We start from the raw sequence: 115,343 nt of genomic DNA, 5'->3' as shown, positions 1-115,343 counted from the left end.
TGTTCGGCGCGAGGTGGAGCATCTTCGAGCCGGTGTCCTGGTGCTGGCCCTCGCCGGCGAACGCCACCGACAGAACCTCGCCCTTGGCGTGCTCACCGGTCATCCACACGGCCGGGTACTTCATCGTGACCTTCGAGCCGATGTTGCCGTCGATCCACTCCATCGTCGCGCCGGCCTCGGCCTTCGCGCGCTTGGTGACGAGGTTGTAGACGTTGTTCGACCAGTTCTGGATGGTGGTGTAGCGGCACCGACCACCCTTCTTCACGATGATCTCGACGACCGCCGAGTGCAGCGAGTCGGACTTGTAGATCGGGGCGGTGCAGCCCTCGACGTAGTGCACGTACGCACCCTCGTCGACGATGATGAGCGTCCGCTCGAACTGACCCATGTTCTCGGTGTTGATGCGGAAGTACGCCTGCAGCGGGATGTCGACGTGGACGCCCGGCGGCACGTAGATGAAGGACCCACCGGACCACACCGCGGTGTTCAGCGCGGAGAACTTGTTGTCGCCGGCCGGGATCACCGAGCCGAAGTACTCCTGGAACAGCTCCGGGTGCTCACGCAGACCCGAGTCGGTGTCCAGGAAGATGACGCCCTGCTCCTCGAGATCCTCGCGGATCGAGTGGTAGACGACCTCGGACTCGTACTGAGCGGCGACACCCGACACGAGGCGCTGCTTCTCCGCCTCCGGGATGCCGAGGCGGTCGTACGTGTTCTTGATGTCGGCGGGCAGATCGTCCCACGTGGCGGCCTGCTTCTCGCTGGACCGCACGAAGTACTTGATGTTGTCGAAGTCGATGCCGTCGAGGTTCGAGCCCCAGTTCGGCATGGGCTTTCGCTCGAACGTGCGCAGCGCCTTGAGGCGTGCCTCGAGCATCCACTCGGGCTCGCTCTTCTTGTCGGAGATGTCGCGCACGACGGCGTCGCTGATGCCGCGCTTGGCGCTCGCACCGGCGACGTCGGAGTCGGACCAGCCGTATCCGTAGGTCCCGAGAGACGCGATGGTCTCGTCCTGCGTGAGTGTCGCGGGCACCGTGGGGGTCACCTGGTCTGGTGTGACGGTCATGCGGGCTCCTTCCGGAGACGATCGAGCGGGCTGTTCGGGCTGGAGCTGGTGGTACGGGCCGAATCGAGAGCTGTGCGGTCGTGGTGGACCGTGCCGCTGTCGGCAGCATCACTCGGTGCAACGCCGACATCGTCGTCGGTATTGCCTGATTCGGGAGTCGAGAGTGTGCGAAGGGGCACATGGGTGGTGCACGCGCAGTCACCGTTGGCGATGGTGGCGAGGCGCTGCACGTGCGTTCCGAGCAGATCGGCGAACGCTTCGCGCTCGGCGGTGCACAGCTCGGGGAACTCGGCCGCGACGTGCGAGACCGGGCAGTGGTGCTGGCAGATCTGCACCCCGTTGCCGACCGGGCGGGTGGAGGCGGCGAAGCCGGACTCGGTCAGCGCCTCGGCGATGGCGTCGGCCGTCTCGGAGACGGACTGCTGCGAGGACGTGTCGGCAGGCTCGACGTCGCCCACGATGGACTGGATGCGTCGGCGGGCGAACGTGCGCACCGCGTCGTCGCCGCCGATCTCCCGTAGGTGCCGCATGGCCGCACCCGCGAGATCGTCGTACGAGTGGCCGAGTCGAGAGCGTCCGTGCGCGGTCAGGGAGAACAGCTTCGCGGGGCGACCGCGGGTACGTGCACCGGGACGCGAGGTCATCGTGACGCGCGCGTCGCCCGCGTCGATGAGAGCATCGAGGTGGCGCCGCACGCCGGCGGCGCTGATGCCCAGACGGGACCCGACCTGGGTGGCGCTGATCGGACCCTCCTCGAGCAGAAGCGTCACGACGGACGACCGCGTGCGACCCTCCGACGTTGCCGAGCCCGACGTTGCCGAGCCCGACGTTGCTGAACCAGATCCCGAAGCCGGGGTGACAGTGACCGACGCGACGTCGGCGCGGGCGCTGACGCGCTCGCCGGAACGTTCGGTAGTCGTTTTCACAACACCAGTGTGACCGAATTACCGGAGAGGTTCCAGCAAGGGCACCCTGGGTAGCTGGGCCGATGCCGCGGCGACGTTCGTGATCGGCGCCGGTGTCGATACGCTCCGTTCTGTGCCCGCACCTGCCGACGACTCCGTGCCCTCCGCGCCGGTGACACCGACCGACGCCTCGGCGTCCCTCGCGGGCGGCACCGACCACGTGGTCACGGCGGGTGCGACGGAGCCGAGCCGCTCCGGTACCGCCGCGCGGATGCGGGCGACGGCCCGTCGAGCGACGCGTCGGGTGCTGGGGATCGAGGGGTCTCCGCGCAGCGACCGCGTCGCGTTTCTGCACGACAACGAGCCCGAGCGCCCCGAACTGAACGCCGCCGAGGTGCGCGATCTCACACGGATCCGCCGCTTCGGTGCCATCGGCGCCGCGATGATGGCCCTCGGTGCACTGGGCGCCGGCGCACAACCGGTTCTCCAGAACCCGGTGCAGGGTGTCCGCGTGCTCGGGCTCTTCGCTCGCGCGCTCCCCGCCGCACTCACCATCACGATGATCGGCACCGCCGTCGTGGTGCTCGCATGGCTGCTCCTCGGCCGCCTCGCCGTGGGATCTTTCGGCGCGCACTCGTCGCCGCGCCGGATGTCTCGCTCCGAGCTGGACCGCACGCTCGCGCTGTGGATCGTGCCGCTGTGCGTCGCGCCACCGATGTTCAGCAAGGACGTCTACTCGTACCTGGCGCAGAGCGAGATCACGGCCCGCGGACTCGATCCGTACGCCATCGGTCCGCAGGCGGCACTCGGCGTCGACCATGTGCTGACCAGGACCGTGCCGACCATCTGGCGCGACACCCCGGCGCCCTACGGACCGTTCTTCCTGTGGATCGGTCGGGGCATCACCGCGCTCACCGGTGACGACATCGTCGCCGGGATCTTCCTGCATCGCATCGTCGCGCTGATCGGCGTCGCGCTCATCGTGTGGGCTCTCCCCCGCCTCGCCGCCCGGTGCGGAGTGTCCAGCGTGGCGGCGCTGTGGCTCGGTGCCGCCAATCCGCTCCTGCTCTTCCACCTCGTCGCCGGGATCCACAACGAGGCCGCAATGCTGGGCCTGATGCTCGCGGGGCTCGAACTCTCGTTCCGCGCGGTCGAGTCCGCGGCACCACTGCGGGGCCGTACCGGCGTGCTGCTGCTCGCCGGCGCGGCGGTCATCGCCCTGTCCGCGACGATCAAGATCCCGTCGGTGCTCGCGCTCGGATTCGTGGGCATGGCCCTGGCCCGTCGATGGGGTGGTCGGCCCCGCGACGTCGCCGCCGCCGCCGCCCTGCTCGGCGCGGTGACCGTCGCCGTGATCCTGGGCGTCAGCGCCGCGAGCGGGCTCGGATTCGGCTGGCTGGACACCCTGGGCACGGCCAACGCCGTGCGCAGCTGGATGTCGTTGCCCACACTGCTCGGCCTCGCCACGGGAGGCGCCGGCGTCCTCCTCGGCATCGGCGACCACACCACCGCCGTGCTGTCCCTCACCCGCCCGATCGCCTCCCTGGTGGCCGCGCTGATCATCGTGCGGATGCTGGTGTCGGTCCTGCTGGGTCGGCTCCACCCCATCGGAGCCCTCGGCGTGTCGCTCGGGGCACTCGTGCTGCTCTTCCCCGTGGTCCAGCCCTGGTACCTGCTGTGGGCCGTCACCCCGCTGGCCGCCTGGGCCACCCGACCGGCGTTCCGGGTGCCGGTGATCGTCTTCTCCGCGTTCGTCTCGCTGATCGTCATGCCGACCGGCGGTGAGGTCCAGCCCTTCGTCATCGTCCAGGCGGCGGTGGCGACAGTCCTGACGATCGCCGTGCTGTACGCCTCGACGAGGCGACTGCTGCCCTGGCGGGCACGCGACGGGGCGGCGGCGCCGGACCGTCCGTCGGACGCCTACGCTGGATCATCGTGACCGCCCGACCTGTCCCTCCGCCCACGGCGTCCGATGCCGGGACGCCGACGGACTCTCCGGCGGTGTCGCTCCGCGGTGTGGTCAAGCACTTCGGTGACGTCGCGGCCGTCGACGGACTCGACATCGAGCTGCAGCGCGGCCGGGTGCTCGCACTCCTCGGTCCCAACGGGGCCGGCAAGACCACCACCGTCGAGATGTGCGAGGGCTTCCACACGCCCGACTCCGGTGAGGTCCGCGTCCTGGGGCTCGATCCCATCGTCGACTCCGACCGTCTCAAGCCGCGGATCGGGGTCATGCTGCAGGGCGGCGGCGCCTACCCCGGCTCGCGTGCGGGCGAGATGCTCGACCTCGTCGCCGCGTACTCGGCCGACCCGCTCGATCCCGCGTGGCTCCTCGGACAGTTGGGGCTCACCGATGCCGTCCGCACGCCGTACCGACGACTCTCCGGCGGTCAGCAACAACGCCTCTCGCTGGCCTGTGCTCTGGTCGGCCGTCCCGAGCTCGTGTTCCTCGACGAGCCGACCGCCGGGCTCGACGCACAGGCCCGGCTCCTCGTGTGGGACCTCGTCGAGGCGCTGCGGCGCGACGGCGTGAGCATCCTGCTGACCACCCACCTCATGGACGAGGCCGAGCACCTCGCGGACGACCTGGTGATCATCGACCACGGCCAGGTCGTCGCCTCGGGGACGCCCACCGAGCTCACCCGACGGGGCGCCGAGGGCCAGTTGCGCTTCTCCGCGCCCTCCGGCCTTGACCTGTCGTTGCTGCAGATGGTGCTGCCCGAGGGGTTCGATCCGGTCGAGAGTTCGCCGGGCTCGTATCTGCTCGAGGGGACCATCGACCCCCAGGTGCTCGCGACGGTGACCTCGTGGTGTGCTCGACTGAACGTGCTGGCCACCGATCTCCGTGTGGAGCAGCGCAGCCTCGAGGACGTCTTCCTCGACCTCACGGGGCGGGAACTGAGAGGGTGAGCGTGACATCACGGTCCGAACGTGCGTCCGACCGATTCGCACCGGGGACGTTCACACCGGATCCGCGGCCCGCACCGCGCCGCCGCATGCTGCTGGCGCAGAGCCGCCTCGAACTGCTTCTGCTGCTGCGCAACGGTGAGCAGCTGCTGCTGACGATGTTCATCCCGGTGACCTTGCTCATCGGCCTCACGCTGCTGCCGTTCGGCGACTTCGGCACCGAGCGCGTCGGCACCGTCGTGCCCGCCGTGATGACCGTCGCGGTGATGTCGACCGCGTTCACCGGTCAGGCCATCGCCGTCGGCTTCGACCGGCGCTACGGCGCTCTCAAGAGACTCGGCGCCACCGCTCTGCCGAAGTGGGGCGCGATCGCCGGGAAGTCGATCGCCGTGCTCCTCGTGGTCGTGCTGCAGTCGGTACTGCTCGGCGCCATCGGCCTCGCCCTCGGGTGGCGTCCGACTCCCGGCGGACTCGTGCTGGGCGCGCTGGTCATCGCTCTGGGCACCGTCACCTTCGCCACGATGGGCCTCCTGCTCGGCGGGACGCTGCGGGCCGAGATCGTGCTCGCCCTCGCCAACATCGCGTGGTTCGTGATGCTCGGCATCGGCAGCGTGGTGTTCGCGAACGAGGCACTTCCCGGCGGCGTCCGCATGATCGCGCGACTGATCCCGTCGGGCGCGATGGCGGAGACGCTCGAGCAGGCCGTCGTGGGACGAGCCGATCTGTTCGGCATCCTGGTCCTCGTCGTGTGGGCGGCGATCTGCGGCTTCTGGGCGACCCGCAAGTTCTCGTTCACCTGACACCGAAGCCGCAGTCCGACCACCCGAAGCCGCAGGCCGACTACCCCAGGCCGCAGGCCAACTACGCAGCGTAGGAGATGCCGTCTACCATCGACGTGTGCTCTCCCGTGCGTACTTCTCCGTGGTCGACCGCCTCCCGGTCCCCTCCGTTCGCGTCCAGCGAATCATCGCGTTCGTCGTGATCCTGACGCAGGGCGGTATCTCGGTGACGGGCGCCGTGGTCCGGGTGACGGGCTCCGGGCTCGGGTGCCCCACGTGGCCGCAGTGTTTCCCCGGCAGCTTCACGCCCGTCGGCGTGTCCGAGGTGCCCGTCCTGCACCAGGCGGTCGAGTTCGGCAACCGCATGCTCACCTTCGCCGTGGTCCTCACCGCGGCTGCCATCGTCCTGGCGGTGACACGGGCACGGCGCCGCCGCGAGGTGGTCGTCTACGCGTGGCTCATGCCTGCGGGCACGGTGCTGCAGGCCGGCGTCGGCGGCATCACGGTGCTCACCGGGCTGCTGTGGTGGACCGTGGCGGTGCACCTCGTGATCTCGATGCTGATGGTCTGGCTCGCGACGTTGCTGTTCCACAAGATCGGTGAGAAGGACGAGGGCGTCTCGGTACCCGCCGTGCCCGCGCCGCTGCGGTGGTTGACCGTGCTGTCTGCGGCCCTTCTCGCCGGAGTTCTGGTGGCGGGCACCATGGTCACCGGCGCGGGACCGCATGCCGGTGACGCGGACGTGGCTCGGCTCGAGGTGGAGATCGTCACGCTGGTGCACCTGCACGCCGAACTTCTGGTGGGGTACCTGGCGCTGCTGGTGGGGCTCACGTTCGCCGTCTACGCCGTCAGTCCGTCCGGAGCCTCCGCCATCAAGAAGCGTCTGCAGGTGGTCATCGCGATCGTCGTCGCCCAGGCGTGCGTCGGCATCGTCCAGTACTTCACCGACGTCCCTGCGGCCCTCGTGGCCGTCCACGTCGCCGGTGCTGCCGCGGCCACGGCCGCCACGGCCGCTCTCTGGGTGTCTCTGCGGGAGCGGGAGACCGTGCCGGCAGCCGAGGACACCGACGTGACCTCGCCGCGGCTGGCCCGCGCGGACTGATCGGACGCGGTCAGAGACCGTTGCGCGCCTTCGGGAAACGCGACTGACGCGCCACCCATCCCGCCATCTGCGCGAAGTGACCCTTGCGCGGGGTGACGATGCTCGTCAGCTCGCGGTCCCAGTCACCGAGGGTCACGGAGTCGAGCGAGTCCACCACCGCGTGCGCGATGCGGAGATTGCCGGCGACCCGGTCCCCCAGGATCCCGTCGGCGCCGACCAGGGTCATGCGGACACCGGCGCGGCCGAGCGGCTGCAACACCACCGTCGCGGACCCGCCGTGCGCTGCGACGAACGACTCGATCGAGGACACCAGGTTCGACGGCGGGGCCGCCGTCTCGGTGCTCTGCCCGGAGTCACCCTTGGGTGCGTTCTCGATGCTCTCGGTGCTCATGATCGTGAGAATACCCGGTCCGTCCCACGCGTCCCTACTGGCCGGTAACTCAGCGGTGGGTCCGTCCCGCCCCCGCTGTCGCGGGCGCGGTGGCAGACTTTTCCCATGCGCGCTGTACTCGTGACCAGAACCGGCGGACCCGACGTCCTCGACGTGACCGACGTCCCCGATCCGGTACCCGGCCCGGCCGATCTACTGGTCCGGGTCCAGGCCTCCGGGATCAACTACATCGACACGTACTTCCGCAGCGGGTCCTACCCGCGGGAGCTGCCGTACGTCCCGGGCGACGAGGGCACCGGCCTAGTCGAGCAGGTGGGCTCGGAGGTGTCCGGGTTCTCGGTCGGCGACCGCGTCGCATGGGCCGCAGCGCCCGGGAGCTACGCCGAACTCGTGCGGGTCCCGGCCGCCTCTGCCATCGCGGTGCCGGCGGGTGTGGATCCCCCTCAGGCGGCATCCGTGCTGCTCCAGGGCATGACGGCGCACTATCTGATCGAGTCGACGTACCCCGTGCGGTCCGGCGACGTGGTGCTGGTGCATGCCGGCGCGGGCGGAGTCGGGCTGATTCTCACGCAGCTCGTCACGGCCAAGGGCGCGACGGTGATCACCACCGTGTCCACCGACGAGAAGGAGGCGTTGTCGCGCGAAGCAGGCGCGACTCACGTTCTCCGCTACGACGACGACATCCCGGCACGCGTGCGCGACATCACCGACGGTGTCGGCGTCGCGGCGGTGTACGACGGCGTCGGTGCCTCGACGTTCGACGCGAGCCTCGAGAGCGTGCGCATCCGCGGGACAGTGGCCCTCTTCGGTGCCGCGAGCGGGCCGGTACCGCCGGTGGACCCGCAACGCCTCAACAAGGCCGGCTCGGTGTTCCTGACCCGCCCCACCCTCGCGCATCACATCCGCGACCGGGCAGAGCTGGAATGGCGCGGCGGAGACGTGGTGCGCGCGCTGGCGGACGGAACCCTGACGGTCCGAGTCGAGCATCGCTATCCGCTCGAGCAGGCCCGGCAGGCGCACATCGACCTGGAGAGCCGGCGGACGGCGGGATCGATCGTGCTGGAACCCTGACGCGGAGCGGGTGTCAGGAGAAGAAGTCGGAGACCGTGGACATCCCGAGCACGGAGTCGACGGCGAGACCGATGAAGACGACCGCGAGGTAGTTGTTCGACTGCAGGAACAGGCGCAGCGGCTTCACGGCCTCGCCGCGTCGCACGCCCGAGTAGAGCTGGTGCGCCATGAGGAGGAACCAGGCACCCGCCGCCAGGGCGACCGCGGCGTAGACGACACCGGCCGCCGGGATCAACGCAGCCGTGGCCGCAACCGTGGCCCAGGTGTAGAGGACGATCTGCCGGGTGACGACCTGTTCGGTGGCGACGACGGGCAGCATGGGCACACCCGCCGCCTTGTAGTCGTCCTTGTAGCGCATGGCCAGGGCCCATGTGTGGGGCGGAGTCCAGAAGAAGATGACGAGGAACAGGACGATCGCCTGCCACCCGACGGTCCCGGTCACGGCGGACCATCCGACGAGTGCGGGCATGCATCCCGCGGCACCGCCCCAGACCACGTTCTGCGAGGTCCGGCGCTTGAGCACCATCGTGTAGACGAGGACGTAGAACAGAATCGTCGCGACGACCAGGATCCCACTGAGGAGGTTCGCCGCCCACCAGAGCCAGAGGAAGGATCCGACTCCGAGGAGCGCGCCGAAGACGAAGGCGTGCGACGTCGGCACGGCCTCGCGGGCCAGGGGCCGCCGCGCGGTGCGCTTCATGACCTTGTCGATGTCCGCGTCGACGACGCAGTTCAGCGTGTTGGCGCTGGCGGCACCCATCCACCCGCCGAACAGCGTGGCGAACAGCAGCGGGAGGTTCACCGTGCCGCGGTCCGCGAGAAGCATCGTGGGGATGGTCGCGACCAGGAGGAGCTCGATCACGCGCGGTTTCGTCAGCGCGATGTAGGCGGCGGGTTTGGCCGTCAGCCGGCCGAGTCTCGACGTGGGAGCGGTCGACACGTCCCGGGTCGGACTGTCGGTGAACCCGTGTCCGCTCGGGCTCTGCCGCATACCCACTCGAATCTCCCTCTCGCACCGTCCGCTCCACCACCCGGCCCAGTTACCGAGCGGAATGGTGCTACTACAAGCGATGGTAGACGCCGCCTGTGTCATCACCCCAATCGGCGGGTAGTCGGATGGTTCGGGCGTCGTGTGACGGATCGGCGGCGGCGGACCACCCGTCGCGGAACCAGCGAGGCGTCCCGGACGGAACTAGGCTCGACCGTGAACCGGGTATCCCCGACCGACCCGCCGGGGAACTAGGCTCATCACGCGCGGAGCGGCGACGAGTGCGCCGCGTCCGTGCACTACTGGCCACCCCCACCCCGACAGTGTCAGGAGATCTCCACCCGTGTCGATCACAGACGACATCACCGTTCTCACCAGCGCTCACCATCCGAGCGACTGGACCGATCTGGACACACGGGCGGTGGACACTGTGCGTGTTCTCGCTGCCGACGCGGTGCAGAAGGTCGGCAACGGCCACCCCGGAACCGCCATGAGCCTCGCTCCCCTGGCGTACTCGCTCTTCCAGCGCACGATGCGCCACGATCCCACGGACACCACGTGGATCGGCCGCGATCGCTTCGTGCTCTCGTGCGGCCACTCGAGCCTCACGCTGTACATCCAGCTCTACCTGGGCGGCTTCGGCCTCGAGCTCGCCGATCTCGAGGCGCTGCGCACGTTCAAGTCGAAGACCCCCGGCCACCCGGAGTTCCGCCACACCAAGGGCGTCGAGATCACCACCGGCCCGCTCGGTCAGGGCCTGGCCTCGGCCGTCGGCATGGCCATGGCGTCGCGCCGTGAGCGTGGACTCTTCGATCCCGAGCCCGCATGGGGCGACAGCCCGTTCGACCACTACGTCTACGTCATCGCGTCCGACGGCGACATCGAGGAGGGCATCACCTCCGAGGCGTCCTCGCTCGCCGGCACGCAGCAGCTCGGCAACCTGATCCTGTTCTACGACGACAACAAGATCTCCATCGAGCACTCCACCGACATCGCGCTGTCCGAGGACACCGCCAAGCGCTACGAGGCGTACGGCTGGCACGTGCAGGTCGTGGAGGGCGGCGAGAACGTCACCGCCATCGAGGAGGCGGTCGAGGCGGCCAAGGCCGTCACCGACAAGCCCTCGATCATCGTGCTGCGCACCATCATCGGCTTCCCGGCCCCCACGATGATGAACACCGGTGCCGTCCACGGTGCCGCTCTGGGTGACGACGAGGTCGCCGCCGTGAAGAAGGCGCTCGGCTTCGATCCCGAGAAGACGTTCGAGGTCACCGACGAGGTCATCGAGCACACCCGCGGCCTGCAGGCGCGTGGCCGCGCGGCGCACGAGGCGTGGAGCAAGGACTTCGACGCGTGGAGCGAGCGCGAGCCCGACCGTCGCCGCCTGCTGGACCGTCTGACCGAGGGCACGCTGCCCGACGGATGGACCGACGTCCTCCCCACCTGGGAGCCGGGCGGCAAGGCCATCGCGACGCGCGCCGCGTCCGGTGAGGTCCTCAGTGCCGTCGGCCCGGTCCTGCCGGAGCTGTGGGGCGGCTCCGCCGACCTCGCCGGCAGCAACAACACCACCATGAAGGGCGCCAAGTCCTTCGGTCCGACGTCGATCTCCACCGACGACTGGGACGCCGAGCCCTACGGCCGCACGCTGCACTTCGGTATCCGCGAGCACGCGATGGGCGCGATCCTGTCCGGCATCGTCATGCACGGACCGACGCGTGCGTACGGCGGCACCTTCATGCAGTTCAGTGACTACATGCGTCCCGCGGTGCGCCTCGCGTCCCTCATGGACATCGATCCCATCTACGTCTGGACCCACGACTCCGTCGGTCTCGGCGAGGACGGCCCGACGCACCAGCCGGTCGAACACCTCGCGGCGCTGCGCGCGATCCCGAACCTCTCGGTCGTGCGCCCCGGCGATGCGAACGAGACCGCCCACGCCTGGCGCGCGGTGCTCGCGCGCTCGTCGAGCAGCGGACCCGTCGGCCTCGCGCTCACCCGTCAGGGCATCCCGATTCTCGACGGCACCAGCTACGAGGGTGTCTCCAAGGGCGGGTACGTCCTGGTCGAGTCGTCCAAGGCCGCACCCGACGTGATCATCGTCGCGACCGGTTCCGAGGTGCAGTACGCCGTGGAGGCACAGAAGCTTCTCGAGGCGCAGGACATCGCGGCGCGCGTCGTCTCGATGCCGTGTGTCGAGTGGTTCGAGAGCCAGGACCAGAACTACCGCGACCAGGTCCTTCCGCCCACCGTGAAGGCCCGTGTCTCCATCGAGGCCGGCATCGCGATGCCCTGGTACAAGATCGTCGGCGGCTTCGGCGAGATCATCTCGCTCGAGCACTTCGGCGAGTCCGCGGACGCGGCGACGCTCTTCCGCGAGTACGGCTTCACGGCCGAGGCCGTCGTGGCCGCAGCTCAGCGCTCCATCACCAACGTGAAGGGATGACAGCATGACTCAGAACCAGAACCTCGCAGACCTGTCCGCCGCCGGAGTCTCGGTCTGGCTGGACGACCTCTCCCGTGACCGGATCTCCTCGGGCAACCTGAAGGACCTGATCGACTCCAAGTCGGTCGTCGGCGTCACCACGAACCCGTCGATCTTCCAGGCCGCCCTGTCGAAGGGCACCTCGTACGACGAGCAGGTGAACGAGCTCGCCGCTCGCGGTGCCGACGTCGATTCCGTCATCCGCACGGTCACCACCGACGACGTCCGCAATGCGTGCGACGTGCTCGCACCGGTGTACGAGGCGACCAACGGAGTCGACGGACGGGTGTCCATCGAGGTCGATCCCCGCCTGGCCCATGACACCGACAAGACGGTCGCGCAGGCGATCGAGCTGTGGAAGATCGTCGACCGGCCCAACGTCCTGATCAAGATCCCCGCCACCGAGGCCGGCATCCCCGCCATCGCCAAGGTCATCGGCGAGGGCATCAGCGTCAACGTCACGCTCATCTTCTCGGTCGATCGCTACGAGGCCGTCATGAACGCCTACCTCGAGGGACTCGAGTCGGCGAAGGCCGCGGGCCATGACCTGTCGTCGATCCACTCGGTCGCGTCGTTCTTCGTCTCGCGCGTCGACACCGAGATCGACAAGCGTCTCGACGCCATCGGAACACCGGAGGCGACCGACCTGAAGGGCAAGGCCGCACTGGCCAACGCACGCCTCGCGTACGTCGCCTACCAGCAGGTGTTCGAGATCGGGTCGCGTTTCCAGGGCATGCTGACCGACAACGCCCGGCCGCAGCGCCCGCTCTGGGCCTCCACCGGAGTGAAGGACCCGACCCTGCCCGACACGCTGTACGTGTCCGAGCTCGTCGCCCCGAACACCGTCAACACCATGCCCGAGAAGACGATGGACGCCTTCGCCGACCACGGCGAGGTCACCGGCGACACCATCACGGGCAAGGGTCAGGAGTCGCAGGCCGTCTTCGACGCCATCAGTGCACTGGGTATCGACCTGACCGACGTCTTCCTCGTGCTCGAGAACGAGGGCGTCCAGAAGTTCGAGGCGTCGTGGGGCGAACTGCTCGACGCCACCTCCGAGCAACTCTCCGCCGCGTCGAAGAGCTGAACCGTGGCGACGGAGTCAGCCACACCCTGGGTGAATCCGCTCCGTGACAGCAGAGACAAGCGTCTCCCGAGGATCGCCGGGCCCTGCAGCCTGGTGATCTTCGGTGTCACCGGCGACCTGGCGCGCAAGAAGTTGATGCCGGCGGTGTACGACCTCGCGAACCGTGGGCTCCTGCCGCCCGGGTTCGCGCTGGTCGGGTTCGCCCGGCGTGAATGGTCGGACCAGGACTTCGGCACCATCGTCCACGACGCGGTCCGGGAGCACTCCCGGACGCCGTTCCGTGAGGACGTGTGGGAACGGTTGTCGGAAGGTATCCGCTTCGTGCAGGGGTCGTTCGACGACGCCGCGGCGTTCGATCAGCTCACGAGAACGCTCGCGGAACTCGACGTCGAGCGCGGAACCGGTGGGAACCACGCGTTCTACCTGTCCATCCCGCCGGGCGCGTTCCCCACGGTGCTCGAGCAGTTGTCGGCGTCCGGTCTCGCCACCGGGCCGGAGACCGAGGACGAGGCGCCGCGGCACTGGCGTCGAGTGGTGATCGAGAAGCCCTTCGGCCACGATCTCGCGAGCGCGAAGGAGCTCAACGCGATCGTCAACCGGGTGTTCCCGGAGGATCGCGTCTTCCGCATCGACCACTACCTCGGCAAGGAGACGGTCCAGAACATCCTGGCGCTGCGCTTCGCCAACCAGCTGTTCGACCCGATCTGGAACGCCCATTACGTGGACCACGTGCAGATCACGATGGCCGAGGACATCGGCCTGGGGGGTCGAGCCGGGTACTATGACGGCATCGGCGCTGCGCGCGACGTGATCCAGAACCACCTGCTGCAGTTGCTCGCCATCACCGCGATGGAGGAGCCGGTCAGCTTCAGCCCCAGCGAGCTGCAGAGCGAGAAGATCAAGGTCCTCTCCTCGACGCGTCTGGCGGAGCCCTTCGCGCAGACCGCCGCCCGGGGGCAGTACACCTCGGGGTGGCAGGGCAGCCAGAAGGTGAAGGGGCTCAAGGAGGAGGAGGGGTTCGACGCGGAGTCGAACACCGAGACCTACGCGGCCATCACCCTCGAGGTGGACACCCGGCGGTGGGGCGGCGTGCCGTTCTACCTCCGCACGGGGAAGTCGCTCGGGCGGCGCGTGACCGAGATCGCGATGATCTTCAAACGCGCACCGCACCTGCCGTTCGACGCCACGATGACCGAGGAACTGGGCCAGAACGCACTCGTCATCCGCGTGCAGCCCGACGAGGGCGTCACGCTGCGCTTCGGATCGAAGGTGCCGGGGTCCAGCATGCAGGTGCGGGACGTCAGCATGGACTTCAGTTACGGCCAGGCCTTCACCGAGTCGTCGCCCGAGGCGTACGAGCGGCTCATCCTCGACGTGCTGCTCGGTGAGCCGTCGCTCTTCCCGGTCAATGCCGAGGTCGAGCTGTCGTGGAAGATCCTCGACCCCATCCTCGAGTACTGGGCGTCCGGAGGTGCGGCCGATCCGTACGAGGCCGGCACGTGGGGCCCCGACTCGGCCAACGAGATGATGCAGCGCACCGGACGCGAATGGAGAAGGCCGTGATCGTCGATCTGCCCGCCACCACCACCGGTGCCGTCTCGAAGAAGCTGGTGGAGCTCCGCGAATCGGGCGGCGCCGTCACGCTCGGTCGGGTGCTCACCCTGGTGGTCGTCATCCGTGATCCCGCGAAGTTCGAAGCCGCGATCGAGGCGGCCAACGAGGCCAGCCGGGAGCACCCGTGTCGTGTGATCGTGTTGGCCCGCGGTGATCGCGACGACGACGACGTGCTGGACGCGCAGATCCGCGTCGGCGGCGACGCGGGCGCGTCCGAGGTGGTCTTCCTGCGACTACGGGGCGAGCTGTCGGAACACGAGCAGAGCGTCGTTCTCCCCTTCCTGCTGCCGGACACCCCCGTGGTGGCCTGGTGGCCGAGCGGAGCACCGGCGGTCCCGAAGGAGGACCCGGTGGGCCGACTCGCCATCCGCCGGATCACCGACGCGACCAACTCACCCGACCCGCGCGCCGCCATCTCGTCGCGACTCGAGTCGTACGCCGAGGGGGATTCCGACCTCGCCTGGTCGCGCATCACCTATTGGCGCGCGCTGCTCACCACGGCACTCGACCAGCAGGCCGAGCCGGTGCGATCGGTGACCGTGTCGGGTCTGCGCGAGGAGCCCGCACTGGACATCCTCGCCGGGTGGTTCGCCGCCCGCCTCGACGTCCCCGTGGTGCGCAAGGTCGGCGACCTGCGCGTGGAGATGGAGCTGGCCGACAGCACCGTGTCCATCAGCAGGCCGCAGACCGGCACCACGGCCACCCTCATCCGCACCGGACAACCGGACACGCTGGTCTCACTCGCCCGGCGGGAGACCCGCGACTGCCTCGCGGAGGAGCTGCGTCGACTCGACCGTGACGAGATCTACGAAGAGGCCCTCGCCGGCCTGACGAAGGTGACCTATGAGTGAGACACGACCGGAGATCCACCGTTCCGACGACACGGCGGCTCTCGCCCGCGCCGCGGCCGAGCGATTCGTCTCGGTGGTCGTCGATGCCCAACGAGCACGCGGTACCGCCTCCGTGGTGCTGACCGGTGGCGGCACCGGCGTCGCGACCCTGGCCGCTGTCCGCGACCTCGGCGGTGATATCGACTGGTCCGCCGTCGACGTCTTCTTCGGTGACGAACGCTTCCTCCCCGAGGGCGACCCGGAACGCAACTACGTGCAGGCCAGGGACGCCCTGCTCGATCACGTCGGCGTCGATCCCGACCGCGTGCACGTCATGGCCCCGTCCGACTCGCCGCTGGGCGACGACGTCGAGGCCGCGGCGGTGACCTACCTGCAGTCGGTGGCAGCCTTCGCACCGGAGGACGGACCCGCCTTCGACATCCACCTGCTCGGCATGGGCCCGGATTCTCACGTCAACTCCCTCTTCGCCCACGGTGACGCGGTGCAGGAGAAGTCACGCTGGGTCGTGGCCGTGACCGACTCCCCCAAGCCGCCTCCCGTGCGCATCACGCTGACGCTCCCGGCGGTGAACAGGTCTCGGCACGTGTGGTTCCTCGTCTCGGGCGAGGGCAAGGCCGATGCCGTCGCCGCCTGTGTCGGGGGCGCGGACCCGGTCGAGCATCCGGCCGCCGGGGCACACGGCCTCGAGTCGACCGTGTGGTTCCTGGACGCGGGGTCGGCGTCCCGCCTCTGAGCGACGCGGGGTCGGCGTCCCGCCTCTGAGCGACGCGGGGTCGGCGTCCCGCCTCTGAGCGACGGTCAGGCCGGCGGCCGTCCGGGCTGATCGTCCTTCGGTCGGACGGGTGTCGAGGCCGCTGGTCGACGCCGGGGCACTCCCCTGCGCCACGCGGATGCGGTTGCGGTGCAACGGTGTTCGTTCTGCGGAGTCATGACGGAGATCCTCCCGGCGTCGAATGTGTCTGTTCTGTTCGACGCCGGGAGGGTCCGCGCGGTTCCCTCTATCCGCTGTTGCGCAACGCGGTCGCGAGCCCGTTCATGGTCAGCAGGATGCCGCGCTTGACCTGCTCGCGATCGTCTCCCGCCCGCAGCTGTGCGAGTAGTTCCACCTGCAGGTGGTTCAGCGGCTCGAGGTACGGGAAGCGGTTGAACACCGACCGCGCCAGCGCCGGGTTGTCGTCGAGCAGCCCGTCGTGCCCGGTGATCTTCAGGTACATCGACACGGTCTTGGCATGCTCTGTCGAGATCATGTCGAACACGGTCTTGCGGAGCTGCTCGTCCGGCACCAGTTCGGAGTACCGGGCGGCGAGCCCCAGATCCGACTTGGCCATGACCTGCGCCATGTTGGACAGCACCGTCCGGAAGAACGGCCACCGCCGGTACAGATCGGTCAACGTGGCCAGCTTGTCCGCGTCGCCGCCGACCCAGTCCTCGAACGCGGTACCCACCCCGTACCAGCCGGGCAACATCACCCGCGACTGACTCCACGACATCACCCACGGGATCGCCCGCAGGTCGTACACCGAGTTGGTGGGCTTCCGCGACGCCGGCCGGCTGCCGATGTTGAGCTCCCCGATCTCGGCGACCGGTGTGGACATCCGGAAGTACTCGACGAAGCCCGGCGTCTCGTGGACCAGCGCCCCGTACGCGGCCTGGGCGCGTGCCGCCAGATCGTCGAGCAACGCGTAGGCCGGCTCGGCGTCGTCCCCGAGCCCCTCGACGTCGAGCAACGTGCTCTCGATGGTCGCCGCCAACAGCGTCTCGAGGTTGCGGCGCGCCAGGCGGGGTTCCGCGTACTTCGCCGCGATCACCTCGCCCTGCTCGGTGATCCGCAGCGAGCCGGTGACCGCACCGGTGGGCTGAGCGAGGATGGCGTCGTAGCTCGGGCCACCGCCGCGGCCCACGGTGCCACCGCGGCCGTGGAACAGTCGTAGCCGGATCCCGGCGGCGCGTGCAGCCTCGACGAGGTCGAGTTCGGCACGGTAGAGCGCCCAGTTCGCGGCCAGGTACCCGCCGTCCTTGTTGGAGTCGGAGTACCCCAGCATCACTTCCTGGTTGTCCCCGCGGGACGTCACCAGCGCGCGGTAGACGGGGATGGACAACGTCGCGGTGAGGGTCGCCGCGCCCTGCTGAAGATCGTCGATCGTCTCGAACAGCGGCACCACACCGACGGGCGAGGACGGACCCGTCTCGGCGTCGCCGGGATCGAGGATGCCCGCCTCCTTGAGCAGCACCGCGGCCTCGAGCATGTCGCTGACCGAGGTGCACATACTGATGATGTAGTTCGGCACCGCGCCGCCGCCGAACGTGCGCACGGCGTCCGCGGCGGACTCGACGATCGCCAGTTCCTTGGCCGTCTGCTCGCTGAACTCCGCGCGGGGCCCGATGAGGGGTCGCCGCGTCTCGAGCTCGGCGGCGAGGATCTCGACGCGCTCGTCCTCGGACAGTGACGCGTAGTCCGCGTGGACGCCCGCCCAGGCCAGCAACTCCGCCACGACCTGCTCGTGGATCTCGGAGTTCTGCCGCATGTCGAGCCCGGACAGGTGGAACCCGAAGGTCTCGAGCGCCTGCCGGAGCGTCGCGAGTCGGTCGTCGGCGATGACGCCGTTGGCCGTGCGCCGCAACGAGCGGTCCAACAGGTCCAGATCGTCGAGCATCTCCTGCGGGGCGCCGTACGGCTCGAGTTCCGGCGAGTCGAGGGTGTTGTCCGGAACCACGTCCAGCATGCGGCGTGCCGTCGCCGACAGTCGCCCGCGGATACCGCGCACAGCTCGCCGGAAGGGCTCGTCCGCACGGAACGCCGACTCGTCCTTCGACGCATCGGCCAGGGCCTGCAGGTCCGCGTCCACGTCGATCAACCGAGCCGACATGGACAGCTCGTGCTCGAGACCGACGAGATCCGCGAGATACCGGGTGAACGCGACCTGCGCGGCACGGTTGGTCGCGCGGTGCACGATCTCCCCGGTGACGAAGGGGTTGCCGTCCCGGTCGCCGCCGATCCACGATCCGGGTCGCAGCATCGGCTGCGTCAGCAGGTCGGCATCCGGCCAACGGCTGCGTAGCGCTGCCCGCAGCTCGGTGTTGATGCTTGGGATCACGTCGAAGAGCGACATGTCGTAGTAGCGCAGACCCACCTCGATCTCGTCCTGGATCCGCAAGCGGGACAGCCGGATCAGCGCCGTCTGCCACAGTGCGAGGATCTGCCGCTCGATCTTCGCGTCGGTCTCCGCGATCTCCGTGTCGTCCAGTTCCGTGCGCTCACGGAAGCGCATCAGATCGGTGATGCGGCTCTGGATCTCCGACACGGTGCGGCGACGCGTCTCGGTGGGATGCGCGGTGATGACGGGCGACACCAGGGCGTCGCGGAGCAGGTCCTCCACCGTGGCGGCGTCGAGGCGCGCCGCATCGAGCTTGCTGTAGGTGGAGGCGAGACTGCTGTCCTGGGGCGGCTCCCCGGCACGCACGTGCACGGCGCGGCGGCGCTCGCGGTGAATGTCCTCCGCCAGGTTGGCGAGAAGCGAGAAGTGACTGAACGCCCGGATCACCGGGATGGCACGCGTGATGTCGATACCGTCGAAGAGCCGGGCGAGTTCGCCGCGATCGATCTCCGACCGCCGCACGCGGAACGACTCCACTCGGGCCTGCTCGACGAGGTCGAAGATCTCCTCGCCCTCGTGGTCCCGGACGACGGAACCGAGTATTCCACCGAGGAGCCGAATGTCCTCTCGCAGAGGTTCGGTGGCGGGCAGACCTGGATCCACGACTGTCATGAGGACAGTATCGTCGGCGCACCCCCGGACCGCAGCGCGGGGCTCACGGCAGGGGTCACGTCACCCGATCAGGCGAACTTGATCTCCAGGCCGATGCCCAGGATGCAGATGAGCCACACGACACCGGTGAAGACGGTGACACGGTCGAGGTTCTTCTCGACGACGCTGGACCCGGACAGAGACGACTGCACGCCACCACCGAACAGGCTCGACAGGCCGCCGCCCTTGCCGCGGTGCAGCAGGACGAAGACGAGCAGGCCGATGCTGGTGACCACCAGCAGGATGTCCAGGAACGTGCGCATGATGGCCAATGTTACAGGCCGCGCGCCGCCGAACGACGAAGGGCACGTCGCGTGTGCGACGTGCCCTTCGATCGGTGATGCACGGTGGGTCAGGGAAGCGGTCCCCCGGCGGCGATGGCACACAGGGTGGCGAACTCGTCCGCCTTCAGCGACGCTCCGCCCACCAGTGCACCGTCGACGTCGGTCTGGCCGACGATCTCGCCCACGTTCTTCGAGCTGACCGATCCGCCGTACAGCACACGGACCGCCGCCGCGGTGTCGACGTCGGCGAGCGACGCCAGCTCCTGACGGATGGCTCCGCAGACTTCCTGCGCGTCCGCGGCACTGGCCACGCGGCCGGTACCGATGGCCCACACCGGCTCGTAGGCGACGACGATCTTCCCGATCTCCTCGGCACTCAGACCCGCGAGGGACGCGCGGAGCTGCTCGACGTTGAACGCCACGTGCTCGCCGGCCTCCCGCACCTCGAGACCCTCACCGATGCAGACGATCGGCACGAGTCCGTGCTTCAGCGCGGCCTTGGTCTTGGCGAGCACCGTCTCGTCGGTCTCGCCGTGTCCGGCGCGACGCTCCGAGTGCCCGACCACGACGTACGTGCAGCCCAGCTTGGCCAGGAACGCGCCGCTGATGTCACCGGTGTACGCGCCGGAGTCCTGCGGCGACAGGTCCTGCGCACCGAAGGTGAGCAGCAGCTTGTCGCCCTCGATCAGCGTCTGGACGCTGCGGATGTCCGTGAACGGCGGGATGACCGCGACGTCGACCTTCTCGAAATACTTCGCGGGCAGTGAGAACGCGATCTTCTGCACCAGCGCGATGGCCTCGAGGTGGTTCAGATTCATCTTCCAGTTACCGGCGATGAACGGGGTCCTGGCCTTACGGTCGAGCGAAGCTCGTGGAGATGTCATGGTTCAGCCCTCCAGGACCGACAGGCCGGGGAGATGCTTGCCCTCGAGGTACTCGAGGGAGGCACCGCCACCGGTGGAGATGTGCGAGAAACCGGCGTCCGGGAGACCCAGCGTGCGCACGGCCGCGGCGGAGTCGCCACCGCCCACGACACTGAACGCGCCCTTCGTGGTCGCCGCGATGATCGCCCGAGCGATACCTTCGGTGCCCTTCGAGAACTTCTCGAACTCGAAGACTCCGGCGGGACCGTTCCAGAAGATGGTCTTGGCGTTGCTCAGCACCGCCTCGAACCGATCCACCGAGTCGGGTCCCACGTCCAGACCCATCCAGCCGTCGGGGATCTCCGACGCCTTCACCGTCTTCGACTCCGCGTCGGCGGAGAAGCTGTCGGCGACGACGACGTCCGTCGGAAGGTGGATGACGTCACCGAATCGCTCGAGCAGGTCCTTGCACGTCTCGATGCGATCTTCCTGCAGCAGCGACGTGCCCACGGAATACCCTTGCGCCGCAAGGAAGGTGAAAGCCATGCCGCCGCCGATGACCAACGTGTCGACCTTCGGCGCCAGCGCCTCGATGACACCGATCTTGTCGGACACCTTGGAGCCGCCGAGCACTACGGCGTAGGGACGCTCGGGGGTCTCGGTCAGCTTCGTCAGGACGTCGACCTCGGTCGCGACCAGCGTGCCCGCGTAGTGCGGGAGCAGCGTCGCGACGTCGTAGACCGACGCCTGCTTGCGGTGCACGACACCGAAGCCGTCGGACACGAACGCGGCGTCGTCGCCGGCCAGCGTGGCCAGTTCCTTCGCCAGCGCCAGCCGCTCGGCGTCGTCCTTGCTGGTCTCGCGCGGATCGAAGCGGATGTTCTCGAGCAGGAGAACGTCTCCGTCGGTCAGACCCTCGGCGCGAGCCTCGGCGTCCTGACCGACGACGTCACCGGCGAGCTGGACGTGGCGACCCAGCAGTTCGCCGAGCTTCGCCGCGACCGGAGCCAACGAGAACGCGGCGTCCGGCTTGCCCTCCGGCCGGCCGAGGTGCGCGGTCACGATGAGCTTGGCACCCGCCTCGAGCAGCGTCTTCAGCGTCGGGAGCGACGCCTCGATACGGCCGGCGTCCGTGATCTGCCCGTCGTCGAGCGGAACGTTGAAATCGGCACGGACGAGGACGCCGCGTCCGTCGACGCCCTCGTCGATGAGATCCTGCAGTGTCTTGACGGCCATCGGGTCAGAGCGACTTTCCGACGAGTCCGATGAGGTCGACGAGACGGTTCGAGTAGCCCCACTCGTTGTCGTACCAGGAGACGATCTTGACCTGGTCCTCGATGACCTTGGTCAGGCCCGAGTCGAAGATCGACGACGCCGGGTCGGTGACGATGTCGGAGGAGACGATCGGTGCGTCGGTGTACTTCAGGATGCCCTTCAGCGGGCCCTCGGCCGCAGCCTTCATGGCCGCGTTGATCTCCTCGACCGAGGCGGTCTTGCGCACCTGGGCGGTGAGGTCAGTGACCGAACCCGTGGGGATCGGGACGCGCAGCGCGTAGCCGTCGAGCTTGCCGAGCAGCTGCGGGAGCACCAGGCCGATGGCCTTCGCGGCGCCGGTGCCCGTGGGTACGACGTTGAGCGCGGCGGCGCGGGCGCGACGCAGGTCCGAGTGCGGACCGTCCTGCAGGTTCTGATCCTGCGTGTAGGCGTGGATCGTGGTCATGAGGCCCTTGACGATGCCGAACTCGTCGTCGAGCACCTTGGCGATGGGGCCGAGGCAGTTGGTGGTGCACGAGGCGTTCGAGATGATGTTCTGGCTGCCGTCGTACTTGTCGTCGTTGACGCCCATGACGATGGTGATGTCCTCGCCCTTGGCCGGCGCGGAGATGATGACCTTCTTGGCACCGGCGTCGATGTGGCCCTGAGCCTTCGACGCGTCGGTGAAGATGCCGGTGGACTCGACGACGACGTCGACGCCCAGGTCTCCCCACGGCAGGGCGGAGGGACCCTCGCGCAGCGAGAGAGCCTTGATCTTGCGGTCGCCGACGACGATGGTGTCGTCGCCCTCGAGCGAGACGTCGTGCGGGAGGCGGCCGAGGATGGAGTCGTACTTGAGCAGGTGAGCGAGAGTTGCGTTGTCGGTGAGGTCGTTCACCGCAACGATCTCGATGTCGGTGGTGCCGAGCGCCTTCTGCGCATCGACCGCCCGGAAGAAGTTACGTCCGATACGACCGAAGCCGTTCACGCCAACCCGAACCGTCACTGTTCGCTCCTTTGTGTTGAAACTCGTGTTCCTCGTCGATGCACGGGTCGTGCATCGGTTTCCTCCACCGCACGTGATGGTGCGGACGTGTCCGTCACGGGCGACCGAGCCGCTCCGTGACCTGTGATCACCCTAATGGTTCGGGGTGGTGCAGTTCTCGGTCAGGCACCCGCGCTCATGCCTCGTCGAGCAGGTCGGCCGTGACGGCCGACTCCGTGTCCGGGATGCCCGAGTCCTTCGCCTTGCGGTCGGCCATGGACAGCAGTCGGCGGATCCGGCCCGCCACCGCGTCCTTCGTCATGGGCGGATCGGCGAGCTGCCCGAGCTCCTCGAGCGACGCCTGGCGGTGCTGCACGCGCAGGTGACCCGCCGCGGCGAGATGGTCCGGGACGTCCTCGCCGAGAATCGCGAGCGCCCTCTCGACCCGCGCCGCGGCCGCGACGGCCGCCCGCGCGGAGCGTCGCAGGTTGGCGTCGTCGAAGTTCGCGAGACGGTTCGCCGTGGCCCGCACCTCCCGGCGCATCCGGCGCTCCTCCCACGTCAGTCGAGTGTCCTGGGCGCCCATCCTCGTGAGGAGGACACCGATGGCCTCGCCGTCGCGTACGACCACGCGATCGGCGCCGCGCACCTCTCGGGCCTTGGCCGCCACACCGAGCCTGCGGGCGGCGCCGACCAGCGCGAGTGCTGCCTCGGGTCCGGGGCAGCTGACCTCGAGCGCGGACGATCGACCGGGTTCGGTGAGCGAGCCGTGCGCGAGGAACGCACCGCGCCACGCCGCCTCGGAATCGGCGACGGTGCCGCCCACCACCTGGGCGGGAAGTCCGCGCACCGGCCGACCACGCATGTCGAGGAGCCCGGTCTGGCGCGCCAGGGCCTCGCCGTCCTTGGCCACCCGGACGATGTAGCGGGTCGACTTGCGCAGCCCGCCCGCGCCGATGGAGTGCACGTCCGCGTTGTAGCCGAACAGATCGAACACCTCGCGCTTGAGCCGCCGGGCGATGGACAGCTGGTCCACCTCCGCCTCGACGACGACGCGACCGGCCACGATGTGCAGCCCCCCGGCGAAGCGCAGCAACGCGGCGACCTCCGCCTTGCGGCAGCTGACCGCCGTGATGGTGAGGCGGCTCAGTTCGTCCTTGACATCGGCTGTCATGGCCACGACGTCGATCCCTTCCTGCTGTCGGTGCTGCTGTCGAGGTCGGCCCGGTCGGCGCCCTCGAGAACAGCGGCGAACACGGCCGCGAGCTTGCTCGGGTCGTGTGCGTGTGGTGTCGCCCCCGCGACGTCGGCGTGGATCACGTCGGCGCCGAACACCGCGGCGGCCCGCGCGAGGTGATCACGCTCGGACCCCGGCGGCACCGACGTCGAGTCGACCACCACGTGATGCACCCGAAAACCCGGCGCGTGTTGGGACAGTACGTGGAGATGACGCTCCGCCGAGAATCCCGTGGTCTCCCCCGGCTCCGGCCCGAGATTGAGCACCAGCACCTTGCGGGCCTCGGTGGCGCGCAGCGCCGAGGCGAGCTCGGGCACGAGGACGTGCGGCAACACACTGGAGAACCACGACCCGGGTCCGAGAACGACCAGATCGGCGGCGCCCACAGCGGTGACGGCCTGCTCGGTGGCCGGCGGATCCGACGGGCGCAGTCGGACGCGCCGCACCTTGCCGGGAGTGGTGGCGACGGCGACCTGCCCACGGATGACGCGGCTCACGCGCGGGTCGGACTCGAGTCCCGACACGTCCGCCTCGATGTCCAGGGCGATGGGCGACATCGGCAGCACCCGCCCGTCGACACCGAGCAGCCGCGCGGCCTCGTCGAGTGCGGCGACCGGGTCACCGAGCACCTCGGACAGTCCGGCGAGCAGAAGATTGCCCACCGAGTGCCCGGCGAGCGCGCCGCTGCCGCCGAAGCGGTGCTGCAGGATGTCGGCCCAGAGCCTGCCCTGCGGAGAGTCTGCGGCCAACGCTGCGAGCGCCATGCGCAGATCGCCGGGCGGAATCATGCCGAGCTCGGCGCGTAATCGGCCGGACGACCCGCCGTCGTCGGCCACGGTGACCACCGCCGTCACCCGCGTGGAGAGCGACCGTACGGCGGACAGGGTCGCGTAGAGGCCGTGTCCGCCGCCGAGCGCGACGATGTGCGGAGCGTCGTCGTCGCCGCGTCCGCCGTCCGCGCTCACTCTCGACCCAGGTCGCGGTGCACGACGCGGACACTGGTGTCGGCATCGGCACGCAGCCGTTCGGCGAGCGCCTCGGTCATGGCGACGCTGCGATGCTTGCCGCCGGTGCAGCCGACGGCGACGGTCATGTACCGCTTGCCCTCGCGCCGGTAGCCGGCGAGCGTCATCGTCAGCAGGCGGTGATACAGCTCGAGGTACTCCTCCGCGTCCGGCTGCCCCAGCACGTAGTCCCGCACGCCGGCGTCCTTGCCGGTGAGCGGGCGCAGCTCGGGGATCCAGTGCGGGTTCGGGAGGAAACGCATGTCACACAGCACGTCTGCGTCGAGCGGTACCCCGTACTTGAAGCCGAAGGACTCGACGGTGACGGCCACGGTGCCCACCACGTCGTCGCCGAACGCCGCGGCGACACGATCGCGCAGACCGTGCACGGAGAGCGAGCTCGTGTCGATGACGATGTCCGCGGCCTCCTTGACGGTGGCCAACCGGGCCCGCTCGTCCGAGATGCCTTCCGTGAGCGTGCCGTCCACACCGTAGTTCTGCAGCGGGTGGCTGCGGCGCACCGATTCGAATCGCCGGATCAGCACGTCGTCGGACGCGTCCAGGAACAGCACGCGCGGGCGCACCCCGTCCGCTGCCAGGTCGGCGAGCAGGGTGCCGACGTCGCCGTTGAACAATCGGCTGCGCACGTCGACCACCAGGGCGAGCCGCTCGATGCCGGGGTCCGAGGTGCGACCGATCTCGATCATGCGAGTGATCAGCTCGGGCGGCATGTTGTCGGCGACGTACCAGCCCAGGTCCTCGAGGACCTTCGCCGCCGTGCCGAGCCCGGCACCGGACAGCCCTGTGACCAGAGCGACGTCGATGTCGGAGTGCGGTCGAACGGGGTCACCCACCTGCTCTCGCTGCACGTTCACTCGTCCCGGTGTCCTGTTCCTCGATGCGCGGCCACCGACAGCGGCTCACCGGACGGTGCCGGCAGCTCGTCACGGTCGCTGCCGTCGGTGCGTTCATCATGTCGTACCGGGGCGCTGTCCGCTTCGTTGTCGGGGACCGCGGTCGGTTCCGACGCGGCCGCGGCAGCCGACGCGTCCTGGTCCTGTGGAACTCCCAGTGCCTCGAGGACGGCGCGTGCCGTCGTCTCGCCGATACCCGGCACCTTCACGATCTCGGACACCTCGGCCTGCTTGAGCTTGGCCACCGAGCCGAAGTGCGTCACCAACGCCGTGCGACGCGCCTCACCGAGCCCGCGCACCGAGTCCAGCGCGGACGCCGTCATGCGCTTGGACCGCTTGCTGCGGTGGAACGTGATGGCGAAGCGGTGCGCCTCGTCGCGAACCCGCTGGAGGAGGTACAGCGACTCGCTGGTGCGCGGCAGGATCACGGGGTCGCTCTCCCCCGGCACCCACACCTCCTCGAGCCGTTTCGCGAGACCCACCACCGCGACGTCGGTGACACCCAGCTCGTCGAGCACCTCGGCCGCCGCGGCCACCTGCGGTGCGCCGCCGTCGACGACGAAGAGGTTCGGCGGATAGGCGAAGCGGCGGGGCCGACCCGTCTGCGGGTCGAGGGAGGCCTCGGGAGCCAGATCGCCGCCGGAGTCCTTGCCATGACGCAGGAACCGTCGCCGTGTGACCTCGGCGATGCTCGCGACGTCGTCCGAGTGACCGTCTCCCGCAGCCTCCTTGATGGAGTAGTGGCGGTAGTCGCTCTTGCGCGGCAACCCGTCCTCGAACACCACCAGCGACGCGACCACGTCGGTGCCCTGGACGTGCGAGATGTCGATGCACTCGATGCGCAACGGTGCACTGTCGAGGTCGAGCGCTTCCTGGATGCCCTGCAACGCTGCGGAGCGCGACGTGAAGTCGCCCGCACGCTTCATCTTGTGCTGCTGGAGCGCTTCGACGGCGTTGCGATACACCGTCTTGGCGAGCTCCTTCTTGTCGCCGCGACGAGGCACCCGTAGCTGCACCGCGGACCCGCGCAGCGAACTGAGCCACGCCTGCACCTCGTCGGCGTTCGGCGGCAGCACCGGAACGAGCACCTCGCGGGGTACGGCGTTGGCAGCGGCGTCCTCGGTGGACGACGAGAGCGAGGCCTGCTCGCCGTAGAACTGGGTGAGGAACTGCTCGACGAGAGCCGGCAGATCGGACGCCGCCTCCGCGTCCACCGGAGCGTCCTGCGCCTCGGTACGGTCGTCGGCCCCGGCGGACGTCGCCTCGGCCGCGACCGCGGCGTCGATCACCTCGCCTGCCTTCTCCACGACCCACCCGCGCTGGCCGCGCACGCGACCGCCGCGGACGTGGAACACCTGGACCGCCGCTTCGAGGTCGTCGCTCGCGAAGGCGACGAGGTCCGCGTCGGTGCCGTCGCCGAGCACCACGGCCTGCTTCTCGAGCGCGCGCCGCAGTGCCCCCACATCGTCACGCAGCCGGGCCGCCGTCTCGAAGTCCAGGTCCTCCGACGCCTTCTGCATCCGGTTCTCGAGCTCGCGGACGAGCTTGTCGGTCTTGCCGGACAGGAAGTCGCAGAAGTTCTCGACGGTCGCACGGTGTTCGGCCGCCGACACGCGTCCGACGCACGGCGCCGAGCACTTGTCGATGTACCCGAGCAGACAGGGCCGACCGATCTGGTTGTGCCGCTTGAACACTCCAGCGGAGCACGTCCGCGCAGGGAACACCCGCAACAGCAGGTCCAACGTCTCTCGAATCGCCCACGCGTGCGCGTACGGGCCGAAGTAGCGCACACCCTTGCGCCGGGGCCCGCGGTAGACGAACAACCGCGGGTACTCCTCGTTGAGCGTGACCGCGAGCATCGGATAGCTCTTGTCGTCCCGGTACCGGACGTTGAATCGAGGATCGAACTCCTTGATCCAGTTGTACTCGAGTTGGAGCGCCTCCACCTCGGTGGTGACGACGGTCCATTCGACGCTGGCAGCTGTGGTGACCATCTGACGAGTGCGCGGATGCAGGCCGGCGATGTCGGCGAAGTAGGAATTGAGACGGCTGCGCAGGCTCTTCGCCTTGCCGACGTAGATGACGCGGCCGTGCGGATCACGAAATTTGTAGACCCCTGGCTCGACCGGAATGGTTCCGGTGGCCGGGCGGTACGTAGCGGGGTCGGACACAGCTCCACGGTAGTCGTCGTGACCGACAGTCGAAATCCGCCGTTCGGGCTGCGAACCACGCGAGGACGCGGTGTCATGGATCGGTGACTTCCCGCCGATCACTGACTCGTCCTCTCGCCCTCGCGGCCGTCGTTGCCCTCACCGCCGTGTCCTGCTCCTCGGGCAGCGGTGGCGACGCTTCCGGCTCGACCCCCTCGTGCGTCGCGGGCGGAGGCGGCACCCCCGTCACCGCGGACGCGGGCACGGGACCGGACGGAGCGCCGGAGGTCGCCACCGGCTACCGCACCGGAATGACCGCGGTGCGCACCGCCACGTACGCGGTGTCGACCGCCAACCCGGTGTCGACGGAGGCGGCGTGCGAGGTGCTGCGCGACGGCGGGACCGCGGCCGACGCGCTGGTCGCGGCGCAGACGGTGCTCGGACTGGTCGAGCCGCAGAGCTCCGGTATCGGCGGCGGCGCCTTCCTCCTCTACTACGACGCCGAGTCGAGGACTCTGCGTGCCTACGACGGCCGTGAGACGGCTCCCGCCTCTGCCACCGCGAATTATCTGCGCTTCGTGGACGACACGGCTGCCCCCGGTGCGCCCGCCGATCTGTCCGTGCCGAAGCCCGATGCCCGATCGAGCGGCCGCGCGATCGGCGTTCCCGGCGTCGTGCGCATGCTGGACGACGTCCACCGCGATCACGGGAGCAAGGAGTGGCGGTCACTGTTCGATCCGGCCATCGCGCTGTCCGACGACGGCTTCGAGATCAGTCCGCGGATGGCGTCGTCCATCGCGGACTCGGCGCCGAAACTCGCTTTGGACCCCGCCTCGCGTGACTACTTCCTCGAGCCGGACGGCAGCCCGAAGGCGGCGGGGACGACGCTGACCAACCCCGCGATGGCCAAGACGCTCGGCGCGATCGCCACCGAGGGGGCCGACGCGTTCTACACCGGTGCGCTGGCGCAGTCCATCGTCGACGCGACGGCGGACACGACGGGCGGGCGCACCCCCGGCCGGCTGACACTCGACGACCTCGCCGGATACGAGGCGAAGGAGCGGGACGCGGTGTGCGTGCCGTACCGCGACACGGACGTGTGCGGCATGCCGGGCCCGTCGTCGGGCGGTATCGCGGTCGCGTCCACGATGGGCATCCTGTCCCACTTCGACATGGCGCAGTACGCACCCGCCTCCCCCGATGCCGACGGCGGAGTCCCCGACGCGGAGGGCGTCCATCTCATCGCCGAGGCGGAGCGCCTCGCGTACGCCGACCGCGACAAGTACGTCGCCGATCCCGACTACATCCCCCTGCCCGGTGGCAGCCCCGCCGAGTTGCTCGATCCGGACTACCTCGAGCAGCGCGCCCGCATGATCGATCCCGCCCGCAGCATGGGCACGGCTCAACCGGGCGACTTCGGTCCGATACCCCTGAGCAGCTACGCCGGACCGGAGGCAGGGACCAGTCACCTCAGCATCGTGGACAGCGCGGGGAACGTCGCGTCGATGACCACCACGGTGGAGTCGGCGTTCGGCTCCTTCCACATGACGGAGGGCTTCATCCTCAACAACCAGCTGACCGACTTCTCGGCCGCACCCGAGGGGCCCGACGGGGTACCCGTGGCCAACCGCGTGGAGCCCGGCAAGCGTCCCCGCAGTTCCATGGCGCCGACGATCGTGTTCGACCGCGGGGACGACGGTGCGCGGGGTGACGTGCGGCTGGTGACCGGATCACCCGGCGGTTCGGTCATCATCCAGTTCGTCGTGAAGAACCTCGTCGGCATGCTCGACTGGGGTCTCGATCCGCAGCAGGCCGTGTCCGCCGTCAACGTGGGTGCGGCCAACGCGCCGACGACGAACGTCGGCGGCGAGCATCCGAACATCGACGCGCAGAACGACGGTGCCGCGGATCCGCTGGTCTCGAATCTGCGGGCGATGGGCCACCAGGTGTCGGTGGCCGATCAGTCCAGCGGCTCGAGCGCCCTGGTCCGATCTGACGACGGCTGGATCGGCGGTGCCGATCCCCGGCGCGAGGGTGTCGTCATGGGAGACGGGATCGAGTGACCTCGATCAGCTGGCTGCGGCGTACTTCTGCTCGAGAGAGCGGAACGTACGCGCGGCGTGCACCGCGTACTCGCGATCGTTGGACTGGATCGCCATGACCGGCACGTACTCGTCGTCCGGCAGTTCCACGCGAGCCCAGCTCGATCCGGGCGAGAAGGACAAGCCGCGCACGAGGTCCCAGGGAATCAGTTTCTCGGTGACGAGGTTGCGCACCAGCACGCCCTGCGCACCGACCTTGATCCGCGGACGAGTCAGCAACAGCACGCCCGCCGCCATGCCACACCCGATGGCGATCATGGCGAACTGGTCCACGCGCTGGAAGAACACGCCGGTGTTGCCGGTCCGCAGCAGAATCCCCAGGGTGGTGTGCACGATGACGAGGAGAGCGGCGACACCGACGGCGTACTTCGCGCTCTTGCGCGGCCGCGCCTCGAGTTCCCACTGCTGACTCGCTGTGTCGGTCACGACGGACTCCCGTGACGCAGGCCCTTCAGCGTCAGCGCCGTGTCGACGGCCGCCGCGACGGCCTGCGCACCCTTGTCCTCCTTGGACCCGGGAAGACCTGCGCGATCGAGTGCCTGCTGCTCGTCGTTCACGGTGAGTACTCCGTTGGTGACCGGGGTGGACTCGTCCAGCGACACTCGGGTCAGCCCGGCGGTCACGGCGTCGCACACGTACTCGAAGTGCGGTGTCCCGCCCCGGATCACGACGCCCAGAGCGACCACCGCGTCGTGGGTGCGGGCGAGCTGCTGTGCGACCACGGGGATCTCGATGGCTCCGGCGACACGCACGAGAGTCACGTTCCGTAGTCCCACCTCGTCGGCCTTGCGGAGTGCGCCGTCCACGAGTGCCGTGCTGACCTTCTCGTGCCACTGGCCCGCGACGATCGCGACCTCGAGGTCCTCGGCGCCCGAGAGCTGCAGTACCGGTTCGCCCTCGCCGCTCATCAGAGGCCGCCCGCATCGGGGGTGACCACTGGCGTCTCGAAATCGTCCAGCCCGACGAGGTCGTGGCCCATCCGGTCACGCTTGGTACGCAGGTAGGTGAGGTTCTCGGCGTTGGCACGCAGCGGCATCGGCACCCGCTCGGTGATGTGCAGGCCGTAGCCGTCGAGGCCGACCCGCTTCGCCGGGTTGTTGGTCAGCAGACGCATCGACGAGATGCCCAGGTCGACGAGGATCTGCGCTCCGATGCCGTAGTCCCGCGCGTCGGCGGGCAGGCCGAGCGCGAGGTTGGCGTCGACGGTGTCGGTGCCGGCGTCCTGCAGCTGGTAGGCCTGCAACTTGTGCAGCAGGCCGATGCCACGGCCCTCGTGACCGCGCATGTAGAGCACCACTCCGCGACCCTCCTGCGCCACCATGTCGAGCGCCGCGTCCAGCTGCGGACCGCAGTCGCAGCGCAGCGAGCCGAACACGTCCCCGGTCAGACACTCGGAGTGGACGCGGACCAGCACGTCGCTGCCGTCGCCGTCGGGCCCGGCGATGTCGCCGCGCACCAGCGCCACGTGTTCGACGTCCTCGTAGACGCTCTGGTAGCCCACCGCACGGAACTCGCCGTGCGCCGTCGGGATGCGCGCTTCGGCGATGCGCACCACGTGCTTCTCGTGCTTGCGTCGCCACGCGATCAGGTCGGCGATGGAGATGAGCGCGAGGTCGTGGTCGTCGGCGAAGACACGGAGCTCGTCCGTGCGGGCCATCTCGCCCTCGTCCTTCTGCGACACGATCTCGCAGATGACGCCGGCCGGGCGCAGATCCGCCATCCGGGCGAGGTCGACCGCGGCCTCGGTGTGGCCGGGGCGGCGCAGCACGCCGCCTTCCTTCGCCCGCAACGGGACGACGTGACCGGGACGGGTGAAGTCGTTCGCACCGGTGTCGGGGTCCGCGAGCAGACGCATGGTCGCCGCGCGGTCCGATGCCGAGATGCCCGTACCGATACCGACGCGAGCGTCGACGGTCACGGTGTACGCGGTGCCGTGCTTGTCCTGGTTCGTGGAGTACATGGGAGGCAGTCCGAGGCGATCGCAGTCCTCGCCCGACAGCGGAACGCAGAGGTATCCCGAGGTGTACCGCACCATGAAGGCCACCAGCTCGGGTGTGGCCTTCTCTGCGGCGAAGATGAGATCGCCCTCGTTCTCGCGGTCCTCGTCGTCGACGACGACGACGGCCTTGCCGGCGGCGATGTCGGCGACAGCGCGCTCGATGGTGTCGAACCTGGTCACGCCGTGCGCTCCCCACGTCTGCTGCCCGCAGTGTCGGGCAGATCCTGTGTTCTCAAGACTACGACCCCCGCTGCGGGGGCCGATGTTCAGTCGACCTTCTGCAACCGCTCGACGTACTTGGCGATCACGTCGACCTCGAGGTTGACCTGCGTTCCCGCCTCCGCCTCGCCCAGTGTGGTGAGCGACAGGGTGGTAGGAATCAGGGAGATCTCGAAGTACTGATCGTCCTTCTCGCCGCCCAGTGCGGACACCGTCAGCGACACCCCGTCGACCGTGATGGACCCCTTGTGCACGACGTATCGCGCGATGTCACGGGGCAGCGATATGCGTACCACGGTCCAGTTGTCCGACGGGGTGCGCGAGAGCACCACCCCGGTCCCGTCGACGTGGCCCTGGACGAGATGCCCACCGAGCCGCGACGCGAGCGAGGCGGCACGCTCGAGGTTGACCGGTGACCCCACGGCCAGGGACTGCAGTGACGAACGGTTCAGTGTCTCCTGCATCACGTCGGCCGTGAACGCGCCGTCCGCGACCTCGACGACGGTGAGGCACACACCGTTCACGGCGATCGAATCCCCGTGCGACGCATCGGAGGTGACCAGCGGGCCACGCACGGTGAAGCGAGCCGCGTCCGCCAGATCCTCCTTGGCGGTGACACTGCCCAGTTCCTCGACGATTCCGGTGAACATGCTCGTCATCCTCTCGGCACCAGCTGGTGCAGTGATCTCTGTTCGGCTCAGTGGTCGGACGACCGTAGCGGAGCGAGTCGGACGAGCAGATCGTCGCCCAGCGTCTCCACCGACTCTCGTCGAAACCTCATCGCATCGGCAATTGTTCCGACACCCGTCCCCCGCACGGCGGTCGGACCCTCGCCCAGCACGACAGGCGCGAGATACGCCGTGACACGGTCGACCAGGCCCGCCGACAGGAACGCTCCGGTGAGCGTCGATCCGCCCTCCAGCACCACGTCGGTCAGATCCGCGAGGGCCTCCATCACCGCGAACGGGTCGCGGGTCCGCACGATGCGGGTGGGGGCGGAGTCGTCGAGGATCCGAGACCCGGCAGGGATGTCGCGCAGCCCGACGACCACGCGCACCGGCTGGTGCGCAGCGAGCGACCCGTCGGGCAGTCGCGCCGTCAACACCGGATCGTCGGCGAGCACGGTCCCGGTACCGACCACCACCGCATCGATCCGCGCGCGCTCGGCGTGGACGTGTGCGCGAGCGATCTCCCCCGTGATCCAGCGGCTGGTGCCGTCCGGCGCCGCGGTGCGGCCGTCGAGCGTGGCGGCGTACTTCCACGTGAGCATCGGGCGCCCGGTGCGCTGCCGATGCAGCCAGGCACGCATCGGCCCGGCCTCGGCGAGATCGGCGAGAACGCCGGACCGTACCTCGACGCCGGCACCGCGCAGAGTCTCCGCGCCGCCTGCCGCCAGCGGGTTCGGATCGCCGAGCGCGTGCACGACGCGGACGACACCCGCGCGCAGCAGCGCCTGCGAGCACGGACCCGTGCGTCCCGTGTGGTCGCACGGCTCCAGCGTCACCACGGCGGTGCCGCCGCGCGCTCGCTCGCCCGCCTGCGCTAGCGCGGCGATCTCCGCGTGGGGGCCGCCCGGTGCCGCGGTGGCGCCGACTCCGACCACCAGCCCGTCCCGGTCCAGGACGACGGCGCCGACGGGAGGATTGGGAGTGCTGACACCGCGCGCCGCGACCGATGCCTCGATCGCCCGCCGCATCGCGGCATCGATCGGGTCGAGGCTCCCGGTCACCGGCCGGACAGGTGGGGCGACGCGCTGGCGGCGGACTCACGCAGCGAACGCACGGCACCCGCGGGGTCACTGGTCGAGTACACCGCCGAGCCCGCGACGAAGCAGTCGATGCCCGCGGCAGCGGCTTGCTCCACGGTGTCGGCGTTGATGCCGCCGTCGATCTCGATCACCAGCGTCAGTTCACCCGAATCGACCAGCCGGCGGACGGCGCGAGCCTTGTCCAGCACCTCCGGCATGAAGCTCTGGCCGCCGAATCCCGGTTCGACGCTCATGATCAACAGCGTGTCGAAGTCCTTCAGGACCTCCAGGTACGGCTCGATCGGGGTACCGGGCTTGACCGACAGCCCGGCCTTAGCGCCCGCCGCCCGGATGTCGCGGGCGACGGCGCGCGGATCGTCGGTGGCCTCGGCGTGGAACGTCACGTTGTACGCGCCGGCCTCGGCGTAGGGCGGCGCCCAGCGGGCGGGGTCCTCGATCATGAGGTGGCAGTCGAGCGGGATGTCGGTCGCCTTCAGCAGGCTCTCCACCACGGGCAGACCCAGGGTGAGATTCGGGACGAAGTGCGCGTCCATCACGTCGACGTGCAGCCAGTCGCTGCCCGCGACGGCCGCGGCCTCGTCGGCGAGCCGCGCGAAATCGGCGGACAGGATGGACGGTGCGATCATCGGGTGCTGCGGAGTCGGGGCCACGGGCGATCAGCCTAGTAGGTCCGGATCCACCTGCATCAGAGCGTCGTCTATGTGGCCGGCGAGGAGGTACTGACCCTCGTCGGTCGGGTGATCACCGTCGTCCTGGATGATCAGCGGGTCGGCCAGCCACTCCTGCGGCAGCGCGTCGACGTAGTCCAGCCCGGCCGACACCGCGGCGGCGGAGACCGCGGCGTCCACGTCCCACATCTCCTCGCTCACCGGCTCCCCGCTCCAGATCGGTCCGATGACGACGATGCGGGCCTCGGGTGAGCGCTCGCGCAGCGACGCGTACAGGTCGGTGGCGTCGGCGAGCACGTCCGCCGGATCCGCGTCGACGTCGTTCTCGCTGCCGACCACGAGGATGACCGTCGGGTTCTCCTCGGTGGCATAGGCGACCTGGTCCGCGAAGGTGCCGAGATAGTCGTCGCCCGCCTCGTAGCCGGCGCCGCCCAGGCTCGCGTTGGTCACCTCGAATCCGTGTTCCTCCGCCAGGACGTCCGGCCAGACCACGTCGTTCATGGAGCCGGCGGAGAACGAGTCGCCGATCACCGACACACGGACCGCGCTCCACTCCGACTCTGCCGCGACCACCCGCTCCGCGTCGGCGGTCCGCGCCGAGGCCGTCCCTGCCGTCACCGACGGGGACAGCGAGCAGCCACCCAGCACCGCGACCGAGGCGAGGGCGGCCACCGCTGCCCCGGCCGTGCGGTGTCGAAGGAGTCGCGGAGTCACGTTCCTGTTGTACCCGCGAGTCGTTGCCGACCGGTAACGAGCGCGGTCAGGAGGCATCCTTGCGCAGCGCGGCGAAGAACATCGCGTCCGTTCCGTGCCGGTGCGGCCACAGCTGCACAGACGTTCCCGAGGCCGCCCGCGGCACGCCGGGCGCGAGCGTCGCGGTGTCGAGCGCGGTCAGACCGTGACGTCGGACCGCATCGGCCACGACGCCGACCGTCTCGGACAGATGCGGCGAACACGTCGAGTAGACGACGACTCCGCCCGGCCGCACCAGCTCCACTGCTGCCGCGAGCAACTCGCGTTGCAACGTCACCAGACCCGCCACGTCGCTCGCCTGACGACGCCACCGCGCCTCGGGTCGACGACGGAGTGCACCCAGACCGGTGCAGGGTGCGTCGACGAGGACGCGGTCGTATCCCGCGTCCAGTCCGCTCGCGCGACCGTCCACCGCGTGCACGGTGACCGGGAGATCCCGCACCGTCTTGCGCACCAGGTCGGCTCGATGCTCGGACGGTTCCACGGCATCGACCGTCGCACCGTCGATCGCCGCGATGGCGCCGAGCAGCGCAGCCTTGCCGCCGGGGCCAGCGCACAGATCCAGCCACCGACCTCCGTCCGGCCCGTCGAGCTCCGCGAGCGTGAGAGCCCGAGCGACCAGCTGACTGCCCTCGTCCTGGACGCCGGCCAGCCCCTCACGCACGGCGTCGAGACGACCCGGATCGCCGCCACTGTCCAGATGCACCGCATAGGGCGACCACGGTCCGGGCTCACCGCCGGTGATCGACGCGAGCTCGTCCGCCGAGATCTCGCCGGGCCGCGCCACCAGGTGCACCAGCGGGCGGGCGTCGTCGGCGGCGAGCGCCTCGTCCAGCTCCGCAGCATCCGCTCCCAACGCGTCGTTGAACGCCTGTGCGATCCAGGCGGGATGTGCGTGCCGGAACGCCGAGTGACCCACCGGATCTCGCTCCGCGTCGGGAGCCAGCAACTCGATCCACTCTGCTTCCGTGCGCTCGGAGACCCGGCGCAACACGGCGTTGACGAACCCTGCCTGCCCCTGCCCGGCCTCGCTGCGCACCAGGTCGACCGACGTCGCCACCGCCGCGTGCGGAGCCACCCGCGTGCGCAGCAACTGGTACGCACCGAGCCGGATGACGTCCAGCAGTCGACCGTCGATGTCCGACACCGGACGCGAGGCCGCGTGCTCGACGACCGCGTCCAGCACCCCCTGCGCGCGGGCCGCGCCGTAGGCCAACTCCGTCGCGAGGGCGGCATCACGCTCGTTCAACCGGCGATCCCGGAGCAGACCCGGAAGCACCAGGTTCGCGTACGCGTCACGTTCCCGCACCGCGCGCAGGACGTCCCGTGCCGCGATCCGTGCGGGGTCCAATCCCGCCTCGGCAGGATTCGGGCGACCCGGCTGCTTCGGACGCGAATTCCCGGACCGACCACCGGCCTTGCTCGAACCCCCGGCCACCGCCGGCCGGCCTCCGGCCTTCCCGCCATCCGGCCGGCCGCCGGCCTTCCCGGCGGCCTTCCCGCCACGCTTACGAGGACCGCCGGACCCCGGTGTCTGCTCACCGCTCATCGTGCAGTCGCTCCGTTCACATCGCGGGCGCCGCGCGCCCAGTCGGTCGCTGCCATCTGCTTCTTGCCGTGCGGCTGCACGAGCCCGAGCGACACGGCCGTCGTCGCGGTACCCACCAGGACCGCCTTCTTCCGTACCTCGACGAGCCCGGGTTCGAGCTCCTCGTCGGTGATCGTCACCGGACCGATCTTGACGCGGACGTCGCCGATCTCGGTCCACGCTCCGGGTGCCGGTGTCACACTCCGGACGTGCCGGTCGATCAGGTGCGCCGGGCGACCGAAGTCGATGCGGGCCGATTCCACGGTCACCTTGGGCGCGTGTGACACGCCGTCGCTCGACTGCGGAACCGCCTGCAGTGCACCGTCGTCGATCCCGTCGAGGGTGGACGCGAGCAACTGGCTCCCGCTGTCCGCGAGCCGGGTCAACAGATCTCCGGCGGTGTCCGTGGGGCGCACCCTCTCGGTCACGACGCCGTACACCGGACCGGTGTCCAGCCCCTGCTCGAGGAGGAACGTCGACGCGCCGGTGACCTCGTCACCCGCGGCGATCGCGGCCTGCACCGGCGCGGCCCCACGCCAGGCCGGCAGCAGGGAGAAGTGCAGATTGATCCAGCCGTGTCGCGGAATGTCGAGCACGGGCTGTGGCAGCAGCGCGCCGTAGGCGACGACGGGACAGCAGTCCGGTTCCAGATCGCGGAGCGCGGCCATCGCCTCGGGGTCGGACGGCTTCGCGGGCTGCAGCACCGGGATGCCGTGCTCGTCGGCCAGCATCGCAACGGGCGATCGCACGACCTTGCGCCCTCGACCGGCCACCGTGTCGGGTCGGGTGAGCACACCGACCACCTCGTGACGGGAGGAGTCGAGCAGTCGCCGCAGCGACGGGAGAGCGGGGTCGGGAGTACCGGCGAAGACGAGGCGCACGCCGTTCACCCTATGCGGAGCGGGTCGACCTGGATTCGCAGCGCCGACGCGGTCTTCTTCGCCCCCACCACGGCCCGTGCCTCACCGAGTGCGCGGGAGAGGGCGGCACCGGACGATCGCGGGACGCGGACCAGCATCCGCTCGACGGGCGCGGACGAGTCGGCGTCGATCTCGCTGCCGAACGGCAGCCGCTCGCCGGGTGGCAGGTCCACGGGTCCCAGCGTGACGGCGTCGTCCGGGAGCCGCGCCGATTCCATCAGGGCGCGCAGCGATTCGGTGGTGCCGTCCACGGCGGCGATGTGCACCGCGGGTGGAAACCCGACCTCGGTGCGTTCGGAGAGTTCGGTGCGCGCGTGTCCGACGGGGTCCCACCGCACCAATGCCTGCACGGTGGGCAGTCCCGAATCCGCGACCACGACCACCTCACCGCCTTCGGCCGACGGGCGCACGAGGGTGGCGGCGGCCATCCAGCGGCGAAGGGTCTGCTCTGCGGCGCGCAGATCCGCTCGACCCAGCAGCGCCCACCCGTCCAGCAGCAGCGCGGCACCGTAGCCGCCGTCCGCGACGGGTTCGGCGCCCACGGTGGACACGACGATGGCCGGGCCGGCCGGCACCGTGTCGAGCACCGAGGTGCCGCCGGACTGTCGCACGGGGACGCCGCTGAACGCCCGGCCCAGCTCCTCGGCGGTCCGTCCTGCGCCGACCACGACGGCGCGCAGCGCTCGTGAACCGCACGTGGGGCACGAGTACGACGGGTCGGCGGTGCCGCACCACTTGCACGTGGGGCTGCCCGCGCCGTCGGCACCGGGCGCGGACGGCAGCGCCAGGGGTCCGTGGCACCGTCGGCACCGGGCGGGCGTCCTGCACTTGGAGCAGGCGAGGGAGGGCACGTACCCGCGCCGCGGGACCTGGACCAGCACGGGGTGCCCGGCGGTGAGCGACGCTCGGGCCGCCGCGAAGGCGATCGCCGGGAGTCGCGCCGCGCGCGCTCCGGGGTCGCGGGCGAGCGCGTGGTCGCTGTCCGCGAGAGCGGTGACCCGTGGAACGCGCCCGCGGACGGTGTCACGGGTGGCCACGAGATCGTGTGCCCACCCCGTCTCGACCAGAGCCTGTGCCTCCGCCGTCCGGGAGAAACCGCCCACCACGGCGGCGCACCCGGCTCGGTGTGCACGCAGCAACGCGACCTCGCGGGCGTGGGGGTACGGCGCACGCGGCTCCGACAACGAGTCGTCGCCGTCGTCCCAGACCACCATCAATCCCGGGTCGTGCACCGGGGCGAAGACGGCGCTGCGCGTGCCGATCACGACACGAGCGCGGCCACGAGCGGCGGCGAGCCACCGTCGGTAGCGTTCGGCGGGACCGAGCCCCGCGGCGAGCGCGACCACCGCGTCGTCGTCGAGAACGGCTCGGCAGGCCGTGTCCACGCGATCGAGATCGCGCTGGTCCGGGACGACGAGAACGGCTCCCCGTCCCGACGACACGGCCACGGCTGCCAGGTCGGCGAGCCGGGCCGCCCAGTCCTCCCCCGGCAACGCCTGCCAGACCGCCCGCGGCGCCCGACCGCCGCCGAGCGCGTCGAGGAACTCGGCGCCGTGCCGGTACGCGGACCACTCGTCCCGGCGAAGGAGGGGGATCGACTGCACACCGGAGGCGAGGGATTCGTTCTCCACCCGCGCGTGGCGGGGTGGGACCGCGAGACGAAGAACGTCCGGACGGGTGCCGGCGTAGCGCGTCGCGACGGCGTCGACGAGACCGAGCAGTTCGGGGCCGAGTACCGGCTCGGCGGAGACCACCTTGTCGAGGAAGCCGAGCTTCCCCGGATGGTCGCTGGTGTCGAAGCGGGCGAGCAGGAACCCGTCGACCAGACGCCCGGCGAAGCGGACGCGGACACGCACACCGGGTTGCGCCACGGCATCCAGTTCGGCGGGGACGACGTAGTCGAAATCGCGATCGAGGTGGGACAACGCGAGCATGGGAAGCACGCGGGCAATGGGCCGGGTGGGGGCCGGTGAGCGCACACCGGATGCGGTGGCACTCACCGACCGACCCCTTTCAGACGATGATCACGAAGTGGAGCGAGACGTCACAGACCTGCGGCGGACCGCAACTTCTCGGCACGGTCGGTGTTCTCCCACGGCAGATCGATGTCCGTGCGGCCGAAGTGGCCGTACGCCGCGGTGGGCGCGTAGATCGGACGCAGCAGGTCCAGATCACGGATGATCGCGCCGGGACGCAGGTCGAACACGTCGGTGATGGCGGACTGGATCTTGAGCGGATCCACGTTCTCGGATCCGAATGTCTCGACGAAGAGACCGACGGGAGCGGCCTTGCCGATGGCGTAGGCGACCTGCACCTCGACTCGTTCTGCGAGGTCTGCGGCCACGACGTTCTTGGCCACCCACCGCATCGCGTACGCAGCGCTGCGGTCGACCTTCGACGGATCCTTGCCCGAGAACGCGCCGCCGCCGTGGCGGGCCCAGCCGCCGTAGGTGTCGACGATGATCTTGCGACCGGTCAGGCCGGCGTCGCCCATCGGCCCGCCGAGGACGAACTTGCCGGTGGGGTTGACGAGCAGGCGTACCGACGAGGTGTCGAGCGAGTCGTGCCCGAGCTCGGCCAGTACGGCCTCGAGGACATGGGTCCGGATGTCCGGGGTCAGCATGTTGTCGAGATCGATGTCGGCCGCGTGCTGGGTGGAGATGACCACGGTGTCGAGGCGAACGGCCTTGTTGCCCTCGTACTCGATGGTGACCTGGGTCTTGCCGTCGGGACGCAGGTACGGCAGCACCTCGGTCTTGCGCACCTCGGTGAGGCGACGCGACAGCCGGTGCGCCAGTGCGATCGGCAGCGGCATGAGCTCGGGCGTGTCCTTGATGGCGTAGCCGAACATCAGGCCCTGGTCGCCCGCACCCTGACGGTCGATCTCGTCGTCGGTCAGACCCTCGACGCGGGACTCGTGCGAGTTGTCGACGCCCTGGGCGATCTCGGGCGACTGCGCGCCGATGGCGACGTTGACCCCACAGGAGTTGCCGTCGAAGCCCTTGGCCGACGAGTCGTAGCCGATCTCGAGTACCTTCTCGCGCACGATGTGCGGGATGTCGGCGTACGCGGTGGTGTTGACCTCACCGGCGACGTGAACCTGCCCGGTGGTCACCAGGGTCTCGACGGCGACGCGTGCGCGCGGATCGTCGGTCAGGAGCGCATCCAGGATGGAGTCGCTGATGGCGTCACAGATCTTGTCGGGATGACCCTCGGTGACGGACTCGCTGGTGAAGAGCCGACTGGCGGACGTGCTCACAGATGTTTCCTCTCGTACACGCATGAATGTGTCGACATGATCGAACCGCTCCCCGAGACGCCAGTCGACGATAGACGGAGCCACCGACGTCTCGAGTACTGCGGGTCACCGCGAGTCGTCGGCGCTCGTACACTCCTGCGACGTCGGTGACGGTTGACGCACGCGCAACAGGGGCACCAACGCATCGATCACACGAGACGACATGAGCGCCTTCGATCCGTGTTCGAGCGCCAGCTCGGTCCCGTCCGCGGACAGGATCCAGCCGTCGTTGTCGTCCATCTCGAATGCTTTACCCTCACCGACCGCATTCACAACCAGGAGGTCGCACTTCTTGCGTGCCAGCTTGGCGCGGGCGTGCGTCAGCACGTCGCCGTGCTGGTCGCCGGTCTCGGCCGCGAAGCCGACGATCGCGGCGTCGGCGGCCAGGTCACCGGCATCGCGTGCCGCGACGAGGCCGGCCAGGATGTCGGCGTTGCGCGTGAGCGGGATGGTGTCCGGCTCGTCGGCACCCTTCTTGATCTTGCTGGTGGCGAGCGTCGTCGGCCGGAAATCGGCGACGGCGGCGGCCATGATCACGGCGTCGGCACCGACGGCGGCGGCCGTGACCGCGGTGCGCATGTCCTCGGCGGTGCGGACCGTCTCGACGCGGACACCGGCAGGAGCGGACAGGTCGCTGGTGTAGCCGGAGATCAGCAGCACGTCGGCACCGCGCTGGGCGGCGACCCGCGCGAGCGCATAACCCTGCTTGCCGGAGCTGCGGTTGCCGAGGAACCGTACCGGGTCCAACGGCTCGCGCGTGCCGCCGGCGGAGACGACGACGCGCCGCCCCTCGAGGTCACGAGGCAGCGCATCGGGTCGCTCGAGCAGCAGCTCGGCGATGCCGGCGATCTCGTCCGGCTCGGGCAGACGGCCCGCTCCGGTGTCCTTGCCGGTGAGCCGACCCGAGGCCGGCTCGATCACCGTGACACCGCGCCGGCGCAACGTCGCGACGTTCTCGACGGTCGCGGGGTGGTCCCACATCTCGGTGTGCATGGCCGGCGCGAACACGATCGGGCACCGCGCGGTGAGCAACGTCGCCGTCAACAGGTCGTCGGCGCGTCCGGCAGCGGCCCGCGACAGCAGGTCGGCCGTGGCCGGGGCGACGACGACGAGATCGGCGTTCTGGCCGAGGCGGACGTGCGGTACCTCCGGCACGTCGGCGAACACTCCGGTGTGCACGGGGTTGCCCGACAACGCCTCGAAGGTCGCCCGGCCGACGAACTGCAGCGCCGACTCGGTGGGGACGACGCGGACGTCGTCACCCGCCTCGGTGAAGTGGCGGATCAGCCCGCACGCCTTGTACGCGGCGATCCCTCCCCCGACACCGACCACGACGTGACGCCGTGTCGTCGTGTCCGAGGGAGACAGGGAACTCACTCGCCTTCGACGTGCTCGAGAAGGTCGGCGTGGATCTCGCGCATGGCGATGGACAGCGGCTTCTCCTGCAGACCCGGTTCGACGAGGGGGCCGACGTACTCGAGGATGCCGTCACCGAGCTGGTTGTAGTAGTCGTTGATCTGACGCGCGCGCTTGGCGGCGTAGATGACCAGCGCGTACTTCGACGACGTCCGGTCCAGCAGCTCGTCGATGGGCGGGTTGGTGATGCCCAGCGGGGTGTCGTACGTCGCCACGTCGATACGGGAGAAGGAATCGGACACGTTCGCCAAGGGACTACTCACAAATGCTCCTGAAGATTCACCGGGGCGGGTGCCTCGGAAGAGAAAACTGGTGTTACCTGTGCGGTCACGCGGTCCCGAACTCACCGTTCGGGACGCCACCGACCAACAAGGATACCAACTCCGCGCACGCTCGGTCGACATCGTCGTTCACGATGACCGTGTCGAACTCGTCGGAGGCCGCCAGTTCCTCGCGCGCGGTCTCGAGCCGACGCTCGATGACGTCCTGCGGTTCGGTGCCGCGGCCGGTGAGCCGACCCACCAGCACGTCCCAGGAGGGCGGCGCGAGAAACACGAGCAGAGCCTCCGGGGCGGCGGCACGGACCGCGCGCGCACCCTGCAGATCCACCTCGAGGAGAACCGGCTCACCGGCGGCGAGCGCGCGACGCACGGGCTCGGCGGGCGTACCGCTGCGGTGCAGGCCGCGGTGGATCTCCGCCCATTCGAGGAGATCACCGGCCTCGATCATGCGATCGAACTCCGCGGCGTCCACGAACCGGTAGTCCTGTCCGTGCACCTCGCCGGGGCGGGGATCGCGCGTCGTCGCCGACACGCTGAAGTACAGATCGGGAAGCTGCTGACGCACCTTCGCGACCACACTGGACTTACCGACGGCGGAAGGGCCGGCCAGTACCACCAGCCGGCCCTTCCTGAGCGAGGAGTCCTCGCTCGACACTGCCGTCGACTCGTTGTCGGTCGACACGTCGCTGTCAGGCCTCGAAGTCGAACCTGGCGAGAAGCGCCTTGCGCTGACGATCGCCCAGTCCGCGCAGGCGGCGGGTGGGTGCGATCTCCAGCTCGGTCATGATCTCCTGAGCCTTGACCTTGCCGACCTTGGGCAGAGCCTCGAGCAGTGCGGACACCTTCATCTTGCCGAGGATCTCGTCCTCTTCGGCGTCCTTGAGGACCTGCTTGAGGTCGGTTCCGCCGCGCTTGAGGCGTTCCTTGAGCTCAGCCCGGACACGACGAGCTTGTGCCGCCTTCTCCAAGGCAGCAGCGCGCTGCTCATCGGTCAACTGGGGAAGGGCCACGGTTCCTCCGTCTCATCGGTGAATCTCTGTCGAGAAGTGCATTCCGTACCCGCGTCACGCGATGTGCGCGAGCCGGCCGTTCTGGTACATCCAGTCACTGCCACCGGATTGACCAGCGGCGATAGCGACCGTACCCGGGCAGGGCGCCGATTGCGAACTTGCCCCCCGCCGCCGTGTCGCCGCGATGGTGGTCTATGCGAGGGCGTGCTCGACGGTGTCGCGAGCGACGATCGCCGCCTCCCGTAGAGCGGCCACGTCCGGACCGTGTCGCAGGACGTCGCGGGAAGAGTTGGGCAGCAACAACTCTGACGAACCCTGGAACAGGGAGGGCAGGTCCTGCGCGGTGGCACCCTGGGCGCCGAGTCCGGGCGCGAGGATCGGCCCCGAGAACGTCCGCAGATCGAGCCCGTGTCCGCGTGTCGCACCCACCACGAGACCCATGACGTCGTCGTTCGCCCGCGTGTTGACCGCCGCGGCCTCGTCGACCACGGCCTGCGCGACGCTCGCACCGGTGGCGGTGACCGCCTGCTGCAGCGCCGCGCCCTCGGGATTCGACGTGCGTGCGAGCACGAACAGGCCGCAACCGTGCTCAGTCGCCTGCTCGACGAACGGCGTCAGCGCACCCACCCCGAGGTAGGGCGAAACCGTCACGGCGTCCGAGGCGAGTGGTGAGGACGGGTCCAGCCACGCCCGGGCGTACGCCTCGGACGTGGACCCGATGTCCCCACGCTTCGCGTCCGCGACGACGAGCACGCCCGCCGCACGCAGATCGGCGATGGTCCGCTCGAGCACGGCGAGTCCACCGGACCCGAAGCGCTCGAAGAACGCCACCTGCGGCTTGACCACCCCGATGTCCGACGCGAACGCCTCGACGCAGAGCCGCGCGAAGCGGTCGAGGCCCGCCACGGTGTCGTCGAGGCCCCACGACGCGAGGATCCCGGAGTGCGGATCGATGCCGACACACAGGCGTCCCCGCGACCGGACCGCCGTGGTCAGCTTCCTGCGCCACACCCCGGCCTCCGGACTTCCCGTCACCGAGGGGTGACCGGGTCGGTCGTGGCCGTCGGCCCGGTGCCCGCTCGCAGGTACGTCGTGAGCGAGCTGTGCAGATCCTGGAGCGACTGCACCCCGATGTCGCCGCGGATGCTCGCCTCGATCCCCTGCACCGCGGCCGCGGCACCCTGCACGGTGGTGATGCACGGGATGTTGCGCGCCACCGCGGCGCTGCGGATCTCGTACCCGTCGACCCGCGGGCCGGAGTTGCCGAACGGTGTGTTGAACACCATGTCGACCTCCCCCTCGCGGATCAGGTCCACGATGGTCCGCTCGCCGTCCTCGAGCACGTCGGAGTGCTTGCGCACCACGTCGCTGCTGATGCCGTTGCGGCGCAGCATCTCCGCCGTTCCCTCGGTCGCGAGGATGCGGAAGCCCAGATCGGCGAGCCGCTTGACCGGGAACACCATCGACCGCTTGTCGCGGTTCGCGATGGACACGAAGATAGACCCCGTCGTCGGCAGCGAGCCGTACGCGGCGGTCTGGCTCTTCGCGAACGCGGTACCGAAGTCCGCGTCGATTCCCATGACCTCGCCGGTCGACTTCATCTCGGGGCTCAGGAGGGTGTCGACGCCACTGCCGTCCGCCTTGCGGAACCGGTTGAAGGGCAGCACGGCCTCCTTGACCGCGACCGGTGCATCGAAGGCAGCGTGCCCGCCGTCACCGGTGGGCGGCAACACGCCGTCCGCCCGCAACTCCGCGATGGTCGCGCCCAGAGCGATCCGGGCCGCGGCCTTCGCGAGCGGCACCGCCGTGGCCTTGGAGACGAAGGGCACCGTGCGGCTCGCACGAGGGTTGGCCTCGAGCACGTAGAGCACGTCGTCCTTGAGGGCGTACTGCACGTTGAGCAGCCCGCGGACCCCGATCCCGAACGCGAGCGCCTCCGTCGACCGGCGGACCGCGTCGATGTCGGTGCGGCCGAGCGTGATCGGGGGCAGCGCGCACGCGGAGTCGCCGGAGTGGATGCCGGCCTCCTCGATGTGCTCCATGACGCCGCCGAGGTAGACCTCGGTGCCGTCGCACAGGGCGTCGACGTCGATCTCGATCGCGTCCTCGAGGAACCGGTCCACCAGCACGGGGTGCTCCGGCGTGAGCTCGGTGGCGCGGGAGATGTAGTCGTCCAGCGACGCCTCGTCGTAGACGATCTCCATGCCGCGTCCGCCCAGCACGTACGACGGACGCACGAGCACGGGGTAGCCGATCTCGCTCGCGATGCGCTTCGCGCCGTCGAACGTGGTGGCCGTGCCGAACTTCGGCGCGGGCAGACCGGCGGCGACGAGCACCTCACCGAACTCCTTGCGGTCCTCCGCCAGGTCGATCGCCTCGGGCGACGTGCCGACGATCGGCACACCGGCGTCCTGCAGTCGCTGCGCGAGACCGAGCGGCGTCTGCCCACCGAGCTGGCAGAGGACACCGACGACACCGGGTCCGCCCTCGCCCGACTCCTTCTCCGCCAGGTACACCTCGAGCACGTCCTCGAACGTGAGCGGCTCGAAGTACAGACGATCCGCCGTGTCGTAGTCGGTGGAGACGGTCTCGGGGTTGCAGTTCACCATCACGGTCTCGTAGCCGGCGGCCGAGAGCGTCGTGGCCGCGTGCACGCACGAGTAGTCGAACTCGATGCCCTGGCCGATGCGGTTGGGACCGGAGCCCAGGATGAGCACCTTGCCGAGCGTGGTCTGCGGGGCCACCTCGGTCTCCGCGCCGGGATCGAGCTCGTACGTGGAGTAGTGGTACGGCGTCTTCGCCTCGAACTCCGCGGCGCACGTGTCGACGGTCTTGAACACGGGCCGCACTCCCAGCCGGTGGCGCAGCGAGCGCACCCCGTCCTCCCCCGCGAGCTCGGGACGCAGTGCCGCGATCTGCCGATCGGACAGGCCCGAGTGCTTGGCCCGACGCAGCAGGTTCTCGTCGAGGACGGGAGCGTCGAGCAGCCGGGTCCGCAGTTCCACCAGACCGGCGATCTCGTCGATGAACCACGGGTCGATACCGGACGCGGCGGCGACCTCCTCGACGGTGCCGCCGAGGCGCAGCGCCAACTCGGCGTCGTAGATGCGTCCCTCGGTGGGAACCTTCAGGTCGGCGAGCACCGCCTGCAGATCGTGCGCCCGGTCCCCCGCCAGCACCTCGTCCGACGTGGTCCAGAATCCGGTGGCCTTGGTCTCGAGCGACCGCAGCACCTTGCCGAGCGCCTCGGTGAAGTTGCGGCCCAGGCTCATCGCCTCGCCGACCGACTTCATCGTCGTCGTGAGGGTGGCGTCGGCCCCCGGGAACTTCTCGAATGCGAAGCGCGGCGCCTTGACGACGACGTAGTCCAACGTCGGCTCGAAACAGGCCGGTGTCTCGCCCGTGATGTCGTTGACGATCTCGTCGAGGCTGTACCCCACCGCGAGCTTCGCCGCGATCTTGGCGATCGGGAATCCCGTCGCCTTCGAGGCGAGTGCACTCGACCGCGAGACGCGCGGGTTCATCTCGATGACGATCAGACGACCGTCCTTCGGATCGATCGCGAACTGGATGTTGCATCCGCCCGTGTCGACGCCGACCTCGCGGAGGATGGCGATGCCCAGATCGCGCATCTTCTGGTACTCGCGGTCGGTGAGCGTCATCGCCGGAGCGACCGTCATGGAGTCGCCCGTGTGCACACCCATCGGGTCGACGTTCTCGATCGAACACACGATCACCACGTTGTCGCGGTTGTCGCGCATCAGCTCGAGCTCGAACTCCTTCCATCCGTAGATGGACTCCTCGATGAGCACGTTCGCAGACGGCGACGCGGCCAGTCCGCCGCCGGCGAGACGCTCGAGATCCTCGGTCGTGTACGCCATGCCGGAGCCGAGCCCGCCCATGGTGAAGCTGGGCCGGATGACGACGGGCAGGCCGAGTTCGGCAACGGTGTCGTGCACCTCGGCCATCGTGTAACAGACACGCGACCGGGCACTCTCGCCGCCGACCTTCGCGACGATGTCCTTGAACTTCTGGCGATCCTCACCGCGCTGGATCGCCTCGAAGTCGGCTCCGATGAGCTCGACGTCGTACTTCTCGAGGATCCCCTGCTCGTGCAGCGCCACCGCGCAGTTGAGCGCCGTCTGGCCGCCGAGGGTGGCGAGCACCGCATCGATGGGATGGCCCTCGGCCTTCTCCTTCGCGATGACTTTCTCGACGAACTCCGCCGTGATGGGTTCGACGTAGGTGGAGTCCGCGAACTCGGGGTCCGTCATGATCGTCGCCGGGTTCGAGTTCACGAGGCTGACCCGCAGGCCCTCCTCGCGGAGCACACGGCAGGCCTGCGTTCCGGAGTAGTCGAACTCGCAGGCCTGACCGATGACGATCGGTCCGGATCCGATGACCAGGATGTGCTGGAGGTCTGTGCGCCGTGGCATTACTGGCCGGCTTTCTTGTCGAGGAGCTGCAGGAAACGGTCGAAGAGGTACTCGGCGTCGTGCGGACCGGCAGCGGCCTCGGGGTGGTACTGCACCGAGAACGCCGAGTCGTCGAGCAGGCGGACACCTTCGACGGTGCCGTCGTTCGCGCACGTGTGGCTGACGATCGCCCGGCCGAACGGGGTGTCGAACTCCTCGCCGGCCTCGCCCTCGAGCGCGAACCCGTGGTTCTGGGCCGTGATGGAGATGCGGCCCGTGCCGTGTTCGATCACCGGGATGTTCATGCCCCGGTGACCGAAGGTCATCTTGTAGGTGGAGCGGCCGAGGGCGCGGCCGAGGATCTGGTTACCGAAGCAGATGCCGAACAGCGGGGTGCCGTCACCGAGCACTTGCTCGGTCAGCCGCACCACGGAGTCCGCGGTGGCCGGGTCGCCCGGTCCGTTGGACAGGAACACTCCGTCCGCGCCGAGTGCCCGCACCTGGTCGATGTCGGCGTTCGCGGGGACCACGTGGACCCGGATTCCCCTCTGCGCGAACATGCGCGGCGTGTTCGACTTGATGCCGAGGTCGACCGCGACGACGGAGTACCGGGGCTCGCCCTCGGGGTCGACCGTGTACCCCTCGGTCGTGCTCACCTCGCCCGCCAGATCCGCACCCACCATGCTCGGCTGGCTGCGCACGGTCTCGATCAGCGCGTCGACGTCGGTGAGGGCCTCCCCGGAGAAGATGCCGGCCTTCATCGACCCGCGGGTGCGCAGGTGCCGCACCAGCGCGCGGGTGTCGATCTCGGCGATGCCGACGACGTCCTGCCGCGCCATCTCCTCGCCCAGGGTGCCGGTCGAGCGCCAGCTCGAGCTGCGGCGGCTGGGGTCGCGGACGGCGAACCCGGCGACCCACATACGGGAGTCGTCGGCGTCGCCGGTGCGTCCGACGGACTCGTTGTCCTCACCGTTCCAGCCGGTGTTGCCGATCTGAGGGGCCGTGGCCACCACGATCTGGCGGTGGTAGCTCGGATCGGTCAGCGTCTCCTGGTAGCCGGTCATGCCGGTGCAGAACACCGCCTCGCCCAGGGTCGAACCCCGGGCTCCGAACGCGGTGCCACGGAAGATGCGCCCGTCCTCGAGGACCAGTGCCGCGGCGTCCTGGGTGCTCACGCGGTCTCCTTCTCGTCACTGCTCGTGTCGTCCACCCACTGCGGGTAGACCGTCTTGTCGTCGGCTCGGAAGCCGGTGTCGATCTCGGTGCCGGTGGGCAGTTCCCAGCGGACGACCAGCAGGCCGTCCCTGGTCATGACCTTGCCGGCGAGGCCACGCTCGGTCCGCACGGCGCGGAGCGAGTCGGCGGGCATCCAGATGTCGGACTCCCCCGTGCGCTCGAGCAGGATGCCCGTCTCGTAGCGCGTCAGCGTTCCGGTGGCGCGATGGCCCATGTCGCCCACGGCGATCCGGTTCTGCCAGCTCGGGGCCAACGTCGATCCCACGTACAGACCTGTGCAGGCCGGGGTGACGACGGCGCCGAGCTGCTCCGGCACGGCCGGAAGGGTTCCGATCGCGTCGGCCTGACGCTTCTGACGGTTCTTCCAGCCCCAGATGATCAGGCCGATCATGGCGACCCAGAACACGAGGAAGCCGACCACCAACAGCACTCTGTCCATCTAGTTCATCCCTCCCGATGGCGCGGCCGCGACTCCGTCGCGGCTGGTGATCCGTCCGCGCAGCAGCGTCGCGGTGACCTTCGCGGGCAGCTCGAGCGACTCGTACGGGGTGTTGGCGGACAGCGAGGCCAGATCCTTCGGGACGACGGTCCACCGGACGTCCGGGTCGACGATCGTCAGGTTGGCGGGCTCTCCGACCGCGATGGGCCGACCCTGGTCGGTGAGCCCGACGATCTCCGCCGGTCGCTCGCTCATGACCCGTGCGACGCCGCGCCAGTCGAGCAGACCGGTCTCCACCATGGTCGTGACGATCACCGACAGGGCGGTCTCGAGACCGAGCATGCCGGGCCGGGCCTGCGAGAACTCGCAGCACTTGTCCTGCTCGGCGTGTGGCGCGTGATCGGTGGCCACGCAGTCCACGACACCCGAGGCCAACGCCGCGCGGAGTGCCTGGACGTCGGAGGCTTCCCGCAGCGGCGGGTTCACCTTGTTCACGGCGTCGTAGGTCTCGAGACGCGAGTCGTCCAGGAACAGATGGTGCGGTGTCACCTCGGCCGTGATGGCGATGCCCTGCTTCTTCGCCCAGTCGAGGAGCTCCACGGTGCCGGCGGTGGAGGCGTGGCAGATGTGGACGCGGCTGCGCGCGTCCCGCGCGAGGATCGCGTCGCGGGCGACGATGGACTCCTCCGCGGACCGGGGCCATCCGGTGAGACCCAAGCGCGCCGCGGTCGGACCCTCGTGGGCGACGGCACCTTCGGTGAGCCGCGGCTCCTCGGCGTGCTGGGCGATGAGCACTCCCAGGCCGGCCGCGTACTCGAGGGCACGGCGCATCAGCAGTGGGTCTGCGACGCAGTGACCGTCGTCCGAGAACATCCGGACCGCACCGACACCGGCGTTCATGGTGGCCATCTCCGCCAGGGCCTTGCCCTGCAGGCCCACGGTGACGGCGCCGACGGGGTGGACGTCGACCAGCCCGATTTCCTGGCCGCGACGCCACACGTGGTCGGTGACCACCACGGAGTCCGCGACCGGAGAGGTGTTCGCCATCGCGAAGACGGCGGTGTATCCGCCGAGAGCTGCTGCGGCGGAACCGGTCTCGATAGTCTCGGTGTCCTCGCGGCCCGGCTCCCGGACATGGGTGTGCAGATCGACGAAGCCGGGCAACAGAACGCCACCGGCACCGTCCACGATCTCGGCACCGTCGGGAACGGTGACGTCCGCGCCGATCGCGTCGATGACACCGCCCGACACCACCACGTCCACGGGATCACCCTCGCCGTAGGGGCGCACCGAGCGCAGCACCACGGTCCCGCTCATCGCGCGAGTCCCGGTGTCGGCTCGGACCCGATGAGCAGGCGGAACAGCACTGCCATACGCACGTGCACTCCATTCTGGACTTGTTGCAGGACGGCGGTCTCGGGTGCGTCGGCGACCGAGAAGCCGATCTCCATGCCGCGGAGCATCGGACCGGGGTGCAGCACCACCGCGTGGTCGGGGAGCAGATCGAACCGCTTCTGCGACAACCCGTATCCGATGGAGTACTCCCGCGCCGACGGGAAGAAGCCACCGTTCATGCGTTCGGCCTGGACGCGCAGCATCATGACGGCGTCGAGCGCCGGCAGCTCGGAGTCGAGCGACGGTGCCACGGTGACAGGCCACGTCTCGATGCCGACCGGCAGCAGCGTGCGCGGCGCGACGACCACCACCTCGGCACCGAGCGTGGCCAGCAGGAACGCGTTGGACCGGGCGACGCGGCTGTGCAGGACGTCACCGACGATGGCGATGCGGCGGCCCTCGATTCCCCCGAGACGCTGGCGCAGCGTCAGCGCGTCGAGCAGCGCCTGGGTGGGATGCTCGTGCGTGCCGTCCCCGGCGTTGATCACGGCCGGACCCGAGCCGTCGGACAGGGCCGTCCACTGGGCGATGCGGTGCGCCGCACCGGACGCGGGGTGCCGCACGATCAGGGCGTCCGCGCCGGCCGCTCGCAGCGTGAGGGCGGTGTCGCGCAGCGACTCACCCTTCGACGCGGAGGAACTGCTCGCGCTGACGTTGACGACGTCCGCGCTCATCCACTTGCCCGCGACCTCGAACGACACTCGGGTGCGCGTCGAGTTCTCGTAGAAGACGGTCAGGACCGTCTTGCCGCGCAGGGTGGGGAGTTTGCGCACGTCGCGGCCGAGCAGCGCCTGCTCGAAGCGCTCCGCCTCGTCCAGGATGTCGGTGGCGTCGTCGCGGCTCAGGTCCATCGTCGACAGCAGGTGCCGGGCACTCACGAGAGCTCCACCCCGTCTCGACCGTCGTGCTCGTCGAGCAGCACCGAGACGTCCTCGGTGCGCGCGGTCGGCACGTTCTTGCCCACGTAGTCCGCGCGGAGCGGGAGTTCGCGGTGGCCGCGGTCGATGAGCACCGCGAGCTGCACGGCCCGCGGACGCCCGAGATCGCGGAGAGCGTCGAGCGCGGCGCGCACCGATCGGCCGGAGAACAGCACGTCGTCGACGATCACGACGAGAGCGCCGTCCACACCGGTGTCGGGCATCGAGGTGCGCTCGAGCGCGCGATGGGGCTTGCTGCGCAGATCGTCGCGGTAGAGCGTGATGTCGAGAGAACCGACCGGCGGGCGGAGTCCGGAGTACTCCTCGATCCGGTCCGCGAGGCGCGTGGCGAGAGTGGAACCGCGAGTGGGGATACCCACGAGAACCAGCGGAGCGGCGTCGGCCGAGCCGAATGCGGTCTTCTCGATGATCTGGTGGGCCATCCGGGCGATGGTGCGGCCGACGTCCGCCGACGACAACAGCTCGCGGGACTGGCCTGCTGGACCGGGGGTACCGGGCTCGTCTGAGGACACGAGAACAGGTGACCTCCTTCTCCGCCTCACTGGACGGATCGTTAAAGGATGTCTGACGCGGTGACTATACCAACCACGCCGGGCTCGAACTCAGCTCGAGGCGGGCGGTACGGCGTCGTCGGCGGTGTTCTCCGTCACGGGCCGGCTCTGCGCCGCCGGACGCGCCGCCGCGGCGGCGCGCACCTGGGGTGCGACGAGCACGATCTGGCCCAGCACCCCGTTGACGAAGGACGGCGATTCGTCGGTGGAGAGTTGCTTGGCCAGCTCGACCGCCTCGTCGACGGCCACCACCGGCGGGACGTCGACCGCGTTGAGCAGTTCCCAGACCGCGACGCGCAGGATCGCGCGGTCGACGGCGGGGAGACGATCGAGAGTCCACTGGTGCAGGTGATCCCCGATGACCGAGTCGACGCGGTCGAGGTTCTCGGCCACTCCGGTCACCAGAGTCGTGGTGTACGCGTTGACCGGCGCCACCGTCTCCTCGTGAGCGGACAGCTCGCCGCGCTCGGTCGCGAGCACCACGGGATCGAGATCCCGAGCCTCGGCCTCGAAGAGGAAGTCGACGGCGCGCTTACGCGCCTTGTGCCGTGCTCCGAGCTTCTTCGCCGCCGGCTTGCCCGGTGCGGCAGGGTTCTTGGAAGGCTCGCTCACTCAGGAATTCACGCGCCCGAGGTAGTTGCCGTCGCGGGAGTCCACCTTGAGCTTGTCGCCGGTGTTGATGAAGAGCGGCACGTTGATCTCGGCACCCGTCTCGAGGGTCGCCGGCTTGGTGCCACCGGTGGAGCGGTCGCCCTGCAGACCCGGATCGGTGTGCTGGACGATCAGCTCGACCGTGACCGGCAACTCGACGTACAGCGGCAGACCCTCGTGCATCGCCACCTGGACCTTCATGTTCTCGAGCAGGAAGCGCGAGACCTCGCCGATGGTCGCCTCGGCGACGGAGATCTGGTCGAAGGTGTCGCCGTCCATGAAGACGTAGTCCGAACCGTCGTGGTAGAGGTACGTCATATCGCGTCGGTCGACCGTCGCGGTCTCGACCTTGACGCCCGCGTTGAAGGTTTTGTCGACGACCTTGCCCGACGTGACGTTCTTGAGCTTGGTGCGCACGAAGGCCGGTCCCTTACCAGGCTTGACGTGCTGGAACTCGATGATGGACCACAACTGGTTCTCGATGTTGAGAACGAGTCCGTTCTTGAAATCACTGGTGGAAGCCACTTGCTTCGCGTCTCCTCGTCGACTGTCGTCTCGGTCTCTCGGTACCCGGACGCCGCGCACGGCCTCCGGGCCTGACAAGCACTGGTCGGCAGGCCCTCGCCTACAGAACGGTGAACTCTTTGCTGGTGAGCGTCAGCAGTTCCGGCTCGTTCTCTCGAACGATGAGCGTGTCCTCGATCCGTACGCCTCCGCGACCGGAGAAGTACACGCCGGGCTCGACTGTCACCGCAGCACCGCAGAGCAGTGTACCGGTGCCGGTGGCACCGATTCCCGGCGCTTCGTGGATCTCGAGTCCCACGCCGTGGCCGAGTCCGTGCAGGAACTTGTCCCCGTGCCCCGCGTCCACGATGACCGAGCGAGCCGCTCCGTCCACCGCTTGCACGTCAGCGCCGGGGAGGACGGCGGCGCGTCCGGCGGCCTGGGACTGTTCGACGAGGGCGTACAGCTCGCGCTGCCAGTCCGCGGGGGTGCCCAGCACGTAGGTACGCGTCATGTCGGAGTGGTACCCGTCCACCTCCGCGCCGAAGTCCAGCTTCACCAGGTCACCCTGCTCGAGCACCGCACCGGTGGGGCGGTGGTGCGGCACCGCCGAGTATGCGCCCGCGGCCACGATGGTTTCGAACGAGATGGCGTGCGCTCCCAGCTCGAGCATGAGGAACTCCAGATCGATCGCGACCTGCTTCTCGGTCCGGCCCGCGCTGATGCCACCCCGCTCGATCAACGCGGCCAGCGCGGCGTCGGCGACACCGCAGGCGCGTCGCAGCGCGTCGATCTCGCTCTCGTCCTTGATCATCCGCAGTTTCTCCACCAGTCGCGGCATGCGCTGGAGCGAGAGCGAGGACGCGGCGTCGGACCATGCCTGATGCTCGTCGACGGACACGACGTGCGATTCGAATCCGACGGTCTGCCCGCCCCGCGCACCGCCGGCGTCCTGCAGCAGGCGAACAGGGCCCGCGCGGTCGATCACCGCCGCGAGGTCGGGCACCTGCTCGGCCACCTGCGTCACGTACCGACCGTCGGTGCATACCACGGTGCCGGACTCGTCGGAGGCGGAGTCGTGCGCACTCAGCAGCAGCGCGGCATTGGAACCGGTGAACCCCGTGAGGTAGCGGACGTTGAGCAGATCAGTCACCAGGAGCGCGTCGGCCTCCCGGTCGCGGACGAGTTCTCGGAGGGCGTCGCGCCGTGCGGCGCGGTCGGAGGACGGCATCTCTCGAACCTACCGCCGCCGTCACCGACGGCCGGCGACACCGGTCCGCCCGACGACACCGCACCCGGATATGTGGGCAGAAGCACACGCGACCGACCGGGGTGATTACTGTGTGCAGCATGACTGGGTGGGTGGTTCGCGGTGTGGGGATGGCGCTGGTTCATGTGGTGGCACGAGTGCTGCTCGCGCTGGCGGTCTCCGCCTGGCCCGCGCAAGGGTCCGTGTTGCGCATGATCACGCTGGCCGCCGTCGTTCTCGTGGCCGTCGTGTGGGGCGGAATCGACGGGATCAACGCGCACCGCCGCGGCGACCACGGCGAGGGCCGGACCGATTTCACGATGCTGTGGCTGAAGGCGTCGGTCGTGGCCGGTGTTCTCGCCGGGCTCGTCTGCTGGGTGTTCTCGGCGGTGGCGAACCTCGCGGTGAGCAGCAACTCCCTCTTCTTCGAGGTCACCTCCGGCGCGGCGTTCACGATTCTGCTCGTCTTCATCCCCACGGTCATCGCCGTCACGGTGGGCCGCTGGCTGGCCGGACGCGGCGACGACAAGCAGGAGGACCTGCGGCCGGGCAAGAAGGAGGACGCGACCGAGCGCGACCGCGTCACTTCCGGAGCACCCGCACGGGGCGAGTCGGACGCCGACACCGAGGTCTTCGCGCCGGTCCGGGACTCCGATCGGCGCCCGAACCTCGCGAAGGGCGACCGCTCCTCCTGACCGACCCCGTCGTCAGAGGAAGATCGACGACCCCGTCGTCGGCTCCTCACGCGCCACTGCGGAGTACGCGGCGGCCAGGAGCGCCGGATCCGGTCCTTCGAGGCGGCCCGGCTTGGCCAGTCCGTCCAGCACGACGAAGCGCAGCAGCCCGTTGCGGTTCTTCTTGTCCGTCTGCATGCCCGACAGCAGATGGGCGAACGCGTCCGCGTCGTAGCTGACGGGCAGTCCCACCGCCTGCAGGATGCTGCGGTGCCGGTCGGCGACATCGTCCGACAGTCGCCCCGCGAGACGTCCGAGCTCGGCGGCGAACACCAGACCCACGGAGACCGCGGCGCCGTGGCGCCACTTGTACTTCTCGCGGCGCTCGATCGCGTGTCCCAGGGTGTGGCCGTAGTTCAGGATCTCGCGAAGATCGGACTCCCGGAGATCGGCCGCGACGACCCGAGCCTTCACCTCGATGGAGCGCCGGATCAGCTCGGGCAACACCTCGCCCGTCGGGTCCAGCGCGGCAGCGGGATCCGCCTCGATGAGGTCGAGAATGACCGGGTCGGCGATGAATCCGGTCTTGATCACCTCGGCGAGCCCGGCCACGATCTCGTTGTGCGGCACCGTCTCGAGGGTCGCCAGGTCCACCAGGACGGCGGCAGGCTCGTGGAAGGCACCGACGAGGTTCTTCCCGGCGTCGGTGTTGATGCCGGTCTTGCCTCCCACGGCCGCGTCGACCATGGCGAGCAGCGTGGTGGGCACGTGCACGATGCGGACGCCGCGCATCCAGGTGGCCGCGACGAAGCCGGCGAGATCGGTGGCCGCGCCGCCGCCCAGGCTGACCACGGCGTCGCTCCGCGTCAGACCGATGCGGCCGAGCACCTCCCAACAGAAGCCGGCGACGGCCAGTTCCTTGCCGTCCTCGGCATCGGGGATCTCGATGCGGTGTGCGTCGATCCCGTTGTCCGCCAGTGCTGCTCGGACGGCCTCAGCGGTCTCGGCGAGCGGAGGCTGATGGAAGATCGCGACGGTGCGCGTGCCCGCGAGCTGCTCCACCAGGTCGGTGAGCAGACCGCGACCGATGATCACGGGGTACGAGTTCGCCGTCCGGACGTCGATACGAACAGGTTCTGTCACGAGAGCGTCTCCTGTGCTGGGGGTGGATCCTGCGGTGGTCGGGTACGGCCGGTCCGTGGTGCCGACTGCCGCGGCAACGGTCCCGGATCGGTGGGGATCGGACGTCCGCCCTTGCGCCGGATCCGGCGCCGCGGCGAGGTCCGCTGCGGTGGTGCGGCCGGCGCGGGGACGCGGTCGGCGGGAGCGACGCCGAGACGGCCGAGCACAGCGGTGACGACGCGAGCAGGGCTGCGGCCGTCCGTGCGGACACGGATGGTGGACACCTCGCGGTACAGGGGTCGCCGAGTGCGCATCAGTTCGCGGTACTTCGCCCGCGGGTCCGAGCCGGCCAAGAGGGGTCGCGAAGCGTTGGCAGTGGTCGCACCGGTGCGCCGGAGGCCCTCGCCGACACTGATCTCGAGGTAGACGACGGTGTGACCGCGGAGCGCCGCACGAGTGCGCGAGGACAGGATCGCCCCACCGCCCAGGGACACGATGCCCGGATACGTGCGCAGCGCATCGAGCACGATGCGCTCCTCGATGGCACGGAACTCCGCCTCACCGCTCTCGGCGAAGATCTGCGGGATGGTGCGGCCGGTGTCCTTCTCGATGGCCACGTCCGTGTCGTACACCTGCGTGCCCAGGGCCTGAGCCAGCCGTCGGCCGATGGTGGACTTCCCGGCGCCGGGTGGCCCGATCAGCACCGCGCGCGGCGGACCGGAAACCTCCCCGGCCTCACCGGTCTCCCCCGACCGGCCTCCGGCCTGCCCGGCATCCTGCGACCGGCCTCCGGCCTGCCCGGTCATCGCGGCGGACGGGCTTGCGCGTTCTCCACGTAGCGGCGCACGTTGCCGGCGGTCTCGGCGACGGAGTCGCCTCCGAACTTCTCCAGCGTGGCGCGGGCGAGCACCAGAGCCACCATGGTCTCCGCGACGACCCCCGCGGCCGGCACGGCGCAGACGTCGCTGCGCTGGTGGATGGCCACCGCACCCTCGCCGGTGGACATGTCCACCGTCGCCAGGGCACGCGGAACCGTGGAGATGGGCTTCATGGCCGCGCGCACCCGCAGCGGGGCGCCGTTGGTCATGCCGCCCTCGATGCCGCCGGCGCGGTTGGTGGTGCGGACGATCCCGTCCGGGCCGGGGAGGATCTCGTCGTGGGCGGCGCTGCCGCGGCGGCGTGCGGTCTCGAACCCGTCGCCGACCTCCACACCCTTGATGGCCTGGATGCCCATGAGTGCCGCGGCGAGCTGCGCGTCGAGCTTGCTGTCGCCGGTGACGAACGAGCCGAGTCCCACGGGAAGGCCGTGGACGACCACCTCGACGATGCCGCCGAGGGTGTCCCCGTCGCGCTTGGCCGCTTCGATCTCGGTGATCATGGACTGCTCGGCCACGGCGTCGAACGCCCGCACGGGGCTGGCGTCGATCGCCTCGATGTCTCCCGCCGACGGCTCCGGGCCCTCGTACGGGTCGGACGCGCCGATCGAGATGACGTGCGACAGGACGTCGACGCCGAGGACCTGTTTCAGGAACTGTCGCGCGACGGTGCCGACCGCGACGCGGGCGGCGGTCTCCCGTGCGCTGGCACGCTCGAGCACGGGCCGGGCGTCGTCGAAGCCGTACTTGAGCATGCCCGAGTAGTCGGCGTGGCCGGGGCGCGGACGGGTCAGGGGCGCATTGCGCGCGAGGTCGGCGAGCACGGCGGGATCGACCGGGTCGGCCGCCATGACGGTCTCCCACTTCGGCCACTCCGTGTTGCCGATCTCGATGGCGACGGGACCGCCGAGCGTCGAGCCGTGCCGGACACCGCCGATGACGGTGACCTTGTCGGCCTCGAACTTCATGCGGGCGCCGCGGCCGTAGCCCAGGCGTCGTCGGGCGAGCTGAGCTCCGATGTCCTCGGAGGTCACCTCGACTCCGGCCACCATGCCCTCGAGAATGGAAACCAGGGCAGGGCCGTGAGATTCTCCGGCAGTGATCCATCGCAACACGGATCGATCTTTTCACGTCCCGGCGTTCACCCACGCCACCAGGGTCGCCGCACACAGAGCGGGTCCGTGCGGAATCCCCGCCGCTCCCCCGGTTCGTCCCGTCATCACCGCCAGCACCAGCGTCGTCGTCGGTGCCAGCACGGCGGCCACCGTCCACACGGACGGCCCCGAGACCGCGCCCAGTCCCCCGAGTGCGAGGCACAGCTTGACGTCGCCGCCTCCGATCGATCCGGGTGACGCCACCGACCCGACGAGGTGCACACCGGCCAGAGCCAGGCCGCCGAGGAGCGCCGACTCGCCCCCACCCTGGTGGGCGGCTGCCAGGAGCACCGCACCCGCGGCGGGCAGCGTCAGATCGTCCGGCAGGCGGTGACGGACCAGGTCGACGAGCGCGACGGCACAGGACCACGCCCCGACCGCGAGGATCGCCACGTCGGTGGTGACCGCGCCGAGCGCGGCACCGACGACGGCGGCCGCGAGCAGGTCGGGCACCGTCGGCGTCACCCACCGACCGACGGTGAGAAGAGCGAGGCAACACAGCGCGGATCCGAGGAGGACGGTCATGCAGTCACGGTGGCACCGGTGACTCCCATGATCCGTGCCGCGGCGACCCGCCCGGGGACGACGGCGCACCCGGGGATGATCAGGACTCCCGCAGAGCCCGCTCCATCGCAGCACGCGGGGCAGGCATACCGGTGAACTGCTCCACCTGACCGAAGGCCTGGTGCAGCAGCATCGCGAGGCCGCCGACGACGACGCCACCGGACTGCTCGACCGCGGCGGCCAGCGGCGTGGGCCACGGGTGGTAGATCGCGTCCAGCAGCACGCGCGTCCCGCGCAGTGCGTCGATCATCGCAGCGCCGCCCTCGGGCGGGACGGTGGACACCACGGCTGCCGCGTCCGCGACCGCTCGCGGCAGCGCGTCGTCGTCCGGTGCACTCCACCGGGCGGTGAGACCGGCGTCGCGCGCACAGACCAGAGCTCCCTCCGCCCGCTCCTCGTCCCGCGAGACGACGGTGACCGCATTCGCCCCGAGATCACGCAGAGCGACGAGCGCCGGGCGGGACGTTCCGCCCGCCCCGACGACGACCACCGACGCTCCCGACAGGTCACGGACACCGACCGTGCCGAGGGCGCCCGTGACACCGTCGACGTCGGTGCAGTCGGCGCGCCAGCCCGAGTCGGTGCGTACCAGGGTGTTCGCCGAGCCCACAGCGATTGCGCGCTGCGTTCGTTCGGTCGCACAGGCCAGAGCCGCGAACTTGCCCGGCATCGTCACCGACAGTCCCACCCACTCGGGTCCGAGGCCGTCCACGAACTCCGGAAGCCGTTCCGCGGTGCACTCCACCCGCTCGTAGGACCACCCGGTGAGCCCGAGCTCCCGGTACGCCGCCGCGTGCAGGATCGGTGAACGCGAGTGCGCCACCGGCGACCCCAGAACGGCCGCGCGCCTCGTCGACGAGGCATCGGAGACGGACGTCACCGGCCGCTGTCGAGGAACCCGCCCTCGACCTTCGTGATGTTGTCCAGGTGCACCTGGTAGTCGTCGGTGAAGAGCGTCTCACCGGCGGCGTTGATGGTGACGAAGTAGAGCCAGTTGCCGGGCTCGGGAGCCTCGGCGGCCTGCACCGCTGCCACACCGGGAGAGCAGATCGGCGTCGCCGGCAGACCCTCCTTGGCGTACGTGTTCCACGGCGTGACGTTCGCACGGTCGGCGTCGGTGGTGGCCACCTCGGTGGTGTCCAGCGAGTAGTTGACCGTGGAGTCGAACTCCAGACGCTGCCCGATGGCGAGACGGTTGAGGATGACGCGCGCCACCTTGGCGAAGTCCTGCGGCAACGCCTCGCGCTCGATGAGAGACGACGCCACGAGCACCTGGTACGGGTCGAGACCCGAGGAGGCGCCTGCCTCCAGTAGACCGGTGTCCTCGTAGATCGCGGCACTCTCGGACACGAGTTGACGCAGGATGTCCGTCGGTGCGGCGCTGGGGTCGAAGTTGAACGTGCCCGCGGCGATGAGCCCCTCGAGCTGACGATCGCGATCCGGCACCTGCCGCACCGCGTCGGTCGCCCAGTCGGCGACACCGAGTGCGGAAGGATCGTCCCCCGCACCCGCGAGGTTCAGGTCGTCGTATGTCACGCACGGAAGACCCTCTCCGACAGCACAACTGGCCTCGGAGATCAGCGTGTAGATGCCCTTGCGGACGGCGCCGGTGTTGACATCGGTCGAGTCGTGCAGCTGACGGCCCTCGGCGATCTGGATCTGGCCCACTCGCGATGCCGGGTCCACCAGTGCGGAGACGGCGTCGGCCGCCGCCATCTGCGAGCGCATCCGATAGAAACCGGGCTGCACGGAGGTCATCGCGGTGTTCTGGACCGCGGCCTCGTAGAAGGCCGCCGAGCTGGCGGTGACGTCCTTGTCCGCCATCTCGGTCGCGATCTCCTGCGCGGTGTCGCCCGAGGCGACCTGCACCACCACGGCGTCGCCGCCGGGACCCGGGTAGTCCTCCGCGACCGCGGCCCCGCCGCCGGTGAACTTCGACACTCCCCACACACCTCCGACGGCCACGAGGCCGACCAGGACCAGCACACCGAGTCCGCCGATGATGCGCGAGCGACGCTTGCGACCGGCCGCGGCGCGGTCGCGGCGGGTGTCCGCGCGGCTCGCGCGGCTCGGGCGGTCACCGGGACCCGACGCCACTCGCGCAGGACGGGCGCGGCGGTCGTCGGCGAGCGGCTGACGGCGCAGGTCGTCGACCGGGAGATTCAGCTCGTCGGTGTCCCACTCGTCGCGTCGGTCGGGCCGCTGTCCACGACCGTCGTCCGTCACGGGGTCGTCCCCGGTGTGTCCTGCTCCGGACCGTGATTCTCGGGCACCGTTGCCCCCTCCTCGTTCGCCTGGGCGACCATCTCTCGCGCCAGGACACTGCGGCGCTCGTCGAGCCACCCTTGCAGGATGGCGACCGCGGCCGCCTGGTCGATCATCGACCGTTGGTCTCTCGCGCGGACGCCGCTGTCTCGAAGACCACGCGCGGCACTCACCGTAGTCAAGCGTTCGTCGGACAGCCGCACCGGCACGCCGGGCAGCGCACGGTGCAGGACTCGGGCGAAACGGACAGCCAGCGTGGCGGCGGTTCCGCGCTCGCCGCGCAGAGTGCGCGGTAGACCGACGATGATCTCGACGGCCTCGTACTCCTCTGCGAGCGCGACGATCCGCTGGACGTCGGCCGAGTCGGTGTGTGTCTTCGCCGCGCGCGGGACCGTCTCGACGGGTGTGGCGAGGGTGCCGTCGGGATCGGAGGACGCCACGCCGACGCGCACGCTCCCGACGTCGATCGCGAGCCGCCGCCCCCGCCCCGGGTCGTCGGCGCCCGGCCGGTCGGGCGCGGAGCTGCCGGCGGCCACCGTCAGGAGTTCCCGGCGATCTCGGTGACGCGACCGAGCAGAGCCTCGATCGCCGCCGGAATACCCGACGCGTCGGACCCGGCTCCCTGCGCGGTGTCGGCCTTGCCACCGCCGCGGCCGCCGATGCTCGGACCGAAGGCACCCACCAGTTCACCGGCCTTCACGCCGAGTTCCTGCGCGGCCTTGGTCGTCGACACGACGAACGGCACCTTGCCGTCGACGTCTCCGAACAGCGCCACCACCGCGGGCTGCGTGCCGAACCGGCCGCGAACGTCGCCGACGAGGGTGCGCAGATCCGCGGCACCGACGCCGGCCGGCGCGGGCTCCGCGACGACGAGCAGCGACCCGACCCGGCGCGCCGTGTCGACGTAGGACCCGGCGGACGAGAGCACGGCGGCGGCGCGAGTGGCCTCGAGCTCCTTCTCGGCGACGCGGAGCCGTTCGACGAGGTTCTCGATCCGCGCGGGCACCTCGTCGGTGGGCACCTTGAGCGACGAGGCGACACCGGCGAGCAGCGCCCGCTCCTTGGCGAGGTACTTGTACGAGTCGAGGCCGACGAAGGCCTCGACGCGTCGCACGCCCGACCCGACCGACGACTCTCCGAGGAGCGTCACCGGGCCGATCTGCGACGAGTGCTGGACGTGGGTGCCGCCGCACAGTTCCATCGAGAACGGTCCGCCGATCTCCACGACCCGGACCTCGTCGCCGTAGTTCTCACCGAACAGCGCCATCGCCCCCATGGCCTTGGCGTCGTCGAGATCGGTGACGAAGGTGTTGACCGCGAAGTCGGACGCGACGGCGTCGTTGGTGACGGACTCGATGTCCTCGCGCTGCGACTCCGACAACGCACCCTGGTACGTGAAGTCGAACCGCAGGTAGCCGGGCTTGTTCAGCGATCCGGCCTGTACCGCGTTCGGGCCCAGGATCTGGCGGAGTGCGGCGTGCACCATGTGCGTGCCGGAGTGTCCCTGGGTGGCGCCGCGGCGCCACTGCTGGTCGACGTGCGCGGTGACGACGTCGCCCTCGGTGAGCTGCCCCTCGTCGACGGTGACCTTGTGCACCCACACGGTCTTCGCGATCTTCTGCACGTCGCCCACGGTGACACTCAGTCCCGGGCCCGTGAGGGTGCCGATGTCCGCGAGCTGTCCGCCGGACTCGGCGTACAGCGGGCTGCGGTCGAGGATGACCTCGACCTTCTCCCCCGCAGCGGCGGTGGGCACCCGCACACCCCCGGCGATGATCGCGAGAACCGTTGCCTCGCTGTCCAGCTCGTCGAAACCGGTGAACTCGGTGGGACCACGGTCGACGAACTCCTTGTACACCGTCAGGTCGGTGTGCGCGTGCTTGCGCGACTGCGCATCGGCCTTCGCACGGTTACGCTGCTCCGCCATGAGCGTGCGGAATCCGGCCTCGTCGACCTGCAGGCCCGCCTCGGCCGCCATCTCGAGTGTGAGGTCGATGGGAAAGCCGTACGTGTCGTGCAGGACGAAGGCCTCGTCACCGCTGATGCGGGTGCCGCCGGACGCGGTCACGGCCTGAGCGGCGTTGTCGAAGAGACGCGATCCGGACGTGAGGGTCGCGAGGAACGCCTTCTCCTCGCCGACGGCGACGGACTCGATGCGCGCGAAGTCCTCGACCAGTTCCGGGTACGACTCGGCCATCGTGTCGCGGACGACCGTGACGAACCGCGCCATCGAGGGGTCCTCGGCACCGAGCAGGCGTGCGCTGCGCACGATCCGGCGCAGCAGACGCCGCAGCACGTAGCCACGGCCGTCGTTGCCCGGCGTCACGCCGTCGGCGATGAGCATGACCGCGGTGCGGGCGTGATCGGCGATGACGCGGAACCGTACGTCCGCGTCGTGGTTCTCCCCGTACCGACGGCCGGACAGTGCCTCGGCGTCGGTGATGACGGGACGGACCAGATCGGTCTCGTAGACGTTGTCGACGTCCTGCAGCAGGAACGCCACGCGCTCGACACCCATACCGGTGTCGATGTTCTTGCGCGGCAACGGCCCCAGGATCTCGAAGTCGTCCTTCGACGTCCCCTGTCCGCGCTCGTTCTGCATGAACACGAGATTCCAGATCTCGATGTAGCGGTCCTCGTCCGCCTCCGGACCGCCCTCCTTGCCGAACTCGGGTCCGCGGTCGTAGTAGATCTCCGAGCACGGCCCGCAGGGTCCGGGAATGCCCATGGACCAGTAGTTGTCGGCCATGCCTCGGCGCTGGATGCGCTCGTCGGGCAGACCGGCGACGTCCTTCCAGATCTGGATGGCCTCGTCGTCGTCGAGATACGCTGTGGCCCAGATCCTCTCGGGATCGAAGCCGTAGCCACCGTCCTCGACGGACGAGGTGAGCAGTGACCACGCGAAGCCGATGACCTCGCGCTTGAAATAGTCGCCGAACGAGAAGTTGCCGGCCATCTGGAAGAACGTGTTGTGGCGGGTGGTCACGCCCACGTTCTCGATGTCGCCGGTGCGCACACACTTCTGCACACTCACGGCACGCGCGAACGGCGGGGTGCGCTGCCCGAGGAAGTACGGGACGAACTGCACCATGCCGGCATTGATGAACAGCAGATTCGGGTCGTCGAGGACCAGCGAGGCGCTGGGGACGGGGGTGTGTCCCAGCTTCTCGAAATGGTCGAGGAAACGACGGCGAATCTCGTGAGTCTGCACGGAAACACCCTAGCGCGCGAGAGCACGCACGATTCTGCGGAGCTTGCCGACGCGCGTCTCGAGGTCTCGCTCCGCTCCGTGGTTGGTGGGCCGGTAGTAGTCGGCGCCCACCAGCTCGTCCGGCGGGTACTGCTGGGCGAGCACACCGTCGGGGTCGTCGTGCGGAAACTTGTAGCCCACCGCGTTGCCCAGTGAGGCGGCTCCCGTGTAGTGCCCGTCGCGCAGGTGCGGCGGCACGGCGCCTGCCTTCCCCGCCGCGATGTCGGCCATCGCCGCGGACAGCGCGCTGGTGACGGCACCGGACTTCGGTGCGGTGGCGAGGTGGATGGTGGCCTGGGCGAGGGCGAGCCGCGCCTCGGGCATCCCGATCGTCTGCACCGCCTGCGACGCCGCCGTCGCGACCAGCAACGCGGTGGGGTCGGCCATGCCGATGTCCTCGCTGGCGTGCACCACGAGCCTGCGAGCGATGAAGCGTGCGTCCTCACCGGCGGTGATCATCCGGGCGAGGTAGTGCATGGCCGCGTCGACGTCGGAACCGCGGATCGACTTGATGAACGCGCTGATGACGTCGTAGTGCTGGTCACCGTCCCGGTCGTACCGCACCGCGGCTCGGTCGACACTCTTCTCCACGGTCTCGAGATCCACGGTGCCGCCCGCACCCGCAGTGTCGGCGGCCGCCTCGAGCGCTGTCAGACCCCGTCGAGCGTCACCGCCGGCCAGCCGCACGAGGTGTCCGAGCGCCTCGTCGGTCACCGTCACCGACCCGCCGAGACCGCGCTCGTCCGCCAGGGCCCGCGTGAGAACCTCGCGGATGTCGTCGCCGGTGAGCGACCGGAGCTGCAGCACCAGGGACCGTGACAGCAGCGGCGACACGACGGAGAACGACGGGTTCTCCGTCGTCGCGGCGACGAGCAGCACGATCCGGTTCTCGACGGCGGCGAGCAGGGCGTCCTGCTGGGTCTTGGAGAACCGGTGCACCTCGTCGATGAAGAGCACGGTCTGCTCGTTGTTCAGCAGCCGGCGACGCGCCAGGTCGATCACGGCCCGGACGTCCTTGACGCCCGCGGAGAGCGCGGACAGGGCCTCGAACTTGCGGCCGGTGGCACCCGAGATCAGGGACGCGAGCGTGGTCTTGCCGGTGCCGGGTGGGCCGTAGAGCATGACCGACGCTGCCCCGGACCCCTCCACCAGGCGGCGCAGCGGGGCACCCGGGGTGAGGAGGTGGCCCTGGCCCACGACCTCGTCCAACGACCGTGGACGCATCCGCACGGCCAGCGGCGCACCCGGTGTGCTCGCACGCGGGGACGGGACGAACGCGTCCCCGTCGGGAGCAGCGGTGTCGTCGTCGAAGAGGGAGTCGTCGGCGCTCATCGGACGGTCAGGACGCGGCGGCGGGCCACCGCGCCGCGAGTGCCTGCCGGACATCGCCCGCGAAGTCCGCGAGGTCGTGGTGCCCGACGAAGCGCGCGTACTCCGAGAGGATGGACCACCGCGTGGTCAGCGCGGCGGCGCGGGGCACCGAGAGGTGGTGCCGACGCAGTGCGGCGTTGCGGGTGTCGTCGTCGGGGAGGAACCAGTGCGTCGTGAGCCAGGCCCACACCAACTGGGCGTCCAGCAACTTGGCGTGCAGCACGTCGTCGTCGGCGAGGTGCGGCCAGATTCCGACCACCTCGGCGCGCCACGCATCGACCATGGCCTCGGCGCGTTCCGGCGTGAGATCGAGACGGCACAGGCAGCCGGGGTAGGACAGGAGCGTGTAGGCCACGTCGAGAGTGGCGTCCCGGAAGCCTCCCCACTCGTAGTCCAGGAATCGCACGCCCTCGTCGTTGACGATGATGTTGTCCGGGCACAGGTCCGACGGACTGAAGGCGCGGTGTCCGCCGGAACCGAAGAGTTTGGCCGCGCGGGCGACGGCGGCGGCGACCGCGGGCGGCACCTCGATGCCGAGATCCGCGGCGAGCATCGCCGGGACGTCCGACTGGGCCACCGCGACCTGATCGGCCAGCCCGTCCCGAGAATCGGCGACGCCGGCGCGACCGAGGAGCGCCCCGAAATCCTCCTCGCGGCCGAACGTGGCGGCGTGCATCCGCCCGAGTGCCTGGGCCAGAGCCATGAGCGAGTTGGTGACGGACGACGGATCGGGGTTCGCGATCAGACTGGTGAACGGCGCGGCGTCCCCCAGGTCACTGAGGACGAGGAGCCGTTCCTTCAGGTCGTACGCGATGAGGGAGGGACCGGGACGGGTGTGCGTCGCGAGGGCGGTGGCGAACTGGTACGAGACCGCTTCGCGCAGGAACGCCGTGTGGTCTCCGGCGCCGAGACCCGTGCGGGACACCGACTCCGTGGACGTCTCGCGGACCTGCTTGATCACGAGCGTGCGGGGCAACTGGAACGGGTTCTCGGCCACCCGGACACGGATGACCACGGTGCGCCCGCTGCCGCCGAGATCGACCGGGTCGACCAGGGTCACCGATGCTCCCGTGCGTCTGGTGAGGAGTTCTCGTGCTGCTGCCACTGCTTCGGTGACCGGATCTGCCAACATTGCCGTCATCGATTGTCCGACCCACCTCGTTCGTGAACGGGCAGGTCATTCCTCGTTTCCGTACTCGCGTCGGCCCGTGAGGGCCGCCTGTGATGCTGTGTGCGTACTGCCGGAGCAGGATCGGGTTCCCCGCTCCACAGTCGATGAAACGGGCTCGCTGTGCGGTTTCTCGACCCTATCGCACTCTCCCGACAGCTCGGGGGCGCCGCTGGCACCGCGGTGCCCACGAGAGGCAAGATCCGAGGTCAGACGGCTCGGACGATCGGCGCGACGTCGACCGACACGGCGATGCGGCTCCCCGCCGACTCCGTGTAGATGATGCCGCGCAGCGGAGGGACGTCGTCGTAGTCACGGCCCCACGCCACCGTCACGTAGCGCTCGTCCACCCACTGGTCGTTGGTCGGGTCGAAGGCCAGCCACGAGCCGTCCGGTGACCGCACCGCCGCCCAGGCGTGGGTGGCGTCCACACCCACCATGCGTTCCTTGCCCGGCGGCGGTTGAGTCGCGAGGTAGCCGGAGACGTAGCGCGCGGCGAGGCCGTGCGAGCGCAGGCACGCGACGGCGACCCGCGCGAAGTCCTGACACACACCGGTCCGGGCGGCGAGGACGTCCGCGACGGTCGTCGAGATGGTCGTCGACCCCGACAGGTAGGCGAAGTCGGTGTGGATCCGGTGGTTGAGGTCGAACACCGCCTCCACCAACGGGCGGCCCTCGGTCAGCGAGAGCGCGGCGTACTCGTGCACCTCGTCGGTGATCTCCGGTGGCACGAGATCGAGCACGAAGTCGACGTCCAGGGCCCCGTCGACCCCGGTGGGACGAGCACTCTCCCACGCCGTCGTCGCAGCCCGGGTGGTGAGGCGAGCGGGGTCGGGAGGGTCCACGGCGACCAGGGCGCGCGCGGTCACGCACAACCGGTCGTGATCGGTGGTGACGTGGAAGTAGACGTCCTCGTTCCCGAAGAGGTCGACACCGGTGGACCGGTCGGTCGGCGTCGGCGTCACGGTGACGGAGGCGTCGAGACACCGCTGCTCCGAGGTCGAGCGCGGGAAGAGGTGGCCGCGGCCGTACGACGACGACACGGTGCCCTGATAGACGTACTCGGTGCGGTGGGTGATGGCGTACCACCGCGCACCCTCGTGATCGGTCACGACAACACCCGTCCGCCGCCGCGTCCCCACAACGGCTGCGTGCCGCCGGGCAGCGTCAGGTGCGCCGCGGTGATCGACTCGGAGAGGTCGAGCAGATCGGTGTGCACCGACCGGACGACGTCGTCGAACTCCGATCGGGTCCCGGTGGCGTCGACGTCCTCGAGATCGGACGGGTCGACTCGGCGCAGCGTCGCGACGATGCGCTCGAGCGCCCGATCGGTGCGGGAGGTCCCCGTCGATCCGGGCAGCGACGCCAGGTTCACCGCTGCTCGTTCCACCGAGTGGATGACCGAGCGCGGGTTGCCGCCGTCGAAGAGCACGAGCTCGGCCACGGCGCCCACCTCGGGAGCACCGCGATAGCGGCGCCGGTAGGTGACCGACGAGTCGGCGGCGTTCAGCACCGCCCCGAGCACGGCCTGCTCGACGGCCGGTGGGCGTGCGGTGCCCACGGTCTCGGCGAGCAGGGCGGTGATCTGCAGAGCGCGCTCGATGCGCTTGCCCGTGTCCATGAGGAACCAGCCCGGATCGTGCACCATCGACTCGGCCGACAGACCGGCGACGGCGAGCATCGACCCCACGACACGGCTCTGCGTCGACCAGAGCCCCGCCTCGTCGGACACCGGCGACGCCGCACACTCGGCGAGCGCGGTGTCGAGCCGGTTGAACACCGCCCAGGTGTCCTCGCCCAGCTGATCCCGCACCGCGCGGGCACACGTCTGCAACGCCGCCACGGCGTGCGCGAGCGAACCGGTGCGCCGCGTCCGCACCGTCAGCGACCGGAACTCCGCGAGCAGGTCCGACCGCGTGGTCGCGGCGCGGAACCCCGGCGCCGTCGCGGTCACCGCGGTCACCGCGTCGAGCACCACGGCCAGGGCGACGTCCGTGTCGGACCGCGCCTGCTCCCCGAACGGCGTCTCGCCGCGATGATCGCGGACCATCTGGTTCGCGGCCACCAGCAGGCGGGCCGTCGCCTCGGCACGCTCGCCGTAGCGACCCATCCAGTACAGGTCGTCGAGCACACGCGGCGTACTCACCGAGTCGATGACACGGGGACGGCGTCCACCCATCGGACGCGGTGCGTCGACGGCGCTCGACACGTCCGGCTGATCCGACCGGCCGCGACGCTCGGCCAGCACCCACACGTCCTTGGCAGCGGTCGTGGCCATGGGCTCCGACGGCGGATCCGTGACCAACACCTGGGCGAGACCGCCCGTCATCGGGGTGTAGCCCCGGCGCCCGGCCACGTCGAACAGTCGGATGCCGACGGGCCTCGGCAGCACGGCGGCGTCGTGCCGGCGATGACCGACCGGCCCGACGGGCGACGTCGCCAGGTCCGGTATCGCCCGCGCCGCCCACCCCGTCGGGTCCGCCCCGATCCGCCGCACCAGCTCGTCCCGCTCGCGCATGGACAGCGCGGGACCGACGACGCTCTCGTGCGAGCCGATCGCGTACACCACGAGCGAACCGATACGAGAGACGATGTGCGACAGGCCGTGTGGATCCCCCGCCCAGAAGGCCGGGACCGAGTCGAGCAGGGGCTCCTCCCCGAGCAGCGCCCGGCCCAGCTCCGGCAGCCGTCCGAACAGCGCCGCGTTCTCGAGGACGCCGCTGCCGATCGTGTTGACCACGGTGACGGCTCCGCGCCGCGCGACCTCGAGCAGTCCCACGACACCGAGGCGTGACTCGGGGCGCAGGTCGAGCGGATCCACGTAGTCGTCGTCGACACGGCGCACCACGACGTCGACGCGGCGCAGGGTGCCGAGCGAGCGCATCCACAGGGCGCCGTCGCGGACGACCAGATCAGCGGACTCGACCAAGGGGAATCCGAGCACCGAGGCGAGATGCGCCTGGTCGAACGCCGTCTCCGACCAGACACCGGGACTGAGCACCACCACGAGCGGGTTCTCGGCGGCGGCAGGCGCCACCTCGACGAGGGCCACGCGCATCGCACCGACGTAGGTGCTCGCGGGACGGGGCGCCACCCGGCCGAAGACAGCCGGTACCGCACGCGCGACGATCGACCGGTCCGCCAGGGCGTAGCCGGCGCCCGACGGTGCCTGAGTGCGGTCGGAGAGGACTCGGAACTCGCCGTCGGTGCATCGGGCGATGTCCGCCGCGTGGAAGAACAGCTGATGTGGGCCGGGGATGGTGATGCCGTGCGCGGCTCGGAGATAGCCGCGATGCCGGAAGACGATCTCCGGCGGCAGCAGACCGCGGCGAATCAGGGTGCGCTCGCCGTACAGATCGGTGAGCACCGCGTCGAGGATGCGCGAGCGTTGCAGCATGCCGGCCTCGAGCCGGTCCCAGTCCGGCGCCGACACCACCGTCGGCACCACGTCGAGCTCCCACCGCGCACCGGACTGCGTCGACGACGGCGATTCGGACGACGCGTCCGCCGTGTCGTTGTAGGTGATGCCGGAGTCGTCCACCAGACGGCCCACGCGCAACTGTGCGGCGGCGAGATCAGCCGGGGTCACGTCCTCGGCGCCGGGGAGGGCCGCCCAGCGCTCTCGTAGCCGCGGACCACCGTCGACGGCGTTCTCCACGAGGTCGTCGTGGCCGTCCGGACGGATCTCGTCGAGGTACGCCGCGAGCACGGGAGATGTGGCCTCACCCTGCTGCACGCAACTCCCCCTCCGCAGACGACCGGCACCGCGCTCGGCGCACGTCCGCGAGAAATCTACCTGTCCGCCTGTGCCCGAGCCGATCGCCGGTGCAGGGAGAGCACGAAGGTCGCCGCGACGACGATGCCGAGGAGGTTGATACCCAGCTGTCCTGCGGACAGAGCGGCGATGCGCCAGCTCCCCACCGTGGCCGCGACGACGGCGAAACCTGCTGCCGGAACGGTGGTCACGGAGATGAAGACCCCGACCAGGGCGGCCGATTTTGCCGACACCAGCGCGAGCATGCCGGCGGCGCCGGCGAGCAGAGCCACGACGAGAGAGAACGGACCGACCTGGTAGATGAAGTCGACCTGCTGCAGGTCGTCCATCGCCTCCGGTCGGATCCATCCGAGGGCCTCGGCCCCGAACGCCCCCAGCGCTGTGATGACCATCGCGGTCGGGAAACCCACGAGCAGCGCCAGCAACGATCGACGGATCAGTGATCGCTGACGACGCACCAGGCCGACCGACAGCGCTGCCAGCGGACCGAACTCGGGTCCCACCACCATCGCACCGACGATGGTGACCGGCGAGTCGGTCACGACGCCGATGGCCGCCAGCAGCAGCGCGATGGTCAGGAAGGCGACGAACGTCAGGGTGAGGGACGATTCCTCCCGCGTACGTCCGACCAGTTCGTCCCAGACGATCGAGTCGTCCGGGTCACCGGGCGCGTCCTGTTCCGCGGTGCGCGCCGCGTCCGACAGCACCGTCTCCACGGGTTGCATGGTGATGGCTCCGTCGTGGGTCAGGCGCAACGAACGCAGACCGTCGAGAACCTGATTCGCGCACTCCCGCACGACGACGGCGTCCACGACGTCGCCCTCCGGGCGCACGGCGGCACCGCGCAGAACGACGACGTGAGCGACGCCGGGAGTCTCGTCGAGCACCCGCAGCACCTCGTCGGTCCGGTCCGCCGGACTGACCACCCTGAGGTTCTGCATGCACTCTCCGTCCGCGCGTCGTCGACGCGTGACCGGCGACGCCTCGACCCTAGGTCGTGGGGCCCTCCGACGCGGGCTTCTCGCCCGATGCGCCACCCGGCGTCTGACGAGGAACAGGCTTCGCGTCGATACCCGACTCCTTGCGCTGCGCCGGGGTGATCGGAGCCGGCGCGTCGGTCAGCGGATCGACGCCGCCGCCCGACTTCGGGAATGCGATGACCTCACGGATGGAGTCCACTCCGGCCAGCAGGGCCGTGATGCGGTCCCAGCCGAAAGCGATACCGCCGTGGGGCGGCGCACCGAAGGCGAAGGCGTCGAGGAGGAAGCCGAACTTCTCCTGCGCCTGCTCCGCGTCGATGCCCATGATCGCGAAGACGCGCTCCTGGATGTCCTTGCGGTGGATACGGATCGAGCCGCCGCCGATCTCGTTGCCGTTGCAGACGATGTCGTACGCGTAGGCCAGGGCGTTGCCGGGGTCGGTGTCGAAGGTGTCCATCGACTCGGGCTTCGGCGAGGTGAAGGCGTGGTGCACGGCGGTCCACGAGCCGGAACCCACGGCGACGTCGCCGCTGGCGGTGGCATCGGACGTCGGCTCGAACAGCGGCGCGTCGACGATCCAGACGAAGGCCCACTCGTTCTCGTCGATGAGGCCCTGCTTGCGGGCGATCTCGCCGCGGGCGGCACCGAGCAGTGCGCGCTGCGCCTTGGCGGGGCCGGCCGCGAAGAAGACGCAGTCACCGGGCTTCGCGCCGACGTGGGCGGCGAGTCCGTCGCGCTCGGCGTCCGACAGGTTCTTGGCGACGGGACCACCGAGGGTGCCGTCCTCCTGGACCAGGACGTACGCGAGGCCCTTGGCGCCGCGCTGCTTCGCCCAGTCCTGCCACGCGTCGAGCTGACGACGCGGCTGCGACGCACCGCCCGGCATGACGACGGCGCCGACGTACGGCGCCTGGAAGACGCGGAACGGCGTCTCGGCGAAGTACTCGGTGCACTCCACGAGCTCGACGCCGAAGCGGAGATCGGGCTTGTCGGAACCGAAGCGGCGCATCGCGTCCGCGTAGGTCATGCGCGGGATGGGTGTGGTGATCTCGTGGCCGATCAGGTTCCACAGCGAGGTGAGGATCTCCTCGGCGAGGACGATGACGTCGTCCTGCGTGACGAAGCTCATCTCGACGTCGAGCTGAGTGAACTCCGGCTGCCGGTCGGCGCGGAAGTCCTCGTCCCGGTAGCAGCGGGCGATCTGGTAGTACCGCTCGATGCCGCCGACCATGAGCAACTGCTTGAACAGCTGCGGGCTCTGCGGGAGTGCGTAGAAGCTTCCCGGCTGGAGTCGCGCGGGAACCAGGAAGTCGCGGGCACCCTCGGGGGTCGAGCGTGTCAGCGTGGGCGTCTCCACCTCGACGAATTCGTGGTGGGCCAGGACGGACCGTGCCGCCGCGTTGACCTTCGAGCGCAGTCGGATCGCATGACCGGGTCCGGCGCGACGCAGGTCCAGGTAGCGGTACTTGAGCCGCGCTTCCTCGCCCGGAGTCTCGTCCAGCTGGAACGGCAGCGGCGCGCTCTCGCCCAACACCTCCAGCTCGGTCACGTTCACCTCGACGGCGCCCGTCTGGATCTCGTGGTTCTGGTTGCCCTCGGGGCGGAGCTCGACGATGCCGGTGATCTTGACGCAGAACTCCGACCGCAGGCGGTGCGACTGCTCGGCCGCCGGACCGTCGCGGAACACGGCCTGGACCACTCCGGAGGCGTCACGCAGGTCGATGAAGATGACTCCGCCGTGATCGCGCCGTCGAGCGACCCAACCGGTCAGGGTGACGTGTCGGTCCGCGTGCTCGGCTCGAAGCGAACCGGCGAGGTGCGTGCGCAGCACAGGAGTCCTTCCAGAAGTAGACGAATACAGCTGGTGATCCTACGGACCATTCGAGCCCACCCCGACGCCGGGAGAAACAGCGCTGTGTCGGTGGTGGCCACGTGCGAAGCTGTGAGCCGCACACGCCGACGAAAGTGGTGACTCATGACGTTCGACCCCGACGCCAGGATCGACTCCTCCCGGGTTCGACGGTCCTCCGGTGGCCGCGGCAAGGGCATCGCCGTCGGCGGCGGTCTCGGCGGCATCGTCATCGTGGTGATCACTCTGCTGCTCGGCGGCGACCCGTCGTCGGTGATCGGGCAGCTCGGCGGCGGTGAGGCCACGTCGCAGGACTCGGGCAGCGGCGCCATCGAGAACTGCGACACCGGGGCCGACGCCAACGCGAATGTCGACTGCCGGGTCACGGCCACCGTGAACAGTCTCGATCAGGTGTGGGACGCCGAGCTGGCGGCGCAGACGGGCGTGCCGTACGAGCGCCCCGAGGTCGACATCTTCTCCGGTCAGGTCTCCACCGGGTGCGGCGCCGCGACGTCCGACGTCGGCCCGTTCTACTGCCCCGCCGACTCCACCGCGTACTTCGACACCGGATTCTTCCAGGTGCTCGTCGACCAGTTCGGTTCCAGCGGCGGCCCGCTCGCGCAGGAGTACGTCGTGGCCCACGAGTTCGGCCATCACATCCAGAACCAGCTGGGCGACATCGGCCGGGCGCAGGCCGACCCGAACGGACCCGAGTCCGGCGCCGTGCGCACCGAGCTCCAGGCCGACTGCTACGCCGGCGTGTGGGCGAACAAGGCCGACGACGTTCCCGCACCCGGCAGTTCCGAGCCGCTGCTCGATCCGCTCACCGACCAGGACGTGTCCGACGCGTTGTCGGCCGCGTCGTCCGTCGGCGACGACCGGATCCAGCAGGCCTCGACGGGCCGCGTGAACCCGGAGGGCTGGACCCACGGCTCGTCCGACCAGCGACAGGCGTGGTTCGACGCCGGCTACCGCACGGGAGCTGTCGCCGCCTGCAACACCTACGACGCGTCGGATCTGAACGACCCGTCGTCCGTCCGCTGATGTCGTCCCGCACGGAGCTGCCGGTCTGTGAGACGTGTGGCGTGCAGTTCGACCGCGTCGATCCGGACGAGTGCCCGATCTGCACCGACGAGCGCCAGTACGTCGGACGCGGCGGCCAGCGGTGGACCACCGTCGCCGAGGTGTCGGCGTCGCACCGGACCGTGGTGCGCGAGGAGTACCCGGGCCTGTGGGGCATCGGCACCGAGCCGACCTTCGCGATCGGCCAACGCGCGCTGCTGGTCCCCGGCGACGGCGGAAATCTGCTGTGGGACAGCATCACCACGATCGACGACGCCGCGATCGCCCGTGTCACCGAACTGGGCGGCGTGTCGGCCGTCGCTCTGTCCCACCCGCACTACTACAGCGCGATGGTCGAGTGGAGCGAGGCCTTCGGCGACGTGCCGATCTACGTGCACGAGTCCGACCGTGCGTGGCTGCCCCGCGCCGGCAACATCCGCACGTGGTCGGGCGACTCCCTGGAGATACTGCCGGGGCGGACGCTGATCAACACCCGGGTGCACTTCGCGGGCGGTTCGGTGCTGCACTGGCCGGGCACCGACGGCCGCGGCGCGCTGTGCACCGGGGACATCGTCCAGGTGGTGTCCGACCGCCGATGGGTCTCGTTCATGTACAGCTACCCCAACCTGATCCCCGAACATCCCGACACGATCCGCCGGACGGTCGCCCTCCTCGAGAACGTGGCCTTCGAGCGCATCGTCGGGGCGTGGTGGGACCGGGTCGTCGAGGAGGACGCTCACGGCGCGGTGGTCCGCTCGGCTCGGCGCTACCTCGAGCACATCGGCGTGACCCCCGGCTTCTGACCGGTCGACTCAGAACAGGGTCATCGCCGGTTCCGGAGCGGGTTCCGCGGGAGCTGCCCTGGCCACACGCCGCGCACCGGCCGGATCGAGCCCCGTCAGAGAGTGCTTCTCCCGCAACGGTTCCACCTTGTCGCGGAGCCACTGCTTGTACTCGGGGCTGACGTACGCCCCGCGTCCGTAGAGCACCCGGTAGCGGCGCACGAGAGCCGGATGATGCTCGGCGAGCCAGCTCATGAACCACTCCTTGGTGCTGGACCGCAGATGCATCGGCAGCGCGGTCACACCGGTCGCGCCCGCCTCTTCCAGGGCCGCCATCAGGGCGCCGAGGTGTTTGGGACTGTCGGTCAGAAACGGGATGACGGGCGCGATGAGCACGTGGCACGACAGACCAGCGTCCGTGATGGCCCGGATCATGTCGAGGCGAGCGCGCGGTGACGGCGCCCCCGGCTCGAGGGACTTCTGCAGATCCTCGTCGTGAAAGGCGAGACTGACACTCACCTGCACGTTCACCTGCTGAGCGGCGAGGGTGAGCAGCGGCAGATCCCGTCGCAGCAACGTGCCCTTGGTCAGAATCGAGAACGAGGTACCGGACTCGGTGAGCGCCCGGATGATGCCCGGCATGAGCTCGTAGCGACCCTCCGCGCGCTGGTACGGGTCGGTGTTGGTGCCCAGGGCGACCGGGTCACGTTTCCACGAGGCGCGGGCGAGCTCCTTGCGCAGCACCGAGACGATGTTGGTCTTGACCACGATCTGCGAGTCGAAGTCGCGGCCCGCATCGAGGTCGAGGTACTCGTGGGTCGGCCGGGCGAAGCAGTAGCGGCACGCGTGCGAGCACCCGCGCGCGGGGTTGATGGTCCAGCGGAACGGCAGCGCCGATTCCTCGGGCACCCGGTTGAGGGCGCTCTTGCAGAGCACCTCGTGGAAGGTGACGCCCTCGAACTCGGGCGTGCGGACGGTGCGGACCAGACCGGCACGCACCAGCCCGGTGCGCTCGAGGCCGGGAAGCGCCCCGTCGGGAGCGTCGAGTGTCTGACCGTCCCACCGCATGACCCCTCCTGTTCTCCGGCGACCCCGGCACACCGATGCCTCGAACACACGATCGATCGACGAATCGCAGACAGTCGAACATCCGTTCTATCGAGGTGTCAACTCTTCGGTAGTGTCGGTGGACATGGCCCTCCTCCCGTCTCCCCCGTCACCTGCGGACGGCGCCCGGTCCGACGATGTCGTCGCCTGGGTCGCCGAGCACCTCGGTGACCTCACCCTCGAAGAGCCCGAGGAGATCCGGGCGGGCGGTCTGCGCGGCGGACAGTCGGCAGCCGACGCCGCTCTCGCGAGCCTGGACATCACGGGCTACGCCCGGTCCCGCAGCACGGTGGAACCGCCGTCGCGGCGCGGGGCGAGTCGCATGTCGCCGTACATCCGGCACGGCCTGCTCACGCTGAGCGAGGTGTGGGACGCGGTGGCGGACGCGCCGACCCGGGACCGGTCTCGTTACCGCGACGAGTTGCTGTGGCAGGAGTACGCCCGCCACCTGTACGCACGGGTGGGCTCGCGCCTGGGGGCGTCACTCACGCGCGAGCAGCCCCGTCCGGCCGTCTCGGCGCACGACACCTGGTCCGACGATCCGTGGCCGGCCCGGATGCGCTGCATGGAGTCCGTCGTCGACGAGCTGCACGAGGACGGGTGGCTGGTGAACCAGACGCGCATGTGGCTGGCGTCGCAGTGGGCCGTGCGAGCCGGCGCGACATGGCGGGACGGCGAGGACGAGATGTTCACCCATCTCCTCGACGGCTCGAGGGCGGCCAACCGACTCGGCTGGCAGTGGACCGTCGGTACCGGCAGCGGCAAGGTCTACGGGTTCAGTCGCTGGCAGGTGGAGAAACGCGCACCCAGCCTGTGCCGATCGTGCGCGCTGTCGTCCGCGTGTCCCATTCAGGACTGGCCGACGGCCGCTCTCGGCCCGTCGGTCGACGGACCGAGCCTGGCCACCGGCGACACCCCGGCCGGCCCCGCGGATACCGTGGGTGAGGACGGCGACGAGGTGTGGCTGACGGCGGAGTCGCTCGGCAGCGCGGATCCGGCCCTCGCGGCCGACGACGCCCGCCCCGCGGTGTTCGTGTTCGACGAGCCGCTGCTCCGACGGTTGCGATTGTCCGGCAAGCGACTGGTCTTCCTCGCCGAGACACTCGGCGAGCTCGCCGCCGTCCGGCCTCTGGAGGTACGACGGGGACGGGTCACCGAGGAGCTCGCCGGACGGCGCCTCGCCGCGACCCACGCCCCGGTACCGGGGTGGGCACGCATCGCGGCCGCCCTCGATCCGGTGGAGGTGCACCCGTGGCCGTGGTTGGTGCGTCCGACCCGATCGTCGGTGCGGTCGTTCAGCGCGTGGCGCCGGGCGTCGGAGCGGGGAGGCCGGAGGCCGGCCGGGAAGTAGGCGGGGAGGGCGGAGCCCGGCCGGGAAGTCGGCGGGGAGGCCGGAGGCCGGCCGGGAAGTAGGCAGGAGGGCACTAGGTGGATCGGATACGGTCGAGCGCGTGACCGAACCCACGGACCCGTCCGCGTCGATCGAACCGACCGCTCCCACGCTCGAGCCGCTGCTGCGCATCGTGTTGCGCACCGCGGATCCGGTGCAGCTCGGCGACACTCCCGTCGGCGCGGAGTCCGTGGCACCCGTCGTGGGTGGTGTGCTGAGTGGGCCCGGGGTCGAGGCCGTCGTCCGCGCCGTCGGTGCCGAGCACGCCCACGTCCGAGCGGACGGATCGACCACGTACTCCACCGACCTGTTGGCCGACGTCGAGTCGGACGACCCGGGCGCCGTGATGCGGTTGACGCTGAACTCCGTACGTTTCGGATCGGCCGAGGTCGTCGAGGCCCTCGATCGCGGGGAGGACGTCGAGTCCGCTCTCTACTACTTCCGCGGCACCCTCACGGTGTCCACGTCGATCCGGACGCTCGCCTACCTGAACAGGGCCGTGATCGTCACCTCCGGCTCGCGTCAGGGCACCCAGTCCGTGGTCGACGCGTTCCTGGTCACGTAGTCGATGACCACCACCGGTGCCGGGCGTCCCCGGCTCACCACCCGTAAGCGACCGGGAGCCACGGCGCGGGAGGAGATCCTCGACGCGGCGGCGGAGTTGTTCACGACGCGGGGTGTCACCAGCACCTCCACCCGCATGATCGCCGACGCGGTCGGGGTCCGGCAGGCGTCGCTGTATCACCACTTCGCCACCAAGGACGACATGCTCGCGGCGCTGCTGGTGGGGACCGTCGACGCACCCCTGGCCTGTGCGCAGGCGCTGCGTGACGCCGCGGCCGACGCCCCGAGCGCGCTGTATGCCCTGGTGTGGTTCGACGCGGACCAGCTCATGACCTCGCGATGGAACCTCGGCGCCCTGTACCTCGTCCCCGAACTGCGCAGCGCACGGTTCGAACAGTTCCGCACTCGTCGCTCCGACCTCATGGCGCTCTACGCCTCGCTGTCGCGGGACGCTCTCGTCGACATCGGCACGCTGGTGGTCTCCGAGGAACTCACACCCCTCCCGTTCCGCATCGTCGAATCGGTGATCAGCGCCCGGTCCGATGCGGAATCGACGCGGCACTCCCTCGCGACGCCCGACACGATCGCCGACGCCGCGGTGCGCGTGCTGGGGTGGACGGGCTCGACGGCGTCGCTGCGTGACACGGCCACGACACTGCTCGACGCCGCTCGGCCGATCAGTCGGTGAGAGCCGCGACCTCGGCGTCGGTGAGCACGGTCGCCGGGGCTCGCCCGGACGTGCGGACCACGTCGATCGCCCGATAGAGCGGGCGCTCCGACAGCCCGGCCTCGCGGGCCTCGGCGTGAAGCTGGGTCACCAGTACCGACGACAGCGCCAGAGCCGACGCGAGCGGGGAGGAGGCCAGTCCGTCCGCCACCGCGCGCAGCGCGATCGGCTGCAGTTCGCGACCGCCGTCGGTCGTGTACATCGCCACGCCGACCGTGACGTCGCCGGACGAGTCGCCGACACGGATCAGCACCTGGCTGACGCGCGCGACCCGCACGAGGACCTCGACCTTCGTCGCGTCCGACAGGTTGACCCGTCGCACGCGGAACGACCCGCGCCGGCTCACCACACCGTGATCGATCCACACGCGTCTGCGGCCGCCCGACACGACGGCGAACCCTGCAGTGGCGACGAGCGCAGCTCCCAGAGCGACACCGACGTACGGCGAGATCAACAGTCCGGCGACGACACCGAGCACGGCACCGACCACGGCGAACACCGCACCGGCGACGCGGAGCCGCGGAACGATGAGCTCCGGCGGCACCAGATCGAGCGCCACCAGCCCTCTGTCGGCCATGGTCAGATCACTGGCGACAGCGTGGCACGCACGCGAGCGGTGGCCTCGGACAGCGGGATCGACGACTGCTCGCCGGTCGCCAGGTCCTTGAGGCCGATCTCTCCGGCCTCGAGATCGCGATCACCGAGCACCAGCGCGAGGCGGGCACCGGAACGGTCGGCACCCTTCATGGCGCCCTTCATTCCGCGGTCGCCGTAGGAGAGGTCCACGCGGACGCCGGCGGCCCGAAGTTCCCGGGCGATCACCGCGAGACGCAGCTTGGCCTCCGGACCCATGGGCACGCCGTACACCTCGCACCGGGCCGTCGACGCGGGCGCGACGCCCTCGGCCGCGAGAGCGAGCACCGTGCGGTCCACGCCGAGACCGAAACCGATGCCCGACAGGGGCTGCCCGCCGAGCTGCGCCATGAGGCCGTCGTACCGTCCACCGCCGCCGATGCCGGACTGCGCACCGAGACCGTCGTGGACGAACTCGAAGGTGGTCTTCGTGTAGTAGTCGAGACCGCGCACCATGCGCGGATTGACCACGTACGGCACGCCCATCGCGTCGAGATGGGCACGCACGGTGTCGAAGTGGACGCGAGCCGACTCCGACAGGTGGTCCATCATCAACGGTGCGTCGGCCGTCATCTCACGGACGTGCGGTCGCTTGTCGTCCAGGACGCGGAGCGGATTGATCTCGGCGCGGCGACGCGTGTCCTCGTCCAGCTCGAGACCGAACAGAAAGTCCTGCAACAGCTCGCGGTACTGCGGGCGGCAGGTCTCGTCGCCGAGCGAGGTGAGCTCGAGCCGGAAACCGGTGAGACCGACGCTCCGGAAGCCACTGTCGGCCACGGCGATGACCTCGGCGTCGAGCGCAGGATCGTCGACCCCGATGGCCTCGACGCCGACCTGCTGCAGCTGCCGGTACCGACCGGCCTGGGGGCGCTCGTAGCGGAAGAACGGGCCGGAGTAGCTGACCTTCACCGGGAGCGCTCCGCGGTCGAGACTGTGCTCGATGACCGCGCGCATCACGCCGGCGGTGCCCTCGGGTCGCAGCGTGACACTGCGGTCACCCTTGTCGGCGAAGGTGTACATCTCCTTGCTCACCACGTCGGTGGACTCACCCACGCCGCGTGCGAACAGCGCCGTGTCCTCGAAGATGGGGAGCTCGATGTGGCCGTAGCCCGCGGCCCGGGCAGCGGCGGTGAGACCGTCGCGCACGGTCACGAAGGTCGCGGAGTCGGGTGGCAGGTAGTCCGGGACGCCCTTGGGGGCGGCGAACGGCTGGATGCGCTGTGTGTCGCCGGTCATCGCACACCACCGAGTCCCACGAGGAACGGGTTGCTGCCGCGTTCCGCGCCGATGGTGGTGGACTCGCCGTGTCCGGGCAACACGGCGGTCTCGTCGTCGAGGCACAGCAGGTGCTCGGCGATCGAGGCGAGCAACTGCTCGTGATCGCCGCCGGGCAGATCGGAGCGGCCGATCGATCCCGCGAAGAGCGTGTCCCCCGAGAAGATCACCTGCTGCTCGCCCCCGTCGAGACGGAAGACGACGGAGCCACGGGTGTGACCGGGCGTGTGCGCGACGGTGACACCGAGTCCGGCCACGTCGAGAACGTCGCCGTGCGCCAGTTCCACCACCGTCGCGGGCTCCTCGAAGGTGGAGTGCGCGATCAGCGGCGCCAGGACCGGGCCGATACCGGACGCCGGATCGGTGAGCATGTGGCGGTCGTCGGGATGGACGTACAGGGGAATGTCGAAGCGCGCGCACACCGGCGTCGCGTCCCACATGTGATCGAGGTGGCCGTGCGTGAGGAGCACTGCGATGGGCGTCAGGCCCGCGTCGTCGAGGAACGAGTAGAGCGGCGCCGCGGCGTCCTGGCCGGGATCGACGACGATGCAGTCCGTCCCCTCGTCCCGACTGACGACGTAGCAGTTCGTCTGGAACATGCCGGCGGGGAATCCGGTGACACGCACAGTGAAGGACTCCTCATGCTTTGCGGTGCAGCGATCCGCGATCGGACGAATGCCACCAGCGTAGGCGGTGCGACCGGGCGCCCCGGAACGTGGGGCAGGCACCTCGGCCGTCCACCGGGTCAGGTGCCTCTCAGGGAAGCCTGGCACACTTCTGCTGCTCACCCGCTCCAGCGAGAAGAGGAACGCCAACCGTGCCGACGAACGAACAACGACGTGACGCTGCCAAGCGCAAGCTCGAACGCCAGCTCGAGAACCGTGCCGCTCGGGCGCGACGACGCAAGCAGGCGACCATCGCCGCCGCCGTCATCGGACTGGTCGTCGTCATCGGCGGCGTCGCTGTCGCCATCGGTGTGACACGCGGCGACGACGACACCGCCGTCGAGGCCTCCGATTCCCCCACCAGCGAGAACGCGACCCCGGAGGGCATGCTGCCCGCCGGCCGCTCGGAACCGCTGCCCGAGACCGTGAGCTGCTCCTACCCTGCGGGCGGCACTGCCGCGAAGCCGGCGAACGCTCCGCAGACCGAGAACGTGCCCACCACGGACGACAACGTCAGCGTCAGCATGGACACCTCGCAGGGCCCGATCGGCCTGTCTCTCGACGCCACGAAGGCGCCCTGCACCGTGAACAGCTTCGCCTCGCTGGCCGGGCAGAACTATTACGACGCCACTCCCTGCCACCGTCTGACCACGGCCGACAGCCTGAAGGTCCTGCAGTGCGGTGACCCGACCGGCGCCGGAACGGGCGGCCCGGGCTACCAGTACGCCAACGAGTTCCCCACGGACCAGTACGCCGACGATCCGGCCGCGTTGCAGTCGCCCGTCCTGTACCCCCGCGGAACCATCGCGATGGCGAACGCCGGCGCCGACACCAACGGCAGCCAGTTCTTCCTCGTGTTCGGCGATTCGCAGCTGCCCCCGAACTACACGGTGTTCGGCACGATCGACGAGACCGGCCTCGCGACGCTCGACAAGATCGCCGCAGCGGGCGTCGAGGGTGGCGCGCAGGACGGTGCGCCGGCTCTCGCGACCACCCTGAACACGGTGCGGCTCGACCTGGCCTGACGGCTCACCCCGCACACTCCCGCGAGTACGCCGACAGTGTTGCGATTCCGGACGGGATCACGACACGTCGGACGTACTCGCCGGGGGTGTGTCGAGCTCTAGGCCGCCGAGGTCAGGCGGTACACGTCGTACACGCCCTCGACGTTGCGCACCACGTTGAGCACGTGGCCCAGATGCTTGGGATCACCCATCTCGAAGGTGAACTTCGAGATGGCGACCCGATCGCCCGAGGTGGTCACCGACGCCGACAGGATGTTGACCTTCTCGTCGGCCAGCGCCTTCGTGACGTCGGAGAGCAGACGGTGGCGATCGAGTGCCTCGATCTGGATCGCGACGAGGAACACCGACGACGGCGACGGGGCCCACTCGACCTCGATCAGCCGCTCCGACTGCGTCTGCAGCGACCCGGCGTTGGTGCAATCGGTGCGGTGCACGCTCACCGAGCCACCGCGGGTGACGAAGCCCATGATGTCGTCTCCCGGCACCGGGGTGCAGCATTTCGCCAGCTTGGCGACGACGCCGTCCGCACCCGACACCATGACCCCTGCGTCGCCGACGCGGCGCGGACGGGTGGGAATGGTGGACGGGGTGGACCGCTCGGCCAGTTCCTCCTCGACATCGCCGACACCGCCGAGGTGAGCGACGAGACGCTGCACGACGTGCTGCGCCGAGACGTGGTTCTCCCCCACCGCGGTGTAGAGAGCCGAGACGTCGACATACCGCAGCTCGTGCGCGATGGCCGACATGGACTCGCCGTTCATCAAGCGCTGCAACGGAAGTCCTCCGCGCCGCACCTCCTTGGCGATGGCGTCCTTGCCGGCCTCGAGCGCTTCCTCGCGACGTTCCTTGGCGAACCACTGGCGGATCTTGGTCTTCGCACGCGGCGACGCGACGAAGGTGGCCCAGTCGCGGCTCGGTCCGGCCGTCGGGGCCTTCGAGGTGAAGACCTCGACCACCTCGCCGTTGTCGAGCTGACGCTCCAGTGCGACGAGGCGCCCGTTGACGCGGGCACCGATGCACCGGTGCCCCACCTCGGTGTGCACGGCGTAGGCGAAGTCCACGGGACACGATCCGGCGGGCAGGGTCACCACGTCGCCCTTGGGGGTGAAGACGAAGATCTCCTTGACCGCGAGGTCGTACCGCAGCGACTCGAGGAACTCCCCCGGGTCCGCGGCCTCCCGCTGCCAGTCGAGCAGCTGGCGCATCCACGCCATGTCGTCGAGCTCGGTCGCGTCACCGGAGTGACGGCCCTTCGTCTCCTTGTATCGCCAGTGCGCGGCGATGCCGAACTCGGCGGTGCGATGCATGTCGCGGGTGCGGATCTGCACCTCGAGAGGCTTACCCTCGGGACCGACGACCGTGGTGTGCAGCGACTGGTAGACCCCGTAGCGCGGCTGCGCGATGTAGTCCTTGAACCGTCCGGCCATCGGCTGCCACAGCGAGTGGACCACGCCGACGGCGGCGTAGCAGTCCCGGATCTCGTCGCACAGGATGCGCACGCCGACCAGATCGTGGATGTCGTCGAAGTCGCGGCCCTTGACGATCATCTTCTGGTAGATCGACCAGTAGTGCTTGGGCCGACCCTCGACCACGGCACTGATGCGGGAGGCCGACAGGGTCGCGTTGATCTCGGCGCGCACCTTGGCGAGATAGGTGTCGCGTGACGGGGCCCGGTCGGCGACGAGGCGCACGATCTCGTCGTACTTCTTGGGGTGCAGGATCGCGAACGCGAGGTCCTCGAGCTCCCACTTGACCGTCGCCATGCCGAGGCGGTGCGCGAGCGGTGCGATGACCTCGAGGGTCTCCTTCGCCTTGCGCGCCTGCTTCTCCGGCGGCAGGAAGCGCATCGTGCGCATGTTGTGCAGCCGGTCGGCCACCTTGATGACCAGCACCCGCGGATCCCGCGCCATCGCGATGATCATCTTGCGGATGGTCTCGCCCTCGGCGGCGGTGCCGAGCGCGACCTTGTCGAGCTTCGTCACGCCGTCGACGAGATGGGCGACCTCGTCGCCGAACTCGGTGCGCAGCTGGTCCAGCGAGTAGCCGGTGTCCTCGACGGTGTCGTGCAGCAGCGCCGCGACGAGCGTCGTGGTGTCCATTCCCAGCTCGGCCAGGATGTTGGCGACCGCGAGCGGGTGCGTGATGTACGGGTCACCCGACTTGCGCATCTGCGAGGCGTGCCGCTCGTCGGCCACGTCGTACGCGCGTTGCAGCAGACCGAGATCCGCCTTCGGGTACATCGACCGGTGGGTGCCGGCCAACGGCTCGAGCACCGGCTTGACCGCGGTGTTGCGCTGCGCGGTGATGCGGCGGGCCAGCCGCGCACGAACGCGCCGGGACGCGGACGACGGCGCAGTGGGGGTGGCGGAGGAGGGTGCCGGATCGGGCACGGGCTCCGCGGCGGGTGCGACCGGCTCCGGTGTCAGGGCATCGGTGCGCGCTGTCGGATCGGCAGGCTCCACCCTGGAGGGCACGGGCTCCGTCGCGGCCTCGTCAGCAGCAGCGTCGGCAGGCAGGACGGCGTCGGACGGCAGGGACTCCCCCGCGGCAGGCGGCACTGCTGCGGACTCCTCGGCGGTACGACCGATGTATCGCGTCATGATCGACACCTCCTCAGCTGCTCGAGAGACCCGACTCTATCCGCCGTCACCGGAGCGCACAGCGCACGCCCTCACATCTTCTCGAGGTCGGATGCTCAGACGACGCCCAGTGTCGTGAGCGGTCCATGCTTCCAACGCTCGCGGCCGCCCAGAACTTCCACCTCGAGAACGACGGCGGCACCCACCACGATGGCTCCGCACCGCGTCAACAGTTCGGCGGCGGCCTCGAGTGTGCCGCCGGTCGCGAGCACGTCGTCGACGACGAGTACGCGGCGCCCCTCGAGCGCGATGCCCTCGGCGGAGATCTCGAGCTCCGCCGTGCCGTACTCGAGTTCGTACGACTGCCGGTGCACCGGCGGGGGCAACTTCCCCGCCTTGCGGACGGCGATCACGCCGGTGTTCAACGCCAGCGCGACGCCGGCACCGAGCAGGAAGCCGCGCGCGTCGATACCGGCCACGACGTCCGCGTCACGGCCCGCCTCGGCGAGCGAGTCCACCACGGTGCGCAGCCCCTCCGCGTCGGCGAACACGGGCGTGAGGTCGGCGAAGCGCACTCCCGGCGTGGGGAAGTCGTCGGCCCAGCGCGTCAACCGGGCGACGACGTCCGAGCGACCGGGTGCGCTCGTGGTGGGGCTGCTCGATCCGGGTGTACTCATCCGACGAGTATCCACTTGTCCATGTTCCAGCCCGCACCCGCGACCGTCGGGTTCGACTCCACACCACGCATTCCGGACGCCACCGCGGTGACGCGCGGCGCGTTGTAGAGCGGGAGGGTGGGCATGTCGGTCCACAGGATGTTCTCCGCCTCGACCGCCGCGGAGAGCACGGTGGCGTCGGACTGGTCGACGGCCAGGCGATCGATCAGCTCGTCGAGACGCCCGTTGGCGTAGCCGCCGACGTTGACGCCCTGTCCGCCGCGCAGGGCGAAGCGCCCGGGATCGGCGGAGGACGTGCCCGACGCACCCGCCTGTCCGGCGGTGGAGGCCAGGACGGCGTCCACTTCCCCGGCGCGCAGAGCGAGCGGCGAGAAGGTCGGCGACGACGCGTCCACGATCTCGATGCCGAGAGGTGCGCAGGACGATGCGATGGCGGCGACGACGGCCGCGCGGCGCTCGTCGGGCCCCAGGTAGCCCACGCGGACGACGGGGTCGGTCAGACCCGCTTCGGCGAGACCCGCGGTCACCCCGGCGACGTCCGCGGTGCGGTACCGCTCCGCCGCGGTGGCCGCCACCGAGCGGTAGGGCAGCGTCGCGGGAAGGGTGGTCCGGCTGTCGACGATGCCGGACCCGCGGCCGGTCGCCGCCTCGTATCCGGGGTGGCCGTGCTGCGCGTACAGCTCGCCGCGGGGAACGCACGCAGCGAAGGCGCGGCGTGCGGCCGGGTCGACGAAGACACCGGACGTGGCCATGATCAACTGCTCGACGCCGAAGGACGGCTGAGCCGTCGACGTGAAGCCGTCGGGAGTCGCCGTGCCGCCGTCGGCGTCGACGACCTCGATGTCGCCCGATGCCGCCTTGGCCGCGATGTCGGCGCCCTTGGGCCACACGACGACACGATCCGTGGCGGCGGGAACACCCCACCACCGTTCGTTGGGAACGAGCGCGAGACCGTTCTCGACCGAGTAGGACTCGATGCGGAAGGGCCCGGACGACACGAAGACCGCCGGGTCGACGGTTCCGACGTCCTCCCCCTCTGCCGGGGTGAGGTTCCATCCGGTGTTCCAGACGTCCGCGACGCGCCGCAGTGCGTCCTGGTCACCGCCGGCGAGGGTGCTCACCACGTCCGGCACGCCGGCGATGCGGGCCGCGACGTGTGCGGGCATCATCGTCCCGGCGCCGAAGAGGGACTGCCACTCGACGTACCCGCGTCCCGAGCGGAACGTCACGGTCGCGACCTTGTCCGCGGGAGCGCAGTCGATGCGTTCGATGTCGGTGTAACCGGCGGTGGACGCGGCGTCGAAGAGCGGCGCTCCGTCCGCGGCTGTCCGGCCGCTGCGTGCGGCCCACGCCAGCACGAGGTCGTCGCACGTCATCGGCACACCGTCGGACCACACGGCGGGCGCGGCGAGCGTGTAGGTGACCACCTGCTGCTCGCCGGGTACCTCCACGGCCGTCCCGATGTCGGTGTCGCTCACGGCACCGCCGCTCGGGGCGGTGAGCGCGAATCCGGGCAGCACTCGCGAGAAGGCCTGCGGCGCAGCCGAGACCGATCCGGCGACGGTTCCGCCGTTGTAGGTGGTGACGGTGTTGTCGACGGCGTAGCCGATGGACGGGATGCGGGTGTCCTCGTCGCCGCACGCCACGAGTGTCGTGGCCGTGATCGCGGCGAGCGCCGCGACGGCGACGCCTGTCCTGACCCCTGACGACGCACGCATGTCAGCTCCTCCGCTTGCCGCGCTTACCCGTCGGGCGTGCGCCTGCGCGGGGCGCCGCGGCCGCAGCGCGTGCGGTCTTGGCCGGAGCACCCGTTGCCGTTGCCGTGGCGGTCGCCGTGCCCGTGGCGCCGGCCGGAACCGCGCTCTCGGCGCGCGGACGCGTGGTGCCCTCGCGCTTCGCGAGCACCTTCTTCGTGTGCGCCGCGACCGGGCCCCACCGTTCCTTCAGCGTGACCACCAGCGGGGTCGCGAAGAAGATCGACGAGTAGGCGCCGATGACGATGCCGACGAGCTGGACCAGTGCGAGATCCTTCAGCGTCCCCACACCCAGCAACCAGACCGCGATGACGATGAGGGCGATGACGGGGAGCACGCTGATGACGGTGGTGTTGATCGAGCGCATCAGCGTCTGGTTCACCGCGAGGTTGGCCTGCTCGGCATAGGTGCGCCTGTTGAGGTGCAGGATGCCGCGGGTGTTCTCCTCGACCTTGTCGAACACCACCACCGAGTCGTACAGCGAGAAGCCCAGAATGGTCAGCAGTCCGATGACGGTCGCCGGAGTGACCTCGAACCCGACCAGCGAGTAGACACCCGCCGTGACGAGGATGTCGAAGAACAGGGCCGCGATACCGGCGAGCGCCATGTCCCGCTCGTACCGGACGGCGATGTAGATGCTGACGATCACCAGGAACACCACGAGCGCGATCAGCGCCTTGTCGGTGATCTGGGAACCCCAGGTCTCACTGACGTCGGTGAAGGAGACCGCATCGCGCGTGGTCTCACCCTCCGCGTTGGCGGGCTGGAACGCGTCGAACAGGGCCGTCTGCAGCGCGGACGCCTGCCCCTGGTCCAGCGACTCGGAGCGGATCTGCACGGTGGCGCCGGATCCGGTGCCCACGGTCTGGACGGCGACGGCGTCCTGACCGAGGGTGTCGGTGTAGATCTCCTCGACCTGCGCGGTGTCGACGCCCTGCGGAGCCGGGAACTGCACGCGCGTGCCGCCCTCGAAATCGATGCCGAGCGTGAAGCCGCGGACCGCGATCGACAGCAACGACACGAGCACGAAGGCCGCGGTGACGCCGTACCAGAGGCGACGGCGTCCGATGATGTCGAACGCGCCGGTGCCCGTGTAGAGCCGCGACAGGAGTCCGCGACCGGCCTCGGGTGCGTCGGGAACGGTGTCCTCGGTGGTGGTGGTCGTCTCGGCCACGGGTCAGGCCTCCTTGCTCGGGCCGGCTGCCGCGGTAGCAGCATCGCGGGTGGTCTTGGCGGCGGCAGCGCGTTTGCGCGCGCGGGCGATCTCCTGGACCGCACCGAGACCGTTGATCGACGGCTTGGACCAGAACTCGGACCGCGAGGCGAGATTGACCAGTGGCCACGTCACGAGGATCACGATGACGATGTCCAGCAGGGTCGACAGGCCGAGCGTGAACGCGAAGCCGCGCACCTGACCGACGGCGAGCACGTACAGCACCGCCGCCGCGATGAAGCTCACCGCGTTGCCGGACAGGATGGTGCGCCGCGCACGGGCCCAACCACGCGGAACCGCCGAGCGGAAGCTGCGGCCCTCGCGTATCTCGTCCTTGATGCGCTCGAAGAACACCACGAACGAGTCGGCGGTCATACCGATACCGATGATCAGACCGGCGATGCCGGCGAGATCGAGCGTGAACGAGATCCATCGACCGAGCAGGACGAGGATCCCGTAGATGGCGACCAGCGACAGCACCAGCGACAGCGCTGTGAGGATGCCGAGCATGCGGTAGTAGAGGAGGCAGTAGATGAGGACGAACACGAGGCCGATGGCGCCGGCGATCAGGCCTGCCTCGAGCGACGCGAGTCCCAGCGTCGCCGACACTGTCTCCGCCTCGGAGGCGGCGAAGGACAACGGCAACGATCCGTACTTCAGCGTGTTGGCGAGCTCGCGGGCACTGTCAGCGGTGAAATTGCCGGTGATCTGCGTGGCGCTGCCCGCGGGGGTCGCGCCCTGGATGACCGGTGCGCTGACGACCTTGGAGTCGAGGGTGAACGCGGCCTGCTTGCCGATGTTCGCCGACGTGAACTGAGCCCAGGTGTTGCCACCCTCGGTGGTGAAGCTGAGGGAGACGACGTTGCGGGACTGCTGGGTGTCGAACTGCGAGCTGGCGTCGGCGATCTGCTGTCCGTCGATGATCGACGGCTCGAGGATGTAGACCGCGGTGCCGTCCGTGGAGCAGGCGACGAGCGGCAGGGCCGGATCGTCGTTGCCCTGCAGGGGGTCGGGCGCGGAGCAGTCGATCGTGGCCATGGCCTGCTGCTGCACTGTCGGGTCGGTGCTCTGCCGCTGCGCCTTCGCCTCGGCGATCGCGTCGGCGGTCTCGTCCGCCGACGACGCGGGCGGGGCGGCACCGGGCTCGGAGGCGGAGGTGTCGGACGGCGCGGGTGTCTCGGACGGAGCAGATGTCTCGGACGGGGCGGGGGTGTCCGTGGGGTCCTGCGCCGGGAAGGGCCGGTTCTGCGGTGCCGGTGTCGCGGGAGCCGTGGTGGCCGCAGGATCGGCCGCGGCGGGATCGGCGGCCGGATCGGTCGCCGCGGGAGCGGGAGTGCCCGCCGGAGTGGGGGCCTGGGACGTCAGCACCGGGCGGATGTACAGCCGGGCCGTCTGACCGAGTGTGCGGGCCTGCGAGCTGTCGTCGCCGGGAACCGTGATGACCAGGTTCTGACCGTCGACGACCACCTCGGAGCCGGAGACACCGAGACCGTTGACGCGGGTCTCGATGATCTGCTGCGCCTGACGCAGGCTCTCCTGGCTCGGGGCGCTGCCGTCGGGCGTGCGCGCGGTGAGCGTGACGCGTGTTCCACCCTGCAGGTCGATGCCCAGCTTGGGAGTCGGGGACTTGTCACCGGTGAAAAAGACCAGGACGTACACGAGGGCGATGAAGACGCCGAACACGGCGAGATACCGCACCGGATACGAGGATCCGCTGGATGGGGCCACGGTGAGTGCTTCTCCTGAGTGAGACGGACCGGCTGGAGGAGACGGACCTGCTGCTGGTCGGACGGGGGTGGAGCGCGGCGGCGGCGGGCGTCACGGACGGCCGGAGCCTGACCGACCGTACCCTCTCCACAACGACGCACCGCCCCCGAGGACGACCTCGGGGGCGGTGTATCCGCTTTGTCTCACTCCTTGGTGAGTCGTGCCTGCGATCGGCCGTCGTCCGCGCCGCCGAGGCCGTTCTCCAGGCTGTCGACGCGCGATCCGGCGTCGCTGTGGTCCTCGAAGTCGCTGGTCGGACCGGAGTTCTCCGCACCTGACTCGTCCAGCTCGTCCTCGTCGGGCAGCACGTCGCGCACGACGGCACGCGACCAGGTGGTGATGATGCCGGGAGCGATCTCCAGGTCGACGGTGGTCTCGGTGAGTCCGTCGACGAGACCGTGCAGACCGGACGTGGTCAGGACGCGATCACCGATGGACAGCGCTTCCTGCAGCTCGACCGTCTTGGCCACCTCACGCTTCTGGCGGCGGATGCCGAGAAACATGGGCACGAGCAGGGCGAGAACGAGAAGCGGAAACAGCAGTTCCATCAGAAACGTCAATCCTTAGATCTTGGGACTCGGAACCTTCAGTGTGCCACGTTCGGTCGGGCGATCGGGCGTGTCGACCGCCCGAAACGCCGGAATCGTCCGGATCCACCGGCTCAGGTCTCGTCGAAGAGCGTGCGTTGCGGCTCGTTCGTCCGCACCGAGATGCCGCCGACCGCGAGATCCGGCGGGGGTGTGAGACCCATCCGTTCCCACGCGGCGGCCGTGGCCACCCGACCGCGCGGCGTCCGCGCGATCATGCCCGCGCGGACGAGGTAGGGCTCGCACACCTCCTCCACGGTGGCCGGTTCCTCCCCGACCGCGACCGCGAGCGTCGAGACCCCCACGGGCCCGCCGCCGAAGCTGCGGACGAGTGCGCCGAGCACGGCCCGGTCGAGGCGATCGAGGCCGAGCTCGTCCACGTCGTAGACCTCGAGCGCCGCCCGGGCGACCTCGAGTGTCACGCGGCCGTCGGCACGCACCTCGGCGTAGTCCCGCACCCGGCGCAGCAGGCGGTTGGCGATGCGGGGTGTGCCGCGCGATCGTCCCGCGATCTCCGCGGCGGCATCCGCCTCGATGCGCACTCCGAGGATTCCCGCCGACCGCGTCAGGATGCGCTGCAGTTCGCGGGGGTCGTAGAAGTCCATGTGCGCGGTGAAGCCGAAGCGGTCGCGCAGCGGGCCGGTGAGGGCGCCGGACCGGGTGGTGGCACCGACGAGCGTGAACGGTGCGACGTCGAGCGGAATCGAGGTGGCGCCCGGCCCCTTACCGACGACCACGTCGACGCGGAAGTCTTCCATCGCCAGGTACAGCATCTCCTCGGCCGGCCGCGCGATGCGGTGTATCTCGTCGATGAACAGCACGTCACCCTCGACGAGGTTGCTCAGCATCGCCGCGAGGTCTCCCGCTCGTTCGAGGGCCGGCCCGGACGTCAGGCGCAGCGCCGAGTTCAGCTCCCCCGCGATGATCATCGCCATGCTGGTCTTGCCGAGTCCGGGCGGACCGGACAGCAGGATGTGGTCCGGTGTTCCGCCGCGTTGCGTCGCGCCCTGCAGGACGAGCTGCAGTTGCTCCCGCACGCGGGGCTGACCGATGAAGTCGTCGAGCGACTTCGGCCGCAGACTCGCATCGAGATCGCCGTCGTCCGGCACCATCTCGGCGGTGACCAGTGAGTCGTCCGTGCCGTCCGGGTCCGTCACCGCGACCTGCCCAGGCTCACCAGGGCCGAGCGCAGAGCCTGCGCCGTTCCGACGGCGGGGTCGTCTGCCAGCACGGCATCGACGGCGGGCTCGGCCTGCTTGGCCGGGAACCCGAGGCCGAGCAGCGCCTCGACCACCTGATCACGCACCGGGCCCGACGAGTGGCCGGGTGCGGCGACACCGGCCGGACCGGACACCACCGCGTCCACCTTGTCGCGCAGTTCGACCACGAGACGCTCGGCACCGCGCTTGCCGATACCCGGTACCCGCATCAGGGCCGTGACGTTGCCGTCGGTCAGCGCGGTGCGCAGCGCATCGGGTTCGAGCACCGCGAGCACGGCCATGGCGAGCCGGGGACCGACGCCGGACACCGTCTGGAGCAGGCCGAAGAGATCGCGCGACGTGGCGTCCGCGAAGCCGTACAGCGTCATGGAGTCCTCGCGCACGATCATCGAGATGACCAGGCGCGCCTCGGTTCCGCGAGAGAGCCCGGCCAACGTCGCCGGCGTCGCGTTGACGCGGTAGCCGATGCCCGCCGCTTCCACCACCGCGTGGTCGAGGGCGATCTCGAGCACCTCGCCCCGTACCGAGCTGATCATCGCGGCTGCGCTCCCGTCCTCGCGGCGGCCCGCACGGCCGCGCGCTGCTGCTTCAGTTTCTTCTCGTACGCGGCCTTCGCCGCGGCTGCCTGCGCCTCGGCGGCGGCCATCCGCGCCATCATGGGTGCCCGCCAGCAGTGACAGATCGCCAGGGCGAGAGCATCGGCGGCGTCGGCGGGGCGGGGGGCCTGCTGCATGCCGAGAATGCGGGTCACCATGGCCGTCACCTGAGCCTTGTCCGCGGTGCCGTTCCCGGTGACAGCGGCCTTGACCTCGGACGGCGTGTGGAAGGCGACCGGGATACCGCGCCGGGCGGCCGCGAGGGCGATCACTCCCCCAGCCTGCGCGGTACCCATCGCGGTGCGCACGTTGTTCTGGGAGAACACCCGCTCGACGGCGACCACCGTGGGCCGGTGGGTGTCCAGCCAGTACTCGGCGGACTCGGCGATGAGGAGAAGTCGCTGCGCCAACTCCATGTCGGCCGGCGTCCGCACCACGTCGACGTCGAGCGCCGTGACCGCTCTGCCTGCGCCGGACTCGACCAGGCTCAGTCCACACCGGGTCAGCCCGGGGTCGACTCCCATGACACGCAACGCCCACTCCCTCACCGGATTCGGCCGCTCCGGACCTTCGAACACGTAGAACTGTTGTTCGATACCTTAGCGGCGAGTGGGTGACGAGTGTGGGCGGCGCGCTGGAGTCAGTCCTCGTCGAGCTGCGCGAGCACCTCGTCGGACAGATCGACGTTGGACCACACGTTCTGCACGTCGTCGCTGTCCTCGAGCGCGTCGATCAGCTTGAACACCTTGCGCGCTCCGTCGACGTCGACGGGCACACTGACGGACGGCTGGAAGCTGGCCTCGGCGGAGTCGTAGTCGATGCCCGCCTCCTGCAGCGCGGTGCGCACGGCGACGAGGTCGGTCGGCTCCGAGACCACCTCGAAGGTGTCCCCGTTGTCGTTGACCTCCTCGGCGCCGGCGTCGAGCACGGCCATGAGGACGTCGTCCTCGGACTGGCCGTTCTTCTCCAGCGTGACGACGCCCTTGCGCGAAAACAGGTAGGACACGGAACCCGGGTCGGCCATGTTGCCGCCGTTGCGAGTCATCGCGACGCGGACCTCGCCGGCCGCGCGGTTGCGGTTGTCGGTGAGGCACTCGATCAGGACGGCGACACCGTTGGGCCCGTAGCCCTCGTACATGATGGTCTGCCAGTCGGCGCCGCCCGCTTCCTCACCGGCGCCGCGCTTGCGCGCACGCTCGATGTTGTCGTTGGGGACCGAGGTCTTCTTCGCCTTCTGGATGGCGTCGTACAACGTGGGGTTACCGACGGGGTCACCACCACCCGTGCGCGCGGCGACCTCGATGTTCTTCACCAACTTGGCGAAGGACTTCGATCGGCGGGCGTCGACGACAGCCTTCTTGTGCTTCGTGGTCGCCCATTTGGAGTGGCCGCTCATCGGCAATAGCCCCTTTCGTACCGGCAGAGAACGTGCCCATCTTACGCGGGCGTGGACGAGGTCCTTCGCTCCCGCACCATGTCGGCGAACAGGGCGTGGACCCTGCGGTCCCCCGTGACCTCGGGATGGAACGACGTCGCGAGCACGTCGCCCTGCCGCACGGCGACGACGCGGCCCGCCGCGGGACCCTCCGGGACGGTGGCCAACACCTCGACTCCGTCGCCGACCCGCTCGACCCACGGCGCCCGGATGAACACGGCACGCATCGGCTCGCCGCCCACCCGAGCGACGTCGAGGTCGGTCTCGAAGGAGTCGACCTGACGACCGAAGGCGTTGCGCCGCACCGTGATGTCGAGGCCGTCGAGATGCACGGCATCCGGGGTGGTGTCCAGGATGTCGGAGGCCAGCAGGATCATGCCGGCGCAGGACCCGTAGGCGGGCATACCGGCGGCGAGGCGCTCGCGGAGCGGATCGAGGAGATCGAAGATCCGCAGCAGCTTCCCCATCGTGGTCGACTCGCCGCCGGGCAGCACCAGACCGTCGACGGCGTCGAGTTCCTCGGGACGGCGCACCGTCACCGCGCTCGCACCGGCGGCAGTGAGCGCCTCGAGATGCTCTCGCACGTCACCCTGCAGCGCGAGCACCCCGATGGTCGGAGCTGTCACCGTGACGTCTCGAGGCCCGGCGTGTGCTGCGCCGAGCGGTCGTAGCGCATCAGACCCTCCTGCGTGACGGCCGCGACCATCCGGCCCTGACGGTCGTAGATCCGTCCCTGGGTCAACGCGCGGCCGAGGCCGGCGGAGGGCGACGTCTGGTCGTACAGCAACCACTCGTCCGCACGGAACGGGCGCAGGAACCACAACGCGTGATCGAGCGACGCGGTCTGCGTGGCGACGTCCTCGTGTGGGACCTTCGCCGAACCCAGCAGCGTCATGTCCGACATGTACGCCAGAGCGCACACGTGGAAGACCTGGTCGTCCGGCAGCGGATCGCGGTAACGGATCCACACCTGTTGCTGCGCAGCAAGACTGGAGCTCCGGGTGATGCGGTCCTGCGGGACGAGCCGCACGTCCCACCGGTTCCACTCCTTGTAGAACATCTTCTGCCGCAACGCCTCGTCCTCGGCGACGTCGGGGAGGTCTTCCGGACCCACCACTGCCGGCATCCGGTCCTGATGCTCGATGCCCTCGTCCTCCACGTGGAACGACGCCGACATCGTGAAGATCGCCTTGCCGTCCTGGATGCCCGTGACCCGACGCGTGGCGAACGACCGACCGTCGCGGATGCGGTCGACCGTGAAGACGGTGGGCTCGTTCGGGTTTCCGGGGCGCAGAAAGTATCCGTGCAGCGAGTGCACGCGGAACGCGGGATCCACCGTCTTCGCCGCAGACACCAACGACTGCCCGGCGACCTGGCCGCCGAACGTGCGCTGCAGCTGACTCGGGACGGAACTCCCGCGATAGATGTCGTTCTCGATGCGCTCGAGCTCGAGGATCTCTTCGATTCCGGCCATGATCACCCTTTCCGGTCGGGACAGACGGGACCTGCCCCGCGAGTACGGCAGAAGTGTCGCAGAATCGGGCCCCGGAACGACACTTCGGCCGTACTCGCAGGGGGCGGAGGCGGCACGTCGGGCAGGATCGAGGCCGTGCCCCGCTTCTCCCCCACTACTCCCGACGCGGTGGTGGACCACGTCGTGGACCGCATCGACGCCGTCGACGGACGGTGTGTCGTGGCCGTCGACGGTGCGGACGCCGCCGATCCGGTGGCCTTCGCTCAGCGCGTCGTGGCCCGGCTCCGCGCGGACGGCCGCGCCGCCGATCTCGTCTCCCTGCACGACTGGGTGCGGCCCGCGTCGCTGCGACTCGAGTACGGGCACGAGGACGAACTCTCCTACCGCACCCTGTGGTTCGACTACGACGCACTGACGCGCGAGGTGATCACGGCGGTGCGCACGCGCGATCAGTGGTTGCCCGCGCTGTGGGACGAGCGGTCCGATCGCTCCGCTCGCGCTCGGCCGCGAACGGCGGCGCAGAATCAGGTGGTGGTCGTCGCGGGCCCCATGCTGCTGGGGCGTGGCCTCGATCTCGACGTCACGGTGGCGCTGACGCTCACCGAGCGCACCGCGTCGCGCCTCACCCCGGAGGACGAGCGCTGGACGGTGCCTGCCCTGACGGCGCACGCGGAGCACGGCGAACGGGCGGACGTCGAGGTGCGGATGGACCACCCCGACCGCCCGGCCCTGCTCGTCGAGCGCTGACCACCCCCCGCAGACCGGAGGTGGTGTCAGATCACCAGCCGCGCTCGGCGAGGCGGTGCGGCTGCGGGATCTCGTCGACGTTGATGCCGACCATGGCCTCGCCCAGGCCGCGGGAGACCTTGGCCAGCACGTCCGGGTCGTCGAAGAAGGTGGTCGCCTTGACGATGGCGGCGGCGCGCTGCTCGGGGTTGCCGGACTTGAAGATGCCGGACCCGACGAAGACACCCTCGGCACCGAGCTGCATCATCATCGCGGCGTCCGCCGGGGTGGCGATGCCACCGGCGGTGAACAGGGTGACGGGGAGCTTGCCCGCGCGGGCGACCTCGACGACGAGATCGTAGGGAGCCTGCAGCTCCTTCGCGGCGACGTACAGCTCGTCCTCGGGCAGCGACGTCAGGTGGCGGATCTGGTCACGCAGGGTGCGCATGTGCGTGGTCGCGTTGGACACGTCACCGGTGCCGGCCTCGCCCTTCGAGCGGATCATGGCCGCGCCCTCGGTGATCCGGCGCAGCGCCTCGCCGAGGTTGGTCGCACCACAGACGAAGGGAACCGTGAACTTCCACTTGTCGATGTGGTTCGCGTAGTCGGCGGGGGTCAGCACCTCGGACTCGTCGACGTAGTCGACGCCGAGGCTCTGCAGGATCTGTGCCTCGACGAAGTGGCCGATGCGTGCCTTCGCCATGACGGGGATGCTGACCGAGGAGATGATGCTGTCGATCATGTCGGGATCGCTCATCCGCGAGACGCCGCCCTGTGCGCGGATGTCCGCGGGCACCCGCTCGAGAGCCATGACGGCGACGGCGCCGGACTGCTCGGCGATCTTCGCCTGCTCGGCGGTGACCACGTCCATGATGACGCCACCCTTGAGCATCTCTGCCATACCGCGCTTGACGCGGGCGGTTCCGGTGGACGGAGTGGCGTCCTGCTCGGACGGGAGGGTGGTGGTCACGGTGATCTCCTCAGGCATGCGGGAATGGGTGCACCGCGAGCCTAGGCTCGGCTGGACCTCGTCGCGATAACCACTTCGACCGCACTGGCCCGCTATGGCTGCCATCACACCAGGTCAGTGGATGGCGCGCACGTCCGGATCGGTGCGGAGAGCCAGCACCGTGTCCGCCTCGTCGAGCAGCTCCGCCATCGCGCGCGGATAGACCGCGTCGCCCGAGGCGGCCAGTGACCGGATCTCGTCCGCCGTGCACCAGCGATGTCCGGTGACGACGCGTCGCTCGAGCTCCGTGAAGCCTGTGCGCACCGGCTCGAACGCCTCGGCGCGGAGAGCGAAGAACAGCTCCTCCGACCGGATCACGACGCCGTCGAAGGAGAACGTCGCGGTCCGACGCCACATGGGCCCGCGCAGGTCCTCCGCCGAAGCGACCATGCCGGTCTCCTCGCGCAGTTCGCGAACGGCGGCGTCGCGCAGGGTCTCCCCCACCTCGACGCCCCCACCGATGGTGAACCAGAAGTGCACGTCGGGCACCGACGGATCGTGACCCCGCAGCAGCAGCACGCGGCCGCGCCCGTCGAGCAGCACGACGCGCGCCGACGTCCGGGTCGACGCGCCCTCGACCTCCTCGAGGGTCGCCTCGCTCTCGGAGAGCTCGAAGTAGGTCGGCATCGCGGCCGTCCCGCCGAGTCGGAGCAGGCGGACGGGTCGACGAGATCGCAGTGCGACGGTGTCGCGGACCGCGTCGTTGTGGAACCGCCGGGCGATCTGCACCCGCGCCTCCGCGTCGGCGAGTTCGGAGATCATCTGCGGGTTCAGCCGGGCGAGGTCGATGCGGCCCAGCGCGACGGACACCGCGTTCTCGGCGCGCTCCCGGTCGGCACGCTCCGCCCGTTCCGCCCGATCCGCGAGCGTCGTCAGGGTGCGGCTCTCCACCGATCCCGGCGCGTCCAGGGCGGCGGCGACCGCACGGGTCACCACCGACCGACGGGCAAGGGCGGCCTCGAGGGACTGCCAGGACCGGTCCGAGCGCACGTGCAGTCGGTCGAGACGGTGCGCCGTCGAGTACGCCCAGAGGCCGAGGAGCAGGACCAGCAGTGCCACGACCACGACGGCGGCGGCCACCCAGAACGTCATCAGTCGATCACCTTCACCGTGCGACCGGCCACCGCGACCGCTTCGTACACCCGGACGATCTGCTCCGCCACGACGGGCCAGTCGTAGGACACGGCGGCGCGGCTCGCCTGGCGCACCAGGTCGGCCCGCTCGTCGTCGTTCGACAGCACGCGGATCACCGCGTCCGCCATGGCCTCGGAATCGCCCACCGGGAAGAGCACACCGGCCGTGCCGTCACGCAGCACGCGGCGGAACGCGTCCAGATTGCTCGCGACCACGGGCGCGCCCGCTGCCATGGCCTCCACCAGCACGATGCCGAAGCTCTCGCCGCCGGTGTTCGGAGCACAGTAGATGTCGGCGCTGCGCAGTGCCGACGCCTTCTCGGCGTCCGTCGTCTGGCCGAGGAAGCGGAAGTGCTTCGCCAGATCGCCGGCCTCTCGGCACAGCTTCTGCTCGTCGCCGCGGCCCACGACCAGCACCTCGATGTCCGGGAACACCGCGGCGATGGGCCGGAGCGCGGCCAGCAGGGTCTGCATGCCCTTGCGGGGCTCGTCGTAGCGGCCGATGAACACCAGCGTCCGGCCCGGCCGGGGATACCCGGGCAGCAGGGGCGCCGTCGCGAACGCGGGGACGTGGACCCCGTTGGGGATCTCCACCGCATCGGACCCCAGAGCCTCCACCTGCCACCGTCGCGCCAGCTCCGAGACGGCGATGCGCCCGGCGATCTTTTCGTGATACGGGCGCAGCACACCCTGGAAGGTGCTCAGCAGCAACGACTTCGTGGTCGAGGCGTGGAACGTGGCCACGATCGGACCGTCCGCGATCTTCAGCGACAGCATCGACAGACTGGGCGCGTTCGGCTCGTGGATGTGCAGGACCTCGAACTCGCCCTTCTCGATCCATGCCCGGATGCGGGTGTAGGTCACCGGACCGAACGCCAGGCGCGCCACAGAGCCGTTGTACGGGAAGCTCAGGGCCTTGCCCGTCGAGACGACGAAGTCGGGCAGCGCCGTCTCGTCGCTCGCCGGGGCCAGGACGCTGACACGGTGACCGCGCTGGATCAGTACCTCGGCCAGTTCCGCGACGTGCGCCTGCACGCCACCCGGGACGTCGAACGAGTACGGGCAGACGATGCCGATCTTCACCGGTCGGCCTCACCGGTCATGCGGTCACGCCGGCCCTGCGAGAGGTCGTCCCACCACAGCGGCTGCAACATGTGCCAGTCGGCCGGATGCGCGGCGATGTTGGCGGCGAAGTGGTCGGCGAGCGACTGGGTGGCCTGCTCGACGCCGGCGGAGACGTCGATCGGGGGCTCGATCGAGAAACCCCAGCCGGTGGGGGTGAACCAGCAGTGCACCGGGAAGAGAGCCGCACCGGTGTCGATCGCGAGACGCGCGGGCCCGGCCGGCATGCGGGTCGGCTCCCCGAAGAACGTGACGGGCACCCCGTGGCGGGCGAGGTCGCGCTCACCGAGGAGGCACACGACCTTACCGTCTCGCAGGCGCTCGGAGAGTTGCTCGAACGGTGGGCGTTCGCCGCCGCTCAGCGGGAAGATCTCGAACCCGAGGGACTCGCGGTACGCGACGAAGCGCTGGTAGAGCGACTCCGGCTTCAGCCGTTCGGCCACCGTCGTGAACTGGCCGCGGGTGCGCGTGAGCCAGACACCCGCCATGTCCCAGTTCCCGCTGTGCGGGAGCGCGAGCACGGCGCCGCGGCCGGACGCCAGCGCCGCGTCCAAATGTTCCTGGCCGACGACGGCGTCGTCGATGGCCGCGGCCTGGGCCGCGAGATCCATGGACGGCAGCCGGAACGCCTCGCGCCAGTACCGCGCGTAGGAGCGCACCGACGCCTGCACGAGGTCGTCCGGTACCGCGTCCGCGGTGGTGCCCAGCACGCGGGCGAGGTTGCGGCGCAGCTGCTCCGGTCCACCGTTGCGGCGCGCGGCGAGGTCGGCGCCGGCGTCGAAGAGTCGGGTCGCGACGCCGTCGGGCAGCGCCCGGACGACCCGCCATCCGGCGATGTATCCCGCGGCGCCGAGCCGCTCCGACAGACTCATCCAGCCGTGCTGTCCGGCTCGATCCGGTTGGCCTTCGGCTGGATCGGAATGATGTCGCGGGCACCGGCGGAGTTGCGGACGGCCAGCACACGCTGGAACACCGTGACGATGCTCGCCGCGGCCAGAAAGTACGTCGCGACGGGCAGAGCGAACTGCAGCCAGGTGAGATCAGCGAGTTGGCCGATGCCGGTGAGCCCGGATCCGACGAGGACGATCACCAGGCGGTCCGGACGTTCGATCAGGCCACCGTCGGCGGACAGTCCGCTCGCCTCGGCACGGGCCTTGGCGTAGGAGATGACCTGCGACGTGACCAGACACACGAGCATCGCGACGAACAGCGGCCGATCGTTCTGGTGGAAGACCGCCCACCACGACAACCCGGCGAAGATGGCGCCGTCGGCCACGCGGTCGCACGTCGCATCGAGCACGGCGCCGTACTTGCTGCCGCCGCCCCGCGCACGTGCCATCGCACCGTCGAGCATGTCGAACATGACGAACAGCCAGATCACCAGCGTGCCGATGAACAGATGGTCCGCGGGGAACAGCGTGATCGCGGCGACGACGCTCGCGACGGTGCCGATGATGGTGACGGAGTCCGGCGTGAGACCCGTGCTGTTGAGGGCGCGGCCCAGCGGCGCGGTGACCTTGGACGCCGATGCCCTACCGAAGATGCTCAGCACGACGGAGTCAGTCCTTCCACGCGGCGGCGAGCAACGCGCGAGTGTCTCGGAGGAGTTGCGGCATGACCTTCGCACCGCCGATGACGGTGATGAAGTTGGCGTCACCGCCCCACCGCGGGACGACGTGCTGGTGCAGGTGCTCGGCGAGCGAACCGCCTGCGGGCGCACCGAGATTGAGCCCGACGTTGAACCCGTGCGGGCGTGAGACCCGCTTCATCGTGCGGATCGCGTGCTGCGTGAACCGCATCAGCTCCACGCTCTCCTCGTCCGTGAGGTCCTCGAGGTCGGCCACCTTGCGGTACGGCACCACCATCAGGTGACCCGGGTTGTACGGGTAGAGATTCAGCACCGCGTACACGTGCTCTCCGCGCGCGACGATGAGCCCGTCCTCGTCCTCCAGCGTGGGAATCTGGGTGAACGGCTCCGACGCCATCTTGTCGTCGACCTTCGGAGCCGTCGCGATGTAGGACATCCGGTGCGGCGACCAGAGCCGCTGAAGGCGGTCCTCGTCACCCGTCCCGGTGTCCACGATGGCTCCCGCGTCGGCGGTGGCGTCGTCCTCGCTCATGCTCCGTCACTCCCGCCGGGGATGGTGTCGAAGGTGTCCGCCGTCGGGGACTCGTTGCGGCGCTGCGCCACCCAGGAGGCGACCGCAGTGACCGCGTCGTCGACGGGGACACCGTTGATCTGGGTGCCGTCGCGGAAGCGGAAGCTCACCGCACCGGCATCCGCGTCGTTCTGCCCGGCCAGCAGCATGAACGGCACCTTTTGCGTGGTGTGGTTGCGGATCTTCTTCTGCATGCGGTCGTCACTGGCGTCGACCTCGGCGCGGATGCCCGCCTTCCGCAGCGCGGCGATCACACCGAAGAGGTGGTCCGCGTATGCCTCGGCGACGGGGATGCCCACCACCTGCACGGGGGCGAGCCACGCCGGGAAGGCACCCGCGTAGTGCTCGGTCAGCACACCGAAGAAGCGTTCGATGGAACCGAACAGTGCGCGGTGGATCATGACGGGGCGCGTCTTCACACCGTCGCTACCGGTGTACTCGAGGCCGAAACGATCGGGCAGGTTGAAGTCGAGCTGAATGGTCGACATCTGCCATGTCCGGCCGAGCGCGTCCTTCGCCTGCACCGAGATCTTGGGTCCATAGAACGCGGCGCCGCCCGGATCGGGAACGAGGTGCAGCCCGGACGCGGTGGCCACCTCGGCGAGGGTGGTCGTCGCTTCCTCCCACACCTCGTCGGAGCCGACGGACTTGTCGGGGTTACGGGTGGAGAGCTCGAGATAGAAGTCGTCGAGGCCGTAGTCCTTCAAGAGTCCGAGCACGAAGTTCAGCGTGTTCGTGAGCTCCTCGTGCATCTGCTCGCGAGTGCAGTAGATATGAGCGTCGTCCTGCGTCATACCGCGCACACGGGTCAGGCCGTGGATGACGCCCGACTTCTCGTAGCGGTAGACCGACCCGAACTCGAACAGCCGCAACGGAAGTTCGCGGTACGAGCGGCCGCGGGAGTCGAAGATCAGGTTGTGCATCGGGCAGTTCATCGGCTTCAGGTAGTAGTCCTGGCCGGGCTTGCGCACCGTGCCGTCCTCGGCGAGTTCCGCGTCGAGATGCATCGCGGGGAACATGCCGTCCTTGTACCAGTCGAGGTGACCGGAGACCTCGTACAGCGTGCTCTTGGTGATGTGCGGTGAGTAGACGAACTCGTAGCCCTGCTCGACATGGCGCTGGCGCGAGTAATCCTCGAGCTCCTTGCGCACGATGCCACCCTTGGGGTGGAAGACCGGCAGGCCGGATCCCAACTCGTCGGGGAAGCTGAACAGGTCGAGCTCCGACCCCAGCTTGCGGTGATCGCGACGCTCAGCCTCCGCGAGGAGCTCGAGGTACGCGTCGAGCGCCTCCTGCGACTCCCAGGCGGTGCCGTACACGCGCTGTAGATCGGCCTTCGACTGATCGCCGCGCCAGTACGCGGCCGAGCTGCGGGTGAGCTTGAACGCCGGGATGTACTTGGTGGTGGGCACGTGCGGTCCGCGGCACAGATCGCCCCACTCGCGATCGCCGGTCCGCGGGTTCAGGTTGTCGTAGGCGGTGAGCTCTCCCCCGCCCACCTCCATGACCTCGGGATCGTCGACCGAGCCCTTGTCGTCGACGAGTTCGAGCTTGTACGGCTCGTCGGCCAGCTCGGCCTTGGCGGCGTCGAGGGAGTCGTAGACGCGCCGCGAGAACCGCTGACCACTCTTGATGATCTGCTTCATCTTCTTCTCGAGCTTGGTCAGGTCCTCCGGAGTGAACGGGTTCTCCACGTCGAAGTCGTAGTAGAAGCCGTTCTCGATGGGCGGGCCGATGCCCAGCTTCGCGTTCGGGAACATCTCCTGGACCGCCTGGGCCAGCACGTGCGCGGCCGAGTGGCGGATGACGCTGCGGCCGTCCTCGCTGTCGGCGCGCACGGGCTCGACCTCGGTGTCCGCCTCGGGAGCCCACGACAGGTCGCGGAGTCGACCCTCCTCGTCCCGGACCACCAAGATGGCGTCCGGCCCCTTGTTGGGAAGGCCGGTGTCGCGCAGCGCCGTTCCGGCGGTCGTCCCTGCGGCCACGCTGATGCGAGGTGCGAGGACAGCGGAATCGGGCATGCTCACGGTGATGCGCTCCTACGGACGTGGGTCGGTGCCGCCCGGGTGGGGCGGCGGCGACAGGTGTGGGTCGGGTGTCGTGCACAGCGTATCGGCATCGGGGACGCGGCAGACACCTCGCCCGAACGCCTGGCGCGTCAGAGAAGCGCCGACCACCGTCGGGCTCTGTCCTCGGGGGTGCGACGCGGGCAGCTGACGCACATGTCGACCCCGGCCTCGAAGACCAGACAGCACGATCCACGACGGACGACACGGCGCGAGTGCGCATCCGGCGCACTCGCAGTCGCCGGTGTGACGATCGCGTCCGCCGTCACGTCCACGAAACGCGGTTCGGGGAACCGGTGCGTCCGAGCCTGCGACGTGAGGAGCCGCGCCATCGCGGTGGCGTCGGCCTCGCGTCCGAGTGCGGAGGCCACGTCGAGCACCCGGTTGGCCACGGAGTCCGAGGCGATCGCCCACAGGCTCGGTGCGGACAGCCCCGGCACGCGCTGTGCGAGCCCCCCGACCAGGCGCTCGACCAGGTCCGCCACGACTGTGCCCGCCGACGTCGCCACCGTGGGCGACATCAGTGCGGCAACGGTCCCGGTGTCGCCGATCGCCACCACCGCATCGGGAGCCGTCGGGTCGACGCAGTGCCCGGTGACGAGCATCTGAGCGCCGAGGACCAGTGCGAGCGTCGAGCTGGAGCCGTACCACCACAGCGTCGCGCACGTGGTGTCCGAGACGTCGGGCCACCGCGCGGCGGACCGAGCCAGTGCGACGTCCAGCAGCGCTGGATCGGGGATGTCCCAGCCGTCCCCGGGCGGGACCACCATGAGGTTCGCGGTCCACGGCAGCGCCTTCGCGGTGCGCGTGACGACGTCCTCGGCGGTCAGAGTGGGCTCTGCAGCCACGCCCAGTCCAGGCCCACCCAACCGGCGACCAGCTCGAGGGCGCCGAGCAGCCACAGCGTGGCGAGCACGACCACGGTGGTCAACAGTGCGCCGAGTCCCTTGACGACGATGTTCTGCCGACCGAACCACTCCATGAACGTGTCGTACCGGGCCCGCACCCAGTGCAGGACGGTCTTGGCCCACGCGAACTCCGAGGCGAGGATGCCGAGACCGGCGAAGACGATGAGCCATCCGGGACCGGGATACGGGATGGCGACGATGCCGAGGGCGAGGACGACGGTTCCCACCGCGGCCACCGCGATGCGGTACGCACGATCCACGGTCGGGCGCGAGGCGATGCCGTCACGCCACTCGCGGTACCGGCTGCGCTCCTCGCGCCCGCGGCTGCCGCGCTCACGCGATCCGGAGTCCGTCACCGCGGACGGGTCGGCAGTCGCTGCGCGCTCTGCGGGGGCGACCCTGTCTGCGGGGGCCTTGTCGGTACTCACCAGGTCACCATACCCGGGGACACCGGCCTCGGAACGGCGAAAGGCCCCCGCTGCAGCGAGGGCCTGTCGTCTTCTCTGTGGTCCCGGCTGGGATCGAACCAGCGACCTTCCCGGTGTGAACGGGACGCTCTTCCACTGAGCCACGGGACCGGGCCGCGTGCGAGCACGCCGTCCGAACGAGGGGAAACGTTAACACGTCCCCGAGGGTGCTCCCAACACGGACCCCGACCCGCGCCGGCCACCGCTGCGGCCGACCGACCCTGCGGCGGTCGTGACAGGAGTGACGGCAGGGAAACACGGTGTGAACAGCGGATTTGTGACTTCCGGCCGACGTGGGCTAATGTTTCGAACCGCACCACGGAGGCGGAAACGCCACCGAGGAGTGTGCGGACGTGGCGCAGCTGGTAGCGCACAACCTTGCCAAGGTTGGGGTCGCGGGTTCGAATCCCGTCGTCCGCTCGAGGGTATCGAGTCCCCCGGTTCTCACGAGCCGGGGTTCTCGTCACCACGGTGGAGTGGCCGAGTGGTGAGGCAACGGCCTGCAAAGCCGTGCACACGGGTTCGATTCCCGTCTCCACCTCGTCACCCGTCACCGGGTCCCGCGCGATTAGCTCAGCGGGAGAGCGCTTCCCTGACACGGAAGAGGTCACTGGTTCAATCCCAGTATCGCGCACCACCACACGAAGCCCCCGTCCTCGGACGGGGGCTTCGTGCATTCCGCCTCATCCCACTCGGTACCGCTCGAACAGCTCGTCGAGGTGCCGCGTCGTCGTCTCGTCGTCGACGTAGTCCACCTCGTCGCGCGTCGTCACGTGCACGTGATCGTGGGCGTACTGGATCCACTCGAAATCCGCCACCAGCTGATCGCTGCCGTACGCGCCCGCCTCGTCGACGGCCTTCTGAACCGCTGCCTTGACCCGGTCCACGCGACCCGTGAAGTACTGCACCGTCATCTGTTCGCTCATGTCGATCCTCTCGTCGTCGCCACGCTGCGGCGTCGTGACCCCGCGCCATCGTTCGTCGTTCATCCTCCGCCTACCCGATCGTCCGGTGTCGTGAACGACACGTCTCGGACGTCGGGAGTGAGAAGACACAACGGCGATCGCCCGCCGATCACCCGAATCGCCGTGTGCGTCCGGCGCAGGGTGATTGACTTGCCTCATGCCTACCTGGGGTTGGTTCGTCGTGGCTCTCGTGGTCATCGATCTCGCCGTCGTCGTCACCTGGTTCGCGCTGCGACACCGCACCGCCGCCGCACGGACGGAGACCGTCGACCGTCATCCCGTCGACGCCGAGACGCACACCGCCGTGGCCGCTCTGGTGCACGCGCGCAAGCCGGCGCAGGCGATGTCGCTGCTGCGCGATCGCACGGGAATGCCTCTGCGACAAGCGAAGAACGTGGTGGACGCCGTGGAGGCGACGGACCGCCCCCACGCCGCCCACCCTCGATCGGCCTGACGGGTGGCGACACAGCCCACGAGACGCGCCACGCACGCCGACGTGCCGGCCCTCGCCGATCTGGCGGGACGGACCTTCCCCCTGGCGTGTCCACCCGGAACGCTGCAGGAGGACATCGACCATTTCGTGGCGACCGTGCTGTCGGAGTCGGCGTTCCGCACCTACCTCGACGACGACGAGCGCATCGTGCGGGTCGCTCCGCAGGGCACGGCACTGGTCGGGTACACGATGCTGATCCTGTCGGCGTCGACCGACCCGGACGTGTCGAGCGCCCTCACGGCCACGGACGCCGTGGAGGTGAGCAAGATGTACAGCGACCCCGCCGCCCACGGCACGGGAGTTGCTGCAGCACTGATGGAGTCGGCCGCGGACGAGGCTCGACGGCTCGGACGCAGCGCGCTGTGGCTCGGAGTGAACCAGCAGAACGCCCGCGCGCTGGCGTTCTATCGGCGCAGCGGTTTCCGGCAGCTGGGAGAGAAGCGTTTCGCGCTGGGAGCCGTGCTGCACGAGGACTTCGTCATGCAGCGCGACCTCACCTGACGCCGACTCGGACGGTAGCGACTCAGACGGAGGCGAAGCGCGAGAGCGCCAGCAGACGCGACGTCGCGCGCAGGTACTTCTTCCGGTATCCGCCCTGGAGCATCTCCTCGGTGAAGAGCTCGTCGAGCTTCGCACCCGACACGGTGACCGGCGTACCCGCGTCGTACAGGCGGTCGGCCAGCACGACGAGGCGCAGCGCCACGGACTGGTCGGGTGCCGCGTGGACGTTCTCGATGAAGACGGCCGTGACACCCTCGATCAACTTCCCGTAGCGCGACGGGTGCAGGGTGCTCAGATGCTTCACCAGCGCGTCGAAGTCGTCGAGCGTCGATCCCTCGACGGCCGCCGCGGCGGCTTCGATCTGGTCCGCGCCGATCGGGTCCGGAGCCGGGGGCAGGTCGCGGTGCCGGTAGTCGGGACCGTCGACACGAATGGACTCGAAGATCGAGCCGAGCTTCTTGATCTCACGCAGGAAGTCCTGAGCGGCGAAGCGACCCTCGCCCAACTGGCCGGGCAGCGTGTTGGACGTCGCGACGATGGAGACGCCCTTGGCGGCCAACTCGGTGAGCAACCGAGACACCAACATCGTGTCGCCCGGATCGTCGAGCTCGAACTCGTCGATGCACAGCACGCTGTGACCGGACAGCTCGTCGAGCGCCTTCGTGAATCCGAGAGCTCCGACGACGTGCGTCAACTCGACGAAGGTGCCGAACGCCTTGGGCTCCGGCGACGCGTGGAAGATCGACGCCAGCAGGTGGGTCTTGCCGACGCCGAACCCACCGTCGAGGTACAGACCTGCGCCGGAGGCCGGCGTCTTCTTGCCGAACAGACCGCGCTTCCCGCCCGACCGGATCTTCGCGACCTTGCCGGCGAACTCCTCCGCCTTGCGCACGGCCTCGGCCTGCGTCGGCTCGTTCGGGTCCGGGATGTAGGACGCGAAACTCACGTCGTCGAACATCGCCGGCGGCACCATCTGGGCGATCAGCTGGTCGGCGGGCACCACGGGATCGCGGTCGACGAGGCGTTGTGGCATGGGACGAGGTTAACGACGTGGTGTGATGGCTTTTGTGCAGCGTATCGATAATGGGACCTACCTCACAGTGACCGACGACGATCTCACCGATCTCTACGCGTATCCGGCCGAGCTCCACTCCCCCTGGATCCGCGTCAACTTCGTGGCGGGCATCGACGGTGCGGTGTCGCAGGACGGGGTGTCCGGTGGACTGGGGACCCCTGCTGACAAGGCGGTCTTCGGCGAGCTCCGCTCGCTCGCCGACGCCGTCCTGGTGGGTTCGGGCACCGTCACGGCAGAGAACTACGGAGGTGTCGAGGTGTCCGACGCGGTGCGCGCCGCGCGCACCGCGCGGGGTCAGAGCGAGGTCCCTCCGATCGTCGTGGTGACCGGCTCCGCGAGCGTCGATCCCGAGTCGACGGTGGTGACGGGCGCGGAGGTGCCGCCGATCGTGCTGACCACCTCGCACGCGCCCGAGGACAAGGTGCAGGCACTGCGCGACGCCGGGCTCACCGTCGTCCGCGCCGACGGCGACCTCACCGGCGACGTCGTGGTCGCGCTGCTGCAGGACCTCGGCCTGCAGCGAGTGCTGTGCGAGGGCGGGCCCGGACTCTTCGGGTCGCTTCTCGCCGCGGATGTCGTCGACGAGGTCTGCGTGACCACCTCGCCCACCCTCAGCGCCGGGACCTCGGGCCGGATGGCGACGTCCGATGCCGCCGTCGACCGCCCGATGACCCCGGGCCACATCCTGCTCGACGACGACGGGACCATCCTGGTGCGCTGGGTGCGGGCGCGCGAGATGGCACGCTGAACGTATGCAGATGTCGAGGTTCGGGTCACGGCTCGCCGCCCTGACGGCCGTCGTCGTGGTCGCCGCCGCGTGCGGGGCCGGACCGTCGACCCGTCCGGACGTGGCGATCGAGGGTGGATCGGCCGGGTCCGACGGCGGGCCCGCGACGACCGAACCCACCGACGAGGGGCCACGCCCCCTCGAGGCACCGGTCACCGACCTGAACTGGACCGACTGCACGGCCCGCACCACCGCTGCTCGCGGGGTCACGGCCGCGCCCGGAGTGCTGGTGGACTGCGCGACCTTCCCCGCTCCCATCGACCGCACCGTCGCCTCGGACGGCACGTTCGAACTCTCCGCAGTCCGCGTGCGCACGGCCGCCACGCCGGCGGACGCGGCGCCGCTGGTCTACACGTCCGGCACCGATCGACCGTCGTCCGCGGACATGGCGGCGCTCGCCGCGCAGCCGGACACCGCGCTCCTCGACGCCCACCCGATCGTCGGTGTCGATCGGCGCGGCATCGGCAACTCCGCGCCGTTCGACTGCTACTCGGGTGCCACGTCCACCCGCGACGCGCTGACCGACCTCGGGCAGTACTCACCCGGCACCGACGCGGCGGACAAGGTCGCGACCCTCGCCCGCGACGCGACGATCGCGTGTACCGACTTCCTGCTTCCCGAGGCACTCATCTTCGGGGTCACCAACAGCGCCGACGACCTCGAGGCGCTCCGGGAGGCGTGGGGAGTGCGTGCCCTGTCGCTCCTGGGATCGGGCAACGGCGCCCTCGTCGCGCTCGGGTACGCGGCCGCGTACGGCGACCACGTCGCCCGTCTCGTGCTCGATTCCCCCACCAGCGTCATCACCGACGCCGTCACCAGCGCCGAGCAGACCGTGCGCGGGGAGGAGGCCGCCCTGACGGCGTTCGCCACCCGATGCGCCGCCGTCGGATGCTCGCTCGGGGCGGATCCGCGCTCACAGGTGGTGGAGCTGTTCCGCCGCGCCGACGCCGGTGATCTCGCACCGCTGTCCGGTGCCACCGTTCGACAGGCAGTCGTCCACCTGCTGGCGTATCCGTCCACCGCCGACGGCGCCGCGCGGGTGCGCTCCACGTCGGACACGGTGGCAGGTGCGCTCGCCGGGAACACCACCGCACTCGACGACGCGGTCGACGAGGTGCGTGCCCTGACCGAGACCGACGGTCATTTCGTGAGCCGCTGCACCGACGGCCAGCAGTGGCCCGCGCCCGACCGGGTCCGGGAGCTGCAGACGTCGTGGTCGGGCCAGTACCCGGCCTTCGGTGCGACGGCGGCGTTGAACCTGCTCACCTGCTCGGCGTGGCCGGCGACCACCCCGCCGCCCGTCCCCTCCACCCTGGGGCTCCCGGTCCTGGTGCTCAGCGGGAACGCCGACGCCGTCACCGGTACGGAGCCGCTTCCGGCGGTCACGGGAGCGTTGGGCGCGGCCGGCGCGGCCACCACGACGATCACCTGGGACGGCATCGGACACCCCGTGTCGGTGGGCTCGGGGTGCGGGCGCGCGGCCGTCGCGGCGTACCTCGAAACGGGCGACGTGCCGGAAGGCGGTAATGCGTGTCCGGCCTAGTTGCCGGGGTACCGTCTCCGGGTGTCGTTCCGTCATCTCGAACCGCGAACTGGTGAGACCACCGCGCAGGTGATCCGTTTCGCGTTGTGGCCCATCGCCATCCTGACGGTCCTCAATCGCGTGATCGTCAAGGCCGTCAACGGCAACATCACCGACGATTTCCGCCCGGTCTACAACGCCGCGTTGGCATTTCTGAACCGGCGCGAGGTCTACACGGCGAACTTCGACTCGGTCGACCCGCACTATCTCTATCCGCCGAGCGGGACGCTGATCATCGCGCCGCTGGCCGTGCTGGACCCCGAGCGCTCGCGCTGGTTGTTCATCGGGGTCAACGCCGTCGCCGTGATCGTCGCGCTCTACCTGCTACTGCGCATGTTCGAGCTCGGCCTGTCGTCGGTGGCCGCACCGGTGGTGCTGCTCGCCGCGTTCTCCACCGAGACCGTCACCAACACACTGATCTTCACCAACATCAACGGCCTGATCCTGCTCGGCGAAGTGCTGTTCATGATGCTGCTGTTGAGGCGGCACCCGTACTGGTCCGGCGCCGCCATCGGCCTGACCATCGCCGTCAAACCGACTCTCGCACCGCTGCTTCTGCTGCCGCTCGTCCGCAAGGAGTGGCGCGTCTTCGTCACCGCCGTCGGTATCCCCGTCGTCCTGACGCTGCTCGCCCTCCCGCTGTCGGTCGACCCGATGGCCTTCGTCTCCCACACGGTGCCGTATCTCCTCGAGACGCGGGACTACTTCAACAGCGCGATCGTCGGCAACGGCCTCTACTACGGACTGCCCACCGCGCTGGTGCTCGCGCTCCGCGCCGTGTTCGCCGTGATGGTGCTCGTGTCCCTGTGGCTGCTGTGGAAGTACTACCGCCACGACGAGCTGTTCTTCGTGACCACCGCGGGTGGGCTGCTGCTGGTCGCATCGTTCCTGCTCGCGTCGCTCGGCCAGATGTACTACTCGATGATGCTGTTCCCGCTGATCATGTCGGTGGTGCTGCGCAACTCGGTGATGCGCAACTGGCCGGCGTGGCTCGCCGTGTACGGGTTCCTCAGCTATGACAGCTGGCTCGTCGGCCGCTTCCCGGAGTTCGGGCGCTCCATCGAGTACCTCCGCACGACGTGGGGTTGGTCGCTGATCATCGTCGTGATCTTCGCCGTGCTCGTCGGTCGCTATCTCACCGCGCGACGCGAGGGCCGGCTGGACGGCGGCATCGATCCGGCGTTCCTGCTCGACGAGAACACGACCTCACCGAAGCCTGTACCTGCGACGACAGCGGGAACCGCGGCCACGCATTAGCGTGGAGGCATGAGTTCCGCACCAGAGAAGAAGCCCACGTTCGAGCTGTCCGACGACGAGTGGCGTACCAAGCTCACCGCAGCCGAGTACGCAGTGCTGCGCAAGGCCGGCACCGAGCGGCCGTTCATCGGCGAGTACACCGACACCACCACCGAGGGCGTCTACAAGTGCCGCGCCTGTGACGCCGAACTGTTCCGCAGCACCGAGAAGTTCGAGTCCCACTGCGGGTGGCCGTCCTTCTTCGATCCCAAGGACACCGACGCCGTGATCCTGAAGGTCGACCGGTCGATGGGCATGAAGCGCACCGAGGTCCTGTGCAGCAACTGCCACAGTCACCTCGGCCACGTCTTCGAGGGCGAGGGGTACCCCACCCCGACCGATCAGCGGTACTGCATCAACTCGATCTCGCTCACGCTGGAGCCGAAGGGCTGAGTGAGCCGTAGTACCCACACTGGGACGGGTGGTAGTCGTCGAAGGACGGCGACCATCCTTCCGTGTGTGTGGAGACCAGCATGTCGAGGTAGTACTCCCATCCCGGGCCGATGTCCTCGAGGCCGTCCGTCGTCGTCAGGTGGTGCCGGAACATCAGCGTGGTCCCGTCTCCCGTGGTCCTGAGCGTCACGTCGAACGTCCACCCGTCGGACTCCAGTGCGAGATACCTCGGCGCGTCACACGCCAGGATCGTCAGGTCGGAGGCAGGTGCGTTCTCCTCGAACCCCATCGTCACTCGCACGGTGCTGCCGGCTCCCGGCGTTCCCTCCCAGCTGCCGTACCACCGCGCGGTGCGCTCACTGACGGGGAGACTGTCCCAGACGTCGTCGATCGGTACGTCCAGGACGCGCTCCAGCACGAGATCGACACCCGTCTCGGCGCGCTCGAGTAGGCCGGTGGGTTCCGGGTGGGACGTCATGGGCGCATCGTACTGCGCTCGTCCTGCACACAGGCCGGGTCCGCAGGGCCGGATGTGGCGCCCCGACAGAGGTTCTGTGCAGAACGGCTCGCCGCCGCTAGTGTCGGCTACATGCGTACCTTCACGTCCGCGGACGACATCGTGTCCGCCCTCGGCGAGACCATCGGCACCAGCGACTGGCTGGAGATCACGCAGGAGCGCGTGAACCAGTTCGCCGACGCCACCGGCGACCACCAGTGGATCCACGTGGATCCCGAGCGCGCCGCGAAGGAGAGCCCCTTCGGTGGTCCCGTCGCCCACGGGTACCTCACGCTGTCCCTGCTGCCGGCCCTGTCCTGGCAGACCTACACGGTCGAGAACTCCACGATGGGAGTCAACTACGGCAGCAACAAGGTTCGCTTCGTCAATCCTGTGCTCGTCGGGTCGCGCGTTCGTCTGACGGCCGTCCTCGCCGCAGCAGATCGGCTGGACGGCGGAGCGGTGCAGATGACCGTCGACTCGACCATCGAGATCGAGGGTGCGACGAAGCCCGCGCTGGTCGCCCAGGTCATCAGCCGCGTCTACTTCTGACGCACGTCCCCACGATCGACGAACTCCGGCTGATCGTGCGCGCGGATCGGCGGCAGTTCGCCGGTCCACTTCTCGACGTCCACCAGGACGTGCTGGCCGGTGGACCCCTGCGCGAGCGACGACGTGCCGCGGTCGGCGGTGAGCACGTTCGGGTTGCCGTGCACGCACATCGAGCGCGGGTCCGACGGATCGAGCGGGTCGTACCAGGCGCCGGTCGACAGTTGCACCACGCGCTCGCGCAGGCGATCGTCGACGACGAGCCCCGCGAGGCACGAGCCACGGTCGTTGAACACCCGCACCACGTCGCCGTCGCGGAGTCCGCGCGCTGCGGCGTCCGCGGGATGCATGCGCATCGGTTCCCGGCCCTGAATCTTCGACGCGAGGCTCACGGCCCCGTGATCGAGTTGGCTGTGTAACCGGGTCCGCGGTTGGTTCGCGATCAGGTGCAGCGGGAACGCCTGTGCGCGTTCACCGCCCAGCCACTCGTCCGGTGCGTACCACCGTGGGTGTCCCCCGCAGTCGGCGTAGCCGAACGACTCGATGTCGGCCGAGAAGATCTCGATGCGCCCGCTCGGTGTCCGCAAGGGGGCCCGCTCGGGATCGTCGCGAAAATCGGACAGCAGCGTGAGACCGTCCTCGGTGTCCATCCGGAACGTTCCCTCGGTCCAGAACTCGTCGAACACCGGCGGCGTCACCCGCCCCGCATCGGACACGAAACGTCGCCACTGGTCGTAGAGGTGCCGCAGCCAGTCCGCGGACGAGCGACCTTCCGTGAAGTCGTACTCGACGCCGAGCTCTCGCGCGAGCAGCGCGAAGGTGTCGTAGTCGTCGCGGCTGTCGGCGAAGGGCGGGACGGCGGCCTGCATCGCCACGAGCAGCGGGTCGTTGCGGGTG

The 115,343-nt window shown here is 69.7% G+C and carries 106 protein-coding genes, 4 tRNA genes and 1 pseudogene (2 of these 111 cut by a window edge); 29 read left to right on the top strand and 82 right to left on the bottom strand.

All coding sequences use genetic code 11. The features are described from left to right. Together sufB and HQ306_RS11020 are read right to left on the bottom strand one after the other, a co-directional pair. Positions 1-1,066, bottom strand: the 5' portion of a protein-coding gene (sufB, locus tag HQ306_RS11025) for a Fe-S cluster assembly protein SufB (protein WP_027505295.1). Its footprint begins 386 nt before the window's first position; the window shows 1,066 of its 1,452 coding nt (coding positions 1-1,066); it begins with the start codon at positions 1,064-1,066; the stop codon falls past the left edge of the window. Next, positions 1,063-1,992: a metalloregulator ArsR/SmtB family transcription factor gene (locus HQ306_RS11020; protein WP_156380494.1), complete on the bottom strand. Its 930-nt coding sequence runs from the start codon at positions 1,990-1,992 to the stop codon at positions 1,063-1,065. The genes sufB and HQ306_RS11020 overlap by 4 nt, the downstream gene beginning before the upstream one ends. A 250-nt stretch (positions 1,993-2,242) precedes the next feature. Between HQ306_RS11020 and mptB the strand changes: the two genes are divergently transcribed. The 4 genes from mptB to HQ306_RS11000 all read left to right on the top strand — a co-directional run bounded on the left by mptB (position 2,243) and on the right by HQ306_RS11000 (position 6,759). After that, entirely contained in the window at positions 2,243-3,910 is a 1,668-nt protein-coding gene (gene mptB / locus HQ306_RS11015) for a polyprenol phosphomannose-dependent alpha 1,6 mannosyltransferase MptB (protein WP_222631529.1), read from the top strand. Continuing rightward, positions 3,907-4,881 (top strand): ABC transporter ATP-binding protein, encoded by a 975-nt coding sequence (locus HQ306_RS11010; protein WP_056444673.1) that lies wholly within the window; start codon positions 3,907-3,909, stop codon positions 4,879-4,881. The genes mptB and HQ306_RS11010 overlap by 4 nt, the downstream gene beginning before the upstream one ends. Then, on the top strand, positions 4,878-5,678 hold the full coding sequence (locus HQ306_RS11005; protein ID WP_027505292.1) for an ABC transporter permease: 801 nt from the start codon (positions 4,878-4,880) through the stop codon (positions 5,676-5,678). Before HQ306_RS11010 ends, HQ306_RS11005 begins: the two co-directional genes overlap by 4 nt. Before the next feature lie 97 nt (positions 5,679-5,775). After that, entirely contained in the window at positions 5,776-6,759 is a 984-nt protein-coding gene (locus HQ306_RS11000) for a heme A synthase (RefSeq protein WP_222631066.1), read from the top strand. A gap of 10 nt (positions 6,760-6,769) precedes the next feature. Here HQ306_RS11000 and HQ306_RS10995 read toward each other — a convergent pair whose 3' ends face one another. After that, the gene (locus tag HQ306_RS10995; RefSeq protein WP_027505290.1) at positions 6,770-7,150 is read right to left on the bottom strand and encodes a hypothetical protein; all 381 of its coding nucleotides are present in this window, start codon (positions 7,148-7,150) and stop codon (positions 6,770-6,772) included. Between the two features lie 105 nt (positions 7,151-7,255). Here HQ306_RS10995 and HQ306_RS10990 point away from each other — a divergent pair, with 105 nt between their 5' ends. Next, complete coding sequence (locus tag HQ306_RS10990) at positions 7,256-8,221, top strand: quinone oxidoreductase (protein ID WP_222631064.1); 966 nt, start codon at positions 7,256-7,258, stop codon at positions 8,219-8,221. A 13-nt stretch (positions 8,222-8,234) separates the two neighbouring features. Here the strand turns inward: HQ306_RS10990 and HQ306_RS10985 are convergent, their stop codons facing one another. Further along, positions 8,235-9,212 carry a heme o synthase gene (locus tag HQ306_RS10985; RefSeq protein ID WP_056444679.1) on the bottom strand — a complete coding sequence of 326 codons (978 nt, stop codon included), beginning with the start codon at positions 9,210-9,212 and terminating at the stop codon, positions 8,235-8,237. A 340-nt stretch (positions 9,213-9,552) separates the two neighbouring features. On the opposite strand from HQ306_RS10985, the gene tkt reads away from it, so the two are divergent. Genes tkt through pgl form a run of 5 tightly spaced genes read left to right on the top strand, consistent with a single transcriptional unit; the run spans position 9,553 to position 15,976 of the window. After that, positions 9,553-11,652, top strand: coding sequence for a transketolase (tkt, locus tag HQ306_RS10980; RefSeq protein WP_027505287.1), 2,100 nt, complete (start codon positions 9,553-9,555; stop codon positions 11,650-11,652). Between the two features lie 4 nt (positions 11,653-11,656). Then, entirely contained in the window at positions 11,657-12,778 is a 1,122-nt protein-coding gene (gene tal, locus HQ306_RS10975; protein WP_222631062.1) for a transaldolase, read from the top strand. Positions 12,779-12,781: 3 nt separating this feature from the next. Continuing rightward, complete coding sequence (gene zwf, locus HQ306_RS10970) at positions 12,782-14,341, top strand: glucose-6-phosphate dehydrogenase (RefSeq protein WP_056444682.1); 1,560 nt, start codon at positions 12,782-12,784, stop codon at positions 14,339-14,341. After that, entirely contained in the window at positions 14,338-15,243 is a 906-nt protein-coding gene (gene opcA, locus HQ306_RS10965) for a glucose-6-phosphate dehydrogenase assembly protein OpcA (RefSeq protein ID WP_222631060.1), read from the top strand. The genes zwf and opcA overlap by 4 nt, the downstream gene beginning before the upstream one ends. Then, positions 15,236-15,976, top strand: coding sequence for a 6-phosphogluconolactonase (gene pgl / locus HQ306_RS10960; RefSeq protein ID WP_027505283.1), 741 nt, complete (start codon positions 15,236-15,238; stop codon positions 15,974-15,976). Before opcA ends, pgl begins: the two co-directional genes overlap by 8 nt. Positions 15,977-16,241: 265 nt before the next feature. Here pgl and ppc read toward each other — a convergent pair whose 3' ends face one another. From ppc to uvrC, 9 genes are all read right to left on the bottom strand, one after another. Next, positions 16,242-19,010 carry a phosphoenolpyruvate carboxylase gene (ppc, locus tag HQ306_RS10955; RefSeq protein ID WP_222631058.1) on the bottom strand — a complete coding sequence of 923 codons (2,769 nt, stop codon included), beginning with the start codon at positions 19,008-19,010 and terminating at the stop codon, positions 16,242-16,244. A 68-nt stretch (positions 19,011-19,078) separates the two neighbouring features. Continuing rightward, complete coding sequence (gene secG / locus HQ306_RS10950; protein ID WP_027505281.1) at positions 19,079-19,312, bottom strand: preprotein translocase subunit SecG; 234 nt, start codon at positions 19,310-19,312, stop codon at positions 19,079-19,081. 89 nt (positions 19,313-19,401) lie between these two features. After that, positions 19,402-20,217, bottom strand: coding sequence for a triose-phosphate isomerase (gene tpiA / locus HQ306_RS10945; protein ID WP_222631057.1), 816 nt, complete (start codon positions 20,215-20,217; stop codon positions 19,402-19,404). Between the two features lie 3 nt (positions 20,218-20,220). Beyond that, a complete protein-coding gene (pgk, locus tag HQ306_RS10940) occupies positions 20,221-21,432 on the bottom strand; it encodes a phosphoglycerate kinase (protein WP_222631055.1) in 1,212 nt (403 codons plus the stop codon). A gap of 4 nt (positions 21,433-21,436) precedes the next feature. Beyond that, positions 21,437-22,456: a type I glyceraldehyde-3-phosphate dehydrogenase gene (gap, locus tag HQ306_RS10935; protein ID WP_027505278.1), complete on the bottom strand. Its 1,020-nt coding sequence runs from the start codon at positions 22,454-22,456 to the stop codon at positions 21,437-21,439. A gap of 175 nt (positions 22,457-22,631) precedes the next feature. Then, positions 22,632-23,609 (bottom strand): DNA-binding protein WhiA, encoded by a 978-nt coding sequence (whiA, locus tag HQ306_RS10930; protein ID WP_197027771.1) that lies wholly within the window; start codon positions 23,607-23,609, stop codon positions 22,632-22,634. Then, positions 23,606-24,637, bottom strand: coding sequence for a uridine diphosphate-N-acetylglucosamine-binding protein YvcK (gene yvcK / locus HQ306_RS10925; RefSeq protein ID WP_051613223.1), 1,032 nt, complete (start codon positions 24,635-24,637; stop codon positions 23,606-23,608). Before yvcK ends, whiA begins: the two co-directional genes overlap by 4 nt. Continuing rightward, positions 24,634-25,551: an RNase adapter RapZ gene (gene rapZ / locus HQ306_RS10920; RefSeq protein ID WP_051613222.1), complete on the bottom strand. Its 918-nt coding sequence runs from the start codon at positions 25,549-25,551 to the stop codon at positions 24,634-24,636. Before rapZ ends, yvcK begins: the two co-directional genes overlap by 4 nt. After that, positions 25,548-27,761: an excinuclease ABC subunit UvrC gene (gene uvrC / locus HQ306_RS10915; protein ID WP_051613221.1), complete on the bottom strand. Its 2,214-nt coding sequence runs from the start codon at positions 27,759-27,761 to the stop codon at positions 25,548-25,550. The genes rapZ and uvrC overlap by 4 nt, the downstream gene beginning before the upstream one ends. A gap of 83 nt (positions 27,762-27,844) precedes the next feature. Between uvrC and HQ306_RS10910 the strand changes: the two genes are divergently transcribed. After that, the gene (locus tag HQ306_RS10910) at positions 27,845-29,803 is read left to right on the top strand and encodes a gamma-glutamyltransferase family protein (RefSeq protein WP_308115427.1); all 1,959 of its coding nucleotides are present in this window, start codon (positions 27,845-27,847) and stop codon (positions 29,801-29,803) included. A gap of 6 nt (positions 29,804-29,809) precedes the next feature. Here HQ306_RS10910 and HQ306_RS10905 read toward each other — a convergent pair whose 3' ends face one another. The 25 genes from HQ306_RS10905 to HQ306_RS10785 all read right to left on the bottom strand — a co-directional run bounded on the left by HQ306_RS10905 (position 29,810) and on the right by HQ306_RS10785 (position 55,122). Then, on the bottom strand, positions 29,810-30,268 hold the full coding sequence (locus HQ306_RS10905; protein ID WP_027505273.1) for a PH domain-containing protein: 459 nt from the start codon (positions 30,266-30,268) through the stop codon (positions 29,810-29,812). Then, positions 30,265-30,750: a 6,7-dimethyl-8-ribityllumazine synthase gene (gene ribH, locus HQ306_RS10900; protein WP_027505272.1), complete on the bottom strand. Its 486-nt coding sequence runs from the start codon at positions 30,748-30,750 to the stop codon at positions 30,265-30,267. The genes HQ306_RS10905 and ribH overlap by 4 nt, the downstream gene beginning before the upstream one ends. Next, complete coding sequence (locus tag HQ306_RS10895; RefSeq protein WP_051613220.1) at positions 30,750-32,021, bottom strand: bifunctional 3,4-dihydroxy-2-butanone-4-phosphate synthase/GTP cyclohydrolase II; 1,272 nt, start codon at positions 32,019-32,021, stop codon at positions 30,750-30,752. The genes ribH and HQ306_RS10895 overlap by 1 nt, the downstream gene beginning before the upstream one ends. Before the next feature lie 86 nt (positions 32,022-32,107). Next, positions 32,108-32,710 carry a riboflavin synthase gene (locus HQ306_RS10890; RefSeq protein WP_027505271.1) on the bottom strand — a complete coding sequence of 201 codons (603 nt, stop codon included), beginning with the start codon at positions 32,708-32,710 and terminating at the stop codon, positions 32,108-32,110. 47 nt (positions 32,711-32,757) lie between these two features. Then, positions 32,758-33,756, bottom strand: coding sequence for a bifunctional diaminohydroxyphosphoribosylaminopyrimidine deaminase/5-amino-6-(5-phosphoribosylamino)uracil reductase RibD (gene ribD / locus HQ306_RS10885; RefSeq protein WP_222631526.1), 999 nt, complete (start codon positions 33,754-33,756; stop codon positions 32,758-32,760). A gap of 29 nt (positions 33,757-33,785) precedes the next feature. Beyond that, complete coding sequence (rpe, locus tag HQ306_RS10880) at positions 33,786-34,454, bottom strand: ribulose-phosphate 3-epimerase (protein WP_056444707.1); 669 nt, start codon at positions 34,452-34,454, stop codon at positions 33,786-33,788. Positions 34,455-34,484: 30 nt separating this feature from the next. Further along, positions 34,485-35,210: an SGNH/GDSL hydrolase family protein gene (locus HQ306_RS10875; protein ID WP_162246764.1), complete on the bottom strand. Its 726-nt coding sequence runs from the start codon at positions 35,208-35,210 to the stop codon at positions 34,485-34,487. A gap of 46 nt (positions 35,211-35,256) precedes the next feature. Then, positions 35,257-36,798 (bottom strand): RsmB/NOP family class I SAM-dependent RNA methyltransferase, encoded by a 1,542-nt coding sequence (locus tag HQ306_RS10870; RefSeq protein WP_222631053.1) that lies wholly within the window; start codon positions 36,796-36,798, stop codon positions 35,257-35,259. Continuing rightward, on the bottom strand, positions 36,795-37,718 hold the full coding sequence (fmt, locus tag HQ306_RS10865; RefSeq protein WP_056445208.1) for a methionyl-tRNA formyltransferase: 924 nt from the start codon (positions 37,716-37,718) through the stop codon (positions 36,795-36,797). Before fmt ends, HQ306_RS10870 begins: the two co-directional genes overlap by 4 nt. Before the next feature lie 5 nt (positions 37,719-37,723). After that, entirely contained in the window at positions 37,724-39,691 is a 1,968-nt protein-coding gene (locus HQ306_RS10860) for a primosomal protein N' (RefSeq protein ID WP_222631524.1), read from the bottom strand. 110 nt (positions 39,692-39,801) lie between these two features. Next, positions 39,802-41,016: a methionine adenosyltransferase gene (gene metK, locus HQ306_RS10855; protein ID WP_027505264.1), complete on the bottom strand. Its 1,215-nt coding sequence runs from the start codon at positions 41,014-41,016 to the stop codon at positions 39,802-39,804. Between the two features lie 105 nt (positions 41,017-41,121). Continuing rightward, complete coding sequence (gene coaBC, locus HQ306_RS10850) at positions 41,122-42,432, bottom strand: bifunctional phosphopantothenoylcysteine decarboxylase/phosphopantothenate--cysteine ligase CoaBC (protein WP_056444715.1); 1,311 nt, start codon at positions 42,430-42,432, stop codon at positions 41,122-41,124. Continuing rightward, a complete protein-coding gene (gene rpoZ, locus HQ306_RS10845; RefSeq protein ID WP_027505263.1) occupies positions 42,429-42,734 on the bottom strand; it encodes a DNA-directed RNA polymerase subunit omega in 306 nt (101 codons plus the stop codon). Before rpoZ ends, coaBC begins: the two co-directional genes overlap by 4 nt. Before the next feature lie 64 nt (positions 42,735-42,798). Continuing rightward, positions 42,799-43,368: a guanylate kinase gene (gene gmk, locus HQ306_RS10840; RefSeq protein ID WP_056445214.1), complete on the bottom strand. Its 570-nt coding sequence runs from the start codon at positions 43,366-43,368 to the stop codon at positions 42,799-42,801. Positions 43,369-43,441: 73 nt separating this feature from the next. Then, positions 43,442-43,762 (bottom strand): integration host factor, actinobacterial type, encoded by a 321-nt coding sequence (gene mihF, locus HQ306_RS10835; protein ID WP_027505261.1) that lies wholly within the window; start codon positions 43,760-43,762, stop codon positions 43,442-43,444. Between the two features lie 192 nt (positions 43,763-43,954). Beyond that, positions 43,955-44,797 (bottom strand): orotidine-5'-phosphate decarboxylase, encoded by an 843-nt coding sequence (pyrF, locus tag HQ306_RS10830; RefSeq protein WP_308115426.1) that lies wholly within the window; start codon positions 44,795-44,797, stop codon positions 43,955-43,957. Beyond that, positions 44,794-48,198 carry a carbamoyl-phosphate synthase large subunit gene (carB, locus tag HQ306_RS10825; protein ID WP_222631052.1) on the bottom strand — a complete coding sequence of 1,135 codons (3,405 nt, stop codon included), beginning with the start codon at positions 48,196-48,198 and terminating at the stop codon, positions 44,794-44,796. The genes pyrF and carB overlap by 4 nt, the downstream gene beginning before the upstream one ends. Then, complete coding sequence (gene carA / locus HQ306_RS10820; protein WP_027505259.1) at positions 48,198-49,352, bottom strand: glutamine-hydrolyzing carbamoyl-phosphate synthase small subunit; 1,155 nt, start codon at positions 49,350-49,352, stop codon at positions 48,198-48,200. The genes carB and carA overlap by 1 nt, the downstream gene beginning before the upstream one ends. After that, positions 49,349-49,852, bottom strand: coding sequence for a hypothetical protein (locus HQ306_RS10815; protein WP_027505258.1), 504 nt, complete (start codon positions 49,850-49,852; stop codon positions 49,349-49,351). The genes carA and HQ306_RS10815 overlap by 4 nt, the downstream gene beginning before the upstream one ends. Then, positions 49,853-51,169: a dihydroorotase gene (locus tag HQ306_RS10810; RefSeq protein WP_222631043.1), complete on the bottom strand. Its 1,317-nt coding sequence runs from the start codon at positions 51,167-51,169 to the stop codon at positions 49,853-49,855. It lies immediately after the preceding gene. Further along, on the bottom strand, positions 51,166-52,125 hold the full coding sequence (locus HQ306_RS10805) for an aspartate carbamoyltransferase catalytic subunit (RefSeq protein WP_308115425.1): 960 nt from the start codon (positions 52,123-52,125) through the stop codon (positions 51,166-51,168). The genes HQ306_RS10810 and HQ306_RS10805 overlap by 4 nt, the downstream gene beginning before the upstream one ends. Then, entirely contained in the window at positions 52,122-52,697 is a 576-nt protein-coding gene (gene pyrR / locus HQ306_RS10800) for a bifunctional pyr operon transcriptional regulator/uracil phosphoribosyltransferase PyrR (protein WP_056444721.1), read from the bottom strand. Before pyrR ends, HQ306_RS10805 begins: the two co-directional genes overlap by 4 nt. Before the next feature lie 90 nt (positions 52,698-52,787). Continuing rightward, on the bottom strand, positions 52,788-53,348 hold the full coding sequence (gene nusB / locus HQ306_RS10795; protein ID WP_222631041.1) for a transcription antitermination factor NusB: 561 nt from the start codon (positions 53,346-53,348) through the stop codon (positions 52,788-52,790). After that, positions 53,349-53,912 (bottom strand): elongation factor P, encoded by a 564-nt coding sequence (gene efp / locus HQ306_RS10790; protein WP_027505254.1) that lies wholly within the window; start codon positions 53,910-53,912, stop codon positions 53,349-53,351. It lies immediately after the preceding gene. Between the two features lie 100 nt (positions 53,913-54,012). Beyond that, on the bottom strand, positions 54,013-55,122 hold the full coding sequence (locus HQ306_RS10785; protein WP_222631039.1) for a Xaa-Pro peptidase family protein: 1,110 nt from the start codon (positions 55,120-55,122) through the stop codon (positions 54,013-54,015). Between the two features lie 119 nt (positions 55,123-55,241). On the opposite strand from HQ306_RS10785, the gene HQ306_RS10780 reads away from it, so the two are divergent. Further along, complete coding sequence (locus tag HQ306_RS10780; RefSeq protein ID WP_222631037.1) at positions 55,242-55,835, top strand: B-4DMT family transporter; 594 nt, start codon at positions 55,242-55,244, stop codon at positions 55,833-55,835. Positions 55,836-55,847: 12 nt separating this feature from the next. Here the strand turns inward: HQ306_RS10780 and aroB are convergent, their stop codons facing one another. From aroB to aspS, 14 genes and pseudogenes are all read right to left on the bottom strand, one after another. Next, the gene (gene aroB / locus HQ306_RS10775) at positions 55,848-56,957 is read right to left on the bottom strand and encodes a 3-dehydroquinate synthase (RefSeq protein ID WP_222631035.1); all 1,110 of its coding nucleotides are present in this window, start codon (positions 56,955-56,957) and stop codon (positions 55,848-55,850) included. A gap of 191 nt (positions 56,958-57,148) precedes the next feature. Next, positions 57,149-57,640, bottom strand: a pseudogene (locus HQ306_RS10770) (shikimate kinase); the annotation flags it as partial. A 98-nt stretch (positions 57,641-57,738) separates the two neighbouring features. Next, the gene (gene aroC, locus HQ306_RS10765) at positions 57,739-58,926 is read right to left on the bottom strand and encodes a chorismate synthase (protein WP_027505250.1); all 1,188 of its coding nucleotides are present in this window, start codon (positions 58,924-58,926) and stop codon (positions 57,739-57,741) included. Between the two features lie 12 nt (positions 58,927-58,938). After that, positions 58,939-59,490, bottom strand: coding sequence for a prepilin peptidase (locus HQ306_RS10760; protein ID WP_222631031.1), 552 nt, complete (start codon positions 59,488-59,490; stop codon positions 58,939-58,941). 79 nt (positions 59,491-59,569) lie between these two features. Beyond that, the gene (locus HQ306_RS10755) at positions 59,570-60,409 is read right to left on the bottom strand and encodes a shikimate dehydrogenase (protein ID WP_222631029.1); all 840 of its coding nucleotides are present in this window, start codon (positions 60,407-60,409) and stop codon (positions 59,570-59,572) included. Beyond that, entirely contained in the window at positions 60,406-61,755 is a 1,350-nt protein-coding gene (gene mltG, locus HQ306_RS10750) for an endolytic transglycosylase MltG (RefSeq protein ID WP_222631574.1), read from the bottom strand. The genes HQ306_RS10755 and mltG overlap by 4 nt, the downstream gene beginning before the upstream one ends. Beyond that, positions 61,752-62,330, bottom strand: a complete 579-nt coding sequence (gene ruvX / locus HQ306_RS10745; protein ID WP_051613214.1) for a Holliday junction resolvase RuvX — start codon at positions 62,328-62,330, stop codon at positions 61,752-61,754. Before ruvX ends, mltG begins: the two co-directional genes overlap by 4 nt. Positions 62,331-62,332: 2 nt before the next feature. Then, positions 62,333-65,005 carry an alanine--tRNA ligase gene (gene alaS / locus HQ306_RS10740; protein ID WP_222631027.1) on the bottom strand — a complete coding sequence of 891 codons (2,673 nt, stop codon included), beginning with the start codon at positions 65,003-65,005 and terminating at the stop codon, positions 62,333-62,335. A gap of 9 nt (positions 65,006-65,014) precedes the next feature. Continuing rightward, positions 65,015-66,376: a replication-associated recombination protein A gene (locus HQ306_RS10735; RefSeq protein WP_222631025.1), complete on the bottom strand. Its 1,362-nt coding sequence runs from the start codon at positions 66,374-66,376 to the stop codon at positions 65,015-65,017. A gap of 7 nt (positions 66,377-66,383) precedes the next feature. After that, positions 66,384-67,556, bottom strand: coding sequence for a kinase (locus HQ306_RS10730; RefSeq protein ID WP_027505245.1), 1,173 nt, complete (start codon positions 67,554-67,556; stop codon positions 66,384-66,386). A 236-nt stretch (positions 67,557-67,792) separates the two neighbouring features. Then, positions 67,793-68,695, bottom strand: a complete 903-nt coding sequence (locus HQ306_RS10725) for a transglutaminase family protein (RefSeq protein ID WP_056444737.1) — start codon at positions 68,693-68,695, stop codon at positions 67,793-67,795. Continuing rightward, positions 68,692-71,319 carry a circularly permuted type 2 ATP-grasp protein gene (locus HQ306_RS10720; protein ID WP_056444741.1) on the bottom strand — a complete coding sequence of 876 codons (2,628 nt, stop codon included), beginning with the start codon at positions 71,317-71,319 and terminating at the stop codon, positions 68,692-68,694. The genes HQ306_RS10725 and HQ306_RS10720 overlap by 4 nt, the downstream gene beginning before the upstream one ends. 56 nt (positions 71,320-71,375) lie before the next feature. Next, a complete protein-coding gene (locus HQ306_RS10715) occupies positions 71,376-72,299 on the bottom strand; it encodes a DUF389 domain-containing protein (RefSeq protein ID WP_056444744.1) in 924 nt (307 codons plus the stop codon). 49 nt (positions 72,300-72,348) lie between these two features. Next, positions 72,349-74,169 carry an aspartate--tRNA ligase gene (gene aspS, locus HQ306_RS10710; RefSeq protein ID WP_222631023.1) on the bottom strand — a complete coding sequence of 607 codons (1,821 nt, stop codon included), beginning with the start codon at positions 74,167-74,169 and terminating at the stop codon, positions 72,349-72,351. A 144-nt stretch (positions 74,170-74,313) separates the two neighbouring features. Here aspS and HQ306_RS10705 point away from each other — a divergent pair, with 144 nt between their 5' ends. Together HQ306_RS10705 and HQ306_RS10700 are read left to right on the top strand one after the other, a co-directional pair. Next, positions 74,314-75,231, top strand: coding sequence for a neutral zinc metallopeptidase (locus HQ306_RS10705; protein WP_027505242.1), 918 nt, complete (start codon positions 74,314-74,316; stop codon positions 75,229-75,231). 41 nt (positions 75,232-75,272) lie between these two features. Then, positions 75,273-76,052, top strand: coding sequence for an MBL fold metallo-hydrolase (locus HQ306_RS10700; RefSeq protein WP_222631021.1), 780 nt, complete (start codon positions 75,273-75,275; stop codon positions 76,050-76,052). Positions 76,053-76,061: 9 nt separating this feature from the next. Here HQ306_RS10700 and HQ306_RS10695 read toward each other — a convergent pair whose 3' ends face one another. Then, positions 76,062-77,099, bottom strand: a complete 1,038-nt coding sequence (locus HQ306_RS10695; RefSeq protein ID WP_056444753.1) for an Rv2578c family radical SAM protein — start codon at positions 77,097-77,099, stop codon at positions 76,062-76,064. A 124-nt stretch (positions 77,100-77,223) separates the two neighbouring features. On the opposite strand from HQ306_RS10695, the gene HQ306_RS10690 reads away from it, so the two are divergent. The 3 genes from HQ306_RS10690 to HQ306_RS10680 all read left to right on the top strand — a co-directional run bounded on the left by HQ306_RS10690 (position 77,224) and on the right by HQ306_RS10680 (position 79,780). Further along, the gene (locus HQ306_RS10690; RefSeq protein ID WP_222631019.1) at positions 77,224-78,489 is read left to right on the top strand and encodes an FAD-binding domain-containing protein; all 1,266 of its coding nucleotides are present in this window, start codon (positions 77,224-77,226) and stop codon (positions 78,487-78,489) included. Between the two features lie 100 nt (positions 78,490-78,589). Further along, positions 78,590-79,093: a DUF3237 domain-containing protein gene (locus tag HQ306_RS10685; RefSeq protein WP_056444756.1), complete on the top strand. Its 504-nt coding sequence runs from the start codon at positions 78,590-78,592 to the stop codon at positions 79,091-79,093. Between the two features lie 3 nt (positions 79,094-79,096). Then, the gene (locus HQ306_RS10680; RefSeq protein WP_222631017.1) at positions 79,097-79,780 is read left to right on the top strand and encodes a TetR/AcrR family transcriptional regulator; all 684 of its coding nucleotides are present in this window, start codon (positions 79,097-79,099) and stop codon (positions 79,778-79,780) included. On the opposite strand, the gene HQ306_RS10675 is transcribed toward HQ306_RS10680, so the two are convergent. The 3 genes from HQ306_RS10675 to HQ306_RS10665 are packed head-to-tail and all read right to left on the bottom strand — an operon-like array spanning position 79,770 to position 82,353. Next, on the bottom strand, positions 79,770-80,396 hold the full coding sequence (locus tag HQ306_RS10675) for a hypothetical protein (protein WP_222631015.1): 627 nt from the start codon (positions 80,394-80,396) through the stop codon (positions 79,770-79,772). The genes HQ306_RS10680 and HQ306_RS10675 overlap by 11 nt on opposite strands. Positions 80,397-80,398: 2 nt before the next feature. Continuing rightward, positions 80,399-81,688: a histidine--tRNA ligase gene (gene hisS / locus HQ306_RS10670; protein ID WP_222631013.1), complete on the bottom strand. Its 1,290-nt coding sequence runs from the start codon at positions 81,686-81,688 to the stop codon at positions 80,399-80,401. Beyond that, the gene (locus HQ306_RS10665) at positions 81,685-82,353 is read right to left on the bottom strand and encodes an MBL fold metallo-hydrolase (RefSeq protein ID WP_027505234.1); all 669 of its coding nucleotides are present in this window, start codon (positions 82,351-82,353) and stop codon (positions 81,685-81,687) included. The genes hisS and HQ306_RS10665 overlap by 4 nt, the downstream gene beginning before the upstream one ends. 191 nt (positions 82,354-82,544) lie before the next feature. On the opposite strand from HQ306_RS10665, the gene HQ306_RS10660 reads away from it, so the two are divergent. After that, entirely contained in the window at positions 82,545-83,417 is an 873-nt protein-coding gene (locus tag HQ306_RS10660) for a peptidylprolyl isomerase (RefSeq protein ID WP_027505233.1), read from the top strand. 98 nt (positions 83,418-83,515) lie between these two features. Here the strand turns inward: HQ306_RS10660 and HQ306_RS10655 are convergent, their stop codons facing one another. The 12 genes from HQ306_RS10655 to HQ306_RS10600 form a co-directional block, all read right to left on the bottom strand. After that, entirely contained in the window at positions 83,516-86,017 is a 2,502-nt protein-coding gene (locus tag HQ306_RS10655) for a bifunctional (p)ppGpp synthetase/guanosine-3',5'-bis(diphosphate) 3'-pyrophosphohydrolase (RefSeq protein WP_261769381.1), read from the bottom strand. Between the two features lie 95 nt (positions 86,018-86,112). Next, positions 86,113-86,673, bottom strand: a complete 561-nt coding sequence (locus HQ306_RS10650) for an adenine phosphoribosyltransferase (RefSeq protein ID WP_222631012.1) — start codon at positions 86,671-86,673, stop codon at positions 86,113-86,115. Next, positions 86,670-88,391 carry an ABC transporter substrate-binding protein gene (locus HQ306_RS10645; protein ID WP_222631010.1) on the bottom strand — a complete coding sequence of 574 codons (1,722 nt, stop codon included), beginning with the start codon at positions 88,389-88,391 and terminating at the stop codon, positions 86,670-86,672. The genes HQ306_RS10650 and HQ306_RS10645 overlap by 4 nt, the downstream gene beginning before the upstream one ends. A 1-nt stretch (position 88,392) precedes the next feature. Beyond that, entirely contained in the window at positions 88,393-89,601 is a 1,209-nt protein-coding gene (gene secF / locus HQ306_RS10640) for a protein translocase subunit SecF (RefSeq protein ID WP_222631008.1), read from the bottom strand. A gap of 3 nt (positions 89,602-89,604) precedes the next feature. Beyond that, positions 89,605-91,368, bottom strand: a complete 1,764-nt coding sequence (gene secD / locus HQ306_RS10635) for a protein translocase subunit SecD (protein ID WP_222631007.1) — start codon at positions 91,366-91,368, stop codon at positions 89,605-89,607. Between the two features lie 182 nt (positions 91,369-91,550). Next, positions 91,551-91,955, bottom strand: a complete 405-nt coding sequence (gene yajC, locus HQ306_RS10630; protein ID WP_222631004.1) for a preprotein translocase subunit YajC — start codon at positions 91,953-91,955, stop codon at positions 91,551-91,553. Positions 91,956-92,068: 113 nt separating this feature from the next. Continuing rightward, a complete protein-coding gene (gene ruvB / locus HQ306_RS10625; RefSeq protein WP_056445240.1) occupies positions 92,069-93,106 on the bottom strand; it encodes a Holliday junction branch migration DNA helicase RuvB in 1,038 nt (345 codons plus the stop codon). A 41-nt stretch (positions 93,107-93,147) separates the two neighbouring features. Further along, a complete protein-coding gene (gene ruvA, locus HQ306_RS10620) occupies positions 93,148-93,750 on the bottom strand; it encodes a Holliday junction branch migration protein RuvA (protein ID WP_027505227.1) in 603 nt (200 codons plus the stop codon). Next, positions 93,747-94,343, bottom strand: a complete 597-nt coding sequence (gene ruvC / locus HQ306_RS10615) for a crossover junction endodeoxyribonuclease RuvC (RefSeq protein WP_027505226.1) — start codon at positions 94,341-94,343, stop codon at positions 93,747-93,749. Before ruvC ends, ruvA begins: the two co-directional genes overlap by 4 nt. Positions 94,344-94,450: 107 nt before the next feature. After that, positions 94,451-95,206, bottom strand: a complete 756-nt coding sequence (locus HQ306_RS10610) for a YebC/PmpR family DNA-binding transcriptional regulator (protein ID WP_027505225.1) — start codon at positions 95,204-95,206, stop codon at positions 94,451-94,453. 41 nt (positions 95,207-95,247) lie between these two features. Then, positions 95,248-95,871, bottom strand: coding sequence for a pyridoxal 5'-phosphate synthase glutaminase subunit PdxT (gene pdxT, locus HQ306_RS10605; protein WP_027505224.1), 624 nt, complete (start codon positions 95,869-95,871; stop codon positions 95,248-95,250). Continuing rightward, positions 95,868-96,719 carry an acyl-CoA thioesterase II gene (locus tag HQ306_RS10600; protein WP_027505223.1) on the bottom strand — a complete coding sequence of 284 codons (852 nt, stop codon included), beginning with the start codon at positions 96,717-96,719 and terminating at the stop codon, positions 95,868-95,870. Before HQ306_RS10600 ends, pdxT begins: the two co-directional genes overlap by 4 nt. A gap of 135 nt (positions 96,720-96,854) precedes the next feature. On the opposite strand from HQ306_RS10600, the gene HQ306_RS10595 reads away from it, so the two are divergent. Continuing rightward, positions 96,855-97,466, top strand: coding sequence for a hypothetical protein (locus HQ306_RS10595; protein ID WP_197027759.1), 612 nt, complete (start codon positions 96,855-96,857; stop codon positions 97,464-97,466). Between the two features lie 31 nt (positions 97,467-97,497). On the opposite strand, the gene pdxS is transcribed toward HQ306_RS10595, so the two are convergent. From pdxS to HQ306_RS10545, 10 genes are all read right to left on the bottom strand, one after another. Next, entirely contained in the window at positions 97,498-98,433 is a 936-nt protein-coding gene (pdxS, locus tag HQ306_RS10590; protein ID WP_051613209.1) for a pyridoxal 5'-phosphate synthase lyase subunit PdxS, read from the bottom strand. Positions 98,434-98,529: 96 nt separating this feature from the next. Continuing rightward, positions 98,530-99,546: an NUDIX domain-containing protein gene (locus HQ306_RS10585; protein WP_027505221.1), complete on the bottom strand. Its 1,017-nt coding sequence runs from the start codon at positions 99,544-99,546 to the stop codon at positions 98,530-98,532. Continuing rightward, positions 99,546-100,670, bottom strand: coding sequence for a glycosyltransferase family 4 protein (locus HQ306_RS10580; RefSeq protein WP_027505220.1), 1,125 nt, complete (start codon positions 100,668-100,670; stop codon positions 99,546-99,548). Before HQ306_RS10580 ends, HQ306_RS10585 begins: the two co-directional genes overlap by 1 nt. Beyond that, complete coding sequence (locus HQ306_RS10575; RefSeq protein WP_222631002.1) at positions 100,667-101,581, bottom strand: phosphatidylinositol mannoside acyltransferase; 915 nt, start codon at positions 101,579-101,581, stop codon at positions 100,667-100,669. The genes HQ306_RS10580 and HQ306_RS10575 overlap by 4 nt, the downstream gene beginning before the upstream one ends. Further along, a complete protein-coding gene (pgsA, locus tag HQ306_RS10570) occupies positions 101,578-102,261 on the bottom strand; it encodes a phosphatidylinositol phosphate synthase (RefSeq protein WP_056444783.1) in 684 nt (227 codons plus the stop codon). The genes HQ306_RS10575 and pgsA overlap by 4 nt, the downstream gene beginning before the upstream one ends. Positions 102,262-102,268: 7 nt before the next feature. After that, the gene (locus HQ306_RS10565; protein ID WP_027505217.1) at positions 102,269-102,829 is read right to left on the bottom strand and encodes an HIT domain-containing protein; all 561 of its coding nucleotides are present in this window, start codon (positions 102,827-102,829) and stop codon (positions 102,269-102,271) included. After that, the gene (gene thrS / locus HQ306_RS10560; RefSeq protein ID WP_222631515.1) at positions 102,826-104,889 is read right to left on the bottom strand and encodes a threonine--tRNA ligase; all 2,064 of its coding nucleotides are present in this window, start codon (positions 104,887-104,889) and stop codon (positions 102,826-102,828) included. The genes HQ306_RS10565 and thrS overlap by 4 nt, the downstream gene beginning before the upstream one ends. Before the next feature lie 137 nt (positions 104,890-105,026). Next, the gene (locus HQ306_RS22585) at positions 105,027-105,782 is read right to left on the bottom strand and encodes a (2Fe-2S)-binding protein (RefSeq protein ID WP_222631000.1); all 756 of its coding nucleotides are present in this window, start codon (positions 105,780-105,782) and stop codon (positions 105,027-105,029) included. Then, positions 105,761-106,198, bottom strand: coding sequence for a TIGR02611 family protein (locus HQ306_RS10550; protein ID WP_051613207.1), 438 nt, complete (start codon positions 106,196-106,198; stop codon positions 105,761-105,763). Before HQ306_RS10550 ends, HQ306_RS22585 begins: the two co-directional genes overlap by 22 nt. 150 nt (positions 106,199-106,348) lie before the next feature. Then, positions 106,349-106,420, bottom strand: a tRNA-Val gene (locus HQ306_RS10545). Between the two features lie 236 nt (positions 106,421-106,656). On the opposite strand from HQ306_RS10545, the gene HQ306_RS10540 reads away from it, so the two are divergent. The 3 genes from HQ306_RS10540 (at position 106,657) to HQ306_RS10530 (ending at position 106,946) form a co-directional block, all read left to right on the top strand. Further along, a tRNA-Gly gene (locus tag HQ306_RS10540) sits at positions 106,657-106,729 on the top strand. A 50-nt stretch (positions 106,730-106,779) separates the two neighbouring features. Continuing rightward, positions 106,780-106,850: transfer RNA gene (locus tag HQ306_RS10535), tRNA-Cys, on the top strand. A 21-nt stretch (positions 106,851-106,871) separates the two neighbouring features. Then, positions 106,872-106,946, top strand: a tRNA-Val gene (locus HQ306_RS10530). A 46-nt stretch (positions 106,947-106,992) separates the two neighbouring features. Here HQ306_RS10530 and HQ306_RS10525 read toward each other — a convergent pair. Continuing rightward, positions 106,993-107,235 (bottom strand): hypothetical protein, encoded by a 243-nt coding sequence (locus HQ306_RS10525; RefSeq protein WP_162246765.1) that lies wholly within the window; start codon positions 107,233-107,235, stop codon positions 106,993-106,995. Positions 107,236-107,431: 196 nt separating this feature from the next. On the opposite strand from HQ306_RS10525, the gene HQ306_RS10520 reads away from it, so the two are divergent. Both HQ306_RS10520 and HQ306_RS10515 read left to right on the top strand, forming a co-directional pair. Next, the gene (locus tag HQ306_RS10520; protein WP_162246766.1) at positions 107,432-107,728 is read left to right on the top strand and encodes a hypothetical protein; all 297 of its coding nucleotides are present in this window, start codon (positions 107,432-107,434) and stop codon (positions 107,726-107,728) included. A 3-nt stretch (positions 107,729-107,731) separates the two neighbouring features. Beyond that, complete coding sequence (locus HQ306_RS10515; RefSeq protein ID WP_027505214.1) at positions 107,732-108,268, top strand: GNAT family N-acetyltransferase; 537 nt, start codon at positions 107,732-107,734, stop codon at positions 108,266-108,268. A gap of 22 nt (positions 108,269-108,290) precedes the next feature. Here the strand turns inward: HQ306_RS10515 and zapE are convergent, their stop codons facing one another. Then, entirely contained in the window at positions 108,291-109,301 is a 1,011-nt protein-coding gene (zapE, locus tag HQ306_RS10510; RefSeq protein ID WP_027505213.1) for a cell division protein ZapE, read from the bottom strand. A 25-nt stretch (positions 109,302-109,326) separates the two neighbouring features. Here zapE and HQ306_RS10505 point away from each other — a divergent pair, with 25 nt between their 5' ends. Genes HQ306_RS10505 through msrB form a run of 4 tightly spaced genes read left to right on the top strand, consistent with a single transcriptional unit; the run spans position 109,327 to position 113,401 of the window. Continuing rightward, positions 109,327-110,091, top strand: coding sequence for a pyrimidine reductase family protein (locus HQ306_RS10505; protein ID WP_081821184.1), 765 nt, complete (start codon positions 109,327-109,329; stop codon positions 110,089-110,091). 4 nt (positions 110,092-110,095) lie between these two features. Continuing rightward, complete coding sequence (locus HQ306_RS10500) at positions 110,096-111,673, top strand: alpha/beta hydrolase (RefSeq protein WP_051613205.1); 1,578 nt, start codon at positions 110,096-110,098, stop codon at positions 111,671-111,673. 21 nt (positions 111,674-111,694) lie between these two features. Continuing rightward, the gene (locus HQ306_RS10495) at positions 111,695-112,969 is read left to right on the top strand and encodes a glycosyltransferase family 87 protein (protein ID WP_222630998.1); all 1,275 of its coding nucleotides are present in this window, start codon (positions 111,695-111,697) and stop codon (positions 112,967-112,969) included. A gap of 9 nt (positions 112,970-112,978) precedes the next feature. Then, positions 112,979-113,401: a peptide-methionine (R)-S-oxide reductase MsrB gene (gene msrB, locus HQ306_RS10490; RefSeq protein ID WP_222630996.1), complete on the top strand. Its 423-nt coding sequence runs from the start codon at positions 112,979-112,981 to the stop codon at positions 113,399-113,401. Here msrB and HQ306_RS10485 read toward each other — a convergent pair. Further along, positions 113,379-113,879 (bottom strand): SRPBCC domain-containing protein, encoded by a 501-nt coding sequence (locus tag HQ306_RS10485; protein ID WP_222630994.1) that lies wholly within the window; start codon positions 113,877-113,879, stop codon positions 113,379-113,381. The two genes, msrB and HQ306_RS10485, sit on opposite strands and share 23 nt — an antisense overlap. A gap of 111 nt (positions 113,880-113,990) precedes the next feature. Here HQ306_RS10485 and HQ306_RS10480 point away from each other — a divergent pair, with 111 nt between their 5' ends. Beyond that, on the top strand, positions 113,991-114,449 hold the full coding sequence (locus tag HQ306_RS10480; RefSeq protein WP_056444801.1) for a MaoC family dehydratase: 459 nt from the start codon (positions 113,991-113,993) through the stop codon (positions 114,447-114,449). On the opposite strand, the gene HQ306_RS10475 is transcribed toward HQ306_RS10480, so the two are convergent. Beyond that, a protein-coding gene (locus HQ306_RS10475; RefSeq protein WP_222630992.1) for a molybdopterin-dependent oxidoreductase crosses the window boundary here: on the bottom strand, positions 114,440-115,343 show its end. The gene runs 1,394 nt beyond the window's last position; the window shows 904 of its 2,298 coding nt (coding positions 1,395-2,298); its start codon lies beyond the right edge, outside the window; it ends in the stop codon at positions 114,440-114,442. The genes HQ306_RS10480 and HQ306_RS10475 overlap by 10 nt on opposite strands.

Origin of the sequence: Rhodococcus sp. BP-160 (genome assembly GCF_019836205.1) — a bacterium.
Classification (GTDB): domain Bacteria; phylum Actinomycetota; class Actinomycetes; order Mycobacteriales; family Mycobacteriaceae; genus Rhodococcoides.
This window is presented reverse-complemented; position numbering and strand designations above follow the sequence as displayed.

Excerpts from the sequence above, each read along its gene's own strand:
- HQ306_RS10890 (WP_027505271.1), bottom strand. The coding sequence starts at position 32,710 with ATGTTCACCGGAATCGTCGAGGAACTGGGCAGTGTCACCGCCAAGGAG.
- hisS (WP_222631013.1), bottom strand. The coding sequence starts at position 81,688 with ATGACCGGCGACACACAGCGCATCCAGCCGTTCGCCGCCCCCAAGGGC.
- tpiA (WP_222631057.1), bottom strand. The coding sequence starts at position 20,217 with ATGACATCTCCACGAGCTTCGCTCGACCGTAAGGCCAGGACCCCGTTC.
- HQ306_RS10760 (WP_222631031.1), bottom strand. The coding sequence starts at position 59,490 with ATGACCGTCCTCCTCGGATCCGCGCTGTGTTGCCTCGCTCTTCTCACC.
- secG (WP_027505281.1), bottom strand. The coding sequence starts at position 19,312 with ATGCGCACGTTCCTGGACATCCTGCTGGTGGTCACCAGCATCGGCCTG.
- HQ306_RS10655 (WP_261769381.1), bottom strand. The coding sequence starts at position 86,017 with ATGACGCGATACATCGGTCGTACCGCCGAGGAGTCCGCAGCAGTGCCG.
- HQ306_RS10705 (WP_027505242.1), top strand. The coding sequence starts at position 74,314 with ATGACGTTCGACCCCGACGCCAGGATCGACTCCTCCCGGGTTCGACGG.
- yajC (WP_222631004.1), bottom strand. The coding sequence starts at position 91,955 with ATGGAACTGCTGTTTCCGCTTCTCGTTCTCGCCCTGCTCGTGCCCATG.
- thrS (WP_222631515.1), bottom strand. The coding sequence starts at position 104,889 with ATGCCCGATTCCGCTGTCCTCGCACCTCGCATCAGCGTGGCCGCAGGG.
- zapE (WP_027505213.1), bottom strand. The coding sequence starts at position 109,301 with ATGCCACAACGCCTCGTCGACCGCGATCCCGTGGTGCCCGCCGACCAG.
- HQ306_RS10995 (WP_027505290.1), bottom strand. The coding sequence starts at position 7,150 with ATGAGCACCGAGAGCATCGAGAACGCACCCAAGGGTGACTCCGGGCAG.
- HQ306_RS10480 (WP_056444801.1), top strand. The coding sequence starts at position 113,991 with ATGCGTACCTTCACGTCCGCGGACGACATCGTGTCCGCCCTCGGCGAG.
- ruvB (WP_056445240.1), bottom strand. The coding sequence starts at position 93,106 with ATGGTGCCGGACGACGGCGATCTCGATGCGAGTCTGCGGCCGAAGTCG.
- HQ306_RS10810 (WP_222631043.1), bottom strand. The coding sequence starts at position 51,169 with ATGAGCGGGACCGTGGTGCTGCGCTCGGTGCGCCCCTACGGCGAGGGT.
- HQ306_RS10645 (WP_222631010.1), bottom strand. The coding sequence starts at position 88,391 with ATGCGTGCGTCGTCAGGGGTCAGGACAGGCGTCGCCGTCGCGGCGCTC.
- HQ306_RS10735 (WP_222631025.1), bottom strand. The coding sequence starts at position 66,376 with ATGAGCGCCGACGACTCCCTCTTCGACGACGACACCGCTGCTCCCGAC.
- ribD (WP_222631526.1), bottom strand. The coding sequence starts at position 33,756 with ATGCGGCGGGCGATCGAGGCATCGGTCGCGGCGCGCGGTGTCAGCACT.
- HQ306_RS10870 (WP_222631053.1), bottom strand. The coding sequence starts at position 36,798 with ATGAGCGGTGAGCAGACACCGGGGTCCGGCGGTCCTCGTAAGCGTGGC.
- HQ306_RS10585 (WP_027505221.1), bottom strand. The coding sequence starts at position 99,546 with ATGACGTTCTGGGTGGCCGCCGCCGTCGTGGTCGTGGCACTGCTGGTC.
- HQ306_RS10600 (WP_027505223.1), bottom strand. The coding sequence starts at position 96,719 with ATGGCCGGAATCGAAGAGATCCTCGAGCTCGAGCGCATCGAGAACGAC.
- rpe (WP_056444707.1), bottom strand. The coding sequence starts at position 34,454 with ATGATCGCACCGTCCATCCTGTCCGCCGATTTCGCGCGGCTCGCCGAC.
- mptB (WP_222631529.1), top strand. The coding sequence starts at position 2,243 with ATGCGGGCGACGGCCCGTCGAGCGACGCGTCGGGTGCTGGGGATCGAG.
- HQ306_RS10815 (WP_027505258.1), bottom strand. The coding sequence starts at position 49,852 with ATGGACAGAGTGCTGTTGGTGGTCGGCTTCCTCGTGTTCTGGGTCGCC.
- pdxS (WP_051613209.1), bottom strand. The coding sequence starts at position 98,433 with ATGCCTGAGGAGATCACCGTGACCACCACCCTCCCGTCCGAGCAGGAC.
- HQ306_RS10985 (WP_056444679.1), bottom strand. The coding sequence starts at position 9,212 with ATGCGGCAGAGCCCGAGCGGACACGGGTTCACCGACAGTCCGACCCGG.
- HQ306_RS10610 (WP_027505225.1), bottom strand. The coding sequence starts at position 95,206 with ATGAGCGGCCACTCCAAATGGGCGACCACGAAGCACAAGAAGGCTGTC.
- pgk (WP_222631055.1), bottom strand. The coding sequence starts at position 21,432 with ATGGCCGTCAAGACACTGCAGGATCTCATCGACGAGGGCGTCGACGGA.
- ppc (WP_222631058.1), bottom strand. The coding sequence starts at position 19,010 with ATGACAGTCGTGGATCCAGGTCTGCCCGCCACCGAACCTCTGCGAGAG.
- HQ306_RS10690 (WP_222631019.1), top strand. The coding sequence starts at position 77,224 with ATGGCCCTCCTCCCGTCTCCCCCGTCACCTGCGGACGGCGCCCGGTCC.
- HQ306_RS10575 (WP_222631002.1), bottom strand. The coding sequence starts at position 101,581 with ATGAGTCTGTCGGAGCGGCTCGGCGCCGCGGGATACATCGCCGGATGG.
- HQ306_RS10715 (WP_056444744.1), bottom strand. The coding sequence starts at position 72,299 with ATGCAGAACCTCAGGGTGGTCAGTCCGGCGGACCGGACCGACGAGGTG.
- HQ306_RS10525 (WP_162246765.1), bottom strand. The coding sequence starts at position 107,235 with ATGAGCGAACAGATGACGGTGCAGTACTTCACGGGTCGCGTGGACCGG.
- HQ306_RS10520 (WP_162246766.1), top strand. The coding sequence starts at position 107,432 with ATGCCTACCTGGGGTTGGTTCGTCGTGGCTCTCGTGGTCATCGATCTC.
- HQ306_RS10485 (WP_222630994.1), bottom strand. The coding sequence starts at position 113,879 with ATGACGTCCCACCCGGAACCCACCGGCCTACTCGAGCGCGCCGAGACG.
- msrB (WP_222630996.1), top strand. The coding sequence starts at position 112,979 with ATGAGTTCCGCACCAGAGAAGAAGCCCACGTTCGAGCTGTCCGACGAC.
- ribH (WP_027505272.1), bottom strand. The coding sequence starts at position 30,750 with ATGAGCGGCGAGGGCGAACCGGTACTGCAGCTCTCGGGCGCCGAGGAC.
- HQ306_RS10675 (WP_222631015.1), bottom strand. The coding sequence starts at position 80,396 with ATGGCCGACAGAGGGCTGGTGGCGCTCGATCTGGTGCCGCCGGAGCTC.
- HQ306_RS10680 (WP_222631017.1), top strand. The coding sequence starts at position 79,097 with ATGACCACCACCGGTGCCGGGCGTCCCCGGCTCACCACCCGTAAGCGA.
- HQ306_RS10990 (WP_222631064.1), top strand. The coding sequence starts at position 7,256 with ATGCGCGCTGTACTCGTGACCAGAACCGGCGGACCCGACGTCCTCGAC.
- HQ306_RS10505 (WP_081821184.1), top strand. The coding sequence starts at position 109,327 with ATGGCTTTTGTGCAGCGTATCGATAATGGGACCTACCTCACAGTGACC.
- HQ306_RS10860 (WP_222631524.1), bottom strand. The coding sequence starts at position 39,691 with ATGCTCGCGTTGTCCCACCTCGATCGCGATTTCGACTACGTCGTCCCC.
- HQ306_RS10730 (WP_027505245.1), bottom strand. The coding sequence starts at position 67,556 with ATGACGGCAATGTTGGCAGATCCGGTCACCGAAGCAGTGGCAGCAGCA.
- pgl (WP_027505283.1), top strand. The coding sequence starts at position 15,236 with ATGAGTGAGACACGACCGGAGATCCACCGTTCCGACGACACGGCGGCT.
- carB (WP_222631052.1), bottom strand. The coding sequence starts at position 48,198 with ATGCCACGGCGCACAGACCTCCAGCACATCCTGGTCATCGGATCCGGA.
- HQ306_RS10650 (WP_222631012.1), bottom strand. The coding sequence starts at position 86,673 with ATGAGTACACCCGGATCGAGCAGCCCCACCACGAGCGCACCCGGTCGC.
- HQ306_RS10780 (WP_222631037.1), top strand. The coding sequence starts at position 55,242 with ATGACTGGGTGGGTGGTTCGCGGTGTGGGGATGGCGCTGGTTCATGTG.
- ruvA (WP_027505227.1), bottom strand. The coding sequence starts at position 93,750 with ATGATCAGCTCGGTACGGGGCGAGGTGCTCGAGATCGCCCTCGACCAC.
- HQ306_RS10500 (WP_051613205.1), top strand. The coding sequence starts at position 110,096 with ATGCAGATGTCGAGGTTCGGGTCACGGCTCGCCGCCCTGACGGCCGTC.
- HQ306_RS10695 (WP_056444753.1), bottom strand. The coding sequence starts at position 77,099 with ATGCGGTGGGACGGTCAGACACTCGACGCTCCCGACGGGGCGCTTCCC.
- whiA (WP_197027771.1), bottom strand. The coding sequence starts at position 23,609 with ATGACAGCCGATGTCAAGGACGAACTGAGCCGCCTCACCATCACGGCG.
- HQ306_RS10785 (WP_222631039.1), bottom strand. The coding sequence starts at position 55,122 with ATGCCGTCCTCCGACCGCGCCGCACGGCGCGACGCCCTCCGAGAACTC.
- tal (WP_222631062.1), top strand. The coding sequence starts at position 11,657 with ATGACTCAGAACCAGAACCTCGCAGACCTGTCCGCCGCCGGAGTCTCG.
- HQ306_RS10565 (WP_027505217.1), bottom strand. The coding sequence starts at position 102,829 with ATGAGCGAGGACGACGCCACCGCCGACGCGGGAGCCATCGTGGACACC.